General features: G+C 72.4%; 105 protein-coding genes, 2 pseudogenes and 1 riboswitch (1 of these 108 running past the window's edge). Of the genes and pseudogenes, 45 read left to right on the top strand and 62 right to left on the bottom strand.

Going from position 1 to position 112,221, the window contains the following annotated elements:
* Positions 1-112 precede the first annotated feature (112 nt).
* Complete coding sequence (locus ABTY04_RS07605; protein WP_352212397.1) at positions 113-619, top strand: HNH endonuclease; 507 nt, start codon at positions 113-115, stop codon at positions 617-619.
* A gap of 48 nt (positions 620-667) precedes the next feature.
* Here the strand turns inward: ABTY04_RS07605 and ABTY04_RS07600 are convergent, their stop codons facing one another.
* From ABTY04_RS07600 to ABTY04_RS07585, 4 genes are all read right to left on the bottom strand, one after another.
* The gene (locus ABTY04_RS07600; protein WP_352212421.1) at positions 668-1,438 is read right to left on the bottom strand and encodes a sulfite exporter TauE/SafE family protein; all 771 of its coding nucleotides are present in this window, start codon (positions 1,436-1,438) and stop codon (positions 668-670) included.
* Between the two features lie 113 nt (positions 1,439-1,551).
* On the bottom strand, positions 1,552-2,553 hold the full coding sequence (locus ABTY04_RS07595) for an SPFH domain-containing protein (RefSeq protein ID WP_352212396.1): 1,002 nt from the start codon (positions 2,551-2,553) through the stop codon (positions 1,552-1,554).
* A gap of 94 nt (positions 2,554-2,647) precedes the next feature.
* Positions 2,648-3,076 carry an NfeD family protein gene (locus tag ABTY04_RS07590; protein WP_352212395.1) on the bottom strand — a complete coding sequence of 143 codons (429 nt, stop codon included), beginning with the start codon at positions 3,074-3,076 and terminating at the stop codon, positions 2,648-2,650.
* Between the two features lie 55 nt (positions 3,077-3,131).
* Positions 3,132-3,932, bottom strand: coding sequence for an ABC transporter ATP-binding protein (locus ABTY04_RS07585; protein WP_352212394.1), 801 nt, complete (start codon positions 3,930-3,932; stop codon positions 3,132-3,134).
* A gap of 145 nt (positions 3,933-4,077) precedes the next feature.
* Here ABTY04_RS07585 and ABTY04_RS07580 point away from each other — a divergent pair, with 145 nt between their 5' ends.
* Entirely contained in the window at positions 4,078-4,863 is a 786-nt protein-coding gene (locus ABTY04_RS07580) for an Rv1486c family protein (RefSeq protein ID WP_352212393.1), read from the top strand.
* A 604-nt stretch (positions 4,864-5,467) separates the two neighbouring features.
* Here ABTY04_RS07580 and ABTY04_RS07575 read toward each other — a convergent pair.
* The 3 genes from ABTY04_RS07575 to ABTY04_RS07565 form a co-directional block, all read right to left on the bottom strand.
* On the bottom strand, positions 5,468-5,713 hold the full coding sequence (locus tag ABTY04_RS07575; protein ID WP_352212392.1) for a chaplin: 246 nt from the start codon (positions 5,711-5,713) through the stop codon (positions 5,468-5,470).
* Between the two features lie 152 nt (positions 5,714-5,865).
* A complete protein-coding gene (locus ABTY04_RS07570; RefSeq protein ID WP_352212391.1) occupies positions 5,866-6,513 on the bottom strand; it encodes a response regulator in 648 nt (215 codons plus the stop codon).
* Positions 6,506-7,651 carry a GAF domain-containing sensor histidine kinase gene (locus ABTY04_RS07565; RefSeq protein WP_352212390.1) on the bottom strand — a complete coding sequence of 382 codons (1,146 nt, stop codon included), beginning with the start codon at positions 7,649-7,651 and terminating at the stop codon, positions 6,506-6,508. Before ABTY04_RS07565 ends, ABTY04_RS07570 begins: the two co-directional genes overlap by 8 nt.
* Positions 7,652-8,125: 474 nt before the next feature.
* On the opposite strand from ABTY04_RS07565, the gene ABTY04_RS07560 reads away from it, so the two are divergent.
* Positions 8,126-8,866, top strand: coding sequence for a transglycosylase SLT domain-containing protein (locus tag ABTY04_RS07560; RefSeq protein ID WP_352212389.1), 741 nt, complete (start codon positions 8,126-8,128; stop codon positions 8,864-8,866).
* A gap of 112 nt (positions 8,867-8,978) precedes the next feature.
* On the opposite strand, the gene ABTY04_RS07555 is transcribed toward ABTY04_RS07560, so the two are convergent.
* A complete protein-coding gene (locus ABTY04_RS07555) occupies positions 8,979-11,534 on the bottom strand; it encodes an ABC transporter ATP-binding protein/permease (RefSeq protein WP_352212388.1) in 2,556 nt (851 codons plus the stop codon).
* Between the two features lie 255 nt (positions 11,535-11,789).
* On the opposite strand from ABTY04_RS07555, the gene ABTY04_RS07550 reads away from it, so the two are divergent.
* The gene (locus ABTY04_RS07550) at positions 11,790-13,322 is read left to right on the top strand and encodes a streptophobe family protein (RefSeq protein ID WP_352212387.1); all 1,533 of its coding nucleotides are present in this window, start codon (positions 11,790-11,792) and stop codon (positions 13,320-13,322) included.
* Positions 13,323-13,545: 223 nt separating this feature from the next.
* Positions 13,546-14,748 (top strand): phosphoserine phosphatase SerB, encoded by a 1,203-nt coding sequence (serB, locus tag ABTY04_RS07545; protein WP_352212386.1) that lies wholly within the window; start codon positions 13,546-13,548, stop codon positions 14,746-14,748.
* An 83-nt stretch (positions 14,749-14,831) separates the two neighbouring features.
* Here the strand turns inward: serB and ABTY04_RS07540 are convergent, their stop codons facing one another.
* From ABTY04_RS07540 to ABTY04_RS07525, 4 genes are all read right to left on the bottom strand, one after another.
* Positions 14,832-15,353 carry a SixA phosphatase family protein gene (locus ABTY04_RS07540; protein ID WP_352212385.1) on the bottom strand — a complete coding sequence of 174 codons (522 nt, stop codon included), beginning with the start codon at positions 15,351-15,353 and terminating at the stop codon, positions 14,832-14,834.
* A gap of 67 nt (positions 15,354-15,420) precedes the next feature.
* Positions 15,421-15,621, bottom strand: a complete 201-nt coding sequence (locus ABTY04_RS07535) for a hypothetical protein (protein ID WP_352212384.1) — start codon at positions 15,619-15,621, stop codon at positions 15,421-15,423.
* Positions 15,622-15,804: 183 nt separating this feature from the next.
* Positions 15,805-15,924: an SGM_5486 family transporter-associated protein gene (locus ABTY04_RS07530; protein ID WP_267882186.1), complete on the bottom strand. Its 120-nt coding sequence runs from the start codon at positions 15,922-15,924 to the stop codon at positions 15,805-15,807.
* Positions 15,925-15,929: 5 nt separating this feature from the next.
* A complete protein-coding gene (locus ABTY04_RS07525) occupies positions 15,930-17,228 on the bottom strand; it encodes a CynX/NimT family MFS transporter (protein WP_352212383.1) in 1,299 nt (432 codons plus the stop codon).
* Between the two features lie 72 nt (positions 17,229-17,300).
* Between ABTY04_RS07525 and ABTY04_RS07520 the strand changes: the two genes are divergently transcribed.
* Positions 17,301-17,972 carry a FadR/GntR family transcriptional regulator gene (locus tag ABTY04_RS07520; RefSeq protein ID WP_352212420.1) on the top strand — a complete coding sequence of 224 codons (672 nt, stop codon included), beginning with the start codon at positions 17,301-17,303 and terminating at the stop codon, positions 17,970-17,972.
* A gap of 18 nt (positions 17,973-17,990) precedes the next feature.
* Here ABTY04_RS07520 and ABTY04_RS07515 read toward each other — a convergent pair whose 3' ends face one another.
* The 3 genes from ABTY04_RS07515 to fabG all read right to left on the bottom strand — a co-directional run bounded on the left by ABTY04_RS07515 (position 17,991) and on the right by fabG (position 20,199).
* On the bottom strand, positions 17,991-18,479 hold the full coding sequence (locus ABTY04_RS07515) for a hypothetical protein (RefSeq protein WP_352212382.1): 489 nt from the start codon (positions 18,477-18,479) through the stop codon (positions 17,991-17,993).
* Between the two features lie 224 nt (positions 18,480-18,703).
* Complete coding sequence (gene fabI / locus ABTY04_RS07510) at positions 18,704-19,474, bottom strand: enoyl-ACP reductase FabI (protein WP_030300577.1); 771 nt, start codon at positions 19,472-19,474, stop codon at positions 18,704-18,706.
* Between the two features lie 5 nt (positions 19,475-19,479).
* Positions 19,480-20,199 (bottom strand): 3-oxoacyl-[acyl-carrier-protein] reductase, encoded by a 720-nt coding sequence (fabG, locus tag ABTY04_RS07505; RefSeq protein WP_352212381.1) that lies wholly within the window; start codon positions 20,197-20,199, stop codon positions 19,480-19,482.
* Positions 20,200-20,384: 185 nt separating this feature from the next.
* Between fabG and ABTY04_RS07500 the strand changes: the two genes are divergently transcribed.
* Genes ABTY04_RS07500 through tyrS form a run of 3 tightly spaced genes read left to right on the top strand, consistent with a single transcriptional unit; the run spans position 20,385 to position 24,643 of the window.
* Positions 20,385-21,908 carry a TldD/PmbA family protein gene (locus ABTY04_RS07500; protein WP_352212380.1) on the top strand — a complete coding sequence of 508 codons (1,524 nt, stop codon included), beginning with the start codon at positions 20,385-20,387 and terminating at the stop codon, positions 21,906-21,908.
* Positions 21,908-23,314, top strand: a complete 1,407-nt coding sequence (locus ABTY04_RS07495) for a metallopeptidase TldD-related protein (protein ID WP_352212379.1) — start codon at positions 21,908-21,910, stop codon at positions 23,312-23,314. Before ABTY04_RS07500 ends, ABTY04_RS07495 begins: the two co-directional genes overlap by 1 nt.
* Positions 23,315-23,374: 60 nt before the next feature.
* Positions 23,375-24,643 (top strand): tyrosine--tRNA ligase, encoded by a 1,269-nt coding sequence (gene tyrS / locus ABTY04_RS07490; protein WP_352212378.1) that lies wholly within the window; start codon positions 23,375-23,377, stop codon positions 24,641-24,643.
* Between the two features lie 61 nt (positions 24,644-24,704).
* Here tyrS and ABTY04_RS07485 read toward each other — a convergent pair whose 3' ends face one another.
* Entirely contained in the window at positions 24,705-24,983 is a 279-nt protein-coding gene (locus tag ABTY04_RS07485) for a GlsB/YeaQ/YmgE family stress response membrane protein (protein WP_352212377.1), read from the bottom strand.
* A gap of 180 nt (positions 24,984-25,163) precedes the next feature.
* On the opposite strand from ABTY04_RS07485, the gene ABTY04_RS07480 reads away from it, so the two are divergent.
* Both ABTY04_RS07480 and ABTY04_RS07475 read left to right on the top strand, forming a co-directional pair.
* A complete protein-coding gene (locus ABTY04_RS07480; protein ID WP_352212376.1) occupies positions 25,164-25,496 on the top strand; it encodes a DUF3099 domain-containing protein in 333 nt (110 codons plus the stop codon).
* A 146-nt stretch (positions 25,497-25,642) separates the two neighbouring features.
* On the top strand, positions 25,643-25,915 hold the full coding sequence (locus tag ABTY04_RS07475; protein ID WP_352212375.1) for a hypothetical protein: 273 nt from the start codon (positions 25,643-25,645) through the stop codon (positions 25,913-25,915).
* Here ABTY04_RS07475 and moaA read toward each other — a convergent pair.
* The 3 genes from moaA to ABTY04_RS07460 form a co-directional block, all read right to left on the bottom strand.
* Positions 25,912-26,901, bottom strand: a complete 990-nt coding sequence (gene moaA / locus ABTY04_RS07470) for a GTP 3',8-cyclase MoaA (protein ID WP_352212374.1) — start codon at positions 26,899-26,901, stop codon at positions 25,912-25,914. The genes ABTY04_RS07475 and moaA overlap by 4 nt on opposite strands.
* A 177-nt stretch (positions 26,902-27,078) precedes the next feature.
* On the bottom strand, positions 27,079-28,710 hold the full coding sequence (locus ABTY04_RS07465; RefSeq protein WP_352212373.1) for a monocarboxylic acid transporter: 1,632 nt from the start codon (positions 28,708-28,710) through the stop codon (positions 27,079-27,081).
* Positions 28,707-29,072 (bottom strand): DUF485 domain-containing protein, encoded by a 366-nt coding sequence (locus ABTY04_RS07460; RefSeq protein ID WP_352212372.1) that lies wholly within the window; start codon positions 29,070-29,072, stop codon positions 28,707-28,709. Before ABTY04_RS07460 ends, ABTY04_RS07465 begins: the two co-directional genes overlap by 4 nt.
* A 262-nt stretch (positions 29,073-29,334) precedes the next feature.
* On the opposite strand from ABTY04_RS07460, the gene ABTY04_RS07455 reads away from it, so the two are divergent.
* A complete protein-coding gene (locus ABTY04_RS07455) occupies positions 29,335-30,876 on the top strand; it encodes a S8 family peptidase (protein WP_352212371.1) in 1,542 nt (513 codons plus the stop codon).
* 88 nt (positions 30,877-30,964) lie between these two features.
* Here the strand turns inward: ABTY04_RS07455 and ABTY04_RS07450 are convergent, their stop codons facing one another.
* The 3 genes from ABTY04_RS07450 to ABTY04_RS07440 are packed head-to-tail and all read right to left on the bottom strand — an operon-like array spanning position 30,965 to position 33,654.
* A complete protein-coding gene (locus tag ABTY04_RS07450) occupies positions 30,965-32,008 on the bottom strand; it encodes a zinc-dependent alcohol dehydrogenase family protein (protein ID WP_352212370.1) in 1,044 nt (347 codons plus the stop codon).
* Positions 32,009-32,035: 27 nt separating this feature from the next.
* The gene (locus ABTY04_RS07445; RefSeq protein WP_502996571.1) at positions 32,036-32,749 is read right to left on the bottom strand and encodes a lysoplasmalogenase; all 714 of its coding nucleotides are present in this window, start codon (positions 32,747-32,749) and stop codon (positions 32,036-32,038) included.
* Positions 32,746-33,654 carry a sterol desaturase family protein gene (locus ABTY04_RS07440; protein ID WP_352212369.1) on the bottom strand — a complete coding sequence of 303 codons (909 nt, stop codon included), beginning with the start codon at positions 33,652-33,654 and terminating at the stop codon, positions 32,746-32,748. The genes ABTY04_RS07445 and ABTY04_RS07440 overlap by 4 nt, the downstream gene beginning before the upstream one ends.
* Positions 33,655-33,767: 113 nt before the next feature.
* On the opposite strand from ABTY04_RS07440, the gene ABTY04_RS07435 reads away from it, so the two are divergent.
* Entirely contained in the window at positions 33,768-36,860 is a 3,093-nt protein-coding gene (locus ABTY04_RS07435) for an NACHT domain-containing protein (RefSeq protein ID WP_352212368.1), read from the top strand.
* Between the two features lie 20 nt (positions 36,861-36,880).
* Here ABTY04_RS07435 and ABTY04_RS07430 read toward each other — a convergent pair whose 3' ends face one another.
* From ABTY04_RS07430 to ABTY04_RS07415, 4 genes are read right to left on the bottom strand one after another with little or no spacing between them, the layout of a single operon-like run.
* On the bottom strand, positions 36,881-38,098 hold the full coding sequence (locus ABTY04_RS07430) for an amidohydrolase family protein (RefSeq protein ID WP_352212367.1): 1,218 nt from the start codon (positions 38,096-38,098) through the stop codon (positions 36,881-36,883).
* Positions 38,098-39,387 carry an amidohydrolase family protein gene (locus ABTY04_RS07425; RefSeq protein ID WP_352212366.1) on the bottom strand — a complete coding sequence of 430 codons (1,290 nt, stop codon included), beginning with the start codon at positions 39,385-39,387 and terminating at the stop codon, positions 38,098-38,100. Before ABTY04_RS07425 ends, ABTY04_RS07430 begins: the two co-directional genes overlap by 1 nt.
* A 10-nt stretch (positions 39,388-39,397) precedes the next feature.
* Positions 39,398-40,282, bottom strand: a complete 885-nt coding sequence (locus ABTY04_RS07420; RefSeq protein ID WP_352212365.1) for an SDR family NAD(P)-dependent oxidoreductase — start codon at positions 40,280-40,282, stop codon at positions 39,398-39,400.
* A gap of 1 nt (position 40,283) precedes the next feature.
* The gene (locus ABTY04_RS07415; protein ID WP_352212364.1) at positions 40,284-41,081 is read right to left on the bottom strand and encodes an acetoacetate decarboxylase family protein; all 798 of its coding nucleotides are present in this window, start codon (positions 41,079-41,081) and stop codon (positions 40,284-40,286) included.
* Between the two features lie 136 nt (positions 41,082-41,217).
* On the opposite strand from ABTY04_RS07415, the gene ABTY04_RS07410 reads away from it, so the two are divergent.
* From ABTY04_RS07410 to ABTY04_RS07385, 6 genes are all read left to right on the top strand, one after another.
* Entirely contained in the window at positions 41,218-41,868 is a 651-nt protein-coding gene (locus ABTY04_RS07410) for a TetR/AcrR family transcriptional regulator (protein ID WP_352212363.1), read from the top strand.
* A gap of 144 nt (positions 41,869-42,012) precedes the next feature.
* Positions 42,013-44,616 carry an MXAN_6230/SCO0854 family RING domain-containing protein gene (locus ABTY04_RS07405; protein ID WP_352212362.1) on the top strand — a complete coding sequence of 868 codons (2,604 nt, stop codon included), beginning with the start codon at positions 42,013-42,015 and terminating at the stop codon, positions 44,614-44,616.
* 43 nt (positions 44,617-44,659) lie between these two features.
* Positions 44,660-45,637 carry a DEDDh family exonuclease gene (locus ABTY04_RS07400; RefSeq protein WP_352212361.1) on the top strand — a complete coding sequence of 326 codons (978 nt, stop codon included), beginning with the start codon at positions 44,660-44,662 and terminating at the stop codon, positions 45,635-45,637.
* A 64-nt stretch (positions 45,638-45,701) separates the two neighbouring features.
* Complete coding sequence (locus tag ABTY04_RS07395; protein ID WP_352212360.1) at positions 45,702-45,935, top strand: metallothionein; 234 nt, start codon at positions 45,702-45,704, stop codon at positions 45,933-45,935.
* Between the two features lie 99 nt (positions 45,936-46,034).
* On the top strand, positions 46,035-46,829 hold the full coding sequence (locus ABTY04_RS07390; protein ID WP_352212359.1) for an SURF1 family cytochrome oxidase biogenesis protein: 795 nt from the start codon (positions 46,035-46,037) through the stop codon (positions 46,827-46,829).
* 10 nt (positions 46,830-46,839) lie between these two features.
* Positions 46,840-47,595, top strand: coding sequence for an SDR family oxidoreductase (locus ABTY04_RS07385; RefSeq protein ID WP_352212358.1), 756 nt, complete (start codon positions 46,840-46,842; stop codon positions 47,593-47,595).
* Between the two features lie 24 nt (positions 47,596-47,619).
* Here the strand turns inward: ABTY04_RS07385 and amaP are convergent, their stop codons facing one another.
* From amaP to ABTY04_RS07360, 5 genes are read right to left on the bottom strand one after another with little or no spacing between them, the layout of a single operon-like run.
* Positions 47,620-48,195: an alkaline shock response membrane anchor protein AmaP gene (gene amaP, locus ABTY04_RS07380; RefSeq protein WP_352212357.1), complete on the bottom strand. Its 576-nt coding sequence runs from the start codon at positions 48,193-48,195 to the stop codon at positions 47,620-47,622.
* A 4-nt stretch (positions 48,196-48,199) separates the two neighbouring features.
* Positions 48,200-48,808, bottom strand: coding sequence for a DUF6286 domain-containing protein (locus ABTY04_RS07375; protein ID WP_352212356.1), 609 nt, complete (start codon positions 48,806-48,808; stop codon positions 48,200-48,202).
* Positions 48,805-49,242 (bottom strand): hypothetical protein, encoded by a 438-nt coding sequence (locus ABTY04_RS07370; protein ID WP_352212355.1) that lies wholly within the window; start codon positions 49,240-49,242, stop codon positions 48,805-48,807. The genes ABTY04_RS07375 and ABTY04_RS07370 overlap by 4 nt, the downstream gene beginning before the upstream one ends.
* A gap of 7 nt (positions 49,243-49,249) precedes the next feature.
* A complete protein-coding gene (locus tag ABTY04_RS07365) occupies positions 49,250-49,432 on the bottom strand; it encodes a hypothetical protein (RefSeq protein ID WP_352212354.1) in 183 nt (60 codons plus the stop codon).
* 10 nt (positions 49,433-49,442) lie between these two features.
* The gene (locus tag ABTY04_RS07360) at positions 49,443-49,874 is read right to left on the bottom strand and encodes an Asp23/Gls24 family envelope stress response protein (protein ID WP_352212353.1); all 432 of its coding nucleotides are present in this window, start codon (positions 49,872-49,874) and stop codon (positions 49,443-49,445) included.
* 147 nt (positions 49,875-50,021) lie between these two features.
* On the opposite strand from ABTY04_RS07360, the gene ABTY04_RS07355 reads away from it, so the two are divergent.
* Positions 50,022-51,017 (top strand): zinc-binding dehydrogenase, encoded by a 996-nt coding sequence (locus ABTY04_RS07355; RefSeq protein ID WP_352212352.1) that lies wholly within the window; start codon positions 50,022-50,024, stop codon positions 51,015-51,017.
* 213 nt (positions 51,018-51,230) lie between these two features.
* On the opposite strand, the gene ABTY04_RS07350 is transcribed toward ABTY04_RS07355, so the two are convergent.
* The 3 genes from ABTY04_RS07350 to ABTY04_RS07340 all read right to left on the bottom strand — a co-directional run bounded on the left by ABTY04_RS07350 (position 51,231) and on the right by ABTY04_RS07340 (position 54,403).
* Positions 51,231-52,010, bottom strand: a complete 780-nt coding sequence (locus ABTY04_RS07350) for an enoyl-CoA hydratase/isomerase family protein (protein WP_352212351.1) — start codon at positions 52,008-52,010, stop codon at positions 51,231-51,233.
* 188 nt (positions 52,011-52,198) lie between these two features.
* Positions 52,199-52,420 (bottom strand): helix-turn-helix domain-containing protein, encoded by a 222-nt coding sequence (locus ABTY04_RS07345; RefSeq protein ID WP_005319113.1) that lies wholly within the window; start codon positions 52,418-52,420, stop codon positions 52,199-52,201.
* A 384-nt stretch (positions 52,421-52,804) separates the two neighbouring features.
* Positions 52,805-54,403 (bottom strand): ABC-F family ATP-binding cassette domain-containing protein, encoded by a 1,599-nt coding sequence (locus ABTY04_RS07340; protein WP_352212350.1) that lies wholly within the window; start codon positions 54,401-54,403, stop codon positions 52,805-52,807.
* Positions 54,404-54,784: 381 nt separating this feature from the next.
* Between ABTY04_RS07340 and ABTY04_RS07335 the strand changes: the two genes are divergently transcribed.
* Complete coding sequence (locus ABTY04_RS07335; RefSeq protein WP_352212349.1) at positions 54,785-55,180, top strand: VOC family protein; 396 nt, start codon at positions 54,785-54,787, stop codon at positions 55,178-55,180.
* Positions 55,181-55,231: 51 nt separating this feature from the next.
* Here ABTY04_RS07335 and ABTY04_RS07330 read toward each other — a convergent pair whose 3' ends face one another.
* Both ABTY04_RS07330 and ABTY04_RS07325 read right to left on the bottom strand, forming a co-directional pair.
* Complete coding sequence (locus tag ABTY04_RS07330; RefSeq protein ID WP_502996570.1) at positions 55,232-56,785, bottom strand: hypothetical protein; 1,554 nt, start codon at positions 56,783-56,785, stop codon at positions 55,232-55,234.
* Positions 56,786-56,902: 117 nt separating this feature from the next.
* Positions 56,903-58,033: an alpha/beta hydrolase family protein gene (locus tag ABTY04_RS07325; protein WP_352212348.1), complete on the bottom strand. Its 1,131-nt coding sequence runs from the start codon at positions 58,031-58,033 to the stop codon at positions 56,903-56,905.
* 354 nt (positions 58,034-58,387) lie between these two features.
* Between ABTY04_RS07325 and ABTY04_RS07320 the strand changes: the two genes are divergently transcribed.
* The 7 genes and pseudogenes from ABTY04_RS07320 to ABTY04_RS07290 all read left to right on the top strand — a co-directional run bounded on the left by ABTY04_RS07320 (position 58,388) and on the right by ABTY04_RS07290 (position 67,029).
* Complete coding sequence (locus tag ABTY04_RS07320; protein ID WP_352212347.1) at positions 58,388-59,683, top strand: inorganic phosphate transporter; 1,296 nt, start codon at positions 58,388-58,390, stop codon at positions 59,681-59,683.
* Between the two features lie 28 nt (positions 59,684-59,711).
* A complete protein-coding gene (locus tag ABTY04_RS07315) occupies positions 59,712-59,933 on the top strand; it encodes a hypothetical protein (protein ID WP_352212346.1) in 222 nt (73 codons plus the stop codon).
* Between the two features lie 101 nt (positions 59,934-60,034).
* A riboswitch (cobalamin riboswitch) is annotated at positions 60,035-60,185 on the top strand.
* A gap of 39 nt (positions 60,186-60,224) precedes the next feature.
* Positions 60,225-61,184, top strand: a complete 960-nt coding sequence (locus tag ABTY04_RS07310) for a cobalamin biosynthesis protein (protein ID WP_352212345.1) — start codon at positions 60,225-60,227, stop codon at positions 61,182-61,184.
* Positions 61,181-62,901, top strand: a pseudogene (locus ABTY04_RS07305) (cobyric acid synthase). Before ABTY04_RS07310 ends, ABTY04_RS07305 begins: the two are co-directional and overlap by 4 nt.
* Positions 62,898-65,033 (top strand): putative cobaltochelatase, encoded by a 2,136-nt coding sequence (locus tag ABTY04_RS07300; RefSeq protein WP_352212343.1) that lies wholly within the window; start codon positions 62,898-62,900, stop codon positions 65,031-65,033. Before ABTY04_RS07305 ends, ABTY04_RS07300 begins: the two are co-directional and overlap by 4 nt.
* On the top strand, positions 65,033-65,632 hold the full coding sequence (cobO, locus tag ABTY04_RS07295; RefSeq protein WP_352212342.1) for a cob(I)yrinic acid a,c-diamide adenosyltransferase: 600 nt from the start codon (positions 65,033-65,035) through the stop codon (positions 65,630-65,632). The genes ABTY04_RS07300 and cobO overlap by 1 nt, the downstream gene beginning before the upstream one ends.
* 5 nt (positions 65,633-65,637) lie before the next feature.
* Positions 65,638-67,029: a cobyrinic acid a,c-diamide synthase CobB gene (locus ABTY04_RS07290; RefSeq protein ID WP_352212341.1), complete on the top strand. Its 1,392-nt coding sequence runs from the start codon at positions 65,638-65,640 to the stop codon at positions 67,027-67,029.
* Between the two features lie 2 nt (positions 67,030-67,031).
* Here the strand turns inward: ABTY04_RS07290 and ABTY04_RS07285 are convergent, their stop codons facing one another.
* Positions 67,032-67,769, bottom strand: coding sequence for a ZIP family metal transporter (locus ABTY04_RS07285; RefSeq protein ID WP_352212340.1), 738 nt, complete (start codon positions 67,767-67,769; stop codon positions 67,032-67,034).
* Between the two features lie 86 nt (positions 67,770-67,855).
* On the opposite strand from ABTY04_RS07285, the gene cobC reads away from it, so the two are divergent.
* Together cobC and ABTY04_RS07275 are read left to right on the top strand one after the other, a co-directional pair.
* Complete coding sequence (gene cobC / locus ABTY04_RS07280) at positions 67,856-69,286, top strand: Rv2231c family histidinol phosphate aminotransferase CobC (RefSeq protein WP_352212339.1); 1,431 nt, start codon at positions 67,856-67,858, stop codon at positions 69,284-69,286.
* A 458-nt stretch (positions 69,287-69,744) separates the two neighbouring features.
* The gene (locus ABTY04_RS07275) at positions 69,745-70,968 is read left to right on the top strand and encodes a CapA family protein (RefSeq protein ID WP_352212338.1); all 1,224 of its coding nucleotides are present in this window, start codon (positions 69,745-69,747) and stop codon (positions 70,966-70,968) included.
* Between the two features lie 9 nt (positions 70,969-70,977).
* On the opposite strand, the gene ABTY04_RS07270 is transcribed toward ABTY04_RS07275, so the two are convergent.
* Positions 70,978-71,892, bottom strand: a complete 915-nt coding sequence (locus tag ABTY04_RS07270; protein ID WP_352212337.1) for an SCO1860 family LAETG-anchored protein — start codon at positions 71,890-71,892, stop codon at positions 70,978-70,980.
* A 327-nt stretch (positions 71,893-72,219) separates the two neighbouring features.
* Complete coding sequence (locus ABTY04_RS07265) at positions 72,220-73,308, bottom strand: amidohydrolase family protein (RefSeq protein WP_352212336.1); 1,089 nt, start codon at positions 73,306-73,308, stop codon at positions 72,220-72,222.
* Between the two features lie 70 nt (positions 73,309-73,378).
* Here ABTY04_RS07265 and ABTY04_RS41095 point away from each other — a divergent pair.
* Positions 73,379-73,860: pseudogene (locus tag ABTY04_RS41095) on the top strand (alanine--glyoxylate aminotransferase family protein); the annotation flags it as partial.
* On the opposite strand, the gene ABTY04_RS07255 reads toward ABTY04_RS41095, so the two are convergent.
* The 7 genes from ABTY04_RS07255 to ABTY04_RS07225 all read right to left on the bottom strand — a co-directional run bounded on the left by ABTY04_RS07255 (position 73,797) and on the right by ABTY04_RS07225 (position 80,625).
* Positions 73,797-74,504 (bottom strand): DsbA family oxidoreductase, encoded by a 708-nt coding sequence (locus ABTY04_RS07255; RefSeq protein ID WP_352212335.1) that lies wholly within the window; start codon positions 74,502-74,504, stop codon positions 73,797-73,799. The pseudogene ABTY04_RS41095 and the gene ABTY04_RS07255 overlap by 64 nt on opposite strands.
* Before the next feature lie 82 nt (positions 74,505-74,586).
* Entirely contained in the window at positions 74,587-75,165 is a 579-nt protein-coding gene (locus ABTY04_RS07250) for a GNAT family N-acetyltransferase (RefSeq protein WP_352212334.1), read from the bottom strand.
* Positions 75,150-76,598, bottom strand: coding sequence for a peptidoglycan D,D-transpeptidase FtsI family protein (locus tag ABTY04_RS07245; protein WP_352212333.1), 1,449 nt, complete (start codon positions 76,596-76,598; stop codon positions 75,150-75,152). Before ABTY04_RS07245 ends, ABTY04_RS07250 begins: the two co-directional genes overlap by 16 nt.
* A gap of 62 nt (positions 76,599-76,660) precedes the next feature.
* Positions 76,661-77,344, bottom strand: coding sequence for a response regulator transcription factor (locus ABTY04_RS07240; protein WP_352212332.1), 684 nt, complete (start codon positions 77,342-77,344; stop codon positions 76,661-76,663).
* Positions 77,341-78,657 carry a sensor histidine kinase gene (locus ABTY04_RS07235; RefSeq protein ID WP_352212331.1) on the bottom strand — a complete coding sequence of 439 codons (1,317 nt, stop codon included), beginning with the start codon at positions 78,655-78,657 and terminating at the stop codon, positions 77,341-77,343. The genes ABTY04_RS07240 and ABTY04_RS07235 overlap by 4 nt, the downstream gene beginning before the upstream one ends.
* Before the next feature lie 48 nt (positions 78,658-78,705).
* Positions 78,706-79,692: a hypothetical protein gene (locus tag ABTY04_RS07230; RefSeq protein ID WP_352212330.1), complete on the bottom strand. Its 987-nt coding sequence runs from the start codon at positions 79,690-79,692 to the stop codon at positions 78,706-78,708.
* A 93-nt stretch (positions 79,693-79,785) separates the two neighbouring features.
* Complete coding sequence (locus ABTY04_RS07225) at positions 79,786-80,625, bottom strand: IclR family transcriptional regulator (protein WP_352212329.1); 840 nt, start codon at positions 80,623-80,625, stop codon at positions 79,786-79,788.
* 147 nt (positions 80,626-80,772) lie between these two features.
* Here ABTY04_RS07225 and ABTY04_RS07220 point away from each other — a divergent pair, with 147 nt between their 5' ends.
* The 4 genes from ABTY04_RS07220 (at position 80,773) to ABTY04_RS07205 (ending at position 84,173) form a co-directional block, all read left to right on the top strand.
* On the top strand, positions 80,773-82,296 hold the full coding sequence (locus ABTY04_RS07220) for an aldehyde dehydrogenase (NADP(+)) (RefSeq protein ID WP_352212328.1): 1,524 nt from the start codon (positions 80,773-80,775) through the stop codon (positions 82,294-82,296).
* 100 nt (positions 82,297-82,396) lie between these two features.
* Positions 82,397-82,618 carry a hypothetical protein gene (locus tag ABTY04_RS07215; RefSeq protein WP_352212327.1) on the top strand — a complete coding sequence of 74 codons (222 nt, stop codon included), beginning with the start codon at positions 82,397-82,399 and terminating at the stop codon, positions 82,616-82,618.
* Between the two features lie 53 nt (positions 82,619-82,671).
* Positions 82,672-83,874 (top strand): TerD family protein, encoded by a 1,203-nt coding sequence (locus ABTY04_RS07210; RefSeq protein ID WP_352212326.1) that lies wholly within the window; start codon positions 82,672-82,674, stop codon positions 83,872-83,874.
* Between the two features lie 113 nt (positions 83,875-83,987).
* Positions 83,988-84,173 carry a hypothetical protein gene (locus tag ABTY04_RS07205; RefSeq protein WP_352212325.1) on the top strand — a complete coding sequence of 62 codons (186 nt, stop codon included), beginning with the start codon at positions 83,988-83,990 and terminating at the stop codon, positions 84,171-84,173.
* A gap of 70 nt (positions 84,174-84,243) precedes the next feature.
* Here ABTY04_RS07205 and ABTY04_RS07200 read toward each other — a convergent pair whose 3' ends face one another.
* Positions 84,244-85,683: an alkaline phosphatase PhoX gene (locus ABTY04_RS07200; protein WP_352212324.1), complete on the bottom strand. Its 1,440-nt coding sequence runs from the start codon at positions 85,681-85,683 to the stop codon at positions 84,244-84,246.
* A 223-nt stretch (positions 85,684-85,906) separates the two neighbouring features.
* Positions 85,907-87,388, bottom strand: a complete 1,482-nt coding sequence (locus tag ABTY04_RS07195; protein ID WP_352212323.1) for a hypothetical protein — start codon at positions 87,386-87,388, stop codon at positions 85,907-85,909.
* Between the two features lie 341 nt (positions 87,389-87,729).
* On the opposite strand from ABTY04_RS07195, the gene ABTY04_RS07190 reads away from it, so the two are divergent.
* From ABTY04_RS07190 to ABTY04_RS07180, 3 genes are all read left to right on the top strand, one after another.
* Positions 87,730-89,571 (top strand): DUF8508 domain-containing protein, encoded by a 1,842-nt coding sequence (locus tag ABTY04_RS07190; protein ID WP_352212322.1) that lies wholly within the window; start codon positions 87,730-87,732, stop codon positions 89,569-89,571.
* A gap of 115 nt (positions 89,572-89,686) precedes the next feature.
* Positions 89,687-90,124: a GNAT family N-acetyltransferase gene (locus ABTY04_RS07185; protein ID WP_352212321.1), complete on the top strand. Its 438-nt coding sequence runs from the start codon at positions 89,687-89,689 to the stop codon at positions 90,122-90,124.
* Between the two features lie 146 nt (positions 90,125-90,270).
* On the top strand, positions 90,271-90,525 hold the full coding sequence (locus ABTY04_RS07180; protein WP_352212320.1) for a hypothetical protein: 255 nt from the start codon (positions 90,271-90,273) through the stop codon (positions 90,523-90,525).
* Positions 90,526-90,627: 102 nt separating this feature from the next.
* On the opposite strand, the gene dapD is transcribed toward ABTY04_RS07180, so the two are convergent.
* Both dapD and ABTY04_RS07170 read right to left on the bottom strand, forming a co-directional pair.
* Entirely contained in the window at positions 90,628-91,608 is a 981-nt protein-coding gene (gene dapD, locus ABTY04_RS07175) for a 2,3,4,5-tetrahydropyridine-2,6-dicarboxylate N-succinyltransferase (RefSeq protein WP_352212319.1), read from the bottom strand.
* A 9-nt stretch (positions 91,609-91,617) separates the two neighbouring features.
* Positions 91,618-92,856 (bottom strand): MFS transporter, encoded by a 1,239-nt coding sequence (locus tag ABTY04_RS07170; RefSeq protein ID WP_352212318.1) that lies wholly within the window; start codon positions 92,854-92,856, stop codon positions 91,618-91,620.
* Positions 92,857-92,959: 103 nt separating this feature from the next.
* Between ABTY04_RS07170 and ABTY04_RS07165 the strand changes: the two genes are divergently transcribed.
* A complete protein-coding gene (locus tag ABTY04_RS07165) occupies positions 92,960-93,835 on the top strand; it encodes a winged helix-turn-helix transcriptional regulator (protein ID WP_352212317.1) in 876 nt (291 codons plus the stop codon).
* Between the two features lie 70 nt (positions 93,836-93,905).
* Here the strand turns inward: ABTY04_RS07165 and ABTY04_RS07160 are convergent, their stop codons facing one another.
* From ABTY04_RS07160 to ABTY04_RS07120, 9 genes are all read right to left on the bottom strand, one after another.
* A complete protein-coding gene (locus ABTY04_RS07160) occupies positions 93,906-95,276 on the bottom strand; it encodes a hypothetical protein (RefSeq protein ID WP_352212316.1) in 1,371 nt (456 codons plus the stop codon).
* A gap of 265 nt (positions 95,277-95,541) precedes the next feature.
* Positions 95,542-95,886, bottom strand: coding sequence for a metal-sulfur cluster assembly factor (locus tag ABTY04_RS07155; protein WP_352212315.1), 345 nt, complete (start codon positions 95,884-95,886; stop codon positions 95,542-95,544).
* A complete protein-coding gene (gene sufU / locus ABTY04_RS07150; RefSeq protein ID WP_030292254.1) occupies positions 95,883-96,344 on the bottom strand; it encodes a Fe-S cluster assembly sulfur transfer protein SufU in 462 nt (153 codons plus the stop codon). Before sufU ends, ABTY04_RS07155 begins: the two co-directional genes overlap by 4 nt.
* Positions 96,345-96,359: 15 nt before the next feature.
* Positions 96,360-97,616: a cysteine desulfurase gene (locus ABTY04_RS07145; protein WP_030160389.1), complete on the bottom strand. Its 1,257-nt coding sequence runs from the start codon at positions 97,614-97,616 to the stop codon at positions 96,360-96,362.
* Positions 97,613-98,386, bottom strand: a complete 774-nt coding sequence (sufC, locus tag ABTY04_RS07140) for a Fe-S cluster assembly ATPase SufC (protein ID WP_352212314.1) — start codon at positions 98,384-98,386, stop codon at positions 97,613-97,615. The genes ABTY04_RS07145 and sufC overlap by 4 nt, the downstream gene beginning before the upstream one ends.
* Before the next feature lie 7 nt (positions 98,387-98,393).
* Positions 98,394-98,711, bottom strand: coding sequence for a non-heme iron oxygenase ferredoxin subunit (locus ABTY04_RS07135; RefSeq protein WP_352212313.1), 318 nt, complete (start codon positions 98,709-98,711; stop codon positions 98,394-98,396).
* Positions 98,711-99,889, bottom strand: coding sequence for a Fe-S cluster assembly protein SufD (gene sufD / locus ABTY04_RS07130; protein WP_352212312.1), 1,179 nt, complete (start codon positions 99,887-99,889; stop codon positions 98,711-98,713). The genes ABTY04_RS07135 and sufD overlap by 1 nt, the downstream gene beginning before the upstream one ends.
* A 77-nt stretch (positions 99,890-99,966) precedes the next feature.
* Positions 99,967-101,382 (bottom strand): Fe-S cluster assembly protein SufB, encoded by a 1,416-nt coding sequence (sufB, locus tag ABTY04_RS07125; RefSeq protein ID WP_352212311.1) that lies wholly within the window; start codon positions 101,380-101,382, stop codon positions 99,967-99,969.
* Positions 101,379-102,122: a helix-turn-helix transcriptional regulator gene (locus tag ABTY04_RS07120; RefSeq protein ID WP_352212417.1), complete on the bottom strand. Its 744-nt coding sequence runs from the start codon at positions 102,120-102,122 to the stop codon at positions 101,379-101,381. The genes sufB and ABTY04_RS07120 overlap by 4 nt, the downstream gene beginning before the upstream one ends.
* A gap of 362 nt (positions 102,123-102,484) precedes the next feature.
* Between ABTY04_RS07120 and ABTY04_RS07115 the strand changes: the two genes are divergently transcribed.
* The 4 genes from ABTY04_RS07115 to ABTY04_RS07100 all read left to right on the top strand — a co-directional run bounded on the left by ABTY04_RS07115 (position 102,485) and on the right by ABTY04_RS07100 (position 106,402).
* Entirely contained in the window at positions 102,485-103,411 is a 927-nt protein-coding gene (locus tag ABTY04_RS07115; RefSeq protein WP_352212310.1) for an ABC transporter ATP-binding protein, read from the top strand.
* Complete coding sequence (locus tag ABTY04_RS07110; RefSeq protein ID WP_352212309.1) at positions 103,408-104,175, top strand: ABC transporter permease; 768 nt, start codon at positions 103,408-103,410, stop codon at positions 104,173-104,175. The genes ABTY04_RS07115 and ABTY04_RS07110 overlap by 4 nt, the downstream gene beginning before the upstream one ends.
* 84 nt (positions 104,176-104,259) lie before the next feature.
* Positions 104,260-105,408 (top strand): hypothetical protein, encoded by a 1,149-nt coding sequence (locus ABTY04_RS07105; RefSeq protein WP_352212308.1) that lies wholly within the window; start codon positions 104,260-104,262, stop codon positions 105,406-105,408.
* A 25-nt stretch (positions 105,409-105,433) separates the two neighbouring features.
* Positions 105,434-106,402: a COX15/CtaA family protein gene (locus tag ABTY04_RS07100; RefSeq protein WP_502996573.1), complete on the top strand. Its 969-nt coding sequence runs from the start codon at positions 105,434-105,436 to the stop codon at positions 106,400-106,402.
* Between the two features lie 43 nt (positions 106,403-106,445).
* Here ABTY04_RS07100 and ABTY04_RS07095 read toward each other — a convergent pair whose 3' ends face one another.
* The 3 genes from ABTY04_RS07095 to ABTY04_RS07085 form a co-directional block, all read right to left on the bottom strand.
* Positions 106,446-107,573 (bottom strand): amidohydrolase family protein, encoded by a 1,128-nt coding sequence (locus tag ABTY04_RS07095; RefSeq protein ID WP_352212306.1) that lies wholly within the window; start codon positions 107,571-107,573, stop codon positions 106,446-106,448.
* Between the two features lie 161 nt (positions 107,574-107,734).
* A complete protein-coding gene (locus tag ABTY04_RS07090; RefSeq protein WP_502996569.1) occupies positions 107,735-108,079 on the bottom strand; it encodes a hypothetical protein in 345 nt (114 codons plus the stop codon).
* 24 nt (positions 108,080-108,103) lie between these two features.
* Positions 108,104-109,051, bottom strand: coding sequence for a heme o synthase (locus ABTY04_RS07085; protein WP_352212304.1), 948 nt, complete (start codon positions 109,049-109,051; stop codon positions 108,104-108,106).
* A gap of 255 nt (positions 109,052-109,306) precedes the next feature.
* Between ABTY04_RS07085 and tkt the strand changes: the two genes are divergently transcribed.
* Both tkt and tal read left to right on the top strand, forming a co-directional pair.
* Positions 109,307-111,412: a transketolase gene (gene tkt, locus ABTY04_RS07080; RefSeq protein WP_352212303.1), complete on the top strand. Its 2,106-nt coding sequence runs from the start codon at positions 109,307-109,309 to the stop codon at positions 111,410-111,412.
* 35 nt (positions 111,413-111,447) lie between these two features.
* Positions 111,448-112,221 carry the 5' portion of a transaldolase gene (tal, locus tag ABTY04_RS07075; RefSeq protein ID WP_352212302.1) on the top strand. The gene runs 345 nt beyond the window's last position, so 774 of the gene's 1,119 nt are visible here — the first part of the coding sequence; it begins with the start codon at positions 111,448-111,450; its stop codon lies off the right edge, out of view.

The following is a 112,221-nucleotide window of genomic DNA, read 5'->3' as shown; positions in this document are numbered from 1 at the left end:
CGACCAGGACCGGGCATTTTTATTGCGTTGTCCCGCGTGGCGCGCGCGGCCAGAGTGGTTGCGGGCTCTGCCGCCAGGGTGGTCGCGGGCCTGCACACGGGAGGTGGGCGAGATGCGGGACACGCTGGTGCTGAATGCGAGCTTCGAGCCGCTGTCGACGGTGACGTTGAACCGGGCTGTGGTCCTGGTGCTCCAGGACAAGGCCGTCGTCGAGCAGTCGCATCCCGAACTGCGTGTGCGCGGGGCCACCATGGATCTTCCGATGCCCCGGGTGATCAGGTTGTGCAGGTACGTACGGGTGCCGTTCCGAAGACATGCTCCCTGGTCACGGAGGGGGGTGCTGGTCCGGGACCAGCACCGGTGCGCCTACTGCGGGAAGCGCGCGACGACCGTGGACCACGTACTGCCGCGGGCCCAGGGCGGTGGGGACACGTGGTTGAACACGGTGGCCTCCTGTGCCGAGGACAATCACCGCAAGGCGGCCCGGACTCCGGAGGAGGCGGGGATGCCCCTCCTGCGGAAGCCCTTCGTGCCGTCTCCGGCCGACGCCATGCTGCTGGCCCTCGGGGTGGGGGGCAGCGAGGCGTTGCCGGAGTGGCTGGAGCGTTCCGCCTCGTAAGGCCGCATGACCGCCGGTGCGCTGGGCGACGTATTTCTGCTACGTCGCTCAGCGCAGCAGCAGCTGGACGATCGCGAGGATGCCGACGGTCACGATGACCGCGCGGAGCACGGTCGGCGACAGGCGGCGGCCGACCTTGGCGCCGATCTGGCCGCCCAGGGTGGAGCCGGCGGCGATCAGGAGCACGGCCGTCCAGTCGAACTCGGCGACGAAGAGGAAGACGACGGCCGCGGTGCCGTTCACCAGGGCGGCGATGACGTTCTTGACGGCGTTGATGCGTTGCAGGTCCTCGTGGAGCAGCAGGCCCATCAGGCCGAGGTAGAGCACGCCCTGTGCGGCGCCGAAGTAGCCCCCGTACGCGCTGGCGAGCAGCATTCCGGAGAGCAGGGCGGGGCCGCCGTCGGGGTGTCCGGCATCTCCTCCGGCGGCTTCCTGGCGCCTGCGCAGGGCCGCGGCGAGCCTGGGCTGGAGGATGACGAGCACGAGGGCGAGTCCGATGAGTACGGGCACGATCGTGTCGAAGGAGTCCGACGGCAGGGTGAGGAGCAGGACGGCGCCCGCGAATCCCCCGACGAGGGAGACGGCGCCGAGCCGGATGATCCGGGCGCGCTGGCCCTGGAGCTCCTTGCGGTAGCCGATGGCTCCGCTGATGGAACCGGGCACCAGGCCCAGGGTGTTGGACACGTTGGCCGTGACCGGCGGGAGTCCGGTGGCCAGCAGCACCGGGAAGGTGATGAGGGTCCCGGAGCCGACGATGGTGTTGATGGTGCCGGCGCCGATGCCGGCCGCGAACACCGCGAGTGATTCCCAGATGGACATGGACATGGACTGGGCCATCCCCTTTGCATGAGTGAGTCGCCTCCCCGCCATGAAGGTCGAGGGGCCTCACTGATCATGCAGGAGGGGATGCCGTTTCGGGTGGGGCGGGGGGGTCAGTCGATCGGCGGCTGTTCGCGTCGCGTCGTGCCGTTCGTGCCGTTCGCGCCGTTGCCTGCGCTGCTGCCTTCGGCTGCGGCGGCCTTGCCGGCGTTCTGCGGGTTGAAGCCCGAACCGCCACCCATGGGGCCGAAGTTGCCCATGGCTCCCGAGAGGCCCTTGAGCGCGTCTCCGATCTCGCTGGGCACGATCCAGAGCTTGTTCGCGTCTCCTTCGGCGATCTTCGGGAGCATCTGGAGGTACTGGTAGGCCAGGAGCTTCTGGTCGGCGTCTCCGGCGTGGATGGACTCGAAGACCGTACGGATGGCCTGCGCCTCGCCCTCGGCCTTGAGGGCGGCGGCCTTGGCCTCACCCTCGGCGCGCAGGATGGAGGACTGCTTCTCGCCCTCGGCACGCAGGATCTCGGACTGCCGGACACCTTCGGCCTGGAGGATCGCGGCGCGCTTGTCGCGGTCGGCGCGCATCTGCTTCTCCATCGAGTCCTGGATGGAGGTCGGCGGCTCGATCGCCTTGAGCTCGACGCGGTTGACGCGGATGCCCCACTTGCCGGTCGCCTCGTCGAGGACTCCGCGCAGGGCCGCGTTGATCTCCTCACGGGAGGTCAGGGTCCGTTCCAGGTCCATGCCGCCGATGATGTTGCGCAGGGTCGTGACGGTGAGCTGCTCGATGGCCTGGATGTAGCTGGCGACCTCGTACGTCGCGGCGCGGGCATCGGTCACCTGGTAGTAGATGACCGTGTCGATGTTGACGACCAGGTTGTCCTGGGTGATGACCGGCTGCGGCGGGAACGGCACGACCTGCTCGCGCAGGTCGATGCGGTTGCGGATGGAGTCGATGAACGGGACGACGATGTTGAGGCCTGCGTTGAGGGTTCGCGTGTAGCGGCCGAAGCGTTCGACGATGGCGGCGCTGGCCTGCGGGATCACCTGGATCGTCTTGACCAGTGCGATGAAGACCAGAACCACCAGAATGATCAGGACGATGATGATCGATGACATGCAGTTCCCCGTGCCCTTCCGGCTGTCCGTGCTGCCCCGTTGACCGGAGTCTCGCAGACCCCGGGGCCGCGGGTCGGCTCCTTAGCTCACAAGCTCACATCACGACCGCGGTGGCTCCGTCGATCTCCACGACGTCCACCTGCTGGCCCGGTTCGAAGCTGCTGTCCGCGTCGAGGGTCCGTGCGGACCAGATTTCGCCGGCGAGTTTGATCCGGCCTCCGCTGCCGTCGACGCGTTCGAGGACGAGCGCGCTCCTGCCCTTCAACGCGTCGATTCCGGTGCGGTGTTGGGGCCGCTGCTCACGGTGGTGGTTGGCGATCGAGCGGACGACGGCGATGAGCGCCACCGAAACGATCACGAAGACCAGGACCTGGGCGACCACTCCCCCGCCGAGCGCCGCCGTGACGGCGGCCGCGACGGCACCGCCGGCGAACATGCCGAACTCGGGCATCGCCGTCAGGACGAGCGGGATGCCCAGTCCGACCGCGCCGATGAGCCACCACAGCCACGCGTCGATGTTCACATGGTCATGGTAGGTCGGGCAGGCGCAGTCGGGACAGGGTGCGACGGAGCCCGTACTAGCGCAGCGGGAGGCCCTGCGCCGTCCAGCGGTCGCTGTCGTTGCGCTCGACGACCAGCGGAAGGCCGAAGCAGAGCGAGAGGTTGCGCGAGGTCAGTTCGAGGTCGATCGGGCCCGCGGTGACGACCTTGCCCTGGCGGATCATCAGGACGTGGGTGAAGCCGGGGGCGATCTCCTCGACGTGGTGCGTGACCATGGCCATGGAGGGCGCCAGGGGGTCGCGCGCGAGGCGGCCGAGGCGGCGTACGAGGTCCTCGCGGCCGCCGAGGTCCAGACCGGCGGCGGGCTCGTCGAGGAGGAGCAGCTCGGGGTCGGTCATCAGGGCGCGGGCGATCAGGGTGCGCTTGCGCTCGCCCTCGGAGAGGGTGCCGAACTTCCGGTCGAGGTACTCCGTCATGCCGAGGCGGTCGAGGAACGCGCGGGCGCGCTGCTCGTCGATCTCCTCGTACTCCTCTTGCCAGGTCGCCGTCATGCCGTAGGCGGCGGTGAGGACGGTCTGCAGGACGGTCTGGCGCTTGGGGAGCTTGTCGGCCAGCGCGATGCCGGCGACGCCGATGCGCGGGCGCAGCTCGAAGACGTCGCTGCCGGGCTTGCCGAGGGTGCTGCCGAGGATGGTGGCGGAGCCCTTGGTGGGGAAGAGGTAGCTGGAGGCGAGGTTCAGCAGCGTGGTCTTGCCGGCGCCGTTGGGGCCGAGGATCACCCAGCGCTCCCCCTCCTTCACCGACCAGGAGACCTGGTCCACCAGAGCCCGGCCCTCGCGGACCACGGATACGTCCACCAGCTCCAGAACATCGCTCATGAGCGTGTTGTCTCCCCTTGTAGTCTCGGTTTCGTCTGTGCACCGGTAGGCGCAGCCCCAGGGGAAAACCTACGCCACTCGGCGAGGGGTCCGGGCGCCAGGTTGGCTGCGGGGCGCGTTCCGGGGTGATCCGTAAAGTGGGGGAATGCTTTTCGAACCACGTTCAGGGCGGTTGGCCGCCTGGGGGAACGCACTGCTGGCCGGACTGGTCTCGCCCGACGAGGCCGTGTTGTCGATCGTGGACGAGGACGCCGTGCACCGGGTGGAGGGGCTGCCGGGTGAATCGGGTCCGGTGGGTCTCACGCTGGCGCTGGGGCGGCTGCGGGCGCTGGGGGTGACCGGGCTCCGGGTGGCACTGCCGGCTCCGGGGCATCCGCTGGGGCTGAGCGGGCCCGCGGAGTTCAATGCGCGGGCGCTGGAGGCGGAGGAGGCGGTGGTCGCGGTGGGCGCGGCGCTGGGTCTGGTGCCGGAGGTGGCCGAGGCCGGGCCGGAGGGAGACGTACACGTCTCGGTGACGTGGCACTGCCTGCCGGTACGGGAGGCCCCGCCGGCGGACGTGCCGTCGCTCGGCGAGGCGGAGCGGGAACTGGCGGAGGCGCTGCGCGAGGCGACGGTGGTGCTGACGCGGCTGGACGTGGCCGGGTCGGGGCCGGTGGCGGAGGCCGCGCTGTCGGCGTACCGGGCGCGGGCGGAGGCCGGCCGGGAGGTCCTGGCGCCCGGGTATCCGGCGCGGGCGGTGCGGGTGCTGGCGCTGGCGCAGCGGGTGGATCTGCTGGTGTCGCTGGCGTACGAGCACGGGCCCGGGGGTGCGGTGGCCGCCTCGGAGATGGCGGCGCGGTCGGAGGCGCTGCGGCCGGTGGAGCGGGTGGCGCGGCGTGCGCTGGTCGCGGCGTACAACTCTGCCGTGGAGGAGCGCGAGCGCGGCCGGTAGCTGCGGCGGCGGGGCCGGGGCTCCGCGCCCCGCACGCCGACGCGGCCGGGGCGCTGCGGCGGGTCTGTGGGCGGGTGGGTGGTCCGACGCCGGCCACCCACACCGGGACACCGCGACTCACACGCCGGCGGAGGCCGGAGCGGCTGCGGCAGCGGGGCTACGCACGAGGCTTCACGCCTCGCCCACCGGCGGGGCCGGAAGGCTGCGGCCGGGCCGTGGGCGGGTGGGCAGTACGGCGCCGGCCACCCGCACCGGGGTTTCGTGCCTCGCACGCCGGCGGAGGCCGGGAAGGCTGTGGCCGGGGCGGGGCTCCGCGCCGGGGGTTCGTGCCTACACCGCGGGGCCGGGACGGCTGCCGCGGGCGGGTGGGTGGTTCCGCGCCGGCCTGGCGTGACGCACCGCGGCCCCGCTTCCCGGGGAGAGGGGGGAAAGCGGGGCCGGGGTACGCGCGGTCCGTCGGCGGGGTTGTCGCCGGACGGGGTCCGGAGCGGCGGACCGCAGCCTGACGGGCTGTGCGAGGGCCCCGTCAGGCGTTGCTCCGCAGGCCGGCCGGTCGATGGACGGGGCCCACAGCCGGGGCGTGCGGAGCAGTGCGGGGTGCGCGTCAGGCGTTGACGCCCGTGTTGCCCCAGACGCCGTTCAGCAGGCCGATCACGGTGACCGTGTTGCCGACGACGTTCACCGGGACGTGGACGGGGGCCTGGATCTGGTTTCCGGAGACGACGCCGGGCGAGCCCATGGCCTCGCCGTCCGCCGACGCACCACCGTGCGCCGAGGAGACGCCGGCGCCCGCGGCAAGGAGACCGCCCGCGATCATGGTGATGGCAGTGGCCTTCTTGATGTTCTTCACGTTCTTCGTCCTCCCGTACGTCTGCCGCGGCCGGCCGCCGCAGCACGTCATGAAGAACGGTCATCCGACGAACGGGATGCGCCATGTGGGCTACATCCACCCGACCGTATGAATTTGAGATCGGAGCTGGACGGTCCGTTTCTGGCGGCGCATCAGTCCGCGATCCCGTGCCTGACCGCCCACAACGCCGCCTGTGTCCGGTCCGAGAGGTCCAGCTTCATCAGGATGTTCGACACGTGCGTCTTGACCGTCTTCTCGGACAGCACCAGCGCACGGGCGATCTCCCGGTTGGAGCGGCCGTCCGCGATGAGGGACAGGACCTCTTGTTCGCGCTCCGTCAGGGAGCCGCCCCGGCTCGACGAAGGCTGTTCCTCCTGGGAGAGCAGGGCCTCCGCCACTTCCGGCTGGAGCAGCACGTGGCCGGCGTGGACGGAGCGGATGGCTCCGGCCAGGGCGTCGGGGTCGATGTCCTTGTAGACGTATCCGGCAGCGCCGCCGCGCAGGGCCGGCACCACCGTCCGCTGCTCGGTGAAGCTCGTGACGATCAGCACCCGCGCCGGATTGGCCAGCGCGCGCAGCCTGCGCAGGGCCTCGATGCCGTCGGTCCCCGGCATCTTGATGTCCATCAGGATCACGTCGGGACGCAGCTCCTCGGCGCGGGCCACACCCTCCTCGCCGTCGGCGGCCTCCCCGACCACCTCGATGTCGTCCTGGACCTCCAGGAAGGTCCGCAAGCCCCGGCGGACGACCTGGTGGTCGTCGACGAGCAGTACGCGGATCCTGCCGGGCGTGTCAGCCACCGGGGACCTCCATCTCGATCGTGGTGCCCGTACCGGGCTCCGAGTGCACGGTGAGGCGGCCGCCGACGCCGCTCGCCCGGTCCCGCATGGAGACCAGGCCGAGGTGGCGCCCGGCCGCGCGGATGGAGGAAGGGGAGAAGCCGCTTCCGTTGTCCGTGACGGTCAGGACGGCTCCCGCGGCCCGGCGGGCGAGGGCGACCTCGACGCGGTCGGCGCCCGAGTGCCGCAGGGCGTTGTGGAGGGCTTCCTGGGCGACCCGGAGCAGCGCCTCCTCGTGGGTCGCCGGGAGGGCCCGTACGCCGTCACAGGTGAAGGTGACGTGCGCGGTGTGGGCGCGGTCGAGCACGTGGACCTGGTCGCGGAGGGTGGCGACCAGGCCGTCCTCGTCGAGCCCGGCCGGGCGCAGCTCGGTCACGGCGGCGCGCAGTTCGTCGGCGGCTTCCGCGGCGAGGGCGGCGACCTGCTGGAGCTCGCCCTTGGCGCGGGCCGGGTCGCGGTCCACGAGGGCTGCGGCGGCCTGGGCGGTCAGGCGGAGCGAGAAGAGCTTCTGGGCGACGGCGTCGTGCAGCTCGTGGGCGAGGCGGGAGCGCTCCTCGGCGATGGTGAGCTCGCGGCTGCGCTCGTACAGCCGGGCATTGGTGAGGGCGATCGCCGCGTGCTGGGCGAGGAGGGCGACGAGCTCCTCGTCTTCTTCGGTGAACCCGCCGGGGCTGCGTTTGTTCGCCAGGAAGAGGGCCCCGAGGGTCTCCTCGCCGTCACGGACGGGCCGGCCGAGGAAGTCGGACATCTCGGGGTGGGCGGCGGGCCAGCCCTCGAAGCGGGGGTCCTTGCGTACGTCGGCCAGCCGCTCGGGGCCGTCCTGGTGGAGCATCGCGGCGAGGATGCCGTGCTGGCGGGGCAGGGGGCCGATCCGGCGCCACTGCTCCTCGCTGATGCCGTCCACGACGAACTGGGCGAAGCCGCCGTGGTCGTCCGGGACGCCCAGGGCCGCGTACTCGGCGTCGAGCAGCTGGCGGGCCGATACGACGATCGTGCGCAGGACGTCGCGGACCTCCAGCCGGCGGCTCATGGCGAGCAGGGCGGTGCTCACGGCCGCGAGGCCGCTGCGGGGTCCGCCTGACGCGGGACTACCAGTCATGGGCTCACCGTACTCGTGGCTCTGACCTGCGGTATCGGCCTCGGGTCCCAGGTGCGGGGGCCGTTCGGCCTCCTCCGCAAGGAGGGGGTCGCGGGGCCGGTCTCTGTCTTGAGGATGAGGGCCGCGGCGGGCTTGTGGTCCTCGGGGTGGAGAATTTCGCTACGGAATGCATTGCTGTCGCAACTCATGGCGAAACCGTTATGCGGCCCGATGTGAGCCCGAGCATAGGACCCAGGTCACTTACGAAGGTGCCTAGTGGATGCATAAAGAGCCTGTCGGCGCGGCTGCACCTGGCATCCGGCCCTGAATTCCGGGCTCGTCCGCGCCCCCTGATCCACTAAGCGGGATCGTACGTCACACCTTTGCCAGGCGATTTTGCCGCCGCTAAGAATTGCTCCCGTCGCACAGCGTCGCGGATCCCGGATCCGAGCGGCGCTTTCCTGCGGCTCCCGCTATTCGAAGAGGTTGCTACGCATGTCGAAGACCAGCACCCCCGGCCACCATCGTCGCCTGACGAAGGCGCACAAGATGTCGTTCGCCGCCTTCGCCACCATCGGCGCCGCGGCCCTGGCCGCGACCGTCGTCCCCGCCGGCAATGCCGACGCCGAGACGACCGTGACCGCCGCCCCCGTGGCGTGGACCCAGGCCGTCGAGGGTGTCCAGGCCAAGACGGTGCAGCACCTCGCTTCGCAGACCAAGCTGGCCACCGAGGCCGCGAAGGTCGAGGCCGCGGTGAAGGCCAAGGCCGCGGCCGCCGCGAAGGCGAAGGCCAATGCGGCCGCCGCCAAGGCGAAGGCAGAGGCGAAGGCAAAGGCCAAGGCCAAGGCCAAGGCGAAGGCGAACCGCGAGGCGAAGGCGGCTGCCAGCCGTTCCCTCGCCCGCAAGCCGATCTACGCGAACAACCTTGACGGCTGGATCAAGGAGTCGCTGGCGATCATGAAGGCGCACAAGATTCCGGGCACGTACAACGGCCTGTACAAGAACATCATGCGCGAGTCGAGCGGCAACCCGCGGGCGATCAACAACTGGGACATCAACGCCCAGAACGGTGTGCCCTCGAAGGGTCTGCTGCAGATCATCAAGCCGACCTTCCTCGCGTACCACGTGCCCGGCACCCCGCTGGACCAGTACCACCCGGTCGCCAACATCGTGGCCTCGGCAAACTACGCCGCCCACCGTTACGGCTCGATCGACAACGTCAACAGCGCCTACTAAGGCGCGACTGGCACAACACGGCGGAGCAACCCCCCATGCGCCTCAGGGCGGCACCCGGTATCCGGGTGCCGCCCTGAGGCGTTCGTACGGGGGGTGCGCCGGCCCGTGCCGGCTAGTTGCGCATGACCTCGGGCTCGTGGCGGCGCAGCAGCCTCTGTACGGCGAAGCCGCAGGCGACGCCGATGAGCAGCAGGATCGTGATGTTCACGCCCCACTGGGCGACCGAGTGCTCCCACAGGGGGTCGGTGTTGGTCGGGTTCTGCTGGTCCCACGGCGGCATGAGCTTGCCGAGGTTCAGCGTGGTGCCGGCGGCGGCGACGGCCCAGCGGGACGGCATCAGCCAGGCGAACTGCTCCAGGCCCGGGGAGTCGTACACCTGGAAGAGGATGCCGGTGAACACGACCTGGACGATCGCGAACATGACCAGCAGCGGCATGGTCTTCTCGGCGGTCTTCACCAGCGAGGAGATCACGAGGCCGAACATCATCGAGGTGAAGCCGAGCGCGGTGACCGACAGGCAGAGCTCGACCGCCGGCGGCATGAGCAGGCCGTCGGCAGGCAGGTCGCGCGGGGTGAAGCCGATGACGCAGATGACCACGCCCTGGATGGCCGTGATGAAGCCGAGGACGATCACCTTCGACATGAGGTACGCCGACCGGGACAGGCCGGTGGCGCGTTCACGCTCGTAGATGACCCGTTCCTTGATCAGCTCGCGGACCGAGTTCGCGGCGCCCGAGAAACACATGCCGACGCAGAGGATCAGCATGATCGTGCCGGCGTCGCCGTTGAACCGGGACGGCGGCTTCGGCGGCGCGAGGCCGAAGGTCGCGGGGATGACCGTCGAGACCACGCCCAGGACCGCGGGGAGGATCAGCATCAGGGCCATGAAGCCCTTGTCGGACGCGATCACCGAGACGTAGCGGCGGATCAGGGTCCACAGCTGGTCGCCCCAGCCCTGCGCCTTCGGCGGCATCATCTGCTGCATCGGCGGCATCGCGACCTGCTGCGGGGCGACGGCGTCGAGGTCGGCGGCGTAGAGCTGGTAGTGCTGCGAGCCCTTCCAGCGGCCGGCCCAGTCGTAGTCGCGGTAGTTCTCGAACGCCGAGAAGACGTCCGCCCATGTGGTGTAGCCGAAGAAGTTCAGCGCCTCGTCCGGCGGGCCGAAGTACGCGACCGAACCGCCCGGGGCCATGACCAGCAGCTTGTCGCAGAGGGACAGCTCGGCGACGGAGTGGGTGACGACGAGGACCGTGCGGCCGTCGTCGGCGAGGCCGCGCAGCAGCTGCATGACGTCGCGGTCCATGCCCGGGTCGAGGCCGGAGGTCGGCTCGTCCAGGAAGATCAGCGACGGCTTGGTGAGGAGCTCCAGGGCCACGGACACGCGCTTGCGCTGACCACCGGAGAGCGCGGTGATCTTCTTGTCCTTGTGGATGTCGAGCTTGAGCTCGCGCAGGACCTCGTCGATGCGGGCGGCGCGCTCGGACTCGGCGGTGTCGCCGGGGAAGCGGAGCTTGGCCGCGTACTTGAGGGCCGTGCTGACCTTCAGCTCCTTGTGCAGGATGTCGTCCTGCGGGACCAGGCCGATGCGCTGGCGGAGCTCCGCGAACTGCTTGTACAGGTTGCGGTTGTCGTAGAGGACGTCGCCCTGGTTGGCAGGCCGGTAGCCGGTCAGCGCCTTGAGCAGCGTCGACTTTCCGGAACCGGAGGGGCCGATGACGCCGATGAGCGACTTCTCCGGGACGCCGAAGGTGACGTCCTTGAGGATCTGCTTGCCGCCGTCGACCGTCACCGTGAGGTGGCGGGCCGAGAAGGAGACATCACCGGTGTCGACGAACTCCTCAAGCCGGTCACCGACGATCCGGAACGTCGAGTGGCCGACGCCGACGATGTCGGACGGGCCGAGCAGTGCGCTGCCGGACTTGGCCAGCGGCTGGCCGTTGACGTAGGTGCCGTTGTGGCTGCCGAGGTCGTGGATCTCGAACCGGCCGTTGGTGGAGCGGAACTCCGCGTGGTGGCGCGAGACCTGGAGGTCCGAGACGACGAGCTCGTTCTCCAGCGCACGGCCGATCCGCATGACGCGGCCGACGGCGATCTGGTGGAACGTCGTCGGGCTGCGGTCACCGCCGTAGGCGGGGCCGGCGCCCTGCGCGGGGTGGGGCGCGCCGCCACCCTGCTGCTGCGGGAAGTGCGGCTGCTGCGGCTGCTGGTGGGCGGCGGGCTGCTGCGGCTGCTGCTGCCAGGCCTGCTGCTGCGGCTGCTGCGCCTGGGCCGGGGCCTGGTACGCCGGGGCCGCCTGCTGGGCCGGGGCCTGGTAGGCGGGCGCCGGGGCCTGGTAGGCCGGGGCCGCCTGCTGCGGTACGGCCTGCTGCGGCGCGGCAGCGGCGCTCAGATTCAGCCGCGGCCCGTCGGTGGCGTTGCCGAGGTGGACGGGCGTGCCCGGCACGAGCTCGGTCTGCTGGACCCGCGCGCCTTGCACGTAGGTGCCGTTGGTGCTGCCGTGGTCCTCGATGCCCCAACCCCGGCCGTTCCAGGCGATCGTGGCATGCCGCCACGACACCCGGGCGTCATCGATCACCACGTCTCCCTGGGGGTCACGCCCCAGCGAGTACGACCTGGACGGATCGAGCGTCCAGGTCCTTCCATTCAATTCCAGTACGAGTTCCGGCACTCCAGCCCCACTTAAGTCCCCCGAGAATCCCCCTGGCGTCAGGGAGTCCGACGTCAGGGAGTCTAGGGATGGCGAACATCCGGGGGAACTATTTCAGGCCTTCGGCCACATGTGGAATCGGGGCCTTCCCACGGCGTCTACGCCTGCCCGTTGACGGGGTTGAAAGTCACCCGGAGAGTGAGATACGGGACTTCTCGCCCTGGCCGGCCCCGTCCCGCACCGTCCCGTCCCGCTCGGCACGCATCGGGGGCACGCATGCGACGCATTCGTTGGGGAGACGTGTTCGTGTCGGGCGTCGCCGCCGCGGGCTGGGCCCTCGTCGTCATGGCCGGGGTCGCCGCACTGGGGCTCCACCTGCTCGGCGCCGACGCGGCGGGAGGCTCGCTCGGGGCGATGACGGCCGCCGTGGTGGTCCTCGCGATCGGCGGCACGGTGACCCCGTCGGGGGACGTGTCGGTCCTCGGGGTCACCGGACCGGGGGCACAGACCTCACTGGACGTCGTGCCGCTCGGGGTCGGGCTGGCCGGGGCCCTGGTCCTGGCCCGGATCTTCCTGCGCTCGGTCCGGACGGGGGCACCGCGCGGGGAACTCGCCGCCCGGGCGGCCTCGGTGGCGGTACTGCTCGTCGCGGCGGCCGGCGGGCTGGCCCGGGCCGCGCACGACGTGGTCACCCTGGACGGCCCGCAGCTGCCGAGGACACCGCAGAGGGTCGTGGTCCCCGGGATCGGGGACATCGGCGGGCTGCTCCCCGACCGCATCGGGGACCTGATCGACTCCCGGGCCCGGGTGGGGTTCTCGGTGGAGTTCGGGCCGACGCTGCTGGGCGCGGGAGTGTGGGTGCTGGCCGTCCTGGCGGTGGCGCTGCTGGCTTCGCGGCGCGGGCCGGCGGCGTTCGCACCGCTGCGGCCCGCGGTGTCGGCGCTGGTGGTGGCGCTGCTGGTGGCGGTGGCGGCCGGGCTGGCGGCCGCGGTGTGGGCGGCGGCGGGCGACGACCATCCCCGGCGGGTGCTGGGCGCCGCGCTGCTGGGGGCGCCGAACGGGGCCTGGACGGGGGTGCTGCTGGGGCTCTTCGTACCGTTCGACGGCCGGGCCACGGGCACCCTGGGCCGGCTGCTGCCGGATCCGCTGGACGACCTGCTCGGGGCGTCGGTGCCGGAGCGGGTGACGCCGGCCCGGCTGGCGGAGTACGACGGTCGGGTCTGGCTGCTGGTCGCGGGGCTGGGGCTGCTGCTGCTCTGCGCCGGCGTCCTGGCCGCCGTACGGACTCCGGGGCGCGGGATCCTGGAGTGCGCGGTGCGGCTGGCGGCCGTGACCGGGGTGGCGCTGGCGGTACTGGTGTGGCTGACGGGGGTGTCGGTGGACGCTTCGCTGTCGGTGCTCGGTGTGGACGCGGTGGACGCCGGGGTGGAGCTGCGGGGCGACGCGGTGTACGCGCTGCTGCTCGGGGCGGCCTGGGGTGCGGTGGCGGGCGGTGCGGGGGCCCTGCTGGCCGGGCGCCGTCGGCCGCCGCGGCCGGTGACGGCGGCCGGACCGGGCGCCGCCGTGCCGACGGTCCCGTACCCGCCGGGGCGGCCGTACCCGTACGCACACCCGCACCCGTACCCCGAGCCGGCCCCCGAGCCGTACCCCGGCGCGGAACCCGAGCCGGACGGCTCCTGGGACGTCACGATCACCCGGCTGCCCCGGCGGCCCTCGCGGCGACCCGGTCCGCCCCACCGCCCGCCGTTCACCCCTCCCCCGCCGCCCCCGCCGCCGCCTCCGCCCCTGCCGCCGAGGCCCCCGGTCTGACGCGTCGAACCGGGGCGGACGTATCGAACACGGTCATCGGCCGGACCGCCCCGAGGACCCGGACACCTCCCCGCCGTCCTGCGTTCACCCCGGCGCCACCCGCTCCGCCGGTCCCCCGGGCGGCCGCGCCGGGCGGCGGCGGGGAGCACTCCGCCGGAAAATGGTTCCGGCAGGTGGGACGGGGGTCCAAGCAGGGAGGGCGGGAAGATACGGTGAGGGAACCATGAGCGCTTCACAGACCTCCGACGTCCCCACCCTCCTCGTCAAGATCTTCGGCAAGGACCGTCCCGGGATCACCGCCGGGCTGTTCGACACCCTCGCCGCCTACTCCGTCGACGTCGTCGACATCGAGCAGGTCGTCACCCGCGGCCGCATCGTCCTGTGCGCCCTCGTCACCAAGCCCGCCGGCGGCGGCGAGGGCGAGCTGCGGGCCACCGTCCACAGCTGGGCCGAGTCGCTCAAGATGCAGGCCGAGATCCTCTCCGGTACCGGCGACAACCGGCCGCGCGGCAGCGGCCGTTCGCACGTCACTGTGCTGGGGCACCCGCTGACCGCCGAGTCGACGGCCGCCATAGCCTCCCGGATCACCTCGACCGGCGGCAACATCGACCGTATCTTCCGGCTCGCCAAGTACCCCGTGACGGCCGTCGAGTTCGCCGTCTCCGGCTGCGAGACCGAGCCGCTGCGCACCGCCCTGGCCACCGCCGCCTCACACATCGGCGTCGACGTGGCCGTGGTCTCGGCGGGCCTGCACCGCCGGGCCCAGCGCCTCGTCGTCATGGACGTGGACTCGACCCTGATCCAGGACGAGGTCATCGAGCTGTTCGCCGCACACGCCGGCTGTGAGGCCGAGGTCGCCGAGGTGACCGAGCGGGCCATGCGCGGCGAGCTGGACTTCGAGCAGTCGCTGCACGCCCGCGTGAAGCTGCTGGCAGGGCTGGACGCCTCCGTCGTGGACAAGGTCCGCTCCGAGGTGCGGCTCACGCCGGGCGCCCGGACCCTGATCCGCACCCTGAAGCAGCTCGGCTACCAGGTCGGCGTGGTCTCCGGCGGGTTCACCCAGGTGACGGACGATCTGCAGGAGCGGCTGGGGCTGGACTTCGCCTCGGCCAACACCCTCGAAATCGTCGACGGGAAGCTGACCGGCCGGGTCACCGGCGAGATCGTGGACCGGGCGGGCAAGGCCCGGCTGCTGCGCCGCTTCGCCGCGGAGGCCGGCGTACCGCTGGCCCAGACCGTGGCCATCGGCGACGGCGCCAACGACCTGGACATGCTGAACGCGGCCGGGCTGGGCGTGGCCTTCAACGCCAAGCCGGTGGTCCGTGAGGCCGCGCACACGGCGGTGAACGTGCCGTTCCTGGACGCGGTGCTGTACCTGCTTGGCATCACCCGTGAAGAGGTCGAGGCCGCCGGCCTGACCACCTGAGCCCCGCGTACGAGGACGGGCCCCGGCGGAACAACCGCGCCGGGGCCCGTCCTCGTACGTCCTCCCACGCCTCGGACGCGTCGTCAGTGGTCCTCGGGCGTCCAGTAGTCCAGCAGCGTGCCCACCCCGTGCTCCACGGACTTCCAGGAACCGGTGAAGGAGACGACGGCGAACGCCGCGGTCGGGAACCCGGTGCGGGTCATACGGGCCAGGGCGTCGCCCTCCGCGCGCCCGGCCAGGGCGTCGGCGACGGCGTGCATGCCCGGGTTGTGACCGATGACGAGGAGGTCCTTGACCTCGTCGGACGTCTCGTTCAGGAGGGCGATGATCTCGCCCGGCGAGGCGTCGTACAGCCGTTCCTCGTACGAGGTCCGCGGCCGGTGCGGCATCTCCTGGACGGCGAGCTTCCAGGTCTCACGGGTACGGGCGGCGGTGGAGCAGAGGGCCAGGTCGAAGGCGATGCCGGTCTCGGCCAGCTTCAGCCCGACGGCCGGTGCGTCCTTGCGGCCGCGTTCCGCCAGCGGTCGGTCGTGGTCGGCCACCTCGGGCCAGTCTGCCTTGGCGTGCCGGAGGAGGACGATCCTGCGGGGTGTGTCGGCGCTCATGGCTCCCAGCTTCGCATGGATCGGGCCACGGAGCGCAGGGTGTTGAAGGGCGCGGCCGCTCGCCCGGTCAGCCGACCACGCGCAGGATCTGCTCGGTGATCTGGAGGATCGCGGAGGCCTCTCCGGAGGCGGCATGGGCCTCGCCGGAGCCGGCGAGGAGCAGCAGCAGGAGGCAGAAGGCGAGCGCGGGGAGGGCCAGCGCCCACCAGTGCAGCCGGGCGCTCGCGCCGTGGACTCGGGGACCGGGAGTGTGCGTGGGGGCCGACATGGCCGCCTCCGTGGGTACGCGGGGTGGGACTGGCTCGCTCTCTTCGAATCTATGGATCCGAAGACGCGCCGCCCATCCGGGGCACACCCCAGTCGACCCTGAACCTGACCCCCTAAGGGTTGGTGGGGGTAGCCCCACCCACCATGGCCCGAACCGGCCGAAGTGGCCGGTTCCGGGCTCGTGTCAGGGGGAGACGACGGTGGCGATGACGGAGATGATCACGGTCACGACGAGCATCGCGCCGAGCACCATGCCGAGCTTCTTGTGACTGTTCTGCGGGTTCGGTTCGAGTACGGGCGACATGCCGCTCAGTCTCGCATGCCGCATTCGTCCTCGATCGTGCGGTCCCGGCCGGCCAGGACGCCCAGCGCGATCTGCGGGATCAGCAGGCTCGCCATGAGGGTGAGCGGCAGGTCCCAGCCGCCGCTGTGCTGGTAGAGGGCGCCGATGAGGAGCGGTCCGGGGATGGAGATGAGGTAGCCGACGCTCTGGGCGAAGGCGGACAGCTTGACGACGCCAGCCGGGGACTTGGCGCGCAGCCCGATCAGCGTGATGACGAGGGGGAAGGCGCAGTTGGAGATGCCGAGCAGGAGCGCCCAGGCCCAGGCGCCGGCGGCGGGGGCGAAGCAGAGGCCGCCGTATCCGACCAGGCCGAAGGCGCCGAGGGTGGCGGCGATGGCGCCCTGGTTCCTCATCCGGCCGGCCAGGTTGGGGATGACGAAGGCGAGCGGGACGCCCATGACCATGGTGACGGCGAGCAGGATGCCGGCGGTGGAGGCGGAGACCCCGGCGTCGCGGAAGATCTGCGGCAGCCAGCCCATGGTGATGTACGCGCCGGTGGCCTGGAGGCCGAAGTAGCAGGCCAGCGCCCAGGCGGTGCGGCTGCGGACGATCTTCGGTCCCGTGTCCGCCCCTGCGTTCGGGGCCGGCTCGGCGGCGGCCCGCTTCTCCCGCCGGACGGACGCCGTGACGGGCAGCCACGGCAGTACGGCGGCCACCGCGAGCACGGCCCACACCAGCAGGCCCGTACGCCAGCTGCCGCCGAGGGCGGAGGTCATCGGGACGGTCACGGCGGCGGCGAGCGAGGTGCCGAGGGCCAGGGCCATGGAGTACAGGCCGGTCATGGTGCCCACGCGGTCCGGGAACCAGCGCTTGACGATGACCGGGAGCAGCACGTTGGTCAGGGCTATGCCCGCCAGGGACAGGGCGCTGGCGGCGAGGAACCCGGCTGCGTTGTCGGTGAGGGGGCGGATCAGCAGTCCGGCGGCGACGGCGGCCATGCCGGCGCAGACCACGGCGGCCGGGCCGAAGCGGCGGGAGAGCCGGGGCGCGGTGACGCCGAAGACGGCGAAGCAGAGGGCGGGGACGGAGGTGATCAGTCCGGCGACGGTTCCGCTCATGCCGAGGCCCGTGCGGACCTCCTCGAAGAGGGCGCCGAGGCTGGTGATGGCGGGCCGCAGGTTGAGGGCGGCCAGCACGATGCCGACGATGAGGACCGGGCCGAGCCAGGCGGGTTGCGGGCTCGCGGGAGCTGCGGAGGGGGACTGCACGGGTACCGCGCGCGCGGCCCGGGGCCGGTTCAGGGTCTGGATTTCTTCGTCGGGCATTACACCATCATAGAATCATGGGATGATTGGTTGTCACCCCCCGGACTGGACTTCGGAGAGGACCCCGCCCGCATGCCGCTGACCTCGCCCCGGCGATCCGCACTGGTCGATCAGGTGATCGCCCAGATCAGGAACCAGATCACCTCCGGCGAATGGCCGGTCGGAGCCCGCATCCCCACCGAGCCGGAGCTGGTGGAGCTGCTGGGCGTCGCCCGCAACACCGTCCGGGAGGCCGTCCGGGCCCTCGCGCACAACGGGCTGCTGGACATCCGGCAGGGCTCGGGAACGTACGTCATCGCGACGAGCGAGCTGGCCGGGGTGATGCACCGCCGCTTCGCGGGCGCCGACCCGCGGCACATCGCGGAGCTCCGCTCGACGCTGGAGTCCTCCGCGGCCCGGCTGGCGGCCCAGCGGCGCACCGAGCGGGACCTGGGGCAGCTGGACGCGCTGCTGGCGCGGCGCGAGGAGGCGTGGGCGAGCGGGGAGGCGGAGCGGTTCGTGGCGGCGGACGTGGCACTGCACATGGCAGTGGTGGCGGCCTCGCACAACGAGGTGCTCATCGAGCTGTACGCGGACCTCGGCGACCTGGTGGCGGACTGGCTGCGCGCGGACGTGGGCACGGAGCTGGATCCGGCGGCGCACCTGGACCACGCCCGGCTGATCGAGGCGATCCGGCGCGGCGACGGGGACTCGGCGGCGGCGGAGGCGGCGGGCTACCCGTTCGCGTGCCTCGGCAGGGCGTAGCGCGGCGGGCCGGCCGCGTCACGGCCGCTGGTGGGTGACCCAGGCCGAGCGGACTTCCTTCCAGCAGCGGCTGGTGAGCGCGACCCGGCCGGCCGGTCCCAGGGCGACGGCGGTGCTGTCCGTGTCCAGGTCCCACCAGCGGTCGCATTCCACGTGCAGACGCAGGAGGTCGGTCTCCGGAAAGCCGTTGTGGCAGGTCGCGGTCACCTGCGAGCCCTCGATCACCGTGTCGCAGTCGGCGCCGAACAGCTGGGGGGCGGCGGGCGGCGCGGGCCGTACGGGCGGCTCCGCGGGGATCTCGCCGAGGTCCACGACGGCGGGGGCCACGGCAGCGGGGTCCACGGCGGTGCGTTCCGCGACGGCGGGGTCGATGACGGCAGGGGCCGCCGCCCCGGGCCCGGCTGCCGGGTCGCCCGCGCCGGGCTGCGCGACGGCCCCCAGAACCAGGAATCCGGTCAGGACCACCGAGGTGACCAGCGATACCGCTCGGCTCCGCCTCGCGCGCACTCCCGTACCTCCTCCCCGCAGGAGCCGGGAAGATCCCGACTCGCCCAGTTTGCAGGCATATGTCCCGGTTTTCGACTCGGGAAGATCCGGTCCGCGGGCGGGAATCCGATCGGGCGCACGGCCGCGGTCCCCGCGCCCACCGGCACGAACGGCGGCGGCCGCGCCCCCTGGAAGGGAGACGCGGCCGCCGCCGTACGGACGTACCGTGATGTGCCGGGCCCCGGTCAGGCACCCATTGCGTGCAGGCCGCCGTCCACGTGGACGATCTCGCCGGTGGTCTTCGGGAACCAGTCCGACAGCAGGGCCACGATGGCCTTGCCCGTCGGCTCCGGGTCGCTCATGTCCCACTCCAGCATGGAGCGGGAGTTCCAGACGTCCGCCAGGTCCGAGAAGCCCGGGATGGACTTCGCGGCCATCGAGCCGAGCGGACCGGCCGAGACCAGGTTGCAGCGGATGTTCTCCTTGCCCAGGTCACGGGCGAGGTAGCGGCTGGTGGCCTCCAGCGCGGCCTTGGCCGGGCCCATCCAGTCGTACTGCGGCCAGGCGAACTGCGCGTCGAAGGTGAGACCGACGACGGCCGCACCTTCAGCCGGGAACAGCGGCTTGCACGCCATGGTCAGCGACTTCAGCGAGAACGCCGAGACGTGCATGGCGGTCGCGACCGACTCGAACGGGGTGTTCAGGAAGTTGCCGCCCAGGGCGTCCTGCGGCGCGAAGCCGATGGAGTGCAGGACACCGTCGAGGCCGCCGAGCTCATCGCGGACGAGGCCTTCCAGGCGGGCCAGGTGCTCGTCGTTGGTGACGTCGAGCTCGATCACCTTGACCGGCTTGGGCAGCTTCTTGGCGATGCGCTCGGTCAGCGTCGGGCGCGGCCACGCGGTGAGGATGACCTCGGCGCCCTGCTCCTGGGCCAGCCTGGCGGCGTGGAAGGCGATGGACGACTCCATCAGCACCCCGGTGATGAGGATGCGCTTGCCGTCGAGAATTCCGCTCATGGTGATCAGTGACCCATGCCCAATCCGCCGTCAACGGGAATGACGGCTCCTGTGATGTACGCGGCGTCGTCGGACGCCAGGAAGCTCACGGCTGCCGCGATCTCCTCGGGCTGCGCGTAGCGGCCCAGGGGCACCTGGCCCACGATGCCCGCACGCTGCTCGTCGGTGAGCACCTTCGTCATGTCGGTGTCCACGAAACCGGGGGCCACCACGTTGAAGGTGATGTTGCGGGAGCCGAGCTCACGGGCGAGCGAGCGGGCGAAGCCGACCAGCGCGGCCTTGGAGGCGGCGTAGTTGGCCTGGCCCGCGGAGCCCAGGAGCCCGACGACCGAGGAGATCAGGACGACGCGGCCCTTCTTGGCACGGAGCATGCCACGGTTCGCGCGCTTGACCACACGGAAGGTGCCGGTGAGGTTGGTGTCGACGACGGACGCGAAGTCGTCCTCGGACATGCGCATCAGCAGCGTGTCCTTGGTGATGCCGGCGTTGGCCACCAGCACCTCGACCGCGCCGTGCGTGTCCTCGATCTCCTTGTAGGCCTGCTCCACCTGCTCGGAGTCGGTGATGTCGCAGCGGACCGCCAGGACGCCGAGCGCGGTGAGCTCCTGTGGGGGCTCACCCGACCGGTACGTGATCGCGACCTTGTCGCCGGCCTGTACGAAGGCTCGGGCGATGGCGAGGCCGATGCCCCGGTTTCCTCCGGTGACGAGAACCGAGCGGCTCAACGGATCACCCTTTCGACTAGCGGTCTGAGTACCAAAAACCTATAGGCCAGTACCCCCGGGCGGAGAATCGATCTCCCACAGGGCCTTGCGACGGGCTCTGTCGAGTCCCTACAGAAAGATGTAGGCACAGGCGCCCCGAGCGCGACATGATCGAGGCGACCGGCCCCGACCCCGGGAGGACTTCCGTGCCCCATTCCATCGACGCGGCCTTCACCGCGCTGCCCTTGCGGGCGCTCGCCGACGCGGCGCTCGCCCGGGCCCGCGCGCTGGGCTGCGACCATGCCGACTTCCGGCTTGAGCGGATCCGCAGCGCCTCTTGGCGGCTCCGGGACGCCAAGCCCTCCGGCGGTTCCGACACCACCGACCTCGGGTACGCGGTCCGTGTGGTGCACGGGGGCAGCTGGGGGTTCGCCTCGGGCGTGGACCTGACCATGGACGGCGCCGCCAAGGTGGCCTCGCAGGCCGTGGCCATGGCGAAGCTCTCCGCCCAGGTCATCAAGGCCGCCGGTTCGAACGAGCGGGTCGAGCTCGCCGACGAGCCGGTGCACGCCGACAAGACGTGGATCTCCGCGTACGACGTGAACCCGTTCGAGGTGCCGGACGCAGAGAAGGCGGCCCTGCTGGCCGACTGGAGTTCCCGGCTGCTGGCCGCCGAGGGGGTCGCGCACGTGGACGCCTCGCTGCTCGCCGTGCACGAGAACAAGTTCTACGCCGACACCGCGGGCACCATGACCACGCAGCAGCGGGTACGGATCCACCCGCAGCTCACCGCGGTCGCCGTGGACGCCACCACGGGCGAGTTCGACTCGATGCGCACCATCGCCCCGCCGGCCGGGCGCGGCTGGGAGTACCTGACCGGCACCGGCTGGGACTGGGATTCCGAGCTGGAGCAGATCCCCGGCCTGCTCGCCGAGAAGATGCGGGCGCCGAGCGTCGAGGCCGGGCGCTACGACCTGGTCGTGGACCCGTCCAACCTGTGGCTCACCATCCACGAGTCCATCGGTCACGCCACCGAGCTCGACCGGGCGCTGGGCTACGAGGCGGCGTACGCGGGGACCTCCTTCGCCACGTTCGACCAGCTGGGCACGCTCAAGTACGGCTCCTCGATCATGAACGTGACCGGTGACCGCACCGCCGAGCACGGGCTCGCCACCGTCGGCTTCGACGACGAGGGCGTCCGGGCCCAGAGCTGGGACCTGGTCAAGGACGGCACCCTGGTCGGCTACCAGCTGGACCGGCGGATCGCGAAGCTCACCGGCCTCGGCCGCTCCAACGGCTGCGCCTTCGCCGACTCCCCCGGGCACGTGCCCGTCCAGCGGATGGCGAACGTCTCGCTCCGGCCGGATCCGGGCGGGCTGTCCACCGAGGACCTGATCGGCGGGGTGGAGCGCGGCATCTACGTCGTCGGCGACCGCTCCTGGTCGATCGACATGCAGCGCTACAACTTCCAGTTCACCGGGCAGCGGTTCTTCCGCATCGAGAACGGCAAGCTGGCCGGGCAGCTGCGCGACGTCGCCTACCAGGCCACGACCACCGACTTCTGGGGCTCGATGGAGAAGGTCGGCGGGCCGCAGACGTACGTGCTGGGCGGCGCCTTCAACTGCGGCAAGGCCCAGCCGGGCCAGGTCGCGTCGGTCTCGCACGGCTGCCCGTCCGCACTGTTCCGCGACGTGAACATCCTGAACACGACCCAGGAGGCCGGTCGCTGATGCCCTCGAACCACACGAAGCCCCACGAGATCGTCGAGCGGGCCCTCGAACTGTCCACCGCCGACGGCTGTGTCGTCATCGCCGACGAGGAGTCGACGGCGAACCTGCGCTGGGCGGGCAACGCGCTCACCACGAACGGCGTCACCCGCGGCCGGACGCTGACGGTCATCGCCACGGTCGACGGCAAGGAGGGCACGGCCTCGGGGGTCGTCTCACGCTCCGCCGTGACCGCCGGGGACCTGGAGCCGCTGGTCCGGGCCGCCGAGGCCGCCGCACGCGGCGCCGACCCCGCCGAGGACGCCCGGCCGCTCGTCACCGGGACCCCGTCCTCGCCGGACTTCGCGGACGCTCCGGCCGAGACCTCCTCGACGGTGTTCGCAGACTTCGCCCCGGCCCTCGGCGAGGCCTTCGCCCGGGCCCGCGCGGGCGGCCGGGAGCTGTACGGCTTCGCCAACCACGAGCTGGTCTCCACGTACGTCGGCACCTCGACCGGGCTGCGGCTGCGCCACGACCAGCCGAAGGGCACCCTGGAGCTCAACGCCAAGTCCGCTGCCACTGCCGATGGCCGGTTGCTCTCGGCCTGGGCCGGCCGCTCCACCCGGGACTTCAAGGACGTGGACCCGACCGCGCTGGACGCGGAGCTGGCCGTACGCCTGGGCTGGGCGGAGCGGAAGATCGACCTGCCCGCGGGCCGGTACGAGACGCTGCTGCCGCCGACCGCGGTGGCCGACCTGCTGATCTACCAGATGTGGTCCGCCGCGGCCCGGGACGCCGTGGAGGGCCGGACGGTCTTCTCCAAGCCCGGCGGCGGCACCCGGCTCGGCGAGAAGCTCTCCGAGCTGCCGCTGACCCTGCGCAGCGACCCGAACGCGCCGGGCCTGGAGTCCGCGCCGTTCGTGATCGCGCACAGCTCGGGTGACGACGCCTCGGTCTTCGACAACGGGCTCCCGGTCCCGGCGACCGAGTGGATCCGGGAGGGCGAGCTGGCCCGGCTGACCACGACCCGGCACACCGCGGCGATGACCGGGATGCCGGTCGCGCCCGGCTTCGGGAACCTGATCCTCGACGGCGGCGGCGACAAGTCGCTGGAGGAGATGGTGGCCGGCACCGAGCGGGGTCTGCTGCTGACCTGCCTCTGGTACATCCGCGAGGTGGACCCGGCGACGCTGCTGCTGACGGGCCTGACCCGGGACGGCGTCTACCTGGTGGAGAACGGCCGGGTCGTCGGGGAGGTGAACAACTTCCGGTTCAACGAATCGCCGGTGAACCTGCTCTCGCGGGCCTCGGAGGCGGGCCGCACCGAGAAGACCCTGCCGCGCGAGTGGAGCGACTGGTTCACCCGGGCCGCGATGCCCGCGCTGCGAATCCCGGACTTCAACATGAGCTCGGTCAGCAAGGGCGTCTGATCCACCTAGACTGAATCCTTGGCGTAACGCAGTTCCATCATCCGAAGGAGTCGAGAGACCGTGACGGACATCGTCGACGAACTGAAGTGGCGTGGGCTCTTCGCCCAGTCCACCGACGAAGAAGCGCTGCGAAAGGCGTTCGCGGACGGTCCTGTCACCTTCTATTGCGGCTTCGACCCGACGGCGGCCTCGCTGCACGTGGGGCATCTCGTGCAGGTGCTGACCGTACGCCGGCTCCAGCAGGCCGGGCACCGGCCGCTGGCGCTGGTCGGCGGGGCCACCGGGCAGATCGGGGACCCGCGGCCGACCGCCGAGCGGACCCTGAACGACCCGGAGACCATCGCCAACTGGGTGAACCGGCTGCGCGGCCAGATCGAGCCGTACCTCTCCTTCGAGGGCGAGAACGCCGCGGTCATGGTGAACAACCTGGACTGGACGGCGGGCATGTCCGCCATCGAGTTCCTCCGGGACATCGGCAAGCACTTCCGCGTCAACAAGATGCTGACGAAGGACTCGGTCGCCAGGCGGCTGGAGTCCGACCAGGGCATCAGCTACACCGAGTTCAGCTATCAGCTGCTCCAGGGCATGGACTTCCTGGAGCTGTACCGGCGCTACGGCTGCACCCTCCAGCAGGGCGGGTCCGACCAGTGGGGGAACCTCACGGCCGGTCTCGACCTGATCCACCGCCTGGAGCCGCAGGCGCAGGTGCACGCGCTGGCGACCCCGCTGATGGTCAAGGCGGACGGCACGAAGTTCGGCAAGTCCGAGAGCGGGTCCGTCTGGCTGGACCCGGAGATGACCACGCCGTACGCGTTCTACCAGTTCTGGCTGAACGTGGACGACCGGGACATCTCCACCTACATGCGGATCCTGTCCTTCAAGTCCCGCGAGGAGTTGGAGGAGCTGGAGGCACAGACCGCCGAGCGACCGCAGGCGCGCGCCGCCCAGCGGGCACTGGCGGAGGAGCTGACCACCCTGGTGCACGGGGCCGACCAGTGCGCGGCCGTGATCGCCGCGTCGAAGGCGCTGTTCGGCCAGGGCGAGCTGGCGGACCTGGACGGGGCCACGCTGGCCGCGGCCCTGTCCGAGCTGCCGCACGCCCGGGTCGCCGAGCTCGGCCCGGTGGTGGACCTGTTCGCGGAGACCGGGCTGGTGGCGAGCAAGTCGGCCGGTCGCCGGACCGTGAAGGAGGGCGGCGCCTACGTGAACAACGTGAAGGTCACCGCCGAGGACGCGGTCCCCGCCGAGGAGGACCTGCTGCACGGGCGCTGGCTGGTGCTGCGCCGCGGCAAGAAGAACCTGGCGGCGGTCGAGGTCACGGGCGCGTAGTGAGCGCGGCGGAGGGGCCGGTCCGGACGAACGTCCGGCCGGCCCCTCCGGCATGCCGCCCTCAGGTCATCTGCTTCTTGCCGCCCCGGAGGGACATGTAGACCATGTCGCCGAGGGCCACGATGAGGACGGCCCCGGCGAGCTGGAGCAGGTGCCGGGTCCAGTCGATGCCCCCGGTGTGCGCGACGCCGATCCACCCCGCGACGGCGTTGCCGAGGATGGCACCGGCCATGCCGAAGAGGGTGGTCAGCCACAGGGGCTGATGCTGCTTGCCCGGCAGGATCGCCCGGGCTATGAGGCCCAGCACGAAACCGACGATGATCGCCCACAACCATTGCATGTCGAGCCTCCTCGTGGCGCGTCGTACGCGTGTGGGGCCAGTTTCGACCCGTACGGCGTACTGCGCATTTCGGACAGTCCCGTTCACAGGACACCCCCTCTCCTCGTCGCGGGAGGGGCGGCGTACGGTGGGAGGGTCCGGACCGGGGAACGTCCGGCTCGGCGGATCGGGCGGTGGAGCGTGGAGCGGAAGAAGCGGAACGGGGCCGAGGTCTTCCGGATCACCGGAGCTCGGCTGGGCCTCGACGAGGACGTACGGGGACGCCAGCGCCGGTACGTCATCTCCATGTCGATCAGGACGCTGTCGGTCCTGGCCACGGTGATCCTGTGGAACGTGGAACGCCATGTGGCGATCGTGACGCTCATCGCGGGCGGGCTGCTGCCGTACGTGGCCGTGGTCATCGCCAATGCGGGGCGCGAGTCGACCCCCTCGCTGCCCTCGCATTTCATCCCGTCACCTGTGCGTCCGGCACTGGACACGGGAAACCTCAAGAAAAGCTCAGATCAATCATGAAGTTCCGGTGCACCGCACCGGGTCCTGCGTGACATACTGCCTACGCGCTCCGCATCCCCCGTCGGAGCGACGGACCGACGCCGGGCAGCTCCCCCCGTGGCTGCTCGGCGTCGCCTTTCCGTGACGCGGGTTTGTAGGGTTGAGGCGTGAACTCCCCTGACTCTCCCGACTCCGTCCACTCCTCCGCCGGCGCCGAAGCGCCCACTTGCTCGGCCAAGGGCTGCCGCGACGCGGCCGTCTGGGTCCTGGCGTGGAACAACCCGAAGCTGCACACGCCCGAGCGCCGCAAGACCTGGCTGGCGTGCGAGGAGCACCGCGAACACCTCTCCCGCTTCCTGGGGGTCCGCGGCTTCCTCAAGGACGTCGTGAAGCTCGACGAGTGGGTGCAGCCGGAGGGCTCGGAGCGCGAGCGCTTTTAGCCGCCGATCGCGGACATCGGGCGGTCGGGCTGCAGGAAGGACGGGTCGTCGAGGCCGGACCCGGCCTTCTTGCCCCACATCGCCACCTTCCAGAGGCGGGCGATCTCCTCGTCCGGGGCGCCGGAGCGCAGGGCTGCGCGCAGGTCCGACTCCTCGGTGGCGAACAGGCACGTACGGATCTGGCCGTCCGCCGTGAGCCGGGTGCGGTCGCAGGCGCCGCAGAAGGGCCGGGTCACCGAGGCGATCACACCGACGGTGGCCGGGCCGCCATCGACCAGCCAGCGCTCGGCCGGGGCGGATCCGCGCTCCTCGGCCCCTTCCTCGGTGAGCGTGAAACGGGTGCGCAGCGATGTGAGGATGTCACCGGCGGTGATCATTCCGTCGCGCTTCCAGCCGTGCTGGGCGTCGAGCGGCATCTGCTCGATGAAGCGGAGCTCGTACTCGTTCTCCACGGCCCAGGCGAGCAGGTCGGGGGCCTCGTCGTCGTTGAGACCCGGCATCAGGACGGCGTTGACCTTGACGGGGGTCAGGCCGGCGTCGCGGGCGGCGGCCATGCCGTCGATGACGTCGTGGTGCCGGTCACGCCGGGTGAGGGTCTTGAAGACCTCGGGCCGCAGGGTGTCCAGCGAAACGTTTACCCGGTCCAGGCCGGCGGCCTTGAGCGCCTGGGCGGTGCGCTTGAGGCCGATGCCGTTGGTGGTCAGGGACATCCTGGGGCGGGGGTCCAGCGCCGCGCACTGCTCGACGATCCCGACCAGGCCGGGGCGGAGCAGCGGCTCGCCGCCGGTGAAGCGGACCTCGGCGATCCCCAGCTGCGTGACGGCTATCCGGATCAGCCGGACGATCTCTTCATCGCTCAGCAGGTCCGATTTCCCGAGCCACTGCAGACCCTCCTCGGGCATGCAGTACGTGCAGCGTAGATTGCACCGGTCGGTGAGCGAGACGCGCAGGTCAGTGGCCACACGGCCGTAGGTGTCGAGAAGCATTTCGAGCCCCCTCCCCTGTCCGGTTCGTAGAGGTTTGCGCCGTTTTGAATAAACGCCCGGCGCCTTAATCGAGCCTACGCGACGGCCGTGACTCGTAGGGATGCCCGAATGAACGAGACACGCCGTGGCCGTGTCGTAGAGAAGTACGACGCGGCCACGCTGCGCGTATGGAGTATTTCAGTGAGCCCCGGTTCCGGTAAGGGAGCGGACCTCCAGTTCCGCGAACTTCCGGGGGTCGGCCTCCTCCTTGGACAGGACGGTTCCCAGCCAGCCCAGCAGGAAGCCGAGCGGGATCGAGACGATGCCCGGGTTCTCCAGGGGGAACCAGTAGAAGTCGGCGTCCTTGAACATCGAGGTCGGCTTGCCGGAGACGACCGGGGAGAAGAGGACCAGGACGACCGAGGAGACCAGGCCGCCGTAGATCGACCAGAGGGCGCCCCGGGTGGTGAACCGCTTCCAGAACAGGCTGTAGAGGATGGTCGGCAGGTTGGCGGAGGCGGCGACCGCGAAGGCGAGGGCGACGAGGCCGGCGACGTTGAGGTCGCGGGCCAGGGCCCCCAGGCCGATGGCGACGGCGCCGATGACGACGGTGGACCAGCGGGCCGCCCGGACCTCCTCCTGCTCGGTCGCGTTGCCCTTGCGGATCACGTTCACGTACAGGTCGTGGGCGAAGGAGGAAGAGGAGGCGAGGGTGAGCCCGGCCACCACCGCGAGGATGGTGGCGAACGCGACCGCGGAGATCACGGCGAGCAGGACCGCGCCGCCCGTGGAGCCCGCGCCGCCGCCGAGTTCCTGGGCGACGAGCGGGGCCGCGGTGTTGCCGGCTTTGTTCGAAGCGATGATGTCGGTGCGCTTGAGCAGGGCCGCGGCGCCGAATCCGAGGGCGATGGTCATCAGGTAGAAGGCGCCGATGATGCCGATGGCCCAGTTCACGGACTTGCGGGCGGCCTTGGCCGTGGGGACCGTGTAGAAGCGGATCAGGATGTGCGGCAGGCCGGCGGTGCCGAGGACCAGCGCGATGCCGAGCGAGACGAAGTCCAGCTTCGTCGTGGCGTCCTTGCCGTACTTGAGGCCGGGCTCCAGGAACTTGGCGCCCCGGCCGCTGTTCTCGGCCGCCTTGCCCAGCAGGTCGGAGATGTTGAAGTTGAACTTCAGCAGCACCAGGAAGGTGATGAGCAGGGCGCCCGCGATGAGCAGGACGGCCTTGATCATCTGCACCCACGTGGTGCCCTTCATCCCGCCGATGGTGACGTAGAGGATCATCAGGACGCCGACCAGCGCGACGACGGCGACCTTGCCTGAGTCGCTGGTGATGCCGAGGAGCAGCGAGACGAGCACGCCCGCGCCGGCCATCTGGGCGAGCAGGTAGAAGATCGAGACCACGATGGTCGAAGTGCCGGCGGCGGTGCGGACGGGCCGCTGGCGCATCCGGAACGCGAGGACGTCGCCCATCGTGTAGCGGCCGGAGTTGCGCAGCGGCTCGGCGACGAGCAGCAGGGCGACCAGCCAGGCCACGAGGAAGCCGATGGAGTAGAGGAAGCCGTCGTAGCCGAAGAGCGCGATGGCGCCCGCGATGCCGAGGAAGGACGCGGCGGACATGTAGTCGCCGGAGATGGCCAGGCCGTTCTGGAAGCCGGTGAACTGGCGGCCGCCCGCGTAGAAGTCCGCGGCGTCCTTGGTCTGGCGGCCGGCCCAGATCGTGATGACGAGGGTGGCGACGACGAAGAGCCCGAACAGGGTGATGATCAGCGGCCGGTGCTCGGTGGCCCCAGCGGCGGTGTTCGCCGCGAGGCGGAGGGTGTCGCTCATTCGCCGGCCTCCATCCGCGCCTTGATGGCCGCGGCCTTGGGGTCGAGCTTGGCGGCGGCGTGCCGGGAGTACAGCCACGCGATGAGGAACGTCGTCGCGAACTGGGCGAGGCCGAGCACGAGGGCGACGTTGATGTTGCCGAAGAGCTTGGTCCCCATGAAGCCGCCGGCATAGTTGGACAGCAGGACGTAGAGCAGGTACCAGGCGATGAAGGCCACGGTGAGCGGGAACGCGAAGGAGCGGTAGGAACTGCGCAGTTCGGCGAATTCGGCGCTCTGCTGGACGGCGCCGAACTCTTCGGCCGTGGGGCTCGCCGTGGGTGTTCCCGCGCTGCCGTGCGGCGGCGCTGCTTCGGTGGTCACGGGGGGCTCTCCTTGTGACGCGGGTGCGGTGGGGACGACGGACAAAACAACCTCCGTGTGGGGGGACGGTGGCGCTGAATCCCCCCGGACAACGGCACGGCCGGCGCGTCGGGACGGTTCAACACCCGCCGATTCTTTGAAAACTGATTCCTCGAACCAATGGCGGAAAGACGAACGGCGGCACTAGGTTCACGTGTCATGAACCCGTCGTCCTGCGCGACCACGCGCGGACGGCTTCTTTCACGGATGATGTGGAGAACCCATGGCTCATCTGGGATCCGGTCGTCGGCGTGTCGCCGTACCGATCGGCCTGGCGCTCACCGCCTCGCTCGCCTTCCTGCCCTCGGTCGCGGCCTCCGCGGCCCCGCTGGGCAACACGTCGGGTGCGGCGACCGCGGCGAAGCCCGACACCACGGGCCCGAAGCTCTCGTACGTCGCGAACCTGAACACGTACGCCACGGTGAACGCCGCGAAGAAGGCCATCGAGCGGGCCGGCGGAACGGTGGTGACGTCCTATGAGCAGATCGGGGTCGTCGTCGCACACTCCCAGAACCCGGACTTCGCCAAGCAGCTGCGCGCCCAGCGCGGCCTGTTCGTGTCGGTCGGCGCCACCCGGACGGCCCCCCTCAAGACGGTGCAGACCACCGAGGAGGGCACGACGCAGAAGCTGAGCGCGGCGGACGCCGCCAAGGCGGCGGCCACCGCCACGGACGGTCAGGAGCCGCTGGAGCCCAACCAGTGGGACCTGCGGGCGATCAAGGCCGATCAGGCGCACAAGATCAACGATGGCAGCCCGGACGTGACGGTGGGCGTCATCGACACGGGCGTCGACGACACCCACCCGGACCTCGCCGCGAACTTCTCCAAGGGCCAGTCGGCCAACTGCGTCGGCGGCGTCGCGGACACCACCGAGGGTGCGTGGCGCCCGTACGCCGACGGCAGCGACCACGGCACGCACGTGGCCGGGACCATCGCGGCCGCGCGCAACGGCGTCGGCATCGCCGGTGTCGCGCCGGGCGTGAAGGTCGCCGCGATCAAGGTGAGCGAGCCGGGCACCAGCCTGTTCTTCACCGAGGCGGTCGTCTGCGGCTTCATGTTCGCCGCCGAGAAGGGGATCGAGGTGACCAACAACAGCTACTACGTCGACCCCTGGCTCTACAACTGCAAGGCGGACGACGACCAGAAGGCGCTGGTGGAGGCCCTCGGCCGGGCGACCAAGTACGCCGAGCGCAAGGGCGTGCTCAGCGTGGCCTCGGCCGGCAACTCGAACCACGACCTGGCATCGAACGCGATCACCGACGCCACGAGCCCGGACGACGGCACCCCGGTCACGCGCACGATCGACCCGCACGTCTGCCTGGACATTCCCACCCAGCTGCCGGGTGTCGTCACGGTGAGCGCGACCGGTGACCAGGGCTTCAAGTCGTACTACTCCAGCTTCGGCCTGGGCGTCGTCGACGTCGCCGCTCCCGGTGGCGACAAGTGGCAGGTTCCGGCCACGCCGGACGCCAACGGCCGCGTGCTGTCGACCCTGCCGGGCGGCGGCTACGGCTACAAGCAGGGCACCTCGATGGCCGGACCGCACGTGGCGGGCGTGGCGGCGCTGCTCAAGAGCGCGCACCCGACGGCCACGCCCGCGCAGCTCCAGGCCATGCTGAAGGCCCAGGCCACGAAGGCTGCCTGCCCGGAGAAGGTCTACGACGGCACGGGCGCGCTGGTCGACGCCACCACCTGCCAGAGCAAGTGGGGCCAGACCGGCTACTACGGCTACGGCGTGGTGGACGCGCTGAAGGCCGTGAAGTAGCCGCTCACCCGCGGATACGCGCCGGTATGCGCGCAGGGGCCGGCCGGGGATCGTTCCCCGGCCGGCCCCTGCGGTCGTTCCCGGCCCGTCAGGGCTTGATCAGCACCTTCAGCGCGCTGCGGTCGTCCATCGCGCGGTACCCGTCCGGGACCTCGTCCAGGGACACGGCCCGGTCGAAGACGGGCGCCGGGTCGATCGCGCCGCTCAGCACGTCCTCCAGCAGCTCCGGGATGTACGCGCGTACCGGGGCGACGCCACCGCGCAGGGTTATGTTGCGGTCGAACATCACGCCGAGGTCGAGGCCGGTGCCGCTGCCGTGCGGGACGCCGACGTAGCCGACGGCCCCGCCGTCGCGGGTGATGTTCACGGCGGTGCGCATGGACTGCTCGGTGCCCACCGCCTCGATGACGGCGTGCGCGCCCTGCCCGCGGGTGAGCTCGCGTACGGCCGCCTCGGCGGCCTCGCCGCGCTCGGCGACGACGTCGGTGGCCCCGAAGAGCTTGGCGATGTCCGTACGGGCCGTGTGCCGGCCCAGGGCTATGATCCGCTCGGCGCCGAGGCGCTTGGCGGCGAGGACGCCGCACAGGCCGACCGCTCCGTCGCCGACGACGGCCACGGTGGAGCCCTTGCGCACGCCCGCGCCCAGCGCGGCGTGGTGCCCGGTGCCCATGACGTCGGACAGGGCGAGCAGCCCGGTCAGCAGGCTGTCGTCGGAGGCCGCGTCGGCGGGCAGCTTCACGAGGGTGCCGTCGGCGTGCGGGACGCGGACTGCCTCGCCCTGGCCGCCGTCGTGGCCGACCGAGCCCCAGAAGCCGCCGTCCACGCATGAGGTGTACAGGTGCTCGGAGCAGTAGTGGCAGCTGCCGTCGGACCACATGAAGGGCGCGACGACGAGGTCGCCGGCCTTCAGGCCGGACACGGCCGGGCCGGTCTCCTCGACGATGCCGAGGAACTCGTGGCCGATGCGCTGGCCGGGCTGGCGTTCGGCCTCGCCGCGGTAGGCCCACAGGTCGCTGCCGCAGATACAGGCGCGCAGGACGCGGACGACGGCGTCCTCGGGGCGCTGGATCGCAGCGTCGGGCACCTCCTCCACCCGGATGTCGTGCGGGGCGTGGATGACGGTGGCGCGCATGGTGGTGCAGCCCTCCGAAGGGTTGGTTCAGTCTTGTATGACTTCCCTACGGTACGCCTGCATGGTGGCGATCGTGCCCACGGCCAGCAGGTACTGGGCCGCGACGTACGTGGCCATGATCCAGAAGTCCGGGCGGGGCAGCTGCGGCCACTCGGCGACCCCGGTGGCGATCAGCGTGTCGGAGAGCAGGAACAGGGCCCCGCCGGCTCCCGCCGCCCGGCCGAGGGCACTGGAGCGGTAGGCCATGGCGGTGAGCAGCAGGCTGTAGCCGGCGACGGGGATCCGCAGGGCGGCGGGCAGGTCCGTCCACAGCAGCGCGACGGTCCCGACGAGCGCGAGGGCGTACACGCCTCCGAGCGCGGGGCTCGTCCTGCCCCGGCCGAAGAGCACGAGGTAGCAGACATGCCCGGCGGCGAAGGAGCCCATGCCGACGAGGAAGGCGGGCTCGGCGTCGGAGAGCAGGGCCAGGTCCCCGCCCCACCCGAACAGCAGTGCCGCGATCAGCAGCCGGGGGGCCCGGCGGGTACCCCCGCGTCCGTGGAAGCAGGCGTACGCGACGAGCAGCGGCATCAGCAGCGGCTTCGCGAGGACGTGCCCGAGGTGCCAGCCGGCCAGCAGCGAGCCGAGGTCGAGGGCGGTGACGGCGGCGAAGGCGCCGAGCAGGATCCGGCCGGCGGTCCCGTCTGCGGCGGCCGCCGCCGGGCGGGCCCACGAGGGCGTACGGGACTCGGTGGCGCTCACGCGGCCTGCTCCGACACCTTGGCGGGCCCGGCGGTCTCGGCAGCGGAGGTCTCGGCAGCGGGAGCGGGGGCGGGCTGCGCGGGCTGCCAGCCGGGACCGCGGAAGACGCGGCCGGCGCGCTCGCGCCAGCTGCCGGCGGCACGGACGTCGCGGGCGATGGCTGCGTACTCGTGGGTGGCGACCCGCAGCGGGTTGTGCGTGCTGATGTTCTTGGTGAGCCCGTAGACGGGCTTGTCGGTCTCCCCCACCCACGAGCCGAACATCCGGTCCCAGACGATCAGGATGCCGCCGAAGTTGCGGTCCAGGTAGCCGCCCTGCGAGGCGTGGTGGACGCGGTGGTGGGAGGGGGTGTTGAAGACGAACTCGTAGGCGCGCGGCAGCTTCCCGATGCGCTCGGTGTGGACCCAGAACTGGTAGAGCAGGTTGATCCCGTAGCAGAACGGGATCGCGGCCGGGTGCACGCCGAGGGCGACCATCGGCAGGTAGAACCACCACGTGGTCGCGCTGGTCCAGGGCTGGCGCAGGGCGGTGGTGAGGTTGAACCGGCGGCTGCTGTGGTGGACCACGTGGCAGGCCCACAGGATGCGGATGACGTGGTGGAGCCGGTGCTGCCAGTAGTAGAGGAAGTCCTGGGCGAGCAGCATCAGCAGGGCGGTCCACCACAGGAACGGCACGCGCAGCGGGGTCAGTTCGTAGACCGCCGTGAAGACCGCGACGACCGGGATCTTCCAGAGCAGGTCGAAACCGATGCTGCCGAGCCCCATGGCGACGCTCGTGACCGCGTCCTTGGTGTCGTAGCCGGCGGCGTCCTCGTCGGGATGGAGACGGTAGCTCACCACCTCGATGACGGTGAGCAGCACGAAGGCGGGTATGGACCACAGCACGACATCGGGCAGGTTCGGCATGTCCGCACCATAGAGCGGGTTCGAGGGCTCCGCCAGAGGTTGTTACCGATCGGTATCCATCGGGGTTACCGGCGGTTCGCGCGATGATGGCCGGGCCAGGGGGAGGGCAGGGGATGACGGGCTTCGAGACGGTCCTTTTGAAGGTGGCGGGAACGGCGGCGGGGGCGCTGGTGAAGTCCCTGCTGGGGCGGACACCGGGGGCGGGACTGGCGGTGGACCCGGCGCATCCGGCGGCCCGCTGGCAACGCCCGGAGGAACTGGGCGAGCCGGAGGTCCGCCGGCTGGCCCGCGTACTGGCCGCGCGCCTGGGCGAGGTCTCGGGCCGCCTGCCGGAACACGAGCGCCTGGCGGTGGTCGACGCGGTGGGCGATGCGTTCGCCGCACTGGGGACGCTCGACGCGCAGACCCTCTTCGCGGCGGACCTGGACCCGGCGGCCCTGGCGGCGATGCTGCTGCCGCCGCGCGGCGCGGCCCTGAGCGAGGCGGCCGAGTCCGTCTACCGCGACCTGGTCGCGCTGTGCTGCGCGCACGCGGTGGAGTACACGACGACCCTGCCGGGCTTCGGGGCCCGCGCGGAGGTGGAACTGATCCGCCGCACCGGCGAGCTGACGCGCGCCGTGGAGCGGCTGAAGGAACGCGAGGACGGTGCGGCCTACGCGTTCGAGGAGCAGTACGCGCGCTACGTCGCCGAGACCCACAGCCGCCTCCAGCTGTTCGGCCTGACCTTCGGCCAGACCCGCCAGGAGTGGCCGCTGGACCTGGCGTACATCAGCCTGGCGGTGACGGGCGATCAGCTGCTGGAGGAGCCGGGCCGCCACTCGGCGATGAAGACCGAACTGGCGTTGGGCAACTCCGAGCGCGTCCTGCTGCGCGGCCCGGCAGGTTCGGGCAAGAGCACCCTGGTGCAGTGGCTGGCCCTGAACGCGGCCCGACGCAGCTTCAAACCCGGCCTGCGCCGCTGGAACACACTGGTCCCCTTCGTCCTGCGGCTGCGCTCGTTCAACTCGCCCGAGGGCCTGCCGATGCCGGAGAACTGGCTGCGCTCCTCGGGCGTGCCGCTGCGGGCACCGGACGGATGGGTCGAGAACCTGCTGTCCGAAGGGCGGGCGCTCGTCCTCGTCGACGGCGTCGACGAAGTGCCGTCCAGGCTCCGCAGCCGCACGGAGGAGTGGCTCAGATCCCTGCTCGCGGCCTATCCCCGGGCCCGCTACGTGGTGACCACCCGCCCGTCGGCGGTCCCGGAGGACTGGCTGACCGGGCAGGCCTTCTCCCTCATCTCGCTGCTGCCGATGGAGCGTGCCGACGTCAGCGCGTTCATCACGCACTGGCACGACTCCGCCCGCGCGGAGTGTGGCTCCGCGGAGGAGCGGGACAGCCTGGACCGGTACGAGAAGTCGCTGATCCAGTCCGTCGGTGCCCGCCGCGACCTCGGATGGCTGGCCTCGAACCCCCTCATGTGCGCCCTGCTGTGCGCCCTGAACCGGGACCGCCGCATGCACCTGCCGAGGGCACGCAAGGAGCTGTACGACGCCGCCCTCGACATGCTCCTGGTACGACGGGACACCGAGCGGGACATCTCCGGCGTCGAGGGGGTGTACCTCAGCAGGGACGAGCAGACCCTGCTGCTCCAGCGGCTCGCGTACTGGCTCATCCGCAACGGCCAGGTGGAGGCGTCCTGCACGGAGGCGGAGGAGATGGTGGCCGAGTGGCTCGGCGCCATGCCCCAGGTACGGGCGCAGGCCGGCGCCGAGCAGGTGTTCCGGCACCTGCTGATCCGCAGCGGGCTGCTCCGGGAGCCGGTGCCCGGGTCGGTCCACTTCGTGCACCGCACCTTCCAGGACTACCTGGGGGCCAAGGCGGCCGTGGAGGCACGGGACTTCGGCGTGCTGGTGGGCAACGCCCACGAGGACGCGTGGGAGGACGTGGTCCGCATGGCGGTCGGGCACGCCCGCCCCGAGGAGCGCGCGCGCCTGCTCCGGCAGCTGCTGCGGCGGGCCGACAAGGTCAAGCGGGACCACAGCCGGCTGGTCCTGCTGGCCGCGGCCTGCCTGGAGCACGCACCGGAACTGGACCCCGCGGTCTGGCACGAGGTGGAGGCGCGTACGGCGCACCTGCTGCCGCCGCACTCCGTGGGGCAGGCCGAGGAGCTGGCCAAGGCGGGCGAGCTGGTCCTGGAACTGCTGCCCGGCCCGGCGGGCCTGGACGAGCAGCAGGCCGCCGCCGTCATCCGTACGGCCGCGCTGGTCGGCGGGGAGCGGGCGCTCCAGGTCATCGCCGGTTTCCGCAGGGACGACCGCTACGAGGTGGTCCACGAGCTGTCCGACTCCTGGGGGCGGTTCCCCACCGACGCGTACGCGGACGCGGTCCTGGCCGACGCCCCAGTACGCGTCGGGCACCTGCACGTCCGCACGCAGGAGCAGCTGGCCGTGCTCGGCCGGATGCCGCACATACAGCGGGTCCACCTCACGTGGAACGGCGCCGTCCCGCCGGAGATCTCCGGGCGGCGGGATCTGGAGTGGCTGGTCATCCACCGCAATCCGACCCTGACCGATCTCGCACCACTGGCCGGGCATCCGACGCTGCGGCACCTCGGCGTGCTGGACTGCCCGGAGGTCGCGGACATCGAGGCGGTCGCGGGGCTGGCGGCGGACAGCCTCGCCTTCGGCTACCTCCGGGAGGGGCTCTCGCTGGCCCCGCTGGCGGCGGTCGACGGGCTCAAGTCCCTGGTCATCGGGTTCGAGCCGGCGCAGCGGTGGATCGGGGACGTCCCGGCGGCCGAGGGGCTGACGTCCCTGGCCCTGTGGCAGGGCGTCCGCAGGATGACCCTCGACGGGATCGAGCGGTGGCCGGGGGTGAAGGACCTGACGATCGCGGGCAGCCTGCAGTACCGGCAGCTGGTCCGCTCGCTCCCGCTCCCGGGGCTCGGCTCGCTGCAGATCCGGCACGCCTCATCCGTGTCGGTCGCGGCTCTCGTGCCGTACCAGCACCTGACCGAACTCGTGCTGATCAGGTGCGCGTTCGAGGGGACGCTGGAGCCGCTGACCGAGCTGCCCGGGCTACGGCTGCTCGTCCTGCGCGAATGCCTCGGAACGCCGGACCTCTCGCCATTGGCGGACGTGGACGGGCTGGTCGTCGAGGTGGACCGGCGCACGAGCGTGGTCGGCACCGAGCGGATCCCGCCGGAGCGGCTCGTGTACAAGAGCTGAGCCGCCCCGGCGGGCCCCGGTCACCAGACCCGGACCGAGCCCCCGCGGGCGAAGGCCGGGCTGGTGGCCTCGGGCGGGATCTCCGTCAGGGGCTGTGCGATCTCCGAGACCAGGGGGCCGTGCTTCGCGGCCAGCGCGTCCAGCAGGGACAGGTCGAAGCCGTACACACGGGCCGCGTTGCCGCCGGCCATCGCGGCGACCTCGTCCCTCGGGAGGCCCGCGTACGCGATGCGCAGGCCCTCGCGGGAGAACGGGGTGGTGCCCTCGTCGTGTGGGTAGTCGCTGCCCCACATGATCTTGTCGAGGCCGATCCGGTCCCGCAGCGGGACCTCGAGGGGGCGCATGAAGCTCGCCCCCACGAAGCAGTTGTCCCGCCAGACCTCGCTCGGCCCCTTGCCCATGGATTCCGCCAGGCCCGCCCCGAACTTGGCCTCCGCCGTGGCCGAAGCCGCGACCAGGCGGCCGTGGTAGTAGTCCAGCATCTCCATGACCCCGGGGATCCAGCCGGAGCCCTGCTCCGTCAGGACCAGTTTCAGGCCGGGGTGGCGGCGGAAGGCCCCGCCGAAGATGAGGTGCCACAGGGCCCGGTGCGAGAACCAGGTCGTCTCCACCATGAAGACGGCCCGGGCGGCGGGTTCGTCGCCGAGCGGCGGGGATGCCGAGCCGCCGTGATGGTTGACCGGGACGTCCAGCTCGTCGCACACCGCCCAGATCGGGTCGTACGCGGCCGAGTGGAGCTCGGGGACCGTGGAGCCGGGCGGGACGCCGGGCAGCAGGATGCCGCCCGTCAGACCGGCCTCGCGCGTGCGGCGGATCTCCTGCACCGCCGCGTCCACGTCGTTCAGCAGGATCTGGACCACGCCCGCCCGGCGGCCCGGCGCGTCCGCGCAGAAGTCCGCCAGCCAGCGGTTGTGGGCCTGGAGCCCGGCCCAGCGCATCGCGTACTCCGCGGCGGTCGGGGGCTGGGCCATCAGGGAGGCCTTGGGGAAGAACGGCGGGATGGTGTTGGGGAAGACGACCTCGGCGACGATGCCGTCCGCTTCCAGCTCGGCCAGCCGTCGCGCCGAGTTCCAGTTCCGGTCCGCCGTGTCCGCGAGGAGGTCCTCGTACGGGTTCACGTACGTGGCGGCCCAGGCGTCGAACTCCTCGTGGTACCGCTTCTCCAGGTACGGCTTGTAGTCCAGCAGGTCCGCACCCGCGTGGCAGTCCGCCGAGACGACCGTGTAGCGGTCTTCCATCACGACACCCCCAGGGACGGGAAGTCGTGGCCCGTGAGCCAGTGGCGGCCCGTCTCGCGCGAGCGGGCCCACGAGGCCTCCACGGAGGCCTGGCCGGCCGGCTGGCCGAGCTCCGCCGGGCTCGGGCCGATGCGGCGGGCGATCGGGGTCAGCTTCTGCGTGTCGAAGCCGAAGACGTCCGCCGCGGCCAGGCCCAGCATCCGGCGGGTCTCGCCGACCGGAATGTCGTGGAAGGTGCTCTTCAGCCAGCTGCGGGTGTCGGGCCAGGTCCCCTCGGGGTGCGGGAAGTCGGAGCCCCAGAGGATGTTGTCGACGCCGATCTCGTAGCGCTGGGCCAGCTCGCGCCGCTTGGTGTTCGTCGCGCAGACGAACACCTGGCGGTCCAGGTACTCGCTCGGCGGGCGCTTCAGCTCCTCGAACGGCGACAGCTTCTTGCCGCCGTGCGCGCCGAGGTACAGCCGGTCCATGAACCACAGCTGGTTCGGCAGCCACCAGCAGCCCGACTCGGCGACGCCGAACTTCAGTCCCGGGTGCCGCTCGAAGACCCCCGACCAGAGCAGGAACCACAGCGGGCGGGCCGGCCACCAGGTGACTTCGGAGACGAAGATGCCCAGGTGGTCGCCGTACTCGTGGCGGGGCGAGGACCCCGAGTGGGTGACGATCGGCATCTGCGTCTCGGCGGCCGCCGCCCACACCGGGTCGTAACGGCGGTCGTGGTACGGCGCCTTGTCCACCCACATCGCGGGGATCATCAGCGCGCCGAGCCCGGACTCCTTGGCCCGGTGGATCTCGGCGACGACCTTCGACGGTTCGCCCGTGATCGGCAGCAGGGCGACGCCGCAGTGCCGTTCGGGGGTTCCGGAGACGAACTCCGCCAGCCAGCGGTTGTGCGCCCGCGCGCCCGCCATGCCGAGCTCGGGGTCCTGGTCGCCGGAGAGCCCGAGGCCCACCCCGAAGGGCGCGGCGGTCTGGCTGTCCACGGCGTCGGCGTCGGGGAAGACGACCTCGGCGGCCACCCCGTCGCCGTCGAGTTCCTTCAGGCGCTGCCCCGTGTCCCAGCCGCCCTTGAGCCCCTCCTCGTGGTCGTGGAACCACTTCTCGGCGAAGGCCTCGTTGCGGACGCCGAGGCGGGTGGCCTCGGCGCGGCGGGCGTCGCGCTGGCCGAGGAACTCGTCGAACTCCGGGTGGAAGCGGGAGTCGAGGTAGGGGCGGTACTGCTCGGTGGGCAGGCCCGCGTGGCAGTCGGAGGAGATGATCAGATACGGGTCTTCGTACTTCTCGTCAGGCACGGCGGGCCCCTCAGTCGAGGATGAAGCTCTCCAGGTAGGCGGGGTTGGCGCGGTCGAGCATCGACTGCGACCGGGCGCGGATCTGCCGGTCGCTGTGCTCGCTCGCCGGGAGCATCCAGAAGCGGTCGGCGCGGATGCCGTCGACGACGTGCTCGGCGACCTCATCGACCGGGGTGAAGTCCACCTCGTGGCCGGCCTTCCTCATCGCGGCCTCGTACTGGTCGAGGCTGCGGTACGGGGTCCTGCGCGGCCGCTCCTTCGCGTACCGCTCGGGCCGGTTGCGGTGCGACTCCCACAGCCCGGTGCGCAGCATGTGCGGTCCGGGGAAGAGGACGGACGCGCCGACCGACGCGCGCTCCGCCTTGAGGTGGGCGTAGAGCGACTCGGTCATGGTGACCACGGCCGCCTTGGTGACGGCGTAGACGGAGGCGGTGGGCAGCGGGGCTATGCCTCCGTCGCCGGAGGAGGTGTTGACGACGTGGCCGGGGGCGCCGCCGGCGATCATGCGCGGGACGAAGGCCTGGATGCCGTGGAAGACGCCCCAGACGTTGACGGAGAAGGCCCATTTCCAGTCGTTGGGTTCGTGCTCCCACATCCGGCCCTCGGCTCCGGAGCCGACGCCCGCGTTGTTGCAGAGTACGTGCACCGCGCCGAAGGTGTCGTACGCGGCATCGGCCAGTGCGGTCACGGAGTCGCGCTCTGCGACGTCGACGGGCCGGGAGAGCACCCGGGCGCCGTCGGCGGCCAGCTCGTCGGCGGCCTTGCGCAGGGCCCCCTCCTCCACGTCGGCGAGGACGACCTTCAGTCCCTCGGCGGCGAAGCGGCGGGCCATCGCGAGGCCGATGCCACTGGCGGCGCCGGTGACGACGGCCACCTGTCCGGGTTCGAGCCGCATCTCACATGCTCCCCTCGGGCGGGCCGTCGAGGATCTGCATCGGGTCGTCGTAGCGCTGGTGGACGTACGGGAGGAGGGCCCGGGCGCTGACCTGCTCGACGACGCGGCCCTTCTGGTCGGTGGTCTTCTCTCCGATGGTGATCTCCACGATCCGGCGTACGGGGAGGTCGGCGACGGGGTCGAACATCGACTCGCGCAGGACCACGTCACCGGTGATGTGCTCCAGCTTGCGGACCTTCTCGTTGCGGGTGACGTGCACGAGCACCGGGTCGGCGTCGAAACCCGAACCGTCCACGGCCGGAAGGAATTTGAAGTAGAAGTCGGTCTTGGGGGCGGGCTCGGGCAGCGGCAGCTCGCGGTCCACCGCCCCGCGCATTTCCACGAACGCGATCCCGTGCCGGGCCAGGGAGGCCCGTACGACGAGGCCGTCGCGCTCGACGGCGACCTCGCCCAGCTTCTTCGGCTCCCCGAAGACCTCGCGGCCGCCGACCAGGGCCCGCTCGTGCGTCATCGGCATGACCAGCGGGTACCAGCCCTCCACCCCGCCGTGCCGGGCGGCGACGGCCACCGAGCCGGCGCCGAGGGGGTAGCCGGGCAGGTCGACCTTGCTGATGTTGGCCCGCACCAGGGGCCGCTCGGCCGGCTTGAGCGGCGGCGGCAGGACCGCCGCCACCACGTCCGGGTCGCTCTCCCAGACCGCCACCACACCGGTGGACCAGATGTCGGGGAGCCGGGAACTCTTCTCGCGCGATGCCGCGATCTCGGCCTCGGTGCGCGCTCCGTACCGTACGCGTGCCATGTCTCGCACCACCCTTCTGGGGGCACCTCCGACGGCAGCCGGAGGAGGTTCTGTAACACAGTTACACCGCCGCCGATGAAGGGTAAAGACCCCTGCACGGGCAGAACTGACGATCCGACAGATTGGCGGGAAGGCCATGGCCAGAACCACGCTCACCCGCGACGAGGTACTGGAGGCGGCCGCTTCCCTGGTCAAGCGGAACGGCCCCGCGGCCCTCACCATGCGCAGGCTCGCCGCCGAGCTGGGCACCGCGGTGACCTCCATCTACTGGCACGTCGGCAACCGCGAATCGCTGCTCGACGCCCTCGTGGAGCGGACCGTCCAGGACATGGGAGCGATCCGGCCGGCCGGCCGCACCCCCACCGAGCGGATCCTGTCCGTGGCCCGGATCCTGCGCCGCGAACTGCGCGAGCGCCCGCACCTGATCGCGATGGTCCACGAACGCGGGCTCACCGAGCGGATGTTCCTGCCCGCCCAGCAGGCCCTGGTCCACGAGGTGCACGCGGCCGGGCTGCGCGGGGCCCGGGCCGCCGACGCGGTGCGCGCGGTGCAGTTCCAGATCGTCGGGTTCCTCCTCGTGGAGCGCAACCGCGAACGCTCCCCCGCGCAGTCCCCCGCCGAGAGCGAGCTCTGGAACCCTCCCCCCGGCTCCGCCGGGGGGACCCCCACCGCCGCCCCCGACGATCCGGAACTCGCCCGCGCCCTGGCCCGCCCGGCGGATCCGGAGCGGCTGTTCCTGCTGTCCGTACGGGCCCTCGTACAGACCCTGCTGCGGGCGCCCCGATAATCGCTTTGCCCCGCACCGCCGCCCGTGATCAGATCGGGGACACGGGGGCGGCTCCCCGGCGCGCTTCCTTCTCACCTTTTCCGCAAAGTTCCTGCGCGCCCCCTCTCCGCCCCCGTTTTCACGTTCGCGGAGGGACACCGCCCCATGACTGCCATCGAGTCCGTACTGCTGCGCCGCCTCCAGACGGTCTACGTCGACACCGCGCCCCACGGGAGCGCCCGCACCGGCGGACCCGCCCTGCGCCGGCTCGAATCGGAGCTCCTGGGCCGCGGGTTCACCCTCTCCCCGGGTCTGTACTCCGCCCTGGCCGCGCTCCCCTCCGGGGAACTCGCCCGCGCCCACACCCGGCTGGTCTCCCTCACCGACGAACTGCTCGGCGCGAACCGCACGCACGTCCCGCTCCGGCGCGGCTTCCCCCGGACCGTGTCCCGCGACGCCGACCGGGTCTACGTGCAGCGGGTCTTCACCCACCTGCTCCAGGAGCCGGACCTGCCGTGCGTCCTGTGCGGCGAGCAGCGCACCGTCCTCCCCGTCTCCCCCTGCGCCCATCTGGTCTGCCGGCTGTGCTGGGACGGCTCCGACTACAGCGCCTGCCCGCTCTGCAACCGGCGGATCGACCCCGCCGACCCCTTCCTGCGCCCCTACCGGCCCGCCGGTGCCGAGAAGCCCGGCGCCGACGGCCCGCCCCGGCTGCTGCGCCACGGCGCCGACCTCGCCGCCGACGCGACGTCGGTCGTGGACCGGCTGCTCGCCCGGCGCACCCCGCTCTCCCCGCAGGACCGCGAGGACCTGCTCACCCTGCTGCCGCTCAGCGCGGCCGCCTCCGGCGAACTGCCCGAGGACGTTCCCGTACGGGAGACCAAGGCGCTGGTCGTCGGCACACTGCTGCCCGCCGCCGACGCCGACGGCCGCGCAGCGCTGCTGCGGCTGCTGACCACCGCCACCGACGTGCTGCGGCTGCTCGCCGTCCTGTCCGGCGGGGACGCCGGACTGACCCCGCTGCCGCCCCGGTTCACCTCCGCCCCGAGGCCGCTGCGGCGCGAACTGCTCGGTGTGCTCGACGCGTTGCCCACGCCGTACCTCGTCGAGGACATGCTGCGGCACCCGACCGCCTGGAAGCGCGCCGCCGAGACCCTGCACCCCTTCGAGCGGCACACCCGGCACCCCCGCACCGCCCTCGCCTTCGCCGTGCTGCGGGACACCCCGCTGTCCTCGCCCCTGGGCGCGGCCCTGCGCGAGACCGCCGCCGCGCACCCGGACGCCGTGCGCGTGGACGGCGACCGGATCCGCCCCGCGACCTGGGCCGGGCGGCTGGAGCAGGCCCTTGCCCGGGGGGAGGCGGGGGCCGCCGCCGCGCTCGCCGGGCAGCGCCCCGGGGAACTCGTACGCCGCCTGGACCACCTGCTGCGCCTGCACCCCGGCGACCGGCTCGTCCCGGAGCTGGCGGACGCCCTGGACCGCGGGCTGCCCGCCGTCGGCGCAGGCCCGCTGCTGTCGGCGCTCGGTGCGCTGCGCGTGCGCGCCGAGGACCGCACCGGCCGGCGCCGGGTGTTCTTCCCGAAGGGCCGGGTCGCCTCCGCGCAGTCCGTGGCCGAGGCGCGCCCGCCGCTGCCCGCGCCGCTGGTCGCGGCGGTGGTGGCGCTGCTGGAGGGCGAGGTGCTGCGCCGGTTCGCGGCGGCCGGGGCCGACCCGTACGAGCTGGCGGTCCTGGACTCCTCCCTGGCGGACCTCACCGTGCCCTTCGGCGAGCGCAGCTCGGCCAAGTCCCTGGTCGCGGTGCCGAGGGGCAGCATGCAGACGCTTCCCGAGGGCGAGGTGCTGCGACTGTTCCTGCACTGGACGGAACCGGCGGGCAACCGGACCGACCTGGACCTGTCCGTCGCCTTCTTCGACGCCGACTGGAACTTCACCGGCCTGTGCGACTACACGAGCCTCGCGCACGGCAGGCAGGGGGCCGCCGTGCACTCCGGCGACCTCACCTCCGCCCCGGCGCCGGCCGGGGCCACCGAGTACGTCGACCTGGACCTGGCGAAGCTGGCCCGGCAGGGCGACGTGTACGCGGTGCCGCTGGTGTTCAGCTTCAACAACGTGCCCTTCGAGGAGCTGCCCGACGCGTTCGCCGGCTTCATGGCCCTGCCGGCCCGGGGCCCGCGCGACTCCTCGTACGACCCGCGGACCGTGCGCCAGCGGTTCGACCTGTCGGGCGAGTCCCGCGTGACCATGCCGATGGTGGTGGACCTGAACGCCCGCCGGATGCTGTGGGCGGACGTCCACCTGCCGCCGGCGGACGGCTTCCAGAGCATCGGCTCGCACGGCGACCTGCTCGCCGTCACCGCCTCCGAGCTCTGGGAGGCCTTCGGCTCCGGTACCCGCACCACCCTGTGGGACCTGGCGGTGTGGCGGGCCGCGGCCCGCTCGCGCGAGGTGGCCGTCGTACGCCGGGCACCGCTGCCCGGCCTGCCCGACGAACTGTGGCACTACCGGGCCGGGGCGGACGAGCCGACTGCCGCCTTCGCCGCCCGGGTCGCGGCCCTGCAGCCGCCGCAGGCCCGCACTCCCGGGGCGGACGCCGACGCACTCGCCGCCGAACTGGCTTCGGGCAGGCGGGTGTTCCTGGCGCTGACCCACGCGACCGTGGCCCCGGCGGGGGCATCGGGGACGGTGTACCGGCTGTTCCCGGGACCCTGCGAGGCGCCGGATACCTGCGTCCGGGTGAGCGCCGGGGAACTCGTGGCGGAGCTGGGCTGAAACGGCGTCCGGCCACGGCTGTCGGTGCGGGCCGATATCCTCTGTGACCATGCTCGACGACCGTACGACCGCAGAGACGACGTGGCCGACCGCGTACCCCGAGGGGTACGCGGTCGTCGACGTGGAGACGACCGGGCTCGCTCGCGACGACCGGATAATCTCCGCCGCCGTCTACCGGCTCGACGCCCAGGGCAACGTGGAGGACCACTGGTACACGCTGGTCAACCCGCAGCGGGACCCGGGACCCGTGTGGATCCACGGCCTGACCAGCGACATGCTCCAGGACGCGCCGCTGTTCAAGGACATCGCCGAGGAGTTCGCGGACCGGCTCGCGGACCGGGTGCTGGTCGCGCACAACGCCATGTTCGACTGGCAGATGATCGCCCGGGAGTACGCGCGGGCCGCCGGGGCCGCGCCGGTCCGTCAGCGGCTGTGCACCATCGCCCTGTCGAAGGAGCTGAACCTCCCGCTGCCCAACCACAAGCTGGAGTCGCTCGCCGCGCACTTCGGCGTGGTCCAGCAGCGTGCCCACCACGCGCTCGACGATGCCCGGGTGCTCGCGGAGGCGTTCCGTCCGTCGCTGCACGCCGCCGCGCGGGACGGCGTACGGCTGCCCCTGCTGGAATGCCGGCCGCTGACGGAGTGGTCGGACTCCCCCGTCACCCCGCGGGTCGGTCACCAGGCCTCGTACGGGAGCAACAGCTGGCGGCCCTCGCGCAAGCGGCCGCCGTGCCCGCATCCGAACCCGGGGCGCTTCGAGGACGGAAAGCCGCTGAAGCAGGGCATGCGGATCGCCTTCTCGGGTGACACCTCGGTGGACCGGGAGCTGCTGGAGGACCGGGCGATCGAGGCGGGCCTGCACATCGCGACGAGTGTGTCGCGGCTCACGAGCCTGCTCGTGACGAACGACCCCGACTCGGCCACCTCCAAGACGGTCAAGGCGAAGTCCTTCGGTACGCCGGTGGTCGACGAGGCGGCCTTCACCCAGCTGCTGCGGGACGTGACTGCGGCAGACGGGTGAGCATCGGGCGACTCGCCCGGCGCCCGCTTTCCCGTTCGGCCCGTCCGGTCCCACCCTGTGGCGCATGGCACGTTGTGAGGTCTGCGGAAACGATTACGGCATGTCCTTCGAGGTGCACGCGCAGGGCAGCGTGCACGTCTTCGACTGCTTCTCCTGCGCCATCCACCGCATGGCGCCCATCTGCGAGCACTGCCGGGTGCAGATCATCGGGCAGGGCGTCGAGGTCGAGGGCCAGTGGTTCTGCGGGGCGCACTGCGCCCGCGCGGAAGGGAGGGCGGGCATCGTCGACCGCGTGTGACCCCGCCGGGTCCCGCGCCCCGGCCTCCTCCCCCCGTTCCCGACCCCGGACGGCCACCCGGCCACCGGGGTCTTCCCGGCTGGGGGTACCGTCGTGGGCGTGTACCGCTTTGTGCTGACCCGGCAATGGGTGTGCCTCACCCTCATCGCCCTCGCCCTCATCCCCGTGATGATCAAGCTGGGGTTCTGGCAGTACCACCGCCATGAGCACCGGGTCGCGCAGAACGAGCTGATCGCGGCGAACCTGTCCGCGAAGCCCGTGCCGATGACCGAGATGACCTCCCCCGGCCACCAGGTCCCGAGGGCCGACTATTGGCGGACGGTCACCGCCACCGGGACGTACGACACCGCGCACGAGGTCGTCGTACGGATGCGCACCGACAACGACGACAAGGTCGGCCTCCACGTCCTGACCCCGCTGGTCCTGGCCGACGGCCGGGTCGTCCTCGTCAACCGCGGCTGGGTGGCGGGCGGCGACGACCCCCGCGCCTACCCGCCGGTGCCGGCCGCGCCCTCGGGCGAGGTGACGGTCACCGGTCGGCTGAAGGCCGACGAGACGAGCGGCGGCAGCGGCATCAAGGACCGCAAGGGTCTCCCGGACCGCCAGGTGATGCTGATCAACAGCGCGCAGCAGGCGGAGTACCTGGGCCGACCCGTCCTCGGCGGCTACCTGGAACTCACCGCGCCCGTCCCGCCGGGCGGCAGCCCGGAGGTGGTCGCCGAGCCCGACCACGACTCGATCGGCCCGCACATGGCGTACGCCGTGCAGTGGTGGCTGTTCGCCGCGGCGGTGCCGGTGGGCTGGCTGGTCCTCGTACGGCGGGAGAAGCGCGACCGCGCGGAGGCCGCGGCGGCCGGAGCCACCCCCGAGCGGGAGCCGGCGCCGACGGCGTAGCGTGTCGGGTATGGATCTTGGACTGAAAGACCGTGTCTACATCGTCACCGGCGCCACCCGTGGCCTGGGCTTCGCCTCGGCGCGCGAACTGGCGTCCGACGGCGCGAAGGTGATCGTGACGGGCCGCGACGCGGAGCGCGCCACGAGCGCGGCATCCTCGCTGGGCCCGAACGCGGTGGGGGTCGCCGCCGACAACAGCGACCCGGAGGCGGCGGCCTCGCTCGTCGCCACCGCGAAGGAACGCTTCGGCCGCTTCGACGGCATCCTCATCAGCGTCGGCGGCCCCGCCCCCGGTTCGGCGGCGAGCAACACCGACGAGCAGTGGGCGGCGGCGTTCGAGTCGGTCTTCCTCGGGGCGGTGCGCCTGGCCCGCGCGGCGGCGGCCGAGCTGGGCGAGGGCGGGGTCATCGGCTTCGTGCTGTCGGGCTCGGTCCACGAGCCGATCCCGGGTCTGACGATCTCCAACGGCCTGCGGCCGGGGCTGGCGGGCTTCGCCAAGTCCCTGTCGGTGGAGCTCGGACCGCGGGGCATCCGCGTGGTCGGGCTGCTGCCGGCCCGGATCGACACCGACCGCGTCCGCGAGCTGGACTCCCTGTCGGGCGATGCGAAGGCGGCCCGCGCGGCCAACGAATCAGGCATCCCGCTGCGACGCTACGGCACCCCGGAGGAGTTCGGCCGCTCGGCGGCGTTCCTCCTGTCGCCCGCGGCCTCGTACCTGACGGGCATCATGCTCCCCATCGACGGCGGCTCCCGCCACGGCTTCTGACCCCCTCCCTCCCGCCCGCCGGCCCTACGTGACGCGGCGGGCGCGGTGGGAGGTGACCCGGAAGCGGGCCTCCGCGGGGAGTTCGGGGAGGCCCGTCGACCGGCGGGCATGGTTCAGCGCCGGCCCGGCCAGCGCGGCCAGGGCATCGGCGGGAACGGCATGCGGCTCCAGCTCCAGCTCCACCCGCAGCTTCGGCCCGCTCCGCCGGCCCCGTCTCCCCTGCCGGCCCCCGAGCGCGACGGTGCACCGGGCGACCCCGTCGAGCGCTCCCGCCTCCGCAGCCACCGCCTCCTCCAGCGCCCGCCCGCGCAGCACGGCGAACGCCCCGTCCCCGGTGTCCACCAGCAGCGCGGGCAGCCGCGGGCGCCGCAGCTGCGCCAGCAGCCACCACAGCGCGAGCACCACGCACACCCCGAGCCCGGCGAGCACCACCCACCACCACCAGCCCTCGGCGTGCCAGTACCGCTGCCGGGTCGCGGCCGCCAGCAGCGGCTCGTGGCGGCCGCCGAGCGGCCGGAACGCCGTCAGCACCGCCACCCCGGCCGCCAGCAGGACGAGGCCGATGGTCCCGAGCAGGATCCGGTTCACCGTCCCGAGCATCCCCTCACCTCTTCCCGACGGCGGCCCGGGTCACCCGTACCCGCAGCTGCGGCGGGTGCGCGAGGCCCAGTTCCCCGACGCCGACGGCGAGCACCGGCTCCAGGTCGGCCCGTACGTCGTCCAGCTCGCGGAAGTGCGACGCGGCCCGGACCGTGACGTGGGACCGGCGCACGGTGACCCGGGCCGACCGCACCCCGGACACTTCCATGGCCCGGTCCCGGAGCACCTGCGCGGCCGCCTTCCGGCCGAGTCCGGCCCGCACACCGGCGGCCGGGTCCGGCGGCCGCATGGGCAGGATCCCGCGGAGCCCCGGGGTGAGCGCGAGGAGCAGGAGCACCGCCCCGGCCACGGCGAGGATCCCTGCGCCGACGAGCACCTCCGGGTCGGCGGGGGTGTACTGCTCCAGCCGGCGGGCGAGCGCGCCGCGCCACTGCATGCCGGGACGGCCGGCCCGTACGGCGGCGAGGTCGTAGAGGAACATCCCCGCCGCCCCGAGCACGGCGAGCGCGGTCAGCGCGGCGGGGATCCGCCGGGCGGACCGGAACCGGGCGACGCGGACCGGGGCCGGTTCAGGGAGCGGGGCCGGGGCCCGGTCGGGGGCGGGCGCCGTCACCGCAGCTTCCGGTCCCGTACGGCGGCGGTGCGGGTGTGCGCGGAGTGCAGGTGCTCGATGTCGATGTCCACCTCGGGTACGGACATGGCGGCGCACTCCTCGATGCGGCGGACGACCTGGCGGCGTACGGCCGCGCACTGGGCGGCGAGGTCGCAGGGGTAGCCGAGTTCGAGGCTGACCCGTACCCGGGCGATGTCGTGGTGCACGGTGACGGTGGCGTGCGGGGCGGCCGGCACGGCCCCGGCGGCCCGGGGGGCGGCAGCGCCACCGGCGGCCCCCGCGGGCCAGGCGGCGTCCGGCGGCCCGCCCGGCTGCGCGGCGAGCGCCTCCCTGGCGGCCTGGGCCGCGATCTTGGCGACGACCCGGTCGGCGATCCGGGTGGCACCCCGGTCGGCGGGGGGAACCCGCGGCGGGGTCGCCCGTGGCGTGTTCATCCGGGCCTCACCTGTCGCGGTCGCGGGGGCGGAAGAAGTCGCCGGGTTCCAGGTCCCCGTCCAGGAACCGGCCGACGACGAAACCGATGGCACCGAGCGCCGCCACCAGCAGGAAGGCCCCGAACCCGCCGAAGTATCCGGCGAATGCGAGCGCCATGCCGGCGAAGAGGCCGACGACCGCCATCCTCATGGGGGCTCCTTCACTGGAGTCGGGGCTCCGGCTCCTCGTCGGGCTCGTCGGGGAGCTTGACGTCGCTGACCGCGATGTTGACCTCGACGACCTCCAGGCTCGTCATCCGCTCAACCGCCGAGATGACGTTCTCACGGACGGCCCGGGCCACGTCGCGGATCGACACGCCGTAGTCGACGACGATCTCCAGGTCGAGGGCCGTCTGTACCTCGCCGACCTCGGCCTTGACCCCGCGGGTGACGGATGACTTCGCCCCGCCGGGGACCCGGTCGCGGACCGCGCCGAAGGTACGGGAGAGGCCGCTGCCGCTGCCCATGGCGTGGACGCCGACCACCTCTCGGGCGGCGAGTCCGGCGATCTTCTCGACCACCCCGTCGGAGATGGTGGTGCGGCCGCGGTCGGCCGGGTTTCGGGAGGCGCCCCCGGATGCGGATTCGCTCATCGCGTGTCCCTTCGCGCGGATGGACTCACTCCGCACCACGGTAAGCGCGGTGGCGTGGCGGCGCTCCGGGACTGGGCCGGTCGGCCGGGAACCGATTTTTGCGTCACCGCTTGACCTCAAGTGCGGTCGAGGTCCGAGAGTGGGCGAGTGATCAAGGCCGGCGAGGCCGTGTCCGACGAGGGGAACGTCATGCGGGCGATACGGGTGGACGGGTACGGCGGTCCGGAGGTCCTGGTACCGATGGAGCTGCCGGATCCGGTCCCGGGGGCGGGCGAGGTGGTGGTCCGCACCGAAGCCGTGGACACGATCTTCGTGGAGACGCAGATCCGCGGGGGCTGGGGCGAGGCGTTCGGCATCCACCCGCCGTACGTGCCGGGCGGCGCGGCGGCGGGGACGGTCGTCGCGGTGGGCGAGGGGGTGGACCCGGGCTGGCAGGGCCGCCGGGTGGTCGCCGCCCCGGGCACGAAGGGCACGTACGCGGAACTGGTCCGGGTCCCGGTGGAGCTGCTGGTCCCGGTCCCGGCGGGGCTGGAGCCGGCGGAGGCGGCGGCGCTGGCGCACGACGGGGTGACCGGTTCGGGCATCGTCGAGGGCGTCAGGATCGGGGCGGGCGACCGGGTGCTGATCCTGGGCGCCGCCGGGGGGATGGGGACGCTGCTGGTGCAGCTCGCGGTGGCGGCGGGGGCGTACGTGGTGGGGGCCGCGCGGGGCGAGCGGAAGCTGGCGCTGGTCCGGGAGCTGGGCGCGGACCGGGCGGTGGACTACACGGAGCCGGACTGGACCGAGGCGGTCGGCGGTCCGGTGGACGTCCTGCTGGACGGGGTGGGCGGTGAGCTGGGCCTGGCCGCCTTCGGGCTGGTCCGGGACGGCGGGAGGGTCTCGGCGCACGGCGCACCGAGCGGCGGCTTCGCGGAGCTTGACGCGGCGGAGGCGGAGCGGCGCGGGATCGCCCTGCGCGGGATCGCGGAGGTCCAGTTCCCGCCGGCCGAGATCGTCCGCCTGGCGGGCTTCGCGCTGGCCGAGGCGACGGCGGGGCGGCTCCGCCCGGTGATCGCCCGTACGTTCCCGCTGGCGGAGGCCGCGGAGGCCCACCGTGCGATCGAGGCCCGGGCCGTCGCGGGCAAGGCCCTCCTGATCCCCTGACGGGACCCGGCGCGTATGCCCCGACGGACGGCGGCGGGCTGGCGGGCTCGGCGGGCGGGCGGGGCAGGAGGGTGGGGCGGGCCCGACCGGGCCTGCCCCACCCGGGGCGCTTCTCCCCGCCCCGCCCTCCCGCCGTTCCCCGGGGCATGCCTCGAACGCCGGCGTGCCGGACGAAGCCCGTGCACACCGGAGTAGCGCCCGGGGCGCGCGGGGTCAGTCCGAGAGGCCTGCAAGATCGCGCAGGCGGCGGGCCTGCGCGGCGCGTTCCGCCGAGCGCTGGGCGTCGTACGGGCGGGACGTCGCGTCACGGAGCAGCGCCTTCGTCTCGACCACGGCATCCCGCGGCGGAGCCAGCAGCGCCGTCGTGAGGTCCTGCACCGCCGCGTCGAGCTCATCGGCCGGCACGACCAGGTTAGCCAGCCCGATCCGCTCCGCCTCCTCGGCGTGCACGAAGCGGCCCGTCGCGCAGATCTCCAGGGCGCGGGCGTAGCCCACCAGGGAGGTCAGCGGCTGGGTGCCCGCCAGGTCCGGCACGAGGCCCAGGCTGGTCTCGCGCATGGCGAACTGCACATCGTCGGCGACGACGCGCAGGTCACACCCCAGCGCGAGCTGGAAGCCGGCGCCGATCGCATGCCCCTGTACGGCGGCGATGGAGACGATGTCGTTGCGCCGCCACCAGGTGAAAGCCTCCTGGTACTCGGCGATGGTGGAGTCGAGCAGTTCGTCCGAACCGCGCGCCAGATCGTGGAAGGACGGCTCACCCTCGAAACCCTCGGGGGTGAACGCCTGCCGGTCGAGTCCGGCGGAGAAGGACTTGCCCTCACCGCGCAGCACCACGACCCGGACGGTGCCCGGCAACGACCTTCCGGCCTCCGTCAACGCCCGCCAGAGCGCGGGGGACTGAGCGTTTCGCTTGGCCGGATTGGTCAGTGTCACCGTGGCGACCGAGTCGTCCACGGTGAGCCGTACGCCGTCCTTGTCGAGCAGAGCCATCTGGTGCCTCCGGTGTGCAGTCGGCCGCAATCCCGGCCTAAGTGACTGCACAGTAACCACCCAGCCGACCACACGGCCGACCGGGGGTCACCGAAGGAACCCGGTGTGGGCAGGCAAGCGTCTTCCGCCCGGCCCCCCGACCTCTCGGCCGGGGGATGCCCCCGGCCGGGACCGAGGGAGGTTCCGGGTCAGGCCGAAGCCGCCTTCTTGCCGCGCGTCGCACCGCCGCGACCGCGCAGCACGACTCCGGACTCGCTGAGCATCCGGTGGACGAATCCGTAGGACCGGCCGGTTTCCTCGGCCAGCGCGCGGATACTCGCACCGGAGTCGTACTTCTTCTTCAGGTCTGCCGCGAGCTTGTCGCGCGCGGCGCCGGTTACCCGGCTGCCCTTCTTCAGAGTCTCGGCCACCCGTGCCTCCTCGTGGGAAGTGCGCTCTGGACTTCTCATGATCACCCCTCCCCGGCTTCCTGGCCACCCATTCAGCAAGGTCGGTACGGCGGCTTTTCTCAAGCGGAGGGCACACGAGCAGAACGGAATCTTCTCTTCCGCTACATGACGTCCGTCACACTTCTCTGCCCTCGCCGGGAATCTCCAGGTCAGGGGCCGGACGCCGAAAGACGACGGCCCCGGCCGCGTGCCCGGGCGGGCACGGCCGGGGCCGTCGTACAGAGCGCAGAGGTACGAGACCGTCTCACTCAGATGATGGATCACGCCTGAGCCGAATGATCCATAAGGAACTGGATCAACCCGCCGGGCAGGCTCCGGGCACCCTTCGGGCGCCCTCGGGGAGCGTCAGGCGAGGGCGACGAGGTCCCGGTAGTCCGGGCCCCAGAGGTCCTCGACGCCGTCCGGGAGCAGGATGATCCGCTCCGGCTCCAGCGCCTCGACCGCGCCCTCGTCGTGCGTGACGAGGATGACCGCGCCCTTGTACGTGCGCAGCGCGCCCAGGATCTCCTCGCGGCTGGCCGGGTCCAGGTTGTTGGTGGGCTCGTCGAGGAGCAGCACGTTCGCCGAGGAGACGACCAGCGTGGCCAGGGCCAGACGGGTCTTCTCGCCGCCGGAGAGGACCCCGGCCGGCTTGTCCACGTCGTCGCCGGAGAACAGGAAGGAGCCGAGCGTCTTGCGTACGGCGACCAGGTCCAGGTCGGGCGCGGCGGAACGCATGTTCTCCAGGACCGTGCGCTCCGGGTCGAGCGTCTCGTGCTCCTGGGCGTAGTAGCCGAGCTTGAGGCCGTGCCCCGGGGTGACCTCGCCGGTGTCCGGCTGCTCGGTGCCCGCGAGCAGCCGCAGCAGGGTGGTCTTGCCGGCGCCGTTGAGGCCGAGGATGACGACGCGGGAGCCCTTGTCGATGGCCAGGTCGACGTCGGTGAAGATCTCCAGGGAGCCGTACGACTTCGACAGGCCCTCGGCGGTCAGCGGGGTCTTCCCGCAGGGCGCCGGGTCCGGGAAGCGCAGCTTGGCGACCTTGTCGGAGACGCGGACGGCTTCGAGGCCCGACAGCAGGCGCTCGGCGCGCTTGGCCATGTTCTGCGCGGCGACGGTCTTGGTCGCCTTGGCGCGCATCTTGTCGGCCTGCGAGTTCAGGGCCGCGGCCTTCTTCTCGGCGTTCTGGCGCTCGCGCTTGCGGCGCTTCTCGTCGGCCTCGCGCTGCTGCTGGTAGAGCTTCCAGCCCATGTTGTAGATGTCGATCTGGGAGCGGTTGGCGTCCAGGTAGAAGACCTTGTTGACGACGGTCTCGACCAGGTCGACGTCGTGGGAGATCACGACGAAGCCGCCGCGGTAGTTCTTCAGGTAGTCGCGCAGCCAGACGATCGAGTCGGCGTCGAGGTGGTTGGTGGGCTCGTCGAGGAGCAGGGTGTCGGCGTCCGAGAAGAGGATCCGGGCGAGCTCGACGCGGCGGCGCTGACCGCCGGAGAGGGTGTGCAGCGGCTGGCCGAGGACCCGGTCGGGGAGGCTGAGGGCGGCCGAGATGGTCGCGGCCTCGGACTCGGCGGCGTACCCGCCCTTGGTGAGGAACTCGGTCTCCTGGCGCTCGTACTGCTTGAGCGCCTTCTCGCGGGTGGCGCCGGAGCCGGTGGCGATGCGCTCCTCGTTCATCCGCATCTTCTTGATCAGGACGTCGAGGCCGCGGGCCGAGAGGATCCGGTCGCGGGCCAGGACGTCGAGATCGCCGGTGCGGGGGTCCTGCGGGAGGTAGCCGACCTCGCCCGAGCGGGTGATCGCGCCGGCGGCGGGCTGGCCCTCGCCGGCGAGGCACTTGGTGAGGGTGGTCTTGCCCGCTCCGTTGCGGCCGACCAGGCCGATGCGGTCGCCCTTGGCGATGCGGAAGGAGGCGGACTCGATGAGGACGCGGGCGCCGGCGCGCAGCTCGACGCCGGTGGCGGTGATCACGGAAATACTCCAGGGCGGGGGGGACGGCGGAAGGGGGGGCAGGACGCGATGCTTCGACGCCGCTAATCCGCGAGGAGATTTGCCATGGGATTCATTCTACCGGGGGTGCGCAACTATTTATGGGGGCGTCCGGCCCTTGGCGCACGCCCCCCGGCCCGCTTCCCGGCCCGTCCCTCGGTGAGCTCCCCGGCCCGCCCGGCCGCACGTCCCGTGCGCCCTCCGTTCGGCGAACCGATCGTCCCGGCGGGCTCCGGCACATATCAGGATGGACCGGGTGATACGCGCCACAGGGTTCCTGTGACCGCCTTCCCCTGGCTGTCAGTTGCGCCTGCCATGCTGTGCCGTGGGTCACATCCATGACCACGAGAAGGAGTGATCGTCATGGCAGGCGTTCCGTCCGTCTTTCCGGCACTGCTCTACGGCGATGCCAAGGCCGCGATCCAGCAGCTGACCGAGGCATTCGGATTCACCCAGGTCGCGGTGTACGAGGGTGACGACGGCGCCGTGATGCACGCCGAGCTGTCGTACGGGAACGGCGCGGTGATGCTCGGCAGCAAGGGCCGCGGCGGCGTGTTCGACAAGGCGATGGAGGGCGCCGGACCGGTCGGGGTCTACGTGGTGGTCGACGATGTGGACGCGCACCACCGCCGGGCCGCCGAGCACGGGGTGGAGATCCTGATGGAGCCCACCGATCAGGACTACGGCTCGCGCGACTACACGGCACGCGACGCGGAGGGCAACATCTGGAGCTTCGGAACGTACGCGCCGCAGGTCTGACCTCCCCTGCGGCGCGCGCGTCCCTCCGTGTGCGCGTGCGGCGGTACGGCGCTACGCCCCGCCCGTGTGGACCTGGAAGGCGGCCCGGCGGACGGCCTTGGCCAGCGCCGGATCCGGGTGGGCGGCGGCCAGGGCGACCAGGACCTGGACGGTGCGCGGATGGCCGACCGCGCGGACCTCGTCCAGCAGCCGCGGGACGGTGGTCCGGACGGCCGAGTCGAGGTGGCGTGCCAGCAGGTCCGCCTCGCCGTGGTCGGCGATGGCGGCCGCGGTGTCCACCCAGAGCCAGGTCGACTCCTCGGCGGTGAGCACGTCCTGGGCCTCGTCGGGATCCACCCCGTCGTGTTCGGCGAGCCAGAGCAGGGCGTAGGGCCGCAGGGCGGGGTCGCGGACGGCGGCGCGCACCTCCGGCTCGGCCGGGGCGCCGACCACGCGCAGTGCCTCGAAGGCGAGGCCGCGCAGCAGCGCGTCCTCGCCGCGGGCGGCGTGCAGCAGCTCGCTGACGGCGTGTCCGACGGGCCGGGCGGCGAGCCAGGCCCGGTACTCGGCGCGGGCCGGTCCCGGGGTGAGCCGGGCGCAGCCGTGCAGCATCGCGGCGGCGGACTGCTCGATGTTCCCGGCGGGGCTCTGCGCGGCCACGCAGATCTGTTCGAGCTTGACCCAGACCGCCCAGCTGCCCAGGGGCGTGAGGGCGGCCTGTGCGGGACCGAGGGTGACGGCGTCCACGGCGGCGAGCCCGCCGAGCGCCCAGCGCAGCAGCCGGGCGAGCGGGACGGGCGCGGCCTGGACGGCGGCGGCGACGGCCGGGAGCGTGGCGGCCGGAAGGGTGGCGGCCGGAAGGGTGGCGGCCGGGAGCGTGGCGTCCGGCAGGGCCGTTCCGGCGCCGGCCGGCTCGGGGCCGGCGGCCCGCGCGGCGGCCGACGTCCCGTCAGAGGGCGAACCCTCGCGCGCCGGAGCGTCGTAGGGGACCTCGCACCGCTCGTCGCGCAGTTCGGTGACCCGCTGGCCGAGCAGGTCCAGCAGATCCGGAACGGTCACGGGACCGGCGGACAGCTGGAGCAGGGAGAGCAGTTGGGGCATCGCCTCGACGACCTCCGCGACGACCGCGGGGGCGATGTCGGCAGGGGCCGGGTGGACCAGGGACCAGGCGTCGAACAGGGCGACCCAGCCGCGCAGTACGGCGGTGTCGTCGCGGTCCCAGGCCCGCAGCCGCCAGCCGGGCCGGGCATGGCCGCCGTGCACCTCGACGAGGCCGGCGAGCCGGGCGCGGTCCCAGCCGGCCCGGATCTGCCCGTGTGTCAGGTTCAGTTCACCGGCGGCGCGTTCGACGTCGGCGGCGGGCAGCGCTCCCGCCGGGGCGGGCCGGCCTCCGTCACCGGCACCGAGGTTGAGCTCGGCCCAGCGTGCGAGCCGTACCGCGTCGACGAGCGAGGCCCGGGCCCGGTTCGCGAGTTCGGCCGTGGCGGGGGTGCCCGCCGGGGGCCGGGAGGCGGGACGGGCGCGTCGGTCGGTCACCGCTTTGCGCGCCGCGGCGACGGAACGCGGGGAGAGGAGTCGGAGTCTGGAGTCGCGAGCCAACTGCTCATCAGGCTTTCGGGACGTCACGGAAGCAGTCTCGCCCGTCACTGGCCGAAAGCCCAAACGGAACCAGCCATTATCGGCGGTCGCCACGCGGACATACCAGGAAAATGCCCCCTCCCCGTCCCGTCCGGCACACGGCCTTCACATAAGAGGGGTGAGGAAGCGCCTCAGGGCCTCCTCGTATCCGGCCGGATCCGCGTTCCACATCGCCCCGTGGGGGGCCTCGTGGACGGTCTTCAGGGTGACCAGGTCCGGACGCGCGGCGGCGAGCCGGCGGGAGGGCTCCCACGGGGCGAGCGTGTCGTCCGGGCCGTGGAAGATCAGGACGGGGACGCGCAGCAGTCCGGGGTCCGCCCCCGGCGCCTTGCGGTCGACGCGCAGTCCGGCGCGCCCCTCGGCGGCCCGCACCGCGAGCGGCACCAGCGCGGCCGGGGTGCGGCGGGCCGCGACGAGTGCGCGCAGGGTGGTGTGCCAGTCGAGCACCGGCGAGTCCAGCACGAGCCCGGAGATCCGGTCGGCGAGGGCCGAGCGCTCGGCGGCGCGCAGGGCCATGGCCGCCCCGGTGGACCAGCCGTGCAGGACGACCCGGCGGGCGCCGTAGCGCACGGCGTAGCGGATGGCGGCGTCCACGTCCCGCCATTCCGATTCGCCGAGGTGGCCGAGTCCGTCCGGTGAGGAGGGGGCGCCGAGGTCGCCGCGGTAGGCGAGGTCGAGGACGGGCATCCGGTGGCCGTGCAGGAAAGGCATGACCACCATCGGGTGCTCGCGGCCGGCGCCGAGCCCGTGGACGGCGATCACCCAGGTGTCGCGGGCGGCGGGCACGAACCACGCGGGCAGCGCGCCGAGCTCGCCGGGGACGTCCACGTCGGCGTGGTCGAGCCCGAGGGCCGTGCCGGGGTTGCCCGCGTGGACCTGGGGGGTGAGGACGACGCGGGTGCCGGGGTCGAGGCTGCCGTGGGTGACGGCGAGCAGGCTGCGCACGACGGTGTCCGGGGTGTGCGCCGCCCCGCCTTGGACGCCCCCGACGACGGCGTGCACCCCCGGGCCGGCGAGCCCGTACGTGCCGGGGCGCAGGGAGGTCTGCGCGCGGGTCAGCACGACCTGCCCGGATCCGGTGGAATGGACGACGAGCCGCGGCCCGCCGGGCAGCGGGCGGCCCGGCTCGTGCCGCAGGGCGGCGTCGGCGGCATGCCGGCCGGCCGCGACCGCGACGGCGCCGGCACCGACGAGAGTGGTCGCGACGACCGCGGCCGTCGCTGTGGCGGTGGGCACCGCTCCAGTGTCGGGGCTCACACGTCGGCGGGCCACTGGAGCGGAATGTTCCGGATACCGCCGGAGCGGGGTCGAAAAGAGATCACGAAGAGGCCCGGCGGGCCGCCCGGCGGAGTGATCTAGATCTCTTCCGGAAGGCCTCCGGGGCGGTCCGGGAGGCCTCCCGCCCCCTGCGGACCCACCCGTTCACCCCGCTCTGACGTGCATTAATCGATGTATCAGCGGCAAAATCAGGACGAAGATGCCGATGGCACGACGGGCCAGTACACCGCTCCGCCCGAGTCAGTTCATCTTCCGTTCACCCAGGTTGCCTACGGTCGCCGAGCCACTGACGTCAAACAGAAGCCTGGGTAAATGGAGCACATAACGCTTCTCCTCGGGATCGTGATCATCACCGCTCTCGTGTTCGACTTCACGAACGGTTTCCACGACACGGCCAACGCGATGGCCACCACCATCTCGACCGGCGCCCTCAAGCCCAAGACGGCGGTGGCCATGTCCGCCGTGCTCAACCTCGTCGGCGCGTTCATGTCCGTGGAGGTCGCCAAGACGATCTCCAAGGGCCTGATCAACGAGGAGGGCATCCAGCCGGAAGTGATCTTCGCCGCGCTCGTCGGCGCGATCCTCTGGAACCTCGTCACCTGGCTGGTCGGACTCCCCTCCAGCTCCTCCCACGCCCTGATGGGCGGCCTGATCGGTGCCGCGGTCGCCTCCGCCGGCATCGGCGCGGTCAACGGCAGCGTGGTCGTCACCAAGGTGCTCATCCCCGCCGTCGCCGCCCCGATCGTGGCCGGCGTGGCCTCGATGCTGGCCGCGAAGGTCACGTACAAGCTCGGCGGCAAGGTCGGCGAGAAGACCTCCACCAAGGGCTACCGCGCCGGGCAGATCGCCTCGGCCGGTCTCGTCTCCCTCGCGCACGGCACCAACGACGCGCAGAAGACGATGGGCATCATCACCCTCGCCCTCGTCGCGGGCGGCGCCCTGGACTCCGGCGCGAACCCGCCGGTCTGGGTCATCGTCTCAGCCGGTATGGCCATCGCCCTGGGCACCTCGCTGGGCGGTTGGCGCATCATCCGCACCCTGGGCAGCGGCCTGACCGACCTGCAGCCGCAGCAGGGCTTCGCCGCCCAGACCTCGGCCGCCAGCGTCATCCTCGCCTCCTCCAGCCTCGGCTTCTCCCTCTCCACCACCCACGCGTGCTCCGGCGCCGTCATGGGTGCGGGTCTGGGCCGCAAGGGCGGTGTGGTCCGCTGGTCCACCGCCACCCGCATGTTCATCGCCTGGGGCCTGACCCTGCCGGCCGCGGCGATCGTCGCCTCCGGTGCCGAGCTGGTCATGCGCACCGGCGACATCGGCGTCGCCGCCGTCGCGCTCTTCCTGATCGCCTCCTGCGTCGCCATCTGGGCCATCTCGCGCCGCCAGGTCGTCGACCACAGCAACGTCAACGCGGCGCAGCCGGCCGCGGCCGAGGAGCCGGGTGTCATCACCACGGCCATGGCCGCCGTCACCGTGCCGCCGACCGCGGCCGCCGAGGCCGCGGCCGCGGCGGGTACGACCGCCGCCGTCACGGACGACGCCCTGAAGGCCACCATCTCGGCGGCCGCCCCGACGACCCCGACGACCCCTGCGGCTCCGGCCGCCGCGGTCTGACCCCGAGAACGACAGAGGAATCCGCAGCATGAAGATCGACTGGGCAGCACTCGGCTCCGTCTTCGGGGTCAGCCTCTCCGCCACCGTCGCGCTCGTGGCCCTGTTCACCCTGGGCCTGGTGGGCCTCTCCAAGCACGAGGCCGCCACCGAGCAGGGCGGCACCGCCACCCTGGCCCGCAGCGGTGCGTACGCCTGCTTCGCGCTGGTCGCGGCGGCCGTGGTGTACGGGTTCTACCTGATCGTCGCCTGACCGTCTCGGGCACGGCGTACGAAAGCTCCCTCCGGGTTTCCCGGGGGGAGCTTTCCCGTGCCTGTGACCTGTCTCGCCGCAGGTCAACGGCGAGTTGACGGGCGTTCGCGGTGCGTGGTGGACTGCCCGAGCCAATACGGCGGCATGGAGAGGAAGTCCGGTGCGAATCCGGCGCGGTCCCGCCACTGTCACCGGGGAGCACGCGGCACGTGCCCCCCGGGAGCCAGGAACTCCCACCGCCGGACACGTCGAACCAGGGCGCGGACCCTGAGTGAGGACATACCTGCCACCATGCGTGCCTCTCGCGTCTTCGCGTACGGCGCCACGGCGGGCCTGATCGGCGACCGGATCCTCGGTGATCCGCGCCGAGGGCACCCCGTGGCCGCCTTCGGACGTGCCGCCGCCGCCGTCGAGCGCGCTCTGTGGCGCGACGACCGCGCCCGGGGCCTCCTCCACACCCTTGTCTGCGCCGGGGGCGCGGCCGCCGTCGGTGCGCTGGGCGCCCGCGCCGTGCGCTCCCGGCCCGCGGCCGCCCGTATCGCCCTGACCGCAGCGGCCACCTGGGCCGTCGTCGGCGGCACCTCGCTGGGCCGGGAGGCCCGCGCCATCGGCGGCGCGCTCGCCGCAGGCGACGCCGAGGTGGCCCGCGAGCGGCTGCCACACCTGTGCGGGCGCGACCCGCAGGCCCTGGACGAGCAGCAGCTGGCCCGCGCCGTCGTGGAGTCGGTCGCCGAGAACACCTCCGACGCGGTGGTCGGGGCCCTGGTGTGGGGCGCGGCCGCGGGTGTCCCCGGGCTGCTGGCGTTTCGCGCCGTGAACACCCTGGACGCGATGGTGGGCCACAAGTCGCCGCGGTACCTGCGCTACGGCTGGGCCTCGGCCCGGCTCGACGATCTCGCGGGCTGGCCGGGCGCCCGGCTGACCGCTCTGGCCGCCGTACTGGCCGGCCCCGACCGGCGGGGAGCCGTACGGGCCTGGCGTGCCGACGCCGCCAAGCACCCGAGCCCGAACGCCGGGCCCGTGGAGGCCTCGTTCGCCGGGGCGCTCGGCGTACGGCTGGGGGGCACCCTGGCGTACGGGGGGCGGGTCGAGCACCGGGCCGTGCTGAACGGCGAGGCGGGGCGGCCGGTGGAGGTCGCGGACATCGAACGGGCGGTGCGGCTGTCACGGCAGGTGACGTGGCTGGCGCTGGGCACGTGTGTGGCACTGCGGTGTGCGGTGTCGCGCCGGGCTGGGAGGGGACGCGCGTGAACGGCTCGAAGCGGGGCGGCGGACTCCTCGTCGCCGGCACGACATCGGACGCGGGAAAGAGCGTGGTCACGGCCGGCATCTGCCGCTGGCTGGCCCGGCAGGGCGTGAAGGTGGCGCCCTTCAAGGCGCAGAACATGTCGCTGAACTCGTTCGTGACGCGCGAGGGCGCCGAGATCGGGCGCGCGCAGGCGATGCAGGCGCAGGCGGCGCGCGTCGAGCCGACGGCGCAGATGAACCCGGTGCTGCTCAAGCCCGGCAGCGACCGCAGCAGTCAGGTGGTGCTGCTGGGCAAGCCGGTGGGCGAGATGAGCGCCCGCGGCTACCACGGCGGACGCCAGGAGCAACTTCTCGGGATCGTCACGGACTGCCTGGAGCAGCTGCGGGGCACGTATGACGCCGTGATCTGCGAGGGAGCGGGCAGTCCGGCGGAGATCAACCTGCGCCGGACCGACATCGTGAACATGGGCATCGCGCGCGCCGCGCGGTTCCCGGTGGTCGTGGTCGGGGACATCGACCGGGGCGGGGTCTTCGCCTCGTTCTTCGGGACGACGGCGCTGCTGTCTCCCGAGGACCAGTCTCTGATCGCCGGATACATGGTGAACAAGTTCCGCGGCGACGTGTCGCTGCTGGAGCCCGGCATGGAGATGCTGCGCGGGCTGACGGGGCGGGCGACGTACGGGGTCTTGCCGTTCCGGCACGGGCTGGGGATCGACGAGGAGGACGGGCTCCGGGTCTCCCTGCGGGGTGCGGTGCGCGAGTCGGTCGTCGCGCCGCCGGTCGGCGAGGACGTCCTGCGGGTCGCGGTGTGCGCGGTGCCGCTGATGTCGAACTTCACGGACGTCGACGCGCTGGCCGCGGAGCCGGGCGTGGTGGTGCGGTTCGTGGACCGGGCCGAGGAGCTGGCCGACGCGGACCTGGTCGTCGTACCGGGTACCCGCGGCACGGTGAAGGCCCTCCAGTGGCTGCGCGAGCGCGGGCTGGCGCAGGCGCTGGCCCGGCGCGCCGCCGAGGGCCGGCCGGTACTGGGCATCTGCGGCGGTTTCCAGGTGCTCGGCGAGCACATCGAGGACGAGGTCGAGTCCCGGGCGGGCTCGGTGGACGGCCTCGGCCTGCTGCCGGTGCGGATCCGCTTCGAGCGGGAGAAGACCCTGGCGCGGCCGGAGGGTTCGGCGCTGGGCGAGCCGGTGACGGGCTACGAGATCCACCACGGGGTGGCCGAGGTCCTGAGCGGGGAGCCGTTCCTGGACGGCTGCCGGGTCGGGTCGGTGTGGGGCACCCACTGGCACGGCTCGCTGGAGTCGGACGGCTTCCGCCGGGCGTTCCTGCGGGAGGTGGCCCGGGCCGCCGGGCGCCGGTTCGTCCCCGCGCCGGACACCTCGTTCTCGGCGCTGCGGGAGGAACAGCTGGACCTGCTGGGCGACCTGATCGAGGAGCACGCGGACACCGCCGCGCTGCTCCGCCTGATCGAGACCGGAGCCCCGTCGGGCCTCCCGTTCCTCCCGCCGGGCGCCCCGTGACGGCCCCGGCTCTGCGGGCGGCCGTTCCCCACCCCGCCCCTTCCCGCAGTACCGGTCAGCGGCTCCGCCGCGGGCGGGGCTCCGCCCCGGACCAGGAAAAGGCGGGGCGGGGAGAGGCTCCGCGCCGCGGGACCCGCACCCCGAGCCCCCGTACCCGACAGTGCACGCGTACCCGTACAGAAGGAGTGAGCACCGCATGAGCACGCCCTACCCGTTCACCGCAGTGGTCGGCCAGACCGACCTGCGGCTGGCGCTGCTGCTCAACGCCGTGAGCCCGGCGGTCGGCGGCGTGCTCGTGCGCGGCGAGAAGGGGACCGCCAAGTCCACCGCCGTCCGCGCGCTGTCCGCGCTGCTGCCGCAGGTCGACGTCGTCCCCGGCTGCCGCTTCAGCTGCGCGCCCGCCGCGCCCGACCCGGCCTGCCCCGATGGTCCGCACGAGCCCGGCGAGGGCACGGCCCGCCCCGCCCGCATGGTCGAGCTGCCGGTCGGTGCCTCCGAGGACCGCCTGGTCGGCGCCCTCGACATCGAACGGGCCCTCGCCGAGGGCGTGAAGGCCTTCGAGCCCGGCCTGCTCGCCGACGCGCACCGCGGCATCCTGTACGTCGACGAGGTCAACCTCCTCCACGACCACCTGATCGACCTGCTCCTGGACGCCGCGGCGATGGGCGCCTCCTACGTCGAGCGCGAGGGCGTCTCCGTACGCCACGCCGCCCGCTTCCTGCTCGTCGGCACCATGAACCCCGAGGAGGGCGAGCTCCGCCCGCAGCTCCTCGACCGGTTCGGCCTGACCGTCGAGGTGGCGGCCTCCCGCGAGCCCGCGCAGCGCGTCGAGGTGGTGCGCCGCCGGCTCGCGTACGAGGACGACCCGGCCGGATTCGCGACCCGCTGGGCGGGGGACGAGGCGGACGTGCGCGCCCGCGTCGTGGCCGCCCGGGCCCTGCTCCCGGAGGTCCGTCTCGGCGACGCCTCGCTGCTCCAGATCGCGGCGACCTGCGCGGGCTTCGAGGTCGACGGCATGCGCGCCGACATCGTGATGGCCCGTACGGCGACCGCGCTGGCCGCCTGGGCCGGACGGATCGACGTGCGCAAGGAGGACGTGCGGCAGGCCGCGCTGCTGGCGCTCCCCCACCGGCGCCGCCGCAACCCCTTCGATGCGCCCGGCCTCGACGAGGACAAGCTCGACGAGATCCTGGACCGGTTCCCCGACGAGGAGCCGGACACCGAGCCCGAGCCCGAGCCCGAGCCCGACCCCGACCCGGAGCCCGGGGGTCCCGACGACGACGGCGGTCCCGACGGCGGGGGCGGCGGCCCGGTGCCCCCGCAGGGCGGCGGACCCGAGGCCCCGGAAACCCCCGAGGCTCCCGAGGCCCCCGACGCCCCCGATGCGCCTGACGCACCGCAGTCCCCCGAGCCGCAGCCCGCCTCCCGGGAGGGCGCCGCGCCGGAGCAGGCCGCCGTACGGGCCGCCGAGCCGTTCCGGACCAGGATGCTCAGCGTGCCGGGCCTCGGCGAGGGCGCCTCCGGGCGGCGTTCGCGCGCCCGCACCGCGCACGGCCGGACCACCGGCGCCCAGCGCCCCCGCGGCCAGCTGACGAAGCTGCACCTCGCCGCGACCGTCCAGGCCGCCGCCCCGCACCAGAAGGCGCGCGGGCGCAGCGGGCGCGGGCTCGTCGTCCGCAAGGACGACCTGCGCCAGGCCACCCGGGAGGGCCGTGAGGGCAACCTGGTCCTCTTCGTCGTCGACGCCTCCGGCTCGATGGCCGCCCGGCAGCGCATGAGCGCGGTCAAGGGCGCGGTGCTCTCGCTGCTGCTGGACGCCTACCAGCGCCGCGACAAGGTCGGCCTGATCACCTTCCGCGGCGCCGCCGCCGAACTGGCGCTGCCGCCCACCTCCTCGGTGGACGCGGCCGCGTCCCGGCTCGAACAGCTGCCGACCGGCGGGCGCACCCCGCTCGCCGCCGGCCTGCTCAAGGCCCACGAGGTGCTGCGGATCGAGCGGCTGCGCGACCCCAGCCGCCGTCCGCTGCTCGTGGTCGTCACCGACGGGCGGGCCACCTCTGCCGGTTCCGTCGGCGGCCGGGCGGACGGCTCGCCGCGCGAGCTGGCCGGGCGCAGCGCCCGGCTGCTCCAGGCGGAGGGCGTCGCGTCGGTGGTCGTGGACTGCGAGTCGGGGCCGGTCCGGCTGGGGCTGGCCGGCGTACTGGCCGCCGATCTCGGCGGACCCGCCGTCACGCTCGACGGGCTGCGGGCCGACTCGCTGGCCGGGCTCGTGAAGGACGTACGTACCGCAGTGACTTCCCCGTCTCACCACACCACCAGGAGGGCCGCGTAATGCCGCAGGGACAGCCGACCGTCGTTCCGGACGACGGACTCACGACGCGCCAGCGCCGCAACCGCCCGCTCGTCTTCGTCCACACCGGCCCGGGCAAAGGCAAGTCGACGGCGGCCTTCGGGCTGGCGCTGCGCGCCTGGAACCAGGGCTGGCCGATCGGGGTGTTCCAGTTCGTCAAGTCGGCGAAGTGGAAGGTCGGCGAGGAGAACGCGCTCAAGGTGCTCGGCGCCTCCGGCGAGGGCGGCTCCGTCGTCTGGCACAAGATGGGCGAGGGCTGGTCCTGGGTCCAGCGGGACGCGCAGCTCGACAACGAGCAGGCGGCCAAGGAGGGCTGGGAGCAGGTCAAGCGCGACCTGGCCGCGGAGACGCACAGGCTGTATGTGCTGGACGAATTCGCGTACCCGATGCACTGGGGCTGGATCGACGTGGACGAGGTCATCGAGGTGCTGCGGAACCGGCCCGGTACCCAGCACGTGGTGATCACGGGGCGCAACGCCCCCGAGAAGCTGGTGGAGTTCGCGGACCTGGTCACGGAGATGACCAAGGTCAAGCACCCGATGGACGCCGGCCAGAAGGGCCAGAAGGGCATCGAGTGGTGACGTCCGTGAACGTGCCGCGACTGGTGATCGCCGCACCGTCCTCCGGCAGCGGCAAGACCACCGTCGCGACGGGCCTGATGGCGGCCTTCTCGGAGCGCGGTCTCGCCGTGTCCCCGCACAAGGCCGGGCCCGACTACATCGACCCCGGCTACCACGCGCTGGCCACGGGACGGCCGGGGCGGAACCTGGACGCCTTCATGTGCGGGCCGGAGCTGGTCGCTCCGCTGTTCGCACACGGGGCCGCGGGGTGCGACCTCGCGATCGTCGAGGGTGTGATGGGCCTCTACGACGGGGCAGCGGGGCGGGGTGAGCTGGCGTCGACGGCGCAGGTCGCGAAGCTGCTGCGGGCGCCGGTGGTGCTGGTGGTCGACGCCTCGTCGCAGTCGCGGTCGGTGGCGGCGCTGGTGCACGGCTTCGCGTCGTTCGACCCGCAGGTGCGGCTGGGGGGCGTGATCCTGAACAAGGTCGGCTCCGACCGGCACGAGGCGATGCTGCGGGAGGCGCTGGAGGAGGCCGGGATGCCGGTCCTCGGTGTACTGCGGCGGGCTCCGCAGGTGGCTGCGCCGTCGCGGCACCTGGGGCTGGTGCCCGTCGCCGAGCGGCGCTCGGACGCGCTGTCGTCGGTCGCGGCGCTGGCCGACCAGGTCCGGGCGGGCTGTGACCTGGAGTCCCTGCTGGCCCTGGCCCGCACGGCCCCGCCGCTGGCGTGCGAGGCCTGGTCGCCGGAACAGGCCCTGTTCCCCCACCCCGCCCCTTCCCGAAACGGGGGCAGCGCCCCCGGCGGCGGCGCCGCACCCGTCATCGCCGTCGCGGGCGGACCGGCCTTCACGTTCTCCTACGCCGAGCACGCCGAGCTGCTCACCGCCGCCGGAGCGGAGGTCGTCACCTTCGACCCGCTCAGGGACGAGGTCCTGCCCGGGGGAACCGCCGGCCTGGTGATCGGCGGCGGGTTCCCCGAGGTGTACGCCCCCGAGCTCGCCGCCAACGAGCCGCTGCGCAAGGCCGTCGCGGACTTCGCCGCGGCCGGCGGGCCCGTGGCCGCCGAGTGCGCCGGACTGCTGTACCTGGCGCGGTCGCTCGACGGGAAGCCCATGTGCGGGGTCCTGGACGCCGACGCGCGGATGTCGGAGCGCCTGACCCTCGGCTACCGCGATGCCGTCGCGGTGTCGGACAGCGCCCTCGCCGCCGCCGGTACCCGGCTGCGGGGCCACGAGTTCCACCGCACGGTCGTCGAACCCGGTGCCGGTGCCGCCCCCGCCTGGGGGTTCACCCGCCCCGAACGCCGGGTCGAGGGCTTCGTCCGACGCGGTGTGCACGCCAGCTACCTGCACACGCACTGGGCGGCGGAGCCCTCCGTCGCCCGCCGCTTCGTGGAAGCGGCGGCAGCGCACCGGTGACATCAGTCCGCGAGGCCCACCACCAGCCAGATCCCGGCCACCCCGCCCACCGTGCACATCAGCGTGGACAGGGCGGGGTGTCTGTGGTGCGCCTCGGGCAGGATCTCGGCCGCCGCCAGGTACAGCAGGACCCCGCCGAAGAAGCCGAGGTACGCCCCGAGCGGTTCCTCCGGAAGGGTGAACAGCAGAGTGGACACCGCGCCCAGCACGGGGGCCACCGCGTCCGCGAACAGCATCAGCACGGCCTTGCGGCGGGCGTTCCCGTACAGCCGGGTGAGCGTGTACGTGTTGAACCCGTCGGCGAAGTCGTGCGTGATGACGGCCAGCGACACCGCCACGCCCATCCCGCCGCCGACCTGGAACGCCGCGCCCAGGGCCACTCCGTCGGCGAAGCTGTGGCCGACCATGGCGGAGGCCGCCGTCAGCCCGACCTCGGGGACGCGGCCCCCGTTCCCGGCCCCGTTCTCGGCCCCGTGCGCGGCCTGCCGTACCGCCAGCAGGCGTTCCACGACGTGCGCGATCAGGAACCCGGCCACGAAGAGCAGCAGGGCGAGCGGGACGCCGAACACCGGGCGGCCCGCCGCGCTCAGCGACTCCGGCAGCAGGTCGAGGCCCACGACGCCGAGCATCAGCCCGCCCGCCAGGCCCAGCACGAGATGGCGGCGGTCGGTGACGCGTTGCGCCGTCCATCCGCCCGCCAGGGTCATCAGGAACGCGCCCAACGCCACGATCACGGCCATGTGCCCCTCAATACCGACTCCTCGCCCCATGCGCACGTGTGCGCGCGGGCGGCGGGTCACGAACCATTGACGACTACGGAGGGGGCATGAACCCTGTGGGCGAGTACGCGACGCAGCTGGTGGTCGGGGTCGGCGGACGTGCAGGGGTGTCCGTGGCGGAGGTCTGCGCCCTGGTCGAGGAGACGCTGCGGGGGGCCGGGCTGGCCGCCGGGGCGGTGAAGGCGCTGGCCACGGTGGAGTCGAAGGCGGGCGAGGCGGGGATCGCAGGCGCGGCGGAACGTTTCGGCGTGCCGCTGCTCAGCTATCCCGCCGAGAAGCTTGCGGGCATCTGCGTACCGCACCCCTCCGACGCGGTGCGCGACGCCGCCGGGACGTCGTCGGTGGCGGAGGCCGCGGCCCTCGCGGGCGGCGGGGAGCTGCTGGTGCCGAAGCGCCGGTCGGTGGCGGCGACGTGCGCCGTGGCCACCGCGCAGGCGCACGACCTGCGCCATCACGGGGACGCGGAGGTGCGGGGCGACGGCGGCGCGCTGGTGGACCTCGCGGTCAACGTACGGGCGCACACCCCGCCGAAGTGGCTCAAGCAGCGCATCGCGGCTTCGCTCGACGCTCTCTGCGCATACCCCGACGGGCGGGCGGCCCGCGCGGCGGTGGCGGCTCGGCACGGGCTGCCGGCCGATCGGGTGCTGTTGACGGCCGGGGCCGCGGAGGCGTTCGTGCTGATCGCGCGGGCCCTGGGCGCGCAGCGGCCGGTCGTGGTGCACCCCCAGTTCACGGAGCCGGAGGCGGCCCTGCGCGACGCGGGGCACACGGTGGAGCGGGTGGTGCTGCGGGCGGCGGACGGGTTCCGGCTGGACCCGGCGGCGGTGCCCGAGGACGCGGACCTGGTGGTGGTCGGCAACCCGACCAACCCGACGTCCGTCCTGCACCCGGCGGCGGTGCTGGCCGCGCTGGCCCGGCCGGGCCGGATCCTGGTGGTGGACGAGGCGTTCATGGACGCGGTCCCGGGTGAGCGGGAGGCACTGGCCGGGCGGACGGACCTGCCGGGTCTGGTGGTGCTGCGGAGCCTGACCAAGACCTGGGGGCTGGCGGGGCTGCGGATCGGCTACGTGCTGGCCGAGCCGGAGGTGATCGCGAAGCTGGCGGCTGCGCAGCCGCTGTGGCCGGTGTCGACGCCGGCGCTGGTGGCGGCGGAGGCCTGTGTGGCCCCGGCGGCGCTGGCGGAGGCGGAAGCCGCGGCCCGGCAGATCGCGGTGGACCGGGAGCACCTGCTGGCGGGGCTCGCGGAGTTCGAGGAGATCACGGTGTCGGGAGTGGCGGAGGGGCCGTTCGTCCTGATCCGGGTGGCGGGTGCGGCGGAGATCCGCACCCGGCTGCGCGCCCTCGGGTTCGCGGTCCGCCGCGGGGACACCTTCCCGGGCCTGGACCACTCCTGGCTCCGGCTGGCCGTCCGCGACCGCGCCACGACGGGCCGCCTCCTCCAGGCCCTCGACCACGCGCTCGCGCTGACGACGCGGTAGCGGCCGGCTCCCCCTCCACCCGGCCCGGGCGGTCGCTCGACTCCCCCTCTGCCCGGCCCGGGCGGTCGCGTCACCGAGCGGTCCCCGCCCGGGCCGGCCCCGTCACCCGGACCGACCCTGCCCCGGCACCCACCCCGCCCGGACCCCACGGGCCGCGCCCCCAGGGTCCCGCCCGGCCGCGCGACCCCGCGACCCCACAGCCACGCCGAGCCACGCCGGATCCCGCCGGGCCCCGGCCGGCCACGCCGGATCCCGCCGGGCCGGGCGGCAGGCAGCGCCGATCCGACGTGGATCGCCGGCGACGGCCCGGGCAATCTGCGCCGGGCAGTCGGCTCGCCCCCGTCGGCGCCTCTGACCTGCGGCGCCGCGAATATCCGGACGTTCAGGCTCCGTTGGCGGGGCGGGGCGGAGGTAGGCGATGATCTCCGCATCTGCAGGGGAGCTCCGGGGGGACCGGTATGAACAAAACAGCCAAAACAGGCGCGGCGCTGGCGGCCGTGGCGATCGTGGCGGGCGGGATCCTCGCCATGCCGAGCCTGCTCGACCACGGCAAGGACGCCGGCGAGCAGCGGCTCCAGGCCAAGCCCGGCCAGGGCAAGGCTAGCCCCAAGACGCCCGCCGACGCCCGGCCGTTCACGCTGATCGCGACCGGCGACATCATCCCGTACCCGTCGATCATCCAGCGGGCCGCGGACGACGCGCAGGGCACCGGACAGAGCCACGACTTCCGGAAGATACTCGCGGGGGTCAAGCCCCTGGTGGCCGCCGCCGACCTGGCGATATGCCACCACGAGATACCGTACGGAAAGCCCGGCGGCCCCTACACCGGATATCCCGCGTTCAAGGCCCCGCACCAGCTGGCCGACGCACTGAAGGACGCCGGGTACGACAGCTGCTCGACCGGCTCGAACCACACCCTGGACGACGGCTACGACGGCCTCGTCCGCACGCTGGAGCACCTCGACCGGGTCGGCATCAAGCACGTCGGATCGGCCCGCAGCGCCGACGAGGCCAAGGCCCCGGCGGTCCTCTCCGCCGGCGGCGCGAAGGTCGCGCAGCTGGACTACACGTACGGGACGAACGGCATCCCGGTCCCGGCCGGAAAGCCCTGGTCCGTCAATCTGATCGAACAGAACCGGATCATCGCCGACGCCCGCGCAGCCCGGGCGGCCGGTGCGAACGTCGTCCTCCTCAGTCTCCACTGGGGCACCGAGTGGCAGACGGCGCCCGACCAGCAGCAGCACGATCTGGCGCAGGCGCTGACCGCCTCGCGCGGCCCGGACGGGCTCCCCGACATCGATCTGATCCTCGGTACGCACAACCATGTGCCCCAGCCCTACGAGAAGATCAACGGCACCTGGGTCGTCTTCGGCATGGGCGACCAGGTCGCCAGCTTCTACGAGGCCGAAAAGGCGCGCGGCAACATGTCCTCGATCCCGCGCTTCACCTTCGCCCCGGCGGCCGCCCACCCCGGCCGCTGGGAGGTGACCAAGGCCGAGTACCTGACGCAGTACTCGGACATGGACCCGCCGTTCCGCGTGGTCTGCGCCTCCTGCTCGGCCTCCGACTCCGGGCTCGGCGCCGCCAAGAAGTCCGCGTACGCCGCCGTGGACAAGCAGGTCAGCGCCGCCGTGCTGTCGCGGGGAGCCGACAAGCAGGGCCTGGAGCACGCCACCCGCTGAGCCGTGGCGTCACGAGGCGCGTCCGCGCCGGGTCACCACCAGCGCGGTCGCGCCGATGCCGAGCAGGACCAGCGCGCCGCCCGCGATGTACGGGGTCAGCGAGCCGCCGCCGGTCTCCGCCAGGCCGGCGTCGGTGGTGATGCCGGCCCCGGTTCCGGAGGCTGCCGTCTGCGGCTTGACGTCGGGCTTCGCCGGCTGCTCCGGGGCCGGCCCGGCCGGGGATTCGCAGTGCGCCTCGCCGAGCACGACCTCGCCCTCCACCTGCGCCACGTTGAGGTCCAGCGGGTTCACGGACACCTTCAGCCGGAGCGCGGCCGCCGCGGCCGTGGTGGAGGTGGTCTCGGTTCCGGAGAGTTCCAGGCTGACCAGGCCCACCTTGGGGACCTCCACCTTGGTCGGGCCGCCGGCCGAGAGGGTGACCTTCTTGCCGAGCACGGTCACCGCGCCCGGCACGTTCGAGGTGGCCACGGGCTTCTTGCCCGCCTCGCAGACGGCCTTGGAGGTGACCTTCTCGACCTGGACCAGGGAGAGCAGCGGCAGCCCCGGCACGTGCACGCTCGCGTTGACCAGGTTGGCCTCCGCCTCGGCTCGATTCCTGTCGGCGGTGGCCTTGGAGGTGGCCACGTCGGCGCGCAGCACGCTCACCGGCTGCCCTCCGTCCACCCCGTCCAGGGTCACGGACAGGGCGGTCTTTTCCGCCGTCGCGGGGGCGCTGACCTCGTTGAGCGTGGTCTTCAGCGGTACGTCGACGGTCTTGTCGAGCAGGCCCACATCCAGTCCGGCGCGCAGGACGACCGCGCCGGCCTTGCCCTCGCCGCCGGTGGAGCCGCCGCCGGTGGCGAAGGCGGGAGGGGCGGTGAGCAGGGCGAGCGCTCCCGTGGCGAGCAGGACGGCCGCAGGCATGCGGAAGGTGTTGCTGTTCAAGGTGGTGGAACCCCCGGGGAGATGTGAGCCGTCGCGCCGCCAATGGGGGACATCGCGCGCCGACGGCCTCTGACCCCCGGAATCTTTACGCACGGAGAGTGAACGGGTGGCGACCTACGGTGAGTTCATTCCAACGGGTGGTTTCCGTGTGCGCATTCGATTAATCGCGCATCACGGGGAACGGGAGTTCTTTTCCGCCACGGGACCGAACGGAACCAAGGGGAACGCGCCGACGCCGGTGCCCGGGCGGCCGTTCACAACGACCGCCGGGGCACCGGCGTCACGCAGTGCGTCGACCCATGCGTCGACCGTGGGTCAACCCCGCGCTCAGGCCCGGACCTTGCCGTTCACCACCACGCGCAGCGGCTGCGCCAGGGCCCGTACGTCGGCCCGCGGGTCCGCGCCGTAAACCACCAGGTCCGCCGGCGCCCCCTCGGTCAGGCCCGGCCTGCCGAGCCATTCGCGTGCCGCCCAGGTCGTCGCCGAGAGGGCCTCCAGCGCCGGGATCCCGGCCCGCACCAGCTCCGCGACCTCGGCCGCGACCAGGCCGTGCGGCAGGGAACCCCCCGCGTCGGTGCCGACGTACACTCCGATGCCCGCGTCGTAGGCGGCCCGTACGGTGTCGTACCTGCGCTCGTGCAGCCGCCTCATGTGCGCCGACCAGCGCGGGAACTTCGCCTCGCCGCCCGCCGCCATCTTCGGGAACGTCGCGATGTTCACGAGCGTCGGGACGATCGCCACGCCGCGCTCCGCGAAGAGCGGGATGGTGTCCTCCGTGAGTCCGGTGGCGTGCTCGATGCAGTCGATGCCCGCCTCGACCAGGTCGCGCAGCGAGTCCTCCGCGAAGCAGTGCGCGGTGACGCGGGCGCCCAGCCGGTGCGCCTCGGCGATGGCCGCCTCGACCTCGGCCCGCGGCCAGCAGGGCGCCAGGTCCCCGGCCTCGCGGTCTATCCAGTCCCCCACCAGCTTCACCCAGCCGTCGCCGCGCTTCGCCTCGCGGCCCACGTACGCGACGAGGTCGGCCGGCTCGATCTCGTGGGCGTAGTTGCGGATGTAGCGGCGTGTGCGGGCGATGTGCCGCCCGGCCCGGATGATCTTCGGCAGATCCTCGCGGTCGTCGATCCAGCGGGTGTCGGAGGGGGATCCGGCGTCGCGGATGAGCAGGGTGCCGGCGTCGCGGTCGGTCAGGGCCTGCCGTTCGGCGGTCTCCGCGTCGACCGGCCCGTGGGCGTCCAGTCCCACGTGGCAGTGCGCGTCGACCAGACCGGGCAGGGCCCAGCCGGACACCGTGGTGATCTCGCGGGCCCCGTGCGGGCGTTCGTACGAGATCCGGCCGCCGACCACCCAGAGCTCGTCGCGCACGTCGTCGGGTCCGACGAGCACACGCCCCTTCACATGCAGCACGTCATCGGTCATGTCCCGCACTGTACGTGCGTGCCGGGTCGGCTCTTGCGGTAGCCCCGGACACCCCGGGCAGAGCACCGCCGTGAACCACCCCCTCCTGGACCTTCCGCCGCTCACCGCGGAGCGCTTCGCACGGATCGAGCGGGGGGTGGCGGACCTGCCCGGCACCCGCCATGACGTGGTGATCACCCAGGGCGAGGCGCTGCTGCCGCCGGAGGGGTGCATCCGCTCGGGCGCGCGGCCCGGTTCGACGGCGCTGAACATGTCACCGGCCCGTACGGGACCACCTTCGGCAACTGGCTGCCCGACTGCGGGGCCACGGTGGTGGACCTCGCGGTGCCGTTCGACACCGCGGTGGCCGCCGACCAGGTCGGACGGGCGCTGCCAAACCCCGCCGGCACTGGCCGGACCGGAGCACGGGCAGGGCCGGGGTCCGGGCAGGGGCCCTGCGGGCGAGGGCACTGCCTGGCCCCGGAGCAGGGTCCCCGGCCTCGGGCGGGTCAGGCCTGGGGGGCGGCGCAGGCGCCGGCGGGGTCGCAGGCCTCGGCCGCGGCGGCCGGCCCGGTGACCTCGCGGCCCGCCCACGCCTGCTCCAGTGCCCGGGTGAACACCTCGGCGGGCTGCCCGCCGGAGATCCCGTAGCGGCGGTCGAGGACGAAGAACGGCACGGCGTTGGCGCCGAGTTCGGCCGCCTCGCGCTCGTCGGCCCGCACCTCCGCGGCGTACGCGGAGTCGTCGGCGAGGACGGCGCGGGCCTCCGCCTCGTCCAGCCCGGCCTCGACGGCGAGCGCGACGAGCACCTCGGCGTCGAAGACGGACCGCTCCTCGGCGAAGTTCGCCCGGTAGGCGAGGTCGAGCAGCTCCTCCTGGCGGCCGCGGGCGGCGGCCAGGTGCAGCAGGCGGTGGATGTCGAAGGTGTTGCCGTGGTCGCGGCCCTCGGTCCGGTACGTCAGCCCCTCGGCGCGCGCACTGGCGGCGACGTGCTCCTCCATGCCGCGCGCCTCGTCGAGGGTGCGGCCGTACTTCTTGGCGAGCATCTCCAAGACCGGCGCCGTGGCGCCCTTGGGGCTGTTCGGGTCGAGCTCGAAGGACCGGAAGACGACCTCCACCTCGTCGCGGTGCGCGAACTCGGCCAGCCCCTTGGTGAAACGGGCCTTGCCGATGTAGCACCAGGGGCAGGCGATGTCGCTCCAGATCTCGACGCGCATGATCCTTCTTCTCTCCGGGTTCGTCGGGGCGCCGCGGCTCCGGGCCGCGGCGGTTTCGTGTTCAACCACCTGGCGGGGCGTCTCATTCCCCGGACGCGGACGGCGGACCGACGCGGAGCCACAGCGTGAGGTGGGAGCCGCACCGCTCGGCACCCGCCGGATCCGGGCGCCAGCCGTGGCGGGCGTAGAAGGCCTGGGCCCGGAGGTTGTGCTCGTAGACCTCCAGCCGGACCCGGTCGACGCCCGCGCGCCGCCAGGCGTCGAGGCAGGCTGCGTGCAGGGCGGCCCCGGTTCCGCGGCGCCAGTGGACCGGGTCCACGTGGAGCTGGGTGAGGGTGGTCTCGCCGTCCGCGGTGCGGAAGGCGGCGACTCCCGTGAGCTCGCCGTCCTGCTCCGCGCACAGCACCCCGCCGTCGGCGGCGGCCCGTGCGACGGCCCGCGACCAGCCCTCGCGGGTCCGCACGAGTTCGGCTTCGCCGGCATAGGCCTGCTCGGGGACGCGGCCGCGGTAGTAGGTGGCCCGGGCCCGGGTGTGGAGGGCGGCTATGGCGTCGAGGTCTGCGGGTTGCGCGGTCCTGATCATGGGAAGGGAAACGCGCCGGGAACCGCGTCGGTTCCCGGCGCGCCGTGCGGCGATCTGCGCGGCTACTTCTTCAGCCACGCCTCCATCATCTTCTGGGCGATGGGGGCGGCGAGCTTGCCGCCGCCGATCTCGGAGCGGTCGGTGTCCGAGTTCTCGATCACCACGGCAACCGCGATCTGCTTGCCGCCCTGCTTGCCGTACGAGGTGAACCAGGCGAGCGGCGGGAGGCTGTTGTTCACGCCGCGCTGCGCGGTGCCGGTCTTGCCGCCCACCTCGGCGCCCGCCACCTGGGCAGGCTTGCCGCCGCCCTCGGTGGCGACCGTCCGCATGGCGTCCTGGAGCATCGACGCGGTCCTGGGGTTCATCACCTGCTCGGACTTGGGGTTCTTGAAGCTCTCCAGCACATTGCCGTTCGCGTCGGTGACCTCGGAGACCGAGTGGGGGGCGACGAGCTTGCCGCCGTTCTCGATCGCGGCGGTCACCATCGCCATCTGGAGGGGGGTGGCCTGCACGTCGAACTGGCCGATACCCGTCTGCGCGACCTGGTCGACGGACATCTTCTGCGTCGGGTACTTGCTCGCCGGCCGGGCGGTGACCGGCGTCGCGGTCTCCGTGTTGAAACCGAGCTTCTCGGCCATCGCCCGCATCTTGTCCTGGCCGAGCTTGTGCGCGAGCTCCGCGAAGACGTTGTTGCAGGACAGCCGCAGGGCGGTACGCGCGGAGGCGTTGTTGCAGGCCGCGGATCCCGCCTCGCTGGGCAGCAGGGTCCGGGTGCCGGGGATCGTGTACGGGTCGGGGGTGCCGGTCGGCGTGTCGAGGTTGGTGACCAGCCCGTTCTCGATGGCCGCCGCCAGGGTGACCAGCTTGAAGGTGGAGCCGGGCGCCTGCGGCTTGCGCAGGGCCACGTTCTCCATGGCCTTGCCCTTGTCCTCGATCAGCTTGTCCCAGGCCGCCGCGTCGTTGGCGCCGGTGATGCTGCCCGGGTCGAAGGAGGGGTTGTTCACGATGGCCAGGATCTCGCCGGTCGCCGGGTCGATGGCGACGGCCGCACCCTGCTTGCCCTGGAGCGCGTCGTACGCGGCCCTCTGCACGCCCTTGTCGATGGTGGTCAGCACGTTGCCCGGCGTGGCCCGCTTGTTGGTGAGCATGTCCATCACGGTCTTGAGCCGGTCGTCGGACCCGTTGAGGATCTTCTTGTAGACGCCCTCCAGCATGCTCGTGCCGAAGGCCTGGGAGCTGTAGCCGGTGATCGGCGCGTAGAGCGGACCGTCGACGTACGTGCGCTTGTACCCGAAGTCCTTCCCGCCCGTCTTCACCGAGCCGGTGATCGCCTCCCCGCCCACGATGATGTTGCCCAGCGGGTTCTCGTACTGCCCGATGAGGTTCCGCCGGTTGTTCTCGTTGTCTGCGAGGGCCCGGCCTTGGTAGGCCTGCACCCAGGTGACCCGCACCAAAAGGGCCAGCACCAGGAGCAGACAGAAGACCGACGCACGCCTGATCGTCTTGTTCATCCCCCGGAAAGACGCACCAGGGCTCCCGGACGTTCCGCTCTGCCCTGATTGTGGCCGGGTTCTCAGCTTTTCTTCATGTTGAAGCCGCCCTCGTAGGCCGCGATGACCGCCTGGGTGCGGTCGCGGGAGCCGGTCTTGGAGAGGACCGCGGCGACGTGCGTCTTGACCGTCTGGGGGCCGACGCCGAGGCGTTCGCTCATCTCGTGGTTGGACAGTCCGGTGGCCATCAGGCGCAGTACGTCGGCCTCCCGGTCGGTGAGCCGGGCCACCCAGGGGGCGGCCGGCCCCGGGGCGCCGGGCGTGTGGGACGCGGCCAGGGAGCGGACGGCCTCCGGGAAGAGCAGGCAGTCGCCGCGGGCGACCAGGCGGACCGCGCCGATCAGCTCGTCGGGATCGGACCTCTTGAGGAGGAACCCGGCGGCGCCGGCGCGCAGCGCGTCGTAGACGTACGCGTCGTTCTCGAAGGTGGTGACGACCACGATCCGGGGCGGCTCCGCCATGGTGGCGAGGATCTGCTCGGTGGCCCGGATGCCGTCGATCTCGGGCATCCGGACGTCCATCAGCACCACGTCGGGGGCCAGGGAGCGGACCAGCGGGACGGCTTCGGCGCCCGACGCCGCCTCGCCGACGACCTCCAGGTCGGGTTCGGCCTCAAGGATGACCCGCAGGGCGGTGCGGACCATGCGCTCGTCGTCGGCGAGCACGATACGCAGCGGCGGCCGCCGCGCCGCGGGCACCGCGGTCATCGCGGCCCCCCGCCGAGGGGGAGGACGGCCCGCAGCCGCCACAGCCCCTGGTGCGGCCCTGCCTCGACACGGCCGCCCAGCAGGGTGGCCCGCTCGGCGGCGCCGTGCAGCCCGCGGCCCCCGGTGGTGCGGGGCCGGCGCCCGTCGGCTGAGCCCGGCGGATTGGTCATGGTGATCTCCAGTTCTCGGTGGGTGCCGACTTCCTCGCCCTGTACGGCGATCCGCAGCTCGATGGGGCCCGTGCCGTGGCGCAGGGCGTTGCTCAGGCCCTCCTGGACGATCCGGTAGGCCTCGCGGGAGGCGATCGCCGGGAGCTGCGCCCAGGCCCCGGCGGGGCCTGGGTCCTGGTGGGCGGTGACGGTGGTGCCGGCGGCCCGGGTCCGGGCGAGCAGCCCGTCGAGGTCGGTGGCGAGGGTCGGGGCAGGAGCGGCGTCGGGCCGGGCCGGGTCTCCGTCCCGCAGCAGGCCCAGTACGGCGTCGAGCTCGCCCACCGTCCGCCGGGTGGTGTCCTCGATCGCGGCCAGTGCCTCCCGCACGAACCCGGGGTCGGTGTCGAGCACCCGCCGGGCGGCGACTGCCTGGAGGGTGACGGCGCTCAGTGCGTGCCCGACCGCGTCGTGCAGCTCCCGGGCCAGGCGGTTGCGCACGGCCAGGTCGGCGGCCCGCTCCTCGGCCGCGGCCAGCCGGTCCGCCGCCGTCGGCCCGAGCAGTACGGGTGCCATCCTGGCCAGCAGCGCCCCGGCCCCGGCGGCGCACAGGACGAGCCCGCACAGCAGCCCGATCCCGAGCAGCGGGGCGATGTACGGGGCGGTGTCGGTGGCGAACCAGCCCGCCTTCACCTGGGCCTCCTGCAGCCCGCTCACGAACGGCAGCACGATCAGCACCACCGCCATCGGCGGCACCGCGAGGCTCATCCCGCTGATCACCGCGCCGACGCCCAGGTGCAGGGTCCACCAGGCCGAGGTCCTCCCCCGGGCCGCCCAGGACCGGGCCGGCCCTTCGGCCAGCAGCTCCCCCGGCACCCCGCACAGGGCCCGTACGGCGCCGACCGACATCGGCCGGACGAGCCCGAACACGGCGGTCACCGCCGCCAGCGGCAGGGAGAGCCCGTAGGCGCAGAAGGTGAGCGGGGCGGAGGAGAAGACGTTGCCGCCGCCCGATATGACGCTGACCACCACCTGGGCGAGGAGGAAGTACGGCATCAGCAGGGCCCCGCCGAGGATCAGGTGCACCCAGCGCAGCCGGGCCCGCGCCCCCAGCACCCGGCCCGTACCGGCCCGTGCCCGCGTCCACATCCCGTTGCCCCCCGGCATTGCACTGCTCCCGTCGGTCCGTCCACCCCCCCTCGCACCGCTCCGTCGTCACGCAGTGCGGCGTGAGGCGAGGAACCGGGCCAGGACGGCTGCGGCGAGCAGACCGGTGATCATCTGGCCAGCGTAGGTCAGGAGCATCGCCGTGGTGACCGCCTTTCCGCCATCAGCGCCCGCCGAGGCGATCAGCAGCCACAGGCCCCAAGAGGCTGCTGCCGCCGACCCGGTCCACGCGACGGCCAGGGCCCACCGGGCCCGCCGGGCTCCGCCGCGCGCCAGGTTCACTGCCCCCGCCCCCGCGACCAGCGCGCATATCGCATGGGTCGCGGACACCACTCCCACCTCGGGACTGAACTGTGCGATCCGTGAGGCGCTGAGCCCGGCCGTGCCGCCGAAGGCCCAGAAGAGCTGCACGGCTGCCACGACCACGGCCGTCGCCGCTGCGGCTCCCGCCACCACCCCCGTGGGTGACGGGAGCCGCTCCCCCAGGACGCCCTGCCACCGGGTGCCCCAGCGCTGCCGCGCATAGGGGACGAACAGCCCGGCCAGGGCGATGGCCTGCACGATGAAACCGCCGTAGACGACGTTGAACACCCAGGGGTCGAGGAAGGGTTCCTTGGCCGCCTGCGCGGCCGCGTCCGGCCCCAGGCCCACGGCCCGTATGAGGAGTTGGGCGGGAAAGCCCACGACGATCGGGACGAGCAGTCCCGTGGCGATGAAGACCGGGACGGTCAGCAGCCAGGACGGCACCCGGCTGCCCCAGGGCTGGGTGAACACCAGCACGAGCAGGATGACGGTCGCGTCCATGACCAGCGTGACGGCGTTGGCCACTTTGAAGAACATCCCGGGCTCCAACAGCACGCTGCCGTCCGGTATCCCGATGTGGCTCCCCGCCACCCAGGCGCCCTTGAGGCACAGGTACGGCGCGGTGGCGGCCAGGGCCGCCGCCCGCAGGACCCTGCGCGCGGTCCCCGGACCGGAGGCCGACGGCCCCGCCGCGTACGTCTTCTCGCTGGTGTGCACCCCTCGTGTGGTCATGACTCAACGGTCGCGTGCGCGCCGCCCCGCCACCTCCCCCGTGAAGGTGAACCGCCTCCCCCGCCCGGGGGAGGAAGCCGCCCGTCCACAGGCTCACATGCGGCGGGTCGCCACCGACAGCCGGTCCCGCGCCTCGAACAGCGCCGCCTTGATCCTCTGCTCGTGGTCCGCCGTCAGCCGGGCCACCGGCACCGAGCAGCTCACCGCGTCCCGGGCCGGCGTGCGGTAGGGCACCGCCACGCCGAAGCAGCACAGCCCGAGCGTGTTCTCCTCCCGGTCAACCGCGTAGCCCTGCTCCCGCACCATCGCCAGCTCCTCGACGAGCCGTTCCCGGTCGGTGATCGTGTGCTCGGTGACCGCTTCCAGCCGCCGCGGCAGGAGCGCCCGTACCTCCTCGTCGGAGTGGGTCGCGAGCAGGGCCTTGCCCAGCGCGGTCGAGTGCACGGGCAGCCGCCGCCCGACGCGGGTGAACGGCCGCAGGTAGTGCTGGGACTGGCGGGTGGCCAGGTAGACCACGCTCGTGCCGTCCATCCGGGCCAGGTGGATGGTCTCGGTGGTGTCGTCGGAGAACCGGTCCAGGGTGGGCCGGGCCGCGGCGACGACCTCGTCCCCGTCGATGTACGAGCTGCCGACAAGCAGGGCCCGTACGCCGATGCCGTACCGCGTGCCCGTGGCGTCCGTCTCCACCCACCCCAGGTTCACCAGCGTGCGCAGCAGCATGTAGAGGCTGGACTTGGGCAGCGAGAGGTCGTGCTGGATGTCGGCCAGGCTGTGCAGTCCGGGCCGCGCCGCGAAGTGCTCCAGCAACAGGACCGTGCGGACGGCCGATTTGACGGCCGCCGGCGCCCCCGGGCCCTCCGGCCGTTCCAGCCCCTCGGGCCGCTCCGCCCGCTCCGATTCCGCGGCGGACCCGCCCGGCTCACCTGTGGTCATTCGCTTTCTGGCTCCTCTTGTCTCTTGTCAACGCGGAAGACCCGGAAATAGAGTCCGGAATGAATGTGATCATTCATCCACCGGAACGGCGTTCAGAATACTGAACGCCACCGCGCGGGTCAGCGTAGATCCAGGAGGCAGTGCGCCATGGCAGCAACACCAGTCTGGAGTGTGGACCCCCGCACCGGGAAGCAGCGCGAACAGGTTGCGGTGGAGGCCACATCCCGCGAGGTGGACGAAGCCGTACGGGCCGCCCACGCGGCCCGCGGCGCGCTCGCCGACCGCACCGCCCGTGCGGGCTTCCTGCGCGCCGCCGCCGAGCTGCTCGACGAGGCCGCGGCCCACGTGATCGAGGCCGCCGACGCCGAGACCGCCCTCGGGCCGGGCCGGCTCACCGGCGAACTCGCCCGCACCACCGGCCAGCTGCGGGCCTTCGCCGACGCCGTGGACGAGGGCGCGTACCTCGACATCCGCATCGACCGCGCCGATGCCGGCGCCGTCCCGCCGCGCCCCGAACTGCGCCGCTACAAGGTGCCGCTGGGCGTGGTCGCCGTCTACGCGGCCTCCAACTTCCCGCTCGCCTTCTCCGTCCCCGGCGGGGACACGGCCAGCGCGCTGGCCGCCGGCTGCCCGGTGGTCGTCAAGGCGCACCCCGACCACCCGGCCACCTCCGAGCTGTGCGCCTCGCTGCTGCGCCGGGCGGCGGTGGCGGCCGGGCTGCCGGCCGAAGTGGTCGCCGTCGTCCACGGCTTCGACGCAGGTCTGGAGCTGATCCGGCACCCCCTCGTCACCGCCGCCGGATTCACCGGTTCGATCCGGGGCGGCCGGGCGCTGTTCGACGCGGCCGCCGCCCGGCCCGTGCCCATCCCCTTCCACGGCGAACTCGGCTCCCTCAACCCCGTCGTGGTCACCCCCGCGGCCGCCGCCGAGCGCGCCGAGGAGATCGCCGCCGGGCTCGCGGGCGCGGTCACCCTCGGGGTCGGCCAGTTCTGCGTCAAGCCGGGCCTGGTCCTGGTCCCCGAGGGCGCGGACGGCGACCGGTTCACCGGCACACTGACGAAGGCGCTCGGCGAGACCGAGCCCGGCGTCCTGCTCGACCACCGGATGCGGGAGAACTTCATCTCCGGCGTGACCCGGCGGGCCGCGCTGCCCGGCGTCACCGCGCCCGTCACCCCGGGCTCCGGCGGCGAGCACACCGTCGGCGCGGGGTACCTGACCGTGCCGGCCCGCAGCCTGCTCGAAGGCGGCGCGTACGAGGTGCTGCTCGAAGAGTGCTTCGGACCGGTGACCGTGGTCGTCCGGTACGCCGACCAGGAGGAGGCGGGGTCGGTGCTCGGCCTGCTCCCCGGGAACCTGAGCGCGACGCTCCAGCTGTCCGCGGCCGAGGCGGACGGCGGTCCGGGCCCGGCTGCGGAGCTGATCGCGCAGGTCACGGCCCTGGCCGGGCGGATCGTGGTCAACGGCTGGCCGACCGGGGTCGCGGTGGCCCCGGCCCAGCACCACGGCGGCCCGTACCCGGCGGCGACCTCGCACTCCACCTCGGTCGGCGGGACCGCCATCGAGCGCTGGCTGCGCCCGGTGGTCTACCAGTCGGTGCCGGACCCGCTGCTTCCGGCGGAACTGCGCGAGGCGAACCCGCTGGGGCTGCCGCGCCGCGTCACCGGCGGCTGAGACGGCCCCCGGCCCTGGCTGCGCCGGCCAGGCCGCGCCTGCCGGGCCCGTCCGGTAATTCCGTTGCCCGCCCGGCCCCGCGCCGGGCAGGCTGCCGGTCATGCCGAGACCTCACGGGTTCACGTACGAACAGCGCAGCGACAACAGTGTGGTCATCATGCATCAGGGGCGGGCCGCGAGCACCCTGCGGGGCGGGCGGGCCGAGAAGTTCCTCGCCGAGGTGGAGTCCGGCGACGCGCAGCTTGTGATGGCGCGCTGGACCGGCGCGTACAAGTTCGGCAACGAGCGGACGGCGAAGAACCACCCCCGCAACCGGCGCTGAAATCTCCCGCAAGGGTAAGGGAACGGCAAAGCCCCTCCGGTCGTTCTCCGGGCATGACCGCTATGACCCCAGGTTCCAACCTGCCGCTCAACACCGTCCGCGTGACGGTGGACGTGGCTGCCCCGGTCCGGCTCGACGTATCGGGGCTCCTCCTCGCGGCGGACGGCAAGGTGCGCTCCGACGCCGACTTCATCTTCTACAACCAGCCGTCCGGGCCCGGTGTCAGCTACCGGTCGGGCGGCGGCGGCGCGCCGGACTCGATCACCGTGGACACGGGCGCGCTGCCGCCGGGCATCGAGCGGATCGTGGTCACGGCCAGTCCCGACGCCGCCGGTCAGACCTTCCAGGGCATCGAGCCCACCGCCACCGTGCGGCACGCGGACAGCGGCGCGGTCATCGCCACCTTCACCCCTCCGCAGCTGGGCACCGAGACCGCGCTCGTGGTCGTCGAGGTCTACCAGCGCGGCGGCGTGTGGAAGGTGCGCGCCGTCGGCCAGGGGTACGCCAACGGCCTCGCCGGGATCGCGACCGACTTCGGGGTCTCCGTGGACGAGGAGCCCACCCCGCCGCCCGTGGCCGCCCCGCAGGCCCCGGCCGCCCCGGCCGCCTCCTCCTGGCCGGGCGCCCCCGCGGCTCCGCCCGCCCCGCCCACCGCGGCTCCGGCCGCCGCCGGCACCGGGAAGATCAACCTCGACAAGGGCCGGGTCAGCCTCCAGAAGAACCAGACCGTCTCCCTCGTCAAGGGCGGCCGCCCGCTGCTCTCGCAGGTCAAGATGGGTCTCGGCTGGGAGCCCGCGTTCCGCGGCGCGGACATCGACCTCGACGCCTCCGTCATCGCCTACGGCCCGCAGCGCAACCACATCGACAGCTGCTACTTCGGCAAGCTGTCCATCCTGGGCGGCGCCATCAAGCACTCCGGCGACAACCTGACCGGTGAGGGCGCCGGGGACGACGAGGTGATCGTCGTGGACCTCGGCCGGCTGCCCGCCGAGGCCACGGGCCTGGTCTTCACTGTCAACTCCTTCTCCGGCCAGAAGTTCACCGAGGTCGCCAAGGCGTACTGCCGCCTGATCGACGCTGCGAGCGGGGAGGAGCTGGTCCGCTTCGACCTCACCGGGGCCGAACCGCAGACGGGCGTCATGATGGCCAAGCTGATCCGCCAGTTCTCGGGCGAGTGGGAGATGACGGCCATCGGAGAGTTTGTGAAGTCCCGCACAGTGCGCGGGATGGTCCAGCCCGGCTCGCAGACACTCTGAGCAGGTGGGCGGGCACATGGAGCTACCGTGACCGGCCGGCCCGGAGGCCGAGGTGATGGATTCCACCCTTAATTCGGAGGTGACTGTCAGTGCCCGCCCGTAGCCTTGAAAGCATGTACTCCACACTCCGGCCCGCGGGTCCCGTCCGTCCGTCCGCCGCCGAGGCGAACGAGGCGATACGGCACCTCGTCGAGACCCGGGTGGATGACGAGTGGCCCTCCGAGGCGTACGAGTTCCTGCTTGAGGAATGGGCCGCAGCCAGCCGCGCCGAGATCGCCGAGGTCGCCGCCGCCCAGTGAACGGGCGGCGGCGCAGCCGTCGATCATGAACGCCGGCCGTCGGAAGCCCGACCACCGGCCGCCCGGGGCGTCAGTGTGCGCGCCGCCACGGTCCGGTGATGGCCAGCATGATGCCGGGCTCCTGGATGTTGGCGTAGAGCGTGCGCCCGTCAGGGGAGAAGCAGACCCCCGTGAACTCGGAGTATTCCGGAGCCTCCGCCGTCCCGATGTTCAGCTCGTTGCGCGCCAGCGGGTACGTGCGACCCGACTCGGTCGCGCCGAAGAGGTGCTGCAGCCCGCTGCCGTCCTCCGCGATGACCAGGCCGCCGTACGGGGAGACCGTGATGTTGTCGGGACCGTCGAAGGAGCCGTCCCCGGCCGGGTCGGCGTTCACCCCGAGCAACACGGTCAGCCGGATGGTGCGCCGCTTCGGGTCGTAGAACCACACCTGGCCGTCGTGCGCCGCGCCCGGGCTCTCCTCACGGGCGTACGAGGAGACGAAGTAGGCGCCCCCGTCGGCCCACCACATGCCCTCCAGCTTGCGGGCGCGGGTCACCGCGACGTCCGCGAACTGCTTGCGCACCGACACCGTCCGCGCCTCGCGGTCCGGTACGTTCACCCAGTCGACCCCGTAGACGGTGCCGGTCTTCGTCGCGCGCGAGAGGTCGTCGACGAACCGGCCCGCGCTGTCGAAGCACTTGGCGGCGGCCAGCACGCCGGCGTCGGCGGCAAGGGTACGGAGCTTGCCGCGCCCGTGGCGGAAACCGCTCGGCGGGGTCCACCGGTAGAGCAGCCCGTTGGGTCCGGAGGCGTCCTCGGTCAGGTAGGCGTGGCCCTGGCGGGGGTCGATGACCACGGCCTCGTGGGCGTACCGGCCGAAGGCCTTGACCGGCTGCGGGTCGCGGTTGGCGCGGCGGTCGTGCGGGTCGACCTCGAACACGTACCCGTGGTCCTTGGTCATCCCGTTCTTGCCGGCCAGGTCCTCGGTCTCCTCGCAGGTCAGCCAGGTGCCCCAGGGGGTGGCGCCGCCCGCGCAGTTGGTCGACGTACCGGCGACGCCCACCCATTCGGCGACCTCTCCGCCGCGGCGGACCTCGACGACCGTGCAGCCGCCCGCGGCGGCCGGGTCGTAGACGAGGCCCTCGGCGAGGGGGACGGGGTGGGCCCAGCCGGCGCGCTTGCCCTTGAGCTCGTGGTTGTTGACGAGGAGGGTGACGCCCCGGTGGCCCTCGAAGGCGGCCGTGCCGTCGTGGTTGGACGGGGTGGACTCGCCGGAGTCGAGGGTGGTGACCCCGCTGTGGGTGATCACTCGGTAGCCGAATCCGGCGGGGAGGGCGAGCAGTCCGGCCGGGTCCGCGAGGAGCGGGCCGTAGCCGGGCTCGCAGGGCCGGCCCTGCTCGTCGCGCCCGGTGGTGTCGTCGGCCGCCAGCGCTCCCGGGGCGGTGGCGAGTGCGCCGACGGTCCCGGTGAGCACGACTCCTGCGCCGGCGATGACGGTGCGGGCGGTGAAGTCTCTGCGGCTGAGCGGCATCGGGTCTCCAGGGTGGGGAGGTGGTGCGCCTGTCGTGCGGTCGTCGGCGCACACGCTCCCGTCCGCACGTGAACGGCGGCTGAACTACCCGCGAAGGGGGGCCGGCCCCTTGCCCATGGCCGGAATGGCCAACTCCCGCTCAGGAACGGCGCGTTCCGGCCCACGCCGGTGCGACCCGGCCCGGCCCGTCACCGCCCGCCCCGCCCGCCGCCCCCGGTTTGCGTCAGGACTGCCGCGAACGGGCCTTGAAGGCGGCCTTGCGGGCCTCCTTGGCAGCCTTCTTGTCCGGGTGCATCCGGCCCATCGCCTCCAGCACGTACGCCGTCGCCGGGTGCTCCACGCGCCAGACCTGGTCGAAGAATCCCGCGTGGTGCGCGGTCAGCGACTCCATCAGCAGCGGCAGTTCCGCCGTCTCGCCGTCGGCCGCGAGCTGCGCCGCGATCGTGTCGACGGTCAGCCAGAACACCATCGCCCCGTCCGGCGCCGGCACGTCGGCCGCCCCGCGCTCGGACAGCCAGACCCGGGCGAGCCCGCCGAGTTCCGGGTCGTCCAGCACCGCGCGGACCGCCGGCTCGGCTTCCGGACCGGCCGGCGCGAGGGCCTGCTGGCAGCGCAGCCGGCGCAGCGGGCCGCCCTCGTCGGCGCCCCGGGCGGCGGCCAGCAGTTCGGCCACCGCGACGGGCAGTTCACGGCCGGCGAGCCACTGCTCGACCTCGGCCTGGGCTGCGCCCTCGGGATAGCCGGAGACGGCGTCGAGCAGGGCGTCCGCGCCTTTGTCGGTGAGCTCTCCGACGGCGGGGGCGGTGAACCCGGCCTCCAGCATGCGGGCGCGGATCCCGTACAGGCCGAGCGGGGTCAGCTGCACCAGGCCGTAACGGGAGACGTCGTCTTCTTCGGCCGCGCCGGCCACCGAGCCGGCGGCGAACTCCTCGTCGTCCGCCTCCGCCATCAGCGCCTCGTCGACGGGCCAGAACTCGACGAGCCCGATCGGCTCCAGCTGCCGGAACTGGTCGTCGAGGCGCATCATCGCGTCCGAGACCTGCTCCAGCACCGCGTCGGTCGGCTCGGACATGTCCTCGGGGATGACCACGGAGGCGGCGAGCACGGGCAGCGGAATGGGTTCGTCCGAGGCGCTGTGCCCGGCGACGGTGAGCAGGTAGAGGTTGGCGAGGACCTCGTCGAGGAAGTCCGCCTCGCGGGCCGGATTCCAGTCGAGCCGGTCGAAGTCGATCTCGCCGCCCGCGTCCAGCGCGTCGACGAGGCCGTCCAGATCGGGCACGGCCGCGTCCGCGAGCACGGTGTCCAGGGCCGCGAGCCACAGGTCGAGCACCTCGCCGGGCGCGCCGCCGGTCACCAGGGCCAGGTCCTCGCCGGGCACGGCGGTGCCGGACTCCTCGTCACCGTCCTCGCTGTCGTCGTCGGGTTCGGTCACGTCGACGAGGCCGGTGTCCACGGCCACCCGCCAGGCCTGGCTCGCGAGCATCGGGCCCGCCTCGTCGGAGGCGTCAAATCCGAGCGCGGCGGCGGCCTCGGGCAGCTGTGCGGCGACGAGTTCGCCGCCGATGTCCACGCGGGTGTCCGGTCCGGCCCAGCGGGCGAGCCGTACGGCGCGGGCGAACAGCGGGGCTCCGAGGGCGTCGCGGGCGAGTTCCGCATCGGACGGCAGCCGTACCGGCGGCAACGGGGGGTGCGGCTCTGCGGACATGGGGCAGTCTCCTCGCGGACGCGGTGGGGCAGTGGGCACAGCCGCCACGGGGCGGTGGTTCGGCCGCCCCTCGGCGGCCGTCCGGCGCACCAGCGTAGACGCATTTCGGGCGCGCCCGACGGGCCATCTCCTTTGGTTCATCCCACAGTCAGCTTCCGTATTCCCTGTAGGCCTTGACAACTTCCCTGATCACACAGGAAATTGACGCGCGTAGATCTATGGGGGACCGCCGGGATTCCTGCGGATCGACTGCGGCCCGGCCGCCGAACCTCCGCACGTATCCCGCCAAAAGCACGCATCATCCCTTCGTTTGCCGCTTCCACACACCGGAGTTCCTGACCATGCGCTCCTCGCATCCCCGTTCCGCCGCCGTCTCGGCCCTCGTCGCCACGGCCCTGGCCACCGGCCTTCTGGCCGGCACCGCCGACGCGGCCGAAGGCGCCGCGTCCGCCGATCCCATACGCATCCACGACATCCAGGGCACCACCCGGATATCGCCGCTCAACGGCAAGCAGGTGGCCGATGTCGCGGGCATCGTGACGGGCGTGCGCACGTACGGCTCGCGCGGCTTCTGGATGCAGGACCCCGACGCGGACGACGACGCGGCCACGAGCGAGGGCATCTTCGTCTTCACCAACTCGGTCCCGACCGTCGCCGTGGGCGACGCGGTCAAGGTCTCCGGCCTGGTCGGCGAGTACGTCCCCGGCGGTGCGGCCTCCGGCAACCAGTCGGTCACCCAGATCTCCAAGCCGGCCGTGACCGTGGTCTCCTCGGGCAACGCGCTGCCCGAGGCCACCGTGATCAGCGAGTACAACGTGCCCGCCGAGTACGCCCCGGCGGGCGACCCGGCCGCCGCCGGCAGCATCAACGGCCTGACCCTGGACCCCTCGCGCTACGCCCTGGACTTCTACGAGTCCCTTGAGGGCATGAACGTGAAGATCGGCAGCTCGCGCGTGGTCGGTGCCACCGACCCGCACGCGGAGATGTGGGTCACGGTCAAGGGCTGGGAGAACACCGCCAAGCGCGGCGGCACGATCTACGGCTCGTACGAGTCCCAGAACACCGGCCGGCTCCAGATCCAGCAGCTCGCGCCGCTGGCGCAGCAGCCCTTCCCGGTGGCCAATGTCGGCGACAAGCTGACCGGCACCACCGAAGGACCTCTGGACTTCAACCAGTTCGGCGGCTACACCCTGGTGGCCCGCACCCTCGGCACGGTCAAGGCGGGCACCCTCGCCCCCGAGAAGACCAAGGCCCAGTCGCCCGGCGAGCTCGCGGTGGCCACCTACAACGTGGAGAACCTCGACCCGGGCGACCCGCAGGAGAAGTTCGACAACCTGGCCAAGGCGGTCGTCGAGAACCTGTCCTCGCCCGACATCGTGGCCCTGGAGGAGATCCAGGACAACAACGGCGCCAAGAACGACGGCACCGTCTCGGCCGAGGAGACCCTGCAGAAGTTCACCGCGGCCATCGCGGCTGCGGGCGGCCCGGCCTACCAGTGGCGGACCATCAACCCCGAGAACAACAAGGACGGCGGCGAGCCCGGCGGCAACATCCGCCAGGTGTTCCTGTTCAACCCGGCCCGGGTCTCCTTCACCGACCGCGCGGCGGGCGACTCGTTCACCGCGACCGGCGTGTCCAAGGAGAACGGCAAGGCCGCCCTGACCCACTCCCCCGGCCGGATCGACCCGGCGAACCCGGCGTGGACCGACAGCCGCAAGCCGCTGGCCGGCGAGTTCGTCTTCCGTGGCCGCACGGTCTTCGTGATCGCCAACCACTTCAGCTCCAAGGGCGGCGACGAGGGCCTGGCCTCGCAGCACCAGCCGCCGGTGCGCAAGTCGGAGGAGAAGCGGCTGCTCCAGGCGCAGGCGGTGAACGCCTTCGTCAAGGAGATCCTCGCGGCCGACAAGAACGCGAACGTCCTCGCCCTCGGCGACATCAACGACTTCGAGTTCTCGGGCACCGCGAAGGCGCTGGAGGACGGCGGGGCGCTGTACTCGGCGATCAAGTCGCTGCCGAAGGCGGAGCGCTACTCGTACGTGTACCAGGGCAACGCGCAGGTGCTGGACCAGATCCTGACCAGCCCGGCGATCAAGTCCTTCACGTACGACAGCGTGCACATCAACGCGGAGTTCTCGGCGCAGAACAGCGACCACGACCCTCAGGTGCTGCGTTTCCGCCCGTAGTCGTGCAGCCGGGCGGCCGGGTGGCCGCCCCGGAGCCGCAGGGGCCCGGACGCCGTCTCCCCCGGCCACCGCCGGGAGGTGTCCCCGGTCCGGGCCCCGTGCCACACTTCTGACCGTGATCTTTCGTACTGCCACCCGTGAGGACCTGCCCGCCGTACTCGCCCTGCTGGCGGACGGCGGTGAGGTGCGGGCCGCGGTCGGCGAGGCCCAGGAGCGGGCGTTCGCCGCGATCGAGGCGGACGCCCGCAACGAGATGATGGTCCTCGTCGAGGGCGGGGTGGTGCTCGGCTGTCTCCAGCTGACGTACATCCCGGGCCTCGGCCAGAGCGGGCGGGAGCGGGCGCTGGTCGAGGCGGTGCGGATACGCGCGGACCGACGGGGCGGAGGAATGGGCGCCGAGCTCATGCGCCTGGCGGTGGCGCGGGCGCGCGAACGCGGCTGCGGCCTGGTCCAGCTGACCAGCAACAAGGAGCGGGCGGACGCCCACCGCTTCTACGAGCGGCTGGGCTTCGCGCGCAGCCACGAGGGCTTCAAGCTGCGCCTGGCGGACTGAGCGACGGCCTCCGGAGCGCATCGGGGGCAAGTCAGGGCCTTTCACCCCTGGCGTGACGCTCGCCACATCATTACCCATTCGACCCGGGTTGTGGTGTTGAGTGTCCCCACGCTCGGCCATGTCCCCCCGTACCCCCGGAGGACCGCGTGTTCCCCTCCATCTCCCTCGCCCAGGAAATCGGCCTCGCCGTCCTGCTCGTGGCCGCCCTCGTGTGGCTGGTCGGGCTCGGCCACATGCTGCGCGGCGCCCGCTTCCACCGCCCGGAGCCCCGCGCGGTCAAGGGCATCACGGGCATCCCGGTGCAGCGCACCGCTGCCGCGCACCCGATGGAGTCGGTCGAACTGACCGAGGCGGAGGAAGAGGCCTTCGCGGGCCTGATCCGCACCCTGCCCCTCCACTGACCACCGCTGCGCCGGGCGGCGCGCACGCGCGCCCTCCGGACACCGCAATGCCCTCCCGCCCCGCTCGGGGGTGTGGGAGGGCATTGCGGCGTCCGCCGGGGGTCAGTTGTGGCTGTGGAGGACCTCGTTCAGGCCGCCCCAGACCGCGTTGTTCGGGCGGGCCTCCACCGTGCCGGTGACGGAGTTGCGGCGGAAGAGGATGTTGCCGGCGCCCGAGAGCTCCAGGGCCTTGACGATCTGGCCGTCCGGGAGGGTGACGCGGGTACCCGCGGTCACGTACAGGCCGGCCTCGACGATGCACTCGTCGCCCAGCGCGATGCCGACGCCCGCCTCGGCGCCGATCAGGCAGCGCTCGCCGATCGAGATGATCTGCTTGCCGCCGCCCGAGAGGGTGCCCATGGTGGACGCGCCGCCGCCGATGTCGGAGCCGTCGCCGATCACGACGCCCGCCGAGATGCGGCCCTCGATCATGGAGGTGCCGAGGGTGCCGGCGTTGAAGTTGACGAAGCCCTCGTGCATGACGGTGGTGCCCTCGGCGAGGTGCGCGCCGAGGCGGACCCGGTCCGCGTCGGCGATGCGCACGCCCTTGGGGGCGACGTAGTCCGTCATCCGCGGGAACTTGTCGATCGAGGTGACCTGGAGGTACAGGCCCTCGGCGCGCGCGTTCAGCCGTACGGTCTCCACCTGGTCCACGGCGACCGGGCCCAGCGAGGTCCAGGCGACGTTGGCCAGCAGGCCGAAGACGCCGTCCAGGCTCTGGCCGTGCGGCTTGACCAGGCGGTGGCTGAGCAGGTGCAGGCGCAGGTACGCGTCGTGCGCGTCCAGCGGCTTGTCCTCAAGGGAGGAGATCACGGTGCGGACGGCTACGACCTCGACGTCGCGGACCGCGTCCAGGCGGATCGCCTTGGCCGCGGCGGCGCCCAGGAGCTGCACGGCCTGGTCGGCGGTGAGGCGCTCGGTGCCGGCGGGGCCGGGCTCGGCGACCAGCTCGGGGGCGGGGAACCAGGTGTCGAGGACGGTGCCGTCGGCGGCGATGGTGGCAAGTCCGGCGGCGACGGCGCCGGTGGTACGCGTAGCAGTCATGTCCGAAACCTAACCGGCGACGGCCTGCGGTTGCGAACCGGTCTCATGTGCCGGGCGCGCGGCGTGTCGGGCCTCCCTGCGCGACACGTACAGCACGGCCCCGCCCGCGCCCGCCGCCAGCGCCGAGCACAGCGGCCACAGCAGCCCGGGCGCGGCGGTGTACAGGGCTCCGCCCAGCGGCGGCCCGAGGACGACGCCGCTGACCGAGACCCCCGCGTACAGGCTCTGGAACCGTCCTGCGGCGTGCTCGGGCGCCTGGTCGGCGACGTACGCGGTGGCGGTGGTCTTGTACAGGATCTCGCCGAGGCTCAGCAGCACCATCATCGCGACGGCGCTCGCGGTCCCCACCCCGGCCAGCAGCGCGGTGTACCCGGCCCCGACCAGCACCAGCCCGGTCCCGATGACCGGGAGCGGCGGCCGGGCGCGCAGCGCGACGGCGGCCGGCAGCTCCAGCAGCAGGATGACGGCGCCGTTGAGGGCGATCACGAACCCGAAGGCCCGGGTGCCGTGCCCGTGGGCGGCGAGGAAGACGGGGAAGGTGCCGTACTGCTGGCGGTAGACGAGGTCGGCCACCAGGATCGCGCCGAGCAGGACGAGTACGGCGGGCCGGGCCCGCAGCTCCGCCCACAGGCCGCCGCGGCCCGGACCCCCGTCCGCGGCCGCGGCGGCGGCGTTGCGGGAGGCGCCGCGAGAGGGGACGGCCCGCGCGGTCCAGAGGGCGAAGAACAGGGTCCCGAGGCCGTCGCCGACGAAGAGCCAGTCGTACGAGAGCCCGGTCGCGATCAGCGCTCCGAGGGGCGGGCCGAGGGTGAAGCCGCCGTTGGAGGCGCAGCGGACGACGGCGAAGGCCTGCCGGCGGGCCCCCTCGGGGACGGTGACGGCGACCAGCGCGGAGTTGGCTGCCCGGACCACACCGGAGGCGTACTGGGCCAGCGGCAGGGCCGCGTACAGCAGCGGGGCGGGCAGGAGCGGGAAGACCGTCAGGGCGAGGCCGCCGAGGGTGGAGGCGGCGAGCAGCACCCGGCGGTGGCCGAACCGGTCCCCGTACCAGCCTCCGGTGAAGTTCCCGGCGACGAGGCCGATGCCGCCGATGCCGGTGACCAGGCCCGCCCGGTCGGCGCCGAGGCCGCGCGGGCCGGTGAGGTACAGGAAGACGAAGACGAAGGTGAAGCTGACGACGGCGTTGACGAACACCCCGGCCGCCAGCAGCCAGACCACTCTGGGTACGTCCTTGAAGCCCTGCAGCATGCCCGCCCGCTCCCCCGCAGATCCCGCCGAACCCTAGTGAGTTCCTTTTGGGAACGGACTATGTCAGCATGACAGCCTTGGGTCAACGGACAAAGGAGTGCCCATGGCCCAGCGCACACACCTCGGCGACGCGGACTGCGCCATCGCCCAGGCCCTCGACGTGGTGGGCGACTGGTGGACGCTGCTGATCGTGCGCGACGCCGCGCGCGGAGTGCACCGCTTCGACGAGTTCCAGCGCGAGCTGGGGATGTCCCGGAAGGTGCTGGCGGAGCGGCTGAGGCTGCTGGTCGAGGCCGGGGTGCTGACGCGCGAGCCGTACCGGGAGCGCCCGGTGCGGCACGAGTACCGGCTGACCCCGCGCGGGCGGGGCCTGCTGCCGGTCCTGGTGGCCCTCCAGGACTGGGGAGACGCATGGGTCTCGGGAGACGGAGAGATGACGGCGACGACGCAGGAGTCCTCGCGGGAGGCGGAACGGGTGCACGCGCTGCGCGGTACGAGGCTGCCGGAGCTGGTGCTGCCGGACCGCTTCGGGGACGCCCGGGATCCGGTGGCGGACACTCCGTTCACGGTCCTGTACTGCTTCCCCGGCGCGTACGCCCGGGCCGAGTCCTACCCGCCGGGGTGGGCCGGGATCCCCGGGGCGAAGGGCTGCACGTTCGAGTCGTGCACGTACCGGGACCAGCTGGCGGAGTTCACGGCGGCCGGGGCGACGGTGCACGGGGTGTCGACCCAGCGGCCGGATGAGCAGCGGGAGTTCGCGGAGGCGGAGGGACTGCGGTTCCCGCTGCTCTCGGATGCGGATCTGCCGCTGACGGCCGCGTTGCGGCTGCCGACGTTCCGGGCGGCGGGGGTGAGCCGGCTGAAGCGGTTGACGCTGGTGGTGGACCGGGAGCGTACGGTGCGCGAGGTGATCTATCCGATCCGGGACATCGAGGCGAGCGTCGCGGCGGCGTTGACAGCGGTCCGCGCCGCCGGCTGACACCGCCGGGAGCCGGCCCGGATCCGGGGTCCGGGCCGGGACCCGGACCGCCTCGCCCGTACAGAGGGGTTCAGTTCAGCGTGAACCACGCCGCCCGGGACTTCTTGAACTCCGGGTGCGTCAGGTCCTTGGCCTCGATCCCGTCGCCGTACAGGTCGGCGGACCCGCTGTCCGTGACCAGCTGCACCCGCGCCCCCGGCGCCGACAGGTCCGGCACGTCCACGATGGCCTCCCAGCCGCCCGGGTCCGTCGTCGGCAGGTCGGCCCGCTTGACCGGGGCATGGCCCGGGACGCCGTCCCACTGGTACAGGGCGTACGGGTCCGAGTTGTCGTCCGCGGCCCAGGAGCCGGCCAGGATCAGGTACTGGTTCGCCGCGTTCTTGCGGATGTCGCGGATCGACAGGCCGCCGAGGTCGAGCTCGATGCCCGCTCCGAAGGCGGCCTCGGCCCCGCCGGAGAGGACCTTGTCGAAGTTGGTCACCGGCACGATCAGCGCCTTGCCGCCCGGCACCGCCGGGGCCAGCGGGGCGCGGAAGCCCAGGTAGGCGGTGGTGGTCGAGCCCGGCGCGAACTCCAGACCCTCCACGTTGAAGCCGTCGATCTGCTTGGGCGCCTGGCCCGCCGCGGTGCCGGCCGCGAAGCCGTAGCGGTTCCCGTTGGCCGTGTCCCAGGCCACCAGGTCGTCGCGGAGCTGCTTGTACGAGCGCCCGTACGCGAGCTGCGTACCCGCACCGGAACCGGTCACGGTAGTGGTGAACACCGTGTTCCGGGGGGCCTTGTACTCGCCGTCCTTGTTGTTGCCGAGCGAGCCCGTCCAGTAGACGGTGTTCCCGATCAGGGTCGCCCCCTCGATGTCCACCTCCTTGGTGACGCCGAGCTGGGAGCTGAAGTCCCAGGTCTTCACCGGGGCGGCCGAGCGGGAACGGTCGTACAGGCGCAGCACGTTGTTCTCGTCGTCGGCGACCACGGTGTAGCCGCCGCCCACGTCCACGGCGGCCGAGGAGTCCGAGGCGCCGGTGAAGTAGCGGGCGTCGGCCGGGTTCTGCACCGCGGCCGAGGCCGCGTAGTTCAGGGTCTTGGTGGCGGTCTTGCCGCCCAGCCCGGTCACCTTGATGGTGAGGCCGGTGTAGCCGCGGCCGCGCGCGGTGACGGCCAGCTGCCGCACCGCACCGGAGCCGGTGACGGTCACGTCGCCGGTCCCGGCGACCGAGGCCTTGCTCGACGCGGACGCGCTGACCGTCAGTGCGGACACGTCGGCGCCGCTCTGCCCCACGGTCACGTTCACCACGGGGTCCCCGACGGCGCCGACGGCACCGGACAGGTACGACGCGGACAGGCTGATCGTCGGCGTCCCGTACGTCACCGCCTGCGCGGGCGCGGCCGTGACCGTCCCTGCGACGGCCAGCGCCGCGATCCCTGCGATACCAAGCTGCTTCTTCATCGGTGTCCCCACGAGTCGAACCGGGCGCGCATCACGCGTCATGGCGTGACGGCCGTCGAGCAGGTTCGGCCACCGTGGCCAACTTCCGGTGCACTTCAACCGTCCGACGGACGAACTCGGAGCGCCTTCCGGAAGCACGGACTCCCCGGGGCGCCGAGGGCCCCTCGGGACGCGGAAGACGATGCGGAACACGCCTCGGAACACGCGAAGGGCCCCCGGCGCAGTGCCGGGAGCCCTTCGTGCGTACAGCAGATCAGACGTGGGATCAGACGTTGAAACCGAGCGCGCGCAGTTGCTCGCGGCCGTCGTCCGTGATCTTGTCCGGGCCCCACGGGGGCATCCAGACCCAGTTGATGCGGAGCTCGTTGACGATGCCTTCCGTCGCCGACTTCGCCTGGTCCTCGATGACGTCCGTCAGCGGGCAGGCCGCCGACGTCAGCGTCATGTCGAGGGTGGCGATGTTCGCGTCGTCGATGTGGATGCCGTAGATCAGGCCCAGGTTGACCACGTCGATGCCCAGCTCGGGGTCGACCACGTCGTAGAGGGCCTCGCGGACCTCTTCCTCGGTGGCCGGCTTGATCGACGCCTCGGGCGTCGCGCTCTCGGTCATGCCGTCTTCCTCTCCGCGTCGCCCAGTGCCTGGGCGGTCGCGTCCTTCCAGGCCATCCAGCTCAGCAGAGCACACTTCACGCGAGCCGGGTACTTGGAGACGCCGACGAACGCGACCGCGTCCTCCAGCACCTCCTCCATGGCCTCGTCGGGCTCGATCTTGCCCTTCGACTGCATCATCTCCAGGAACACGCCCTGGATCTTCTGCGCCTCGGCCAGCTCCTTGCCGACGAGCAGCTCGTTCAGCACGGACGCGCTGGCCTGGCTGATGGAGCAGCCCTGGCCCTCGTACGAGACGTCGGTCAGCGTCTCGCCGTCGTACTTCACGCGCAGCGTGATCTCGTCACCGCACGTCGGGTTGACGTGGTGCACCTCGGCATCGCCGTCGCGCAGGCCGCGCCCGTGCGGGTGCTTGTAGTGGTCCAGGATCAGTTCCTGGTACATCGAATCCAGCTTCACAGCGCCTCGTCCTCGTCAGCCGAAGAAGTTCCGTACGTGCTCCAGACCGTCGATCAGTGCGTCGACATCGGCCGGAGAGGAGTACAGGTAGAAGGACGCTCGCGTGGTCGCGGGAATTCCGTAGCGCAGGCAGACCGGGCGCGCGCAGTGGTGCCCCACGCGGACCGCGATGCCCTGCTCGTCCAGGACCTGACCGACATCGTGGGGGTGGATGTCACCGAGCGTGAAGGAGATCGCGGCGCCGCGGTCCTCGGCCGTGGTGGGGCCGATGATCCGCAGGTCGGGGACCTCCAGGAGGCGCTTCACCGCGTACTCGGTGATCGCGTGCTCGTGCGCGGCGATCTTGTCCATGCCGATCGCGGTGAGGTAATCCACGGCCGCGCCGAGGCCGACGGCCTGGGCGATCGGGGGGGTGCCCGCCTCGAACTTGTGGGGCGCCGGGGCGTAGGTCGAGGCGTGCATCGACACGGTCTCGATCATCTCGCCGCCGCCGAGGAACGGAGGCAGGTCTTCCAGGAGCTCCTGTCGGCCCCACAGGACACCGATGCCGGTCGGACCGCACATCTTGTGGCCGGTGAAGGCCACGAAGTCGGCGCCGAGCGCCTGTACGTCCAGCGGCATGTGCGGAGCGGCCTGCGAGGCGTCGATCAGCACCAGCGCGCCGACCTCCTGCGCACGCCGGACGATCGCCTCGACCGGGTTGATCGTGCCCATGATGTTGGAGACCAGCGTGAAGGAGACGATCTTCGTCTTCTCCGTGATGACCTCTTCGATGTCGGACAGGTCGAGCCGGCCGTCGTCGGTCAGGCCGAACCACTTCAGCTTCGCGCCGGTGCGCTGCGAGAGCAGCTGCCACGGGACGATGTTGGAGTGGTGCTCCATCTCCGTGATGGCGATCTCGGTCTCGCGGTCGACCCGGTAGGGCTCGTCCGCCCAGCCGAGCATGTTCGCGACCAGGTTGAGCGACTCCGAGGCGTTCTTGGTGAAGATCACCTCGTCGCGGCTCGGCGCGTTGATGAAGGCGGCGACCTTGTCGCGGGCACCCTCGTACAGCGCCGTGGCCTCCTCGGCGAGCACGTGCACGCCGCGGTGAACGTTGGCGTTGTGCTGCTCGTAGTACTCGTTCAGCGCGTCGAGCACCTGGCGCGGCTTCTGCGAGGTCGCCGCGTTGTCCAGGTAAACGATCTTCTTCCCGTCGTGGACCACGCGATCCAGAAGGGGGAAGTCCTTGCGGATCGCCTCGATGTCGAGGAGGCCAGGCAGCTGTGTCACGCGGTCGCGCCACCCTTCACGTACTTGTCGTAGCCCTCGGCCTCCAGCTGGTCCGCCAGCTCGGCGCCACCGGACTCGGCGATGCGGCCGTTCGCGAACACGTGCACGAAGTCAGGCTTGATGTAGCGCAGGATGCGCGTGTAGTGGGTGATCAGCAGCGTGCCGACCTCACCGGTCTCGCGGACGCGGTTGACGCCCTCGGAGACGATGCGCAGGGCGTCGACGTCGAGGCCGGAGTCGGTCTCGTCGAGGATCGCGATCTTCGGCTTGAGGAGCTCCAGCTGGAGGATCTCGTGGCGCTTCTTCTCGCCGCCGGAGAAGCCCTCGTTGACGTTGCGCTCGGCGAAGGCCGGGTCCATCTGGAGCTGCTCCATCGCGGACTTGACCTCCTTCACCCAGGTACGCAGCTTCGGCGCCTCGCCGCGGATGGCGGTGGCGGAGGTGCGCAGGAAGTTGGAGACCGAGACGCCGGGGACCTCGACCGGGTACTGCATGGCGAGGAAGACGCCGGCGCGGGCGCGCTCGTCGACGGACATCTCCAGAACGTCTTCGCCGTCGAGGGTCACGGTGCCACCGGTGACGGTGTACTTCGGGTGACCGGCGAGCGAGTACGCCAGGGTGGACTTGCCGGAGCCGTTGGGGCCCATGATGGCGTGCGTCTCACCCTGCTTGACGGTGAGGTCGACGCCCTTGAGGATCTCGCGGGTGCCACTCGCCGAGTCACCAGTCTCGACGGAGACGTGCAGGTCGTGGATTTCAAGCGTTGCCATGGGTGCCTCAGGACTCCTGGGTGAGGGAGACGAGCACGTCGTCCCCTTCGATCTTTACGGGGTAAACGGGGACGGGGCGCGTCGCGGGGAGCCCGGACGGCTTGCCGGTGCGCAGATCGAAAGCAGAGCCGTGGAGCCAGCACTCGATCATGCACTCGTCGACTTCGCCCTCCGAGAGCGAGACGTTCGCGTGCGAGCAGATGTCGTTGATCGCGAACACCTCCCCCTCGGTGGAGACGATGGACACCGGCGTACCGTCGAGCTCCACCCGCTTGGGGGTGTTCTCCTCAAGCTCGCTCAGCGTGCATGCCTTGACGTAGGTCATCAGACGGACGCCTCAAGCTCGGTCTCGATCTTCGCGAGGAGGCGCTCCTCGATGTCCGGGACACCGATCTGCTGGACGAGCTCGGCGAAGAAGCCGCGCACGACCAGGCGCCGGGCCTCGTCGGCCGGGATGCCGCGGGCCTGGAGGTAGAAGAGCTGCTCGTCGTCGAAGCGGCCGGTCGCGGAGGCGTGGCCCGCGCCGACGATCTCGCCGGTCTCGATCTCCAGGTTCGGCACCGAGTCGACCCGCGCGCCGTCCGTGAGGACGAGGTTGCGGTTCATCTCGTAGGTGTCGGTGCCCTCGGCGCTCTTCTCGATGAGGACGTCGCCGATCCAGACGGCGTGGGCGCCTTCGCCCTGCAGCGCACCCTTGTAGACCACGTGGGACTTGCAGTGCGGGGCGTCGTGCGTGACCAGGAGGCGGTGCTCCTGGTGCTGGTCGGCGTCAGTGAAGTACAGGCCGAGGAGCTCGGCCTCGCCGCCGGGGCCCGCGTAGCTGACCCGCGGGTGCAGGCGTACGAGGTCGCCGCCGAAGGTGACCACGATCGACTTGAAGGTCGCGTCGCGGCCGACCAGCGCGTTGTGCTGGGAGCAGTGGACGGCGGTGTCGTCCCAGTCCTGCACGGACACGACGGTGAGCTTGGCGCCGTCGCCGACGAGGAAGTCGACGTTGCCGGCGCGCACGCCGTCACCGGTGTGGTCGATGACGATGACGGCCTCGGCGAAGGCCTGTACGTCGAAGACGGTGTGCCCGAAGGTCGTGCCGCCCTCGCCGTGCAGCGAGACACGCACCGGCTCGGTCAGGACGGCCTCCTTGGGCACGGTGACGACCGTGGCCTTGGCGAAGGACGAGAACGCCTGGGCGGCGATCCGGTCCACCGGGGTGCCGGCCTTGCCGATGCGCGCGTCGTCGCGCTCCACCGACTCGACGGTGACGCCCTCGGGCGCGTCGATCTGGGCCTTCATGGTGCCGTTGGCGACCGCGGTGCCGTCGTGCAGACCACGCAGGCGCGCCAGCGGGGTGAACCGCCACTCCTCCTCGCGGCCGTGGGGGACGGGGAAGTCCGCCACGTCGAAGGACGGGGGTGCGCTCATCCGGGTGGCGACGGTGGACTCGGCGGCCACCGCGATCGCGCCGGCGGTGGTCGAACCCGCCGGAATGTTCTGGGCCTCAGCCATGGCTGTCGTCTTGCTCGCTCTCTGAAAAGAACACGGTCTACGTCTAAGGAATGTGCGGGATGCCGGGCGGGTCGGGACTAACCGACCGAGCCCTCCATCTGCAGTTCGATCAGCCGGTTGAGCTCCAGCGCGTACTCCATGGGCAGCTCGCGCGCGATGGGCTCGACGAAGCCGCGCACGATCATGGCCATGGCCTCGAACTCCGTCAGACCGCGGCTCATCAGGTAGAAGAGCTGGTCGTCGGAGACCTTGGAGACCGTGGCCTCGTGGCCCATGGAGACGTCGTCCTCGCGGACGTCCACGTACGGGTACGTGTCCGAGCGGGAGACCGTGTCGACCAGGAGCGCGTCGCAGAGCACGTTCGACTTGGAGCCGTGGGCGCCCTCGCCGATCTCGACCAGGCCGCGGTACGAGGTGCGGCCGCCGCCCCGTGCCACCGACTTGGAGACGATGTTGGAGGAGGTGTTCGGCGCCATGTGGACCATCTTGGAGCCGGCGTCCTGGTGCTGGCCCTCGCCCGCGAAGGCGATGGACAGGGTCTCGCCCTTGGCGTGCTCGCCCATCAGGTAGACGGCCGGGTACTTCATGGTGACCTTGGAACCGATGTTGCCGTCGATCCACTCCATGGTCGCGCCCTCGTACGCCACGGCGCGCTTGGTGACCAGGTTGTAGACGTTGTTCGACCAGTTCTGGATGGTCGTGTAGCGGCAGCGGCCGCCCTTCTTCACGATGATCTCGACCACGGCGCTGTGCAGCGAGTCCGAGGAGTAGATCGGGGCGGTGCAGCCCTCGACGTAGTGGACGTACGCGTCCTCGTCGACGATGATCAGCGTCCGCTCGAACTGGCCCATGTTCTCCGTGTTGATGCGGAAGTAGGCCTGGAGCGGGATGTCGACCTTGACGCCCTTGGGCACGTAGATGAACGAGCCGCCCGACCACACGGCGGTGTTCAGCGACGCGAACTTGTTGTCGCCGACCGGGATGACCGTGCCGAAGTACTCCTGGAAGAGCTCCGGGTGCTCCTTGAGCGCGGTGTCCGTGTCGAGGAAGATGACGCCCTGCTCCTCCAGGTCCTCGCGGATCTGGTGGTAGACGACCTCGGACTCGTACTGGGCCGCGACACCGGCGACGAGGCGCTGCTTCTCCGCCTCCGGGATGCCGAGCTTGTCGTACGTGTTCTTGATGTCCTCCGGCAGGTCCTCCCACGAAGCGGCCTGCTTCTCGGTGGAGCGCACGAAGTACTTGATGTTGTCGAAGTCGATGCCGGAGAGGTCGGAGCCCCAGGTCGGCATGGGCTTCTTGTCGAACAGCCTGAGGCCCTTGAGACGGAGCTTCAGCATCCACTCCGGCTCGTTCTTCTTGGCCGAGATGTCGCGGACGACATCCTCGGACAGACCCCGCTTGGCAGCGGCACCGGCCGCGTCGGAGTCGGCCCAGCCGTATTCGTAGGTGCCCAGGCCATCGAGCTCAGGGTGAGCAGTCTCCGTGGTCATGCGGGGTTCCTCCCGGCCGTGCTTGCAGATACTGATGTGTCGGTCTGTGTGGTGCCCGCGCCTCGCGGGATGAACGTGGTGCACACCCCGTCGCCGTGGGCGATCGTGGCGAGGCGCTGCACATGCGTCCCGAGCAGGCGGGAGAAGACCTCGGTCTCCGCCTCGCAGAGCTGCGGGAACTGCTCGGCGACATGGGCGACCGGGCAGTGGTGCTGGCAGAGCTGTTCACCGCTGTGCGGACCGGGAGCGCTCTTCGCCGTAGCAGCGTACCCGTCCGCGGTCAACGCCTTGGCAAGGGCCTCGGTGCGCTCCGCGGGGGCGGCGGCGTCCAGGGTTTCCCGGTAGGTCTCGGCCTGTGCGTCCATGCGCGCCCTGGCGAAGGCGGCGACGGCCGCCTCTCCCTGGTCGCCTCCGCCGGCGGCCTGCGCGATCCAGCGCAGTGCGTCCGCGGCGAGGGAGTCGTAGGACTGGTCGAACGCGTCGCGGCCGCAGTCGGTCAGCGCGAAGACCTTGGCGGGCCGGCCCCGGGTGCGCGCGCCGTAGACGCGCTGCTCACGGGCTTCGACCACGTCGTCGGCGACGAGCGTGTCGAGGTGGCGGCGGACGGCGGCCTGGGTGAGGCCGAGACGCGCGGCGAGGTCGGCGACGGTGGACGGACCGTGGTCCAGAATGGACCGCGCGACCCGGTTGCGGGTTGACCGCTCCCCGGTAGCGAGTTCCCCCTGGGGGGCCTCGATCATCCGTTCGCCGTATTTCACAACGCCATTGTTGCGTAATTAGTCGAGCCCCGACAAGCCGTGACGGAGGCCACTCCTGGTGGCTTCCATCACTAAGGGTTACCTAATCTATCCACGCAGCGTGAAGCGGAAAGGCAGTGCCCCGCGGCCGGTCCGGGCCCTGCCGCGCACCGGCGCACGGCTCCCGCCGGCGGTCCGTCCTCCGGCTGCGGCTCTTCGCGCGGCGGACTCCGAAGGGCGGAAAAATCTCGGAAACCGACTGGGCCATCCAGGACCTGGTGACGGAAATGGTCAGGAATGCGCAGGTCCGTAAGGCTTCGACCCGGGGCCCGGGCGCCCTTCCCCGGCTCCGTAGACTCACCCGCATGAGCAACGACCCCGCCGTGGAGATCCGCGGACTGGTGAAGCGGTACGGCCCCAAGACCGCGGTGGACGGCCTCGACCTCACCGTCCGCAAGGCCTCGGTCACCGCCGTCCTCGGCCCCAACGGCGCGGGCAAGACGACCACCGTGGAGGCCTGCGAGGGCTACCGCCGCCCCGATGCCGGCACCGTCCGCGTCCTCGGTCTCGACCCGGTGGCCCAGGCCGGGGCGCTGCGCCCGCGGATCGGCGTGATGCTCCAGTCCGGCGGCGTCTACTCCGGCGCCCGCGCCGTCGAGATGCTGCGCCACATGGCCAGGCTGTACGCCGACCCGCTCGACGTGGACGTCCTGGTGGAGCGGCTCGGGCTGGGCGGCTGCGGCCGCACCTCCTACCGCCGCCTCTCCGGCGGCCAGCAGCAGCGCCTGGCCCTGGCCATGGCCGTGGTCGGCCGGCCCGAGCTGGTCTTCCTGGACGAGCCGACCGCGGGTCTGGACCCGCAGGCGCGCCGGGCGACCTGGGACCTCGTACGGGAGCTGCGCACCGACGGGGTCTGCGTCGTCCTCACCACCCACCACATGGACGAGGCCGAGCAGCTCGCGGACGAGGTCGCCATCGTCGACGCGGGCCGGGTCATCGCCCACGGCTCCCCCGAGCAGCTGTGCCGCGGCGGCGCCGAGAACACGCTGCGCTTCACCGGCCGGCCCGCCCTGGACCTCGCCTCTCTCCTGAAGGCGCTGCCCGACGGCACTCAGGCCGCCGAGCTCACCCCGGGCGCGTACCGGGTCACCGGTGACGTCGACCCCCAGCTGCTGGCCACCGTCGCCTCCTGGTGCGCCCAGCACGGGGTGATGCCCAGCAGCCTCTCGGTCGAGCGGCACACCCTCGAAGACGTCTTCCTCGAACTCACCGGTAAGGAGCTGCGCGCATGAGCGCCGGTACGTTCACCCCCAACCCGGGGGCCGCGCCCGTGTCCCGCATGATCCTGGCGCAGACGGCGCTGGAGACCCGGATGCTGCTGCGCAACGGGGAGCAGCTGCTGCTGACCGTGATCATCCCGGCGCTGCTGCTGGTGCTGTTCTCCGCCGTCGACATCGTCGACACGGGGACAGGGAAGTCCGTGGACTTCCTCGCGCCCGGCGTCCTGGCGCTGGCCGTGATGTCCACCGCCTTCACCGGCCAGGCCATCGCCACCGGCTTCGACCGCCGCTACGGGGTGCTCAAGCGGCTCGGCGCCTCGCCGCTGCCGCGCTGGGCGCTGATGGCCGCCAAGACCCTGTCCGTGCTGGCCACCGAGATCCTGCAGATCGCGCTGCTGACGGCGATCGCCTTCGCTCTGGGCTGGGCCCCGCACGGGAACCCGCTCGCGGTCGCCGCGCTGGTCCTGCTGGGCACCGCCGCCTTCTCCGGGCTCGGGCTGCTGATGGCGGGCACCCTGCGGGCCGAGGCCACCCTGGCCGCCGCCAACCTGGTGTTCCTGCTGCTGCTCGTCGGCGGCGGCGTGATCGTGCCGATGGACAAGTTCCCCGGCGCGGTGCAGTCCGTACTGGGCCTGCTGCCGATCTCGGCGCTGTCCGACGGGCTGCGCGAGGTGCTGCAGCACGGGGCCGCGCTGCCGTGGGGGGACGCGGGCGTGCTCGCCGCCTGGGCCGTCCTCGGGCTCGGCGGCGCCGCGAAGCTCTTCCGCTGGGAGTGATTCCCACCCCCCGTACGTTGGCCTGGCAGGAGGATGGGCGCCGCCCCGCGCGGGCGGTGCCCACCAGGACGCCGGGGGGCGGGCATGGCACAGCGGGAAGACGTTCTGCAGCTGGACGGGCAGTGGGCACGGATCCGGTCGGGGGCCGTACGGGCGGCGCCCGCGGAGGCCGAGGCCCTGCTGCAGGAGCTGATCCGCCGACTACGCGAACCGGCGCGGACCGATCCGGAGTGCGCGGCTCGGCTCGGCCTGCGCCTGGGGGACCTGGCGGCCCGCCGTTTCGCCGGCGGTGACCGGGCCGGGGCCCTCTCCGCAGTCGAGGAGGGGCTGCGGCACGCACAGCAGGCGGCCGCGCACGCCCCGGAGTACGCCCGCTGGTACGCCAGGGGTCTGATCAACCAGGGCGTCTGGCTGTCCTGGCCGCTGAGCGACGCGGAGCGGCTGCCCCGCCACCCGCTCGGCCCGGCGGCGGGGACGGGCCCGAACGCCATGGAGCGGGCGGCGGGTGAGCGCGCCCTCGGTCTGACCCGGGCGGCGGTCGAGGTGTGGGCGGGTCTGGACCAGCACGATCCGGTCAACCGGCGCGGACTCGCGCAGGCCAAGGTGTTCCTCGGGGACCGCCTCGCCGAGCTCGGCTCCGCCGAGGAGTCGGTGGCCTGGGCGGTGGACGCGGAGGGCGGCTTCCGTCGGCTGCTGCTCGCGGCCCCGGGTCCGGAGGAGGCCCAGGAGGCGGAGGAGGCCCTCGACCACATCGGCCGCCAGCTCGAACTGCGTCTGCGCTTCCTGTCCTTCGGCTCCCTGGTGAGCCTGCGCGCGCGGGGCCTGCTGCCCGAACCCCTGCTGCCCCAGGCCGTGGTGGCGGCCCGGATCCAGGGAGCGTCCGAGGCCCAGATCGCGGCCCGGCTGAACCTCGGCGCCGACCAGGTCCGCACGATGCTGGAGGTCACGCCTTGGCGCGCGGTGTGGCGCGTCGAGGTGCGCGGTCCTGACGGGCTGTGGAACGTACAGGACCATCCATGGCACGGCGGAACAGAAGTAAGAAACAGGACAGCGGAGGAGATAGGCACCGAATTGATGCATGGGTTCGCGGCTTCCGCGGACTACCCCGGCGACGGCGGCCATTGGCGCGTCCACGTCTGGTGGCACGAGGAGGGCGATCCCGCCGGAGCCCGGTTCCGGCTGGCCGTCGGGCCCGACCCGGCGACGGGCGGACCGGCCGGGACCCCCTCGTGAAAGTTTGCACAAGGCTCCGCGTACGATAAGGGCCGTGTTGACCCCTCTCGCTTACATCGCCAGCCGTTGGACTCCGTCACCCCGGACCGTCCGGCGGGCCGCGTTCGCCGCGCTCGTCATGAGCGTGGTCATCGTCGTCACCGGCGGCGCGGTGCGGCTGACCGGATCCGGTCTCGGCTGCGACACCTGGCCCAAGTGCACCGACGACAGCCTGATCGTGACCCAGGCGCAGGGCTTCCACGGGGCCGTGGAATTCGGCAACCGCATGCTGACGTACGTGCTCAGCGCGGCCGTCGGCTGGGGCATCATCGCGGCCCGCTCGGCCAAGCCCTGGCGGCGTTCGCTGACGAAGCTCGGCTGGCTCCAGTTCGCCATCGTGATGGGCAACGCGGTCCTCGGCGGCATCACCGTGCTGACGGGGCTCAACCCGTACAGCGTGGCCGGGCACTTCCTCCTAGCCACCTCGCTGATCACCGTCACGACGGTGACCTGGCAGCGCACCCGCGAGGGCGACGCCGCGCCCCGGCCGCGGGTGCCCGGTCCCGTCCGCAAACTCTCGTGGGCCCTGCTCGCGACCACCCTCGTGCTGATCGCGGCGGGCACGGTGGTCACCGGTTCCGGTCCGCACGCGGGCGACCGGAGCGAGATCAAGCGGATGCCGTTCGACTGGACCGCCACGGCCCACGTCCACGCGATCTCCGCCTGGGTGGTGTGCGCACTCGCCGTGGCCATGTGGCTGGTGCTGCGCGTGGTCGACGCGCCCACCGACACCCGGGCGCGCGCCCGGGACCTGCTGATCGTGCTGCTCGCCCAGGGCGGCATCGGCTACGTGCAGTACTTCACCCACGTGCCCGAGGCCCTGGTCGCCGCCCACATGTTCGGCTCCTGCCTGGTGTGGATCGCGGTGCTCCGCGTGGCGCTGAGCCTGCGGGAGCGGCCCGCGGCCCAGGCGGAGATCCCGGCGCAGGGCGATCCGCAGCTCTCCTCCGTCTGATCCGTCCGAGCGGGACCGGGGCCGTCCGCGGCCCCGGTCCCGGTCAGCCGCGCTCGTCCAGCCGGTAGACGCGGCGGGCATTGCCCGCCGCGATCATGGCCGCCACCCGTTCGGCGTCCCGCCAGGACCAGGCGCCCTCGCCGACCCAGCCGCCCAGCACCCGGCCCAGCGCCTCCCGGAACACCAGGGCGCCCACCGCGTGCAGTTCGGGCAGCCGGCGCCCGCCGCTGGAGAACAGCAGCTTGCCGAAGGGGGCGAGCTCCAGCACCTCGGCCAGCACCCCGGCCGCCCGCGCCCCGCTCTGCCCGAGCACCGCACCCACATCCGCGTGGACGTGCGGGAAGGCCGCGGCCAGCTGGGCGGCGTGCCGGTGGTACGGGTATCCGCCGAGCAGCACCAGCCGGGTCCCCAGACCCGCGGTGGCCCGTACGAACTCCGTCAGCAGCGCCGGATCGGCCTGCTCCGGCCGCTGCCCCGGCTCCCCCGCGCCCGCCCCGGTGTGCAGCTGGAGCGGGAGCCCGGTCGCCACCGCGCTCCACAGCAGGTGCCGCAGGAGTACGGGGTCCCGGACTGCCTCGCCCTTGGAGCGCCGGGCCAGCCAGCGCCCGGCCGCCCCGCGCACCTCGCCCGGACCGGGCGGCCCGGGGGCGTGGCCGAGGGCGGCGGGGTACCCCGCGTCGGCACCGCAGGTGAAGGCCACGGCCGCGACGGCGGCGTGGTGGACGGCCCCGGCGAGGTTGGCGAGGAAGGCGGGGACCGTGCCGGAGGTGTCGGCGACCTGCTCGGCCAGCAGCTCCAGCCGTACGACCTCGAAGGCGGCGGCGTCCCCCGCGAGCGCCAGCTCCTTGGGATCGGTGATGTCCCCGGGCACTCCCGTGTCGACCAGATAGGCGGCCACGCCGGAGCCGCGCAGCAGCCTGCGCCCGGACTCGGCCACGCCCAGCTCGCGCCGCCGGGCCAGGTACCGGGCGGGGGCGCAGTGCGGCTCCAGTCCGAGCAACGGCGGGCACCAGCGGCGCACCGCGAAGCCGGTCTGCGTGTCGAAGAAGGTGGTTCCGGCGGCGGGCGGGCCCGCCGAGCGGATCAGCTGGGCCTCGAAGGTCCCGAGGCCCAGCTCCGTGCGGAGCACTCCGTGGCAGTACTGGTCCACCAGGGGCGGCGTTTCGATCATCCGGGCATCCCGTTTGCGGACGTGAGGAAGGGGCTTCCACACGTCCTAACGGGTGAGCGGGGTGTGAGGTGTTGCTCGCGCTGTTGACCGAGAAGCCACCTGGGGGCGCCGCCGGACGGGTACGCCCTGCCCCGACCGGGGAAGGGGCCGGACGCCGGGCGTCAGGCCGCCGGGCTCTGCGCGCCGCCGAGCTGGATGCCGGCCATCCGCGACCACTCGTACGGGCCCGTCTTCACACGCGCGGCGAACTCGCCGTCGAACTCGTCGTGGAGGGTCAGGCCGGCCTTCTCGGCGGCCAGCCGGGCCACCGCGTCCGTCGGGGCCACCAGGTCGCCCCAGCCGCCGTCCGTTCCGACGAGGACGATCCGGGTGCCGGCCTGGCCGATGTACGCGAGCTGGCCCTCGGCGCCGCCGTGCCGCTTGGCGAACGCGCCGATCTGCTTGGCCAGCTTCGCGGCCGTCCGGTCCTGCTTCTTGTCTGCGGTGTCCGCGGTGGTGTCTGCCATGGACAGCATGCTACCGGCGAGTAATCAACGGAGGAAGGGATCCACGGCCACCGCGACGAACAGCAGCGACACATAGGTGATGGACCAGTGGAACAGGCGCATCTCCTTGAGCTTCGCGCCCGTCACGCCCGCCTTGGCGCGCGCGTGCAGCGCGTGCGCTTCCCACAGCCACCAGCCGCCGGCCGCGAGCGCGACCGCGGTGTAGAACCAGCCGGTGTACCCCAGCGGGGTCAGCAGCAGTGAGACGGCCACCATCACCCAGCTGTAGAGGACGATCTGGCGCGCCACGGCCTTGTTGCCCGCCACGACCGGAAGCATCGGCACGCCGACGCGCGCGTAGTCCTCCTTCACCTTCATGGACAGCGGCCAGTAGTGCGGAGGCGTCCAGAAGAAGATGACGAGGAAGAGGATGACGGCGGCCCAGGAGACCTCGTTCTTGACGGCGGACCAGCCGATGAGCACCGGCATGCAGCCCGCGATGCCGCCCCAGACGATGTTCTGCGCGGTGCGCCGCTTCAGCAGCATCGTGTAGACGACGACGTAGAAGAGGAGCGCGCCGAGCGCGAGGGCCGCCGACAGCCAGTTGATGAGCAGCCCGAAGAACAGGGTGGAGACCACGCCGAGGGTGATGCCGAAGGCCAGGCACTCGCGCGGGCTGACCATGCCGGTCACCAGCGGCCGCTGCGAGGTCCGGTCCATCAGCGCGTCGATGTCGCGGTCGATGTACATGTTCAGCGCGTTGGCGCCGCCCGCGGACAAGTAGCCGCCGAAGCAGGTCGCGAGAACCAGCCACAGCGACGGCACGCCCTGCTCGGCGAGGAACATCACCGGCACTGTGGTGATCAGCAGAAGTTCGATGATTCGCGGCTTGGTCAAAGCCACGAAAGCCATGACCCGGGCCCCGAACGGCCGGTGACGGGAGCTCGTCCCGAGCACCCCCGCTGGACGGGATTCGACGGCCGTCACGCACACCCCTGACAGAGAAAACCAGCAAGCTTCGGACATAAAGGTCCGCTGAAGGCTTGCACGTACCACGCCACTCTAGACGTTGCGCTTACGTCGCCCCGCGCGGGGGTCGCCTCGCGTTGGTCCGATCGGACCGACGACGTTGTGACGGACTGCGGGCACTCGAATAGCTGCACGCCGCCGCGGGGGTAGGCTCGGAATCGCGCCGGTGTCCCGTTCGTCACCGGGTAACAGACATGTGGAGAGGAGCCCTGACCCACGGTGAGCACCAAGCCGACGACCACAGAGCTCGACTGGACCGACCTCGACCAGCGGGCCGTCGACACCGCCCGCATCCTGGCCGCCGACGCGGTCCAGAAGGTCGGGAACGGCCACCCCGGTACGGCGATGAGCCTGGCCCCCGCCGCGTACACGCTTTTCCAGAAGGTGATGCGGCACGACCCGGCGGATCCCGAGTGGGTCGGCCGCGACCGTTTCGTGCTTTCCGCAGGGCACTCGTCGCTGACTCTGTACACCCAGCTCTACCTGGGCGGCTTCGGCCTGGAGCTGGCCGACCTCGAAGCGTTCCGCACCTGGGGTTCCAAGACCCCCGGCCACCCGGAGTACGGCCACACGGCCGGCGTCGAGACCACCACCGGCCCGCTGGGCCAGGGCGTCGCCAACGCGGTGGGCATGGCCATGGCCGCCCGCTACGAGCGCGGCCTGTTCGACCCGGAGGCCGCCCCCGGCACCTCCCCCTTCGACCACATGGTCTACGCGATCGCGGGCGACGGCTGCCTCCAGGAGGGCATCTCCCACGAGGCGTCCGCCCTGGCCGGCCACCAGAAGCTCGGCAACCTGGTGCTGCTGTGGGACGACAACCACATCTCCATCGAGGGTGACACCGAGACGGCCGTCTCGGAGGACACCCTCAAGCGGTACGAGGCGTACGGCTGGCACGTCCAGCGCGTCGCGCAGCAGCCGAACGGCGACCTCGACCCGAAGGCGCTGTTCGAGGCCCTGGCCGCGGCCAAGGCCGAGACCGGCCGCCCCTCCTTCATCGCGATGCGCTCGATCATCGCCTGGCCGGCCCCGCACGCCCAGGGCACCGAGGCCTCGCACGGCTCGGCCCTCGGCGACGACGAGGTGGCCGCCACCAAGCGCGTCCTCGGCTTCGACCCGGAGAAGAGCTTCGACGTCTCCGACGAGGTCCTCGCGCACACCCGCAAGGCGCTGGACCGCGGCCGCGAGGCCAAGGCCGCCTGGGAGAAGGACTTCTCCGCCTGGCGCACCGCCGACGCCGAGCGCGCCGCGGAGTTCGACCGCATCAACGCCAACGAGCTGCCCGCGGGCTGGGAGGACAAGCTCCCCGTTTTCGAGGCCGGCAAGGGCGTCGCCACCCGTGCGGCCTCCGGCAAGGTGCTCGAAGCGCTCGGCTCGGTCATCCCGGAGCTGTGGGGCGGCTCGGCCGACCTGGCCGGCTCCAACAACACCACGATCGACAAGCACTCGTCCTTCCTCCCGAAGGGCAACCCGCTGCCGGAGGCCGACCCGTACGGCCGCACCGTCCACTTCGGCATCCGCGAGCACGCCATGGCCGCAACCATGAACGGCATCGCGCTGCACGGCCACACCCGCATCTACGGCGGCACCTTCCTGGTGTTCTCCGACTACATGCGCAACGCCGTCCGCCTGTCCGCGCTGATGCACGTGCCGGTGACGTACGTGTGGACGCACGACTCCATCGGCCTGGGCGAGGACGGCCCGACCCACCAGCCGGTCGAGCACCTGGCCTCGCTGCGCGCCATCCCGGGCCTGAACGTGGTCCGCCCGGCCGACGCGAACGAGACCGTCGTCGCCTGGCGCGAGATCCTGCGCCGCCACACCAAGGTGTTCGGCAAGGGCGCCCCGCACGGTCTGGCGCTGACCCGCCAGGGCGTGCCGACGTACGAGCGCAACGAGGACGCCGCCAAGGGCGGGTACGTGCTGTTCGAGGCCGAGGGCGGAGCAGCGCAGGTCGTCCTCATCGGCACCGGCTCCGAGGTCCAGCTCGCCGTCGCCGCGCGCGAGGCGCTCCAGGCCGAGGGCATCGCCGCCCGCGTGGTCTCGATGCCGTCCGTCGAGTGGTTCGAGGAGCAGGACCAGGCGTACAAGGACAGCGTCCTGCCGCCGTCCGTGAAGGCGCGTGTCGCGGTCGAGGCCGGCGTCGGCCTGACCTGGCACCGCTACGTCGGCGACGCCGGCCGGATCGTCTCGCTGGAGCACTTCGGTGCCTCCGCCGACGCCAAGGTGCTGTTCCGCGAGTTCGGCTTCACCTCCGAGGCCGTGACCGCCGCCGCCAAGGCCTCTCTCAATTCAGTGGCTGAGATCACCGCCGCCGCGCGCTGACACCGGTACAAGAACCAGTAGGAGATGCAATTCCCATGACAGACGCACTCAAGCGCCTCTCCGACGAGGGCGTGGCGATCTGGCTGGACGACCTGTCCCGCAAGCGCATCACGTCGGGCAACCTGGCCGAGCTCATCGACCAGTCGCACGTGGTCGGTGTGACCACCAACCCGTCGATCTTCCAGAAGGCGATCAGCAGCGGCGACGGCTACGAGCAGCAGCTCGCCGACCTCGCCGCCCGCAAGGTCACCGTCGACGAGGCCATCCGCATGATCACGACGGCGGACGTCCGCGACGCCGCCGACATCCTGCGCCCGGTCTACGACCGCACCGACGGCCAGGACGGCCGGGTCTCCATCGAGGTCGACCCCCGTCTGGCCCACGACACCACGGCGACCGTCGCCGAGGCCAAGCAGCTCGCGTGGCTGGTGGACCGCCCGAACACGCTGATCAAGATCCCGGCGACCAAGGCCGGCCTGCCGGCGATCACCGAGGTCATCGGCCGGGGCATCAGCGTCAACGTCACGCTGATCTTCTCGCTGGAGCGCTACCGCGAGGTCATGGACGCGTACCTGGCGGGTCTGGAGAAGGCCAAGGCCGCGGGCCTGGACCTGTCCGAGATCCACTCGGTCGCCTCCTTCTTCGTGTCCCGCGTGGACAGCGAGATCGACAAGCGCCTGGACGCCGTCGGCTCGGACGAGGCGAAGGCCCTGAAGGGCAAGGCGGCCCTCGCGAACGCCCGTCTGGCCTACGAGGCCTACGAGGAAGTCTTCTCCTCCGACCGGTGGAACGCCCTGGAGCGTGTCGGC

Origin of the sequence: Streptomyces sp. NPDC097981 (assembly GCF_040302565.1) — a bacterium.
Taxonomy (GTDB): Bacteria; Actinomycetota; Actinomycetes; order Streptomycetales; family Streptomycetaceae; genus Streptomyces.
Note: the sequence above shows the minus strand (reverse complement) of the source record. Positions and strands in the feature narration are given on the sequence as shown.

Coding starts and splice junctions, on each gene's coding strand:
- ABTY04_RS07230 (WP_352212330.1), bottom strand. CDS start 79,692: ATGACCACACGAGGGGTGCACACCAGCGAGAAGACGTACGCGGCGGGG.
- ABTY04_RS07540 (WP_352212385.1), bottom strand. CDS start 15,353: ATGAGCGCCGACACACCCCGCAGGATCGTCCTCCTCCGGCACGCCAAG.
- ABTY04_RS07300 (WP_352212343.1), top strand. CDS start 62,898: ATGAGCACGCCCTACCCGTTCACCGCAGTGGTCGGCCAGACCGACCTG.
- serB (WP_352212386.1), top strand. CDS start 13,546: ATGAGCGCTTCACAGACCTCCGACGTCCCCACCCTCCTCGTCAAGATC.
- ABTY04_RS07465 (WP_352212373.1), bottom strand. CDS start 28,710: ATGAGCGACACCCTCCGCCTCGCGGCGAACACCGCCGCTGGGGCCACC.
- ABTY04_RS07410 (WP_352212363.1), top strand. CDS start 41,218: ATGGCCAGAACCACGCTCACCCGCGACGAGGTACTGGAGGCGGCCGCT.
- ABTY04_RS07220 (WP_352212328.1), top strand. CDS start 80,773: ATGGCAGCAACACCAGTCTGGAGTGTGGACCCCCGCACCGGGAAGCAG.
- ABTY04_RS07245 (WP_352212333.1), bottom strand. CDS start 76,598: ATGAACAAGACGATCAGGCGTGCGTCGGTCTTCTGTCTGCTCCTGGTG.
- ABTY04_RS07455 (WP_352212371.1), top strand. CDS start 29,335: ATGGCTCATCTGGGATCCGGTCGTCGGCGTGTCGCCGTACCGATCGGC.
- ABTY04_RS07415 (WP_352212364.1), bottom strand. CDS start 41,081: ATGGCACGCGTACGGTACGGAGCGCGCACCGAGGCCGAGATCGCGGCA.
- sufB (WP_352212311.1), bottom strand. CDS start 101,382: ATGACCACGGAGACTGCTCACCCTGAGCTCGATGGCCTGGGCACCTAC.
- ABTY04_RS07135 (WP_352212313.1), bottom strand. CDS start 98,711: ATGACCTACGTCAAGGCATGCACGCTGAGCGAGCTTGAGGAGAACACC.
- cobC (WP_352212339.1), top strand. CDS start 67,856: ATGAACCCTGTGGGCGAGTACGCGACGCAGCTGGTGGTCGGGGTCGGC.
- ABTY04_RS07530 (WP_267882186.1), bottom strand. CDS start 15,924: ATGTCGCCCGTACTCGAACCGAACCCGCAGAACAGTCACAAGAAGCTC.
- dapD (WP_352212319.1), bottom strand. CDS start 91,608: ATGACTGCTACGCGTACCACCGGCGCCGTCGCCGCCGGACTTGCCACC.
- sufD (WP_352212312.1), bottom strand. CDS start 99,889: ATGGCTGAGGCCCAGAACATTCCGGCGGGTTCGACCACCGCCGGCGCG.
- ABTY04_RS07105 (WP_352212308.1), top strand. CDS start 104,260: ATGGCACAGCGGGAAGACGTTCTGCAGCTGGACGGGCAGTGGGCACGG.
- ABTY04_RS07090 (WP_502996569.1), bottom strand. CDS start 108,079: ATGGCAGACACCACCGCGGACACCGCAGACAAGAAGCAGGACCGGACG.
- ABTY04_RS07565 (WP_352212390.1), bottom strand. CDS start 7,651: ATGACTGGTAGTCCCGCGTCAGGCGGACCCCGCAGCGGCCTCGCGGCC.
- ABTY04_RS07170 (WP_352212318.1), bottom strand. CDS start 92,856: ATGCTGCAGGGCTTCAAGGACGTACCCAGAGTGGTCTGGCTGCTGGCG.
- ABTY04_RS07120 (WP_352212417.1), bottom strand. CDS start 102,122: ATGATCGAGGCCCCCCAGGGGGAACTCGCTACCGGGGAGCGGTCAACC.
- ABTY04_RS07315 (WP_352212346.1), top strand. CDS start 59,712: ATGAAGATCGACTGGGCAGCACTCGGCTCCGTCTTCGGGGTCAGCCTC.
- ABTY04_RS07420 (WP_352212365.1), bottom strand. CDS start 40,282: ATGCGGCTCGAACCCGGACAGGTGGCCGTCGTCACCGGCGCCGCCAGT.
- ABTY04_RS07235 (WP_352212331.1), bottom strand. CDS start 78,657: ATGCCGGGGGGCAACGGGATGTGGACGCGGGCACGGGCCGGTACGGGC.
- ABTY04_RS07605 (WP_352212397.1), top strand. CDS start 113: ATGCGGGACACGCTGGTGCTGAATGCGAGCTTCGAGCCGCTGTCGACG.
- ABTY04_RS07385 (WP_352212358.1), top strand. CDS start 46,840: ATGGATCTTGGACTGAAAGACCGTGTCTACATCGTCACCGGCGCCACC.
- ABTY04_RS07225 (WP_352212329.1), bottom strand. CDS start 80,625: ATGACCACAGGTGAGCCGGGCGGGTCCGCCGCGGAATCGGAGCGGGCG.
- ABTY04_RS07405 (WP_352212362.1), top strand. CDS start 42,013: ATGACTGCCATCGAGTCCGTACTGCTGCGCCGCCTCCAGACGGTCTAC.
- ABTY04_RS07360 (WP_352212353.1), bottom strand. CDS start 49,874: ATGAGCGAATCCGCATCCGGGGGCGCCTCCCGAAACCCGGCCGACCGC.
- ABTY04_RS07110 (WP_352212309.1), top strand. CDS start 103,408: ATGAGCGCCGGTACGTTCACCCCCAACCCGGGGGCCGCGCCCGTGTCC.
- ABTY04_RS07585 (WP_352212394.1), bottom strand. CDS start 3,932: ATGAGCGATGTTCTGGAGCTGGTGGACGTATCCGTGGTCCGCGAGGGC.
- ABTY04_RS07535 (WP_352212384.1), bottom strand. CDS start 15,621: ATGTCGGCCCCCACGCACACTCCCGGTCCCCGAGTCCACGGCGCGAGC.
- ABTY04_RS07200 (WP_352212324.1), bottom strand. CDS start 85,683: ATGCCGCTCAGCCGCAGAGACTTCACCGCCCGCACCGTCATCGCCGGC.
- ABTY04_RS07395 (WP_352212360.1), top strand. CDS start 45,702: ATGGCACGTTGTGAGGTCTGCGGAAACGATTACGGCATGTCCTTCGAG.
- ABTY04_RS07350 (WP_352212351.1), bottom strand. CDS start 52,010: ATGGCTCTGCTCGACAAGGACGGCGTACGGCTCACCGTGGACGACTCG.
- ABTY04_RS07165 (WP_352212317.1), top strand. CDS start 92,960: ATGGCCCAGCGCACACACCTCGGCGACGCGGACTGCGCCATCGCCCAG.
- ABTY04_RS07485 (WP_352212377.1), bottom strand. CDS start 24,983: ATGCAATGGTTGTGGGCGATCATCGTCGGTTTCGTGCTGGGCCTCATA.
- ABTY04_RS07600 (WP_352212421.1), bottom strand. CDS start 1,438: ATGTCCATCTGGGAATCACTCGCGGTGTTCGCGGCCGGCATCGGCGCC.
- ABTY04_RS07370 (WP_352212355.1), bottom strand. CDS start 49,242: ATGAACACGCCACGGGCGACCCCGCCGCGGGTTCCCCCCGCCGACCGG.
- ABTY04_RS07265 (WP_352212336.1), bottom strand. CDS start 73,308: ATGACCGATGACGTGCTGCATGTGAAGGGGCGTGTGCTCGTCGGACCC.
- ABTY04_RS07430 (WP_352212367.1), bottom strand. CDS start 38,098: ATGGAAGACCGCTACACGGTCGTCTCGGCGGACTGCCACGCGGGTGCG.
- ABTY04_RS07310 (WP_352212345.1), top strand. CDS start 60,225: ATGCGTGCCTCTCGCGTCTTCGCGTACGGCGCCACGGCGGGCCTGATC.
- ABTY04_RS07580 (WP_352212393.1), top strand. CDS start 4,078: ATGCTTTTCGAACCACGTTCAGGGCGGTTGGCCGCCTGGGGGAACGCA.
- ABTY04_RS07155 (WP_352212315.1), bottom strand. CDS start 95,886: ATGACCGAGAGCGCGACGCCCGAGGCGTCGATCAAGCCGGCCACCGAG.
- ABTY04_RS07525 (WP_352212383.1), bottom strand. CDS start 17,228: ATGCCCGACGAAGAAATCCAGACCCTGAACCGGCCCCGGGCCGCGCGC.
- ABTY04_RS07560 (WP_352212389.1), top strand. CDS start 8,126: ATGTCGAAGACCAGCACCCCCGGCCACCATCGTCGCCTGACGAAGGCG.
- ABTY04_RS07115 (WP_352212310.1), top strand. CDS start 102,485: ATGAGCAACGACCCCGCCGTGGAGATCCGCGGACTGGTGAAGCGGTAC.
- ABTY04_RS07440 (WP_352212369.1), bottom strand. CDS start 33,654: ATGCCGAACCTGCCCGATGTCGTGCTGTGGTCCATACCCGCCTTCGTG.
- ABTY04_RS07210 (WP_352212326.1), top strand. CDS start 82,672: ATGACCGCTATGACCCCAGGTTCCAACCTGCCGCTCAACACCGTCCGC.
- amaP (WP_352212357.1), bottom strand. CDS start 48,195: ATGCTCGGGACGGTGAACCGGATCCTGCTCGGGACCATCGGCCTCGTC.
- ABTY04_RS07240 (WP_352212332.1), bottom strand. CDS start 77,344: ATGACCGCGGTGCCCGCGGCGCGGCGGCCGCCGCTGCGTATCGTGCTC.
- moaA (WP_352212374.1), bottom strand. CDS start 26,901: ATGCTTCTCGACACCTACGGCCGTGTGGCCACTGACCTGCGCGTCTCG.
- ABTY04_RS07595 (WP_352212396.1), bottom strand. CDS start 2,553: ATGTCATCGATCATCATCGTCCTGATCATTCTGGTGGTTCTGGTCTTC.
- ABTY04_RS07195 (WP_352212323.1), bottom strand. CDS start 87,388: ATGTCCGCAGAGCCGCACCCCCCGTTGCCGCCGGTACGGCTGCCGTCC.
- ABTY04_RS07450 (WP_352212370.1), bottom strand. CDS start 32,008: ATGCGCGCCACCGTCATCCACGCCCCGCACGACATCCGGGTGGAGGAG.
- ABTY04_RS07190 (WP_352212322.1), top strand. CDS start 87,730: ATGCGCTCCTCGCATCCCCGTTCCGCCGCCGTCTCGGCCCTCGTCGCC.
- ABTY04_RS07275 (WP_352212338.1), top strand. CDS start 69,745: ATGAACAAAACAGCCAAAACAGGCGCGGCGCTGGCGGCCGTGGCGATC.
- ABTY04_RS07435 (WP_352212368.1), top strand. CDS start 33,768: ATGACGGGCTTCGAGACGGTCCTTTTGAAGGTGGCGGGAACGGCGGCG.
- ABTY04_RS07320 (WP_352212347.1), top strand. CDS start 58,388: ATGGAGCACATAACGCTTCTCCTCGGGATCGTGATCATCACCGCTCTC.
- ABTY04_RS07520 (WP_352212420.1), top strand. CDS start 17,301: ATGCCGCTGACCTCGCCCCGGCGATCCGCACTGGTCGATCAGGTGATC.
- fabI (WP_030300577.1), bottom strand. CDS start 19,474: ATGAGCGGAATTCTCGACGGCAAGCGCATCCTCATCACCGGGGTGCTG.
- ABTY04_RS07335 (WP_352212349.1), top strand. CDS start 54,785: ATGGCAGGCGTTCCGTCCGTCTTTCCGGCACTGCTCTACGGCGATGCC.
- ABTY04_RS07285 (WP_352212340.1), bottom strand. CDS start 67,769: ATGGCCGTGATCGTGGCGTTGGGCGCGTTCCTGATGACCCTGGCGGGC.
- ABTY04_RS07205 (WP_352212325.1), top strand. CDS start 83,988: ATGTACTCCACACTCCGGCCCGCGGGTCCCGTCCGTCCGTCCGCCGCC.
- ABTY04_RS07550 (WP_352212387.1), top strand. CDS start 11,790: ATGCGACGCATTCGTTGGGGAGACGTGTTCGTGTCGGGCGTCGCCGCC.
- ABTY04_RS07495 (WP_352212379.1), top strand. CDS start 21,908: ATGCCCTCGAACCACACGAAGCCCCACGAGATCGTCGAGCGGGCCCTC.
- sufC (WP_352212314.1), bottom strand. CDS start 98,386: ATGGCAACGCTTGAAATCCACGACCTGCACGTCTCCGTCGAGACTGGT.
- ABTY04_RS07215 (WP_352212327.1), top strand. CDS start 82,397: ATGCCGAGACCTCACGGGTTCACGTACGAACAGCGCAGCGACAACAGT.
- ABTY04_RS07255 (WP_352212335.1), bottom strand. CDS start 74,504: ATGCGCGTCGAGATCTGGAGCGACATCGCCTGCCCCTGGTGCTACATC.
- ABTY04_RS07365 (WP_352212354.1), bottom strand. CDS start 49,432: ATGAGGATGGCGGTCGTCGGCCTCTTCGCCGGCATGGCGCTCGCATTC.
- cobO (WP_352212342.1), top strand. CDS start 65,033: ATGCCGCAGGGACAGCCGACCGTCGTTCCGGACGACGGACTCACGACG.
- ABTY04_RS07095 (WP_352212306.1), bottom strand. CDS start 107,573: ATGATCGAAACGCCGCCCCTGGTGGACCAGTACTGCCACGGAGTGCTC.
- ABTY04_RS07160 (WP_352212316.1), bottom strand. CDS start 95,276: ATGAAGAAGCAGCTTGGTATCGCAGGGATCGCGGCGCTGGCCGTCGCA.